The sequence below is a fragment of the Bradyrhizobium sp. USDA 4354 genome (assembly GCF_054060315.1).
The window spans coordinates 6185407-6297981 of sequence record NZ_JBSSDC010000001.1 but is presented as its reverse complement, the minus strand read 5'-3'; the positions used below and the strand labels follow the sequence as shown (position 1 = coordinate 6297981).

Genomic DNA, 112575 nt, shown 5'->3' with positions numbered 1-112575 from the left:
TCAGCTCCATCGTCGCATCCATCCGCCTGGGACGCCGGATCTACGACAATCTGCGCAAGGCGATGGCCTTCATTTTCGCCGTCCACGTTCCGATCGCAGGGCTTGCGCTGCTTCCCCTGGTCTTCGGACTGCCGCTGGTTCTCGGCCCGGTTCACATCGCATTTCTGGAGCTGATCATCGACCCCGTCTGCTCGCTGGTGTTCGAAGCCGAGCGGGAGGAGCGCGACGTCATGAAGCGTCCGCCGCGGCGTGCCGACGCGGAGCTGTTCTCGTGGGCCTTGATCGGGTGGAGCGTCCTGCAGGGCGTCATGGCCTTCGCTTTGATTGCTCTGATCTTCATCTTGGCGCTTCGTTCCGGCATTCCGCCCGATGAGGCGCGCACGCTCGCATTCATTGCGCTCGTCGTCTGCGTCGTCGCACTGGTGCTGGTCAATCGATCCTTCAGCGCATCCTTCCTGTCCGCCTTCTTTCGTCCGAACCCGGCGTTGCTCTGGATATTCCTCTCGATTGCGCTCGTTCTCGCCACGGCCCTGTTCTGGCCGCCGGCGTCCGGTCTCTTTCGTTTCGGTCCGCTGCACCTTGACGACTTGATGATAACCCTCGGCGCGGGATTGCTGGTGCTCACGGCGCTCGAACTGCTGAAGCCGCTTTGGGGCCGGCGGTTGCGATTCTAAATCGTGACGCGGCAGATCGGTCGTCGTGGTGAGCGCGGTGGTGGATCAGCAGCGTCGGGAATTCATGCAGCCAGCGGAAGGCGAGCGCGAGATGCTGACGCCATTTCATTAGAACGGATCCAGTCTATACAGATTCTACGACACCAACGTCCAAAAAACTTTGATTGTGCGTTCGGAGTCTCTGCATGCTCGTCCCGGTAATTCGGGGACTGGGAATGCTGGAATTTGTGTTTGACGCACGCACAACGAAGTGCGGGCGCGTGTCAATTTTGTGCGGTCTTGTCGCGCTTCCTTCTGCCATCGCCTTCGGCGGCAACGCGCAGGCCCAGGGCGCGAGCGGAACATCGGACCTTCCGCCCGTCGTGGTCGAGCAAAGCCGCCCGAACAAGCGCCAAGTCACGACGCCGCGCAACTCGCGATCCGCGAGCGCCCGACATACGCGATCGCGTGCGGCAGGACAGGCGGCCCAAGCGCCTTCTCAACCGGCCGCCGCTGCAACGGAACGCGGTACTGATCCGGTGAGGGGCTTCGTACCGGTCGTCAGCTCGGCTGCGATGAAGTCCGACGTGCCGATCCTCGAGACACCGCAATCCGTCTCCGTCGTCAGCCGCGACCAGCTCGATGCTCGCTCGGTCACGACGCTGGTCGAGGGATTGCAGTACGTCGCGGGTCTCGCCGTTCAGCCGGGCGGCAAGGACCCGCGCTTTGACAACGTCTTCATCCGCGGCTTCGACAACAACGGCTACGGCGCCTATCGCGATGGACTTCGCGAGGTCGGCGATCCCGCCTTCTTTTCACTGTTACGCAACGAGCCCTATGGTTTCGAGCGCATCGACGTCATCAAGGGACCGAGTTCGGTCATGTACGGGCAGGGTGCACCGGGCGGCCTCGTCGACGTCATCAGCAAGCGGCCAACCGAGCAGGCTTTTGGCGAGATCGTCGGCCAGTTCGGCAATTACGACCGGTTTCAGGGCGCGTTCGATTTCGGCGGGCCCGCGACCAAGGACGGGACCCTGCTCTACCGCCTGACCGGCGTGTTTCGCGATTCCGATGCGCAGATCGCCAACTTCTCGAATTTCGTGAAGGACAACCGGACCTATATCGCCCCCGCCGTAACCTGGAAGCCGACCAACGACACGACGTTGACTATTCTCGCCGACTATACCCACGACCTGACTGGCAACGCCTTTCCGCTGTCGATGTTTCATTTGACCGGTGCGAAGATCACCAACGTCACGGCGCTGCCGCTGTTTCTCGGCGATCCCAGCTACAACAAGTTCGATCAGGAGCAGGAGCGGGTCGGGTACCAGTTCGAGCATCGCTTCAGCAACAATCTGATCTTCGAATCAAAGGCCCGGTACGGCCACAGCGAACTCGACTATCGCTATCTGACGTTCTCCGGAAATCCGCTCGACACCCTCACCGTCTTCGGGCGGCGCGCGGTTCGCACGGTGGAGCAGTCGGATTCACTGTCGACCGATAACCATCTGATCAGCAAGTTCAGCATGGGGCCGCTTCAGCATACGGTGGTCTCCGGCATCGACTATCTGACGCTCGACATGACCAACCGGACCTATTCCGGTGTCGCGCCCTCGCTCAGCCGGATCAATCCGGTCTACGACCAGGCCGTCGTGGTTCCGACCACGCTCTTCAGTCCCTCGGCGAACCAGGCCATCGATCAGGTCGGCGTCTATGTGCAGGACCAGATGAAGATTCAGAACTGGATCTTCACGCTGGGCGGCCGGTACGATGCGTCGGAACAGAGCAGCTTCGCTTTGCTGACCAACAAGACAACCGACACCAAAGACACTGCCTTCACCAAGCGAGGTGCCGTCTCCTACGTGTTCGATTCCGGCGTGGCTCCCTATTACAGCTACTCGGAATCTTTCCTGCCTACGCCAGGTTTCGATTTCTTCGGAAACCCGTTCAAGCCGACCACGGCGCAGCAGCATGAGGTCGGCATCAAATATCAGCCGTCCCGGACCTTGCTGATGACCGTGGCGCTCTATGACCTGACACGACAGAATTCGCTTACGCCCGATCCGGCACATCTCAACTTCTCAACGCAACTCGGTGAGGTGAATTCGCGCGGTATCGAGTTCGAGACTCTGGCGCAGATCGTGCCTGGGCTGAACCTCGTGGCGACCTATACGAACCAGGACGTGAGAGTGACGCAGACCACCGGGACCGACCTTGGCAAGGTGCCGACGCTGGTCGCTCGCCAGCTTGCGTCGGCCTATGTCGACTATACGGTGCAGGGCGGCTCCTGGGACGGCTGGGGTCTTGGCGGCGGCGTCCGCTACAACGGGCCGACCTTCGCCGATCCCACCAACACCATCGTCAACGAAGGCTACGTCGTGTTCGATGCCGGCCTGCACCATCGCCAGCCCAAGGGTGTCAACCTCGCGCTGAACGTGAAGAACATCGCCGACCGCGTCACCCTCGCCTGCACGACGAATGGCGGCTGCCAATACACCAGCCCGCGCACCGTCACGGGCACGGTGAGCTATCGCTGGTAGAAGTCATGGTTCAGGCACGCACGATCCGCCTCTGGTCCCGCATTCACACCTGGACCTCGCTGGTGTGCATGCTGTTCCTGCTGATGCTGTGCGTGACGGGGCTCCCGCTGGTCTTTCACGACGAGATCGACGAGCTGCTCGAGGATGAGATCGCGGCGCCCGCCATGCCCGAAGGAACGCCGCGTCTCTCGCTCGACCGGATGATCGCGGCGGCTGAGGCGCGCTTTCCCGGTCAGTACGTCCTGCTTCTCAATCTGAAGCAGTCCGACCCCCTGGTCACGATCGCGGTATCTCCGACGGCGGTCCCGGCGCCGGGCAACTTCCATCGCCTGACTCTCGATGTGCGGACCGCCGAGGTGCTCGGGGAGGAGGCCCCCCATCAGGACGTCATGGACATTGTGCTCCGGATTCACAAGGACATGTTCGCGGGCCTGCCCGGCGAATTGTTTCTCGGGGCGATGGGTCTCGTGTTCGCCGCGTCGATCATATCCGGTGTCGTGGTCTATTGGCCGTTCATGCGCCGGCTGGATTTCGGCACGATCCGCCGGCGGTCGTCGCGCCGCCTCAAATGGCTCGACACCCATAATCTCCTCGGCATCGTCACCGTGACCTGGACGATGGCGGTGGGCCTCACCGGCATGATCAACACGCTGGCGACGCCGCTGTTCGACCTGTGGCGGGCGCAGCTCATTCCCGTATTGCTGGCGCCTCATCTGGGCAAGCCCGTGGCTCCGATACCTTCGGTTCAGGCGGCCGTCGAGCTCGTCCGCGCGAGATTTCCGGATCGCCTGGTCACCTCGGTGACGATGCCGACCTCGGCGCGCTTCGGCAGCCCGCAGCATCTCGTCGTCTGGACCAAGGGCGCCACGCCCTTCACGGCGCGCATGCTTCAGCCGATGCTGGTCGACGCCAGTGACGGCAAGACGATCGTTGCGCCCGAGGTGCCGTGGTATCTGAAGACGCTTCAGGTCTCGCGCCCGCTGCATTTCGGCGACTATGGCGGGCTTCCGCTGAAGATCGTCTGGGCGGTTCTTGACGTGATCACGATCATCGTCCTCGTCAGTGGAATCTATCTCTGGGCGGCAAGGAGAAGATCGTCGGTCGGCCGCAGGCCGCTCGGCGCAGGCCGGACCGCAGCAGTCGGCGTCTAATCCCATGCCCCCGTCCGTTTCCAGGGTAGACGTTCCGAACCGGGCCCGGCACCACAGAACTGCCTGGAATGTGTTCCGAACGCCGCTCCTCGTCGGCTTGATCTGCGCCGTGGGGCTCGGTCTGGCGCTCGTTGGAGATGGGATCTGGGATGGCCTGTCGTGGCTGGCACTTTCGTCGCCAATCGCGCTTGCCGCCTTCTTCTGGCGGCGCGCAGGTCGCGTGCGCTGACGGCGCGGTCGAACGGGCTACTAAAGGTGGTGCTCTTCCTGGCCGCTTTCGACATCGTGACGTTCGTCCTTGCCCCCCAGCATCCGGTGCAGCCAGCGCTCGATGCGGCGGCCGATTGTGAGCAGCACGAAAGCCAGCGCCAGAGCGACGGCGACGATCTTCCATTGCCCGGTGCCGCAGACGATGCCGAGGCAGGCGGCCAGGAAGGTGCAGGCGGCACTGGTCAGGCCACGCACCCGAAAACGCTCGCTCTCGTGGACGATGACGCCGGCACCGAGGAAGCCGATGCCGGTGAGGATGCCCTGGATGATGCGGCTCGCCGCGTCGGTGATCTTGCCGGGCTCGGCGAACTGGGCGCCGAGGAGCACGACGGTCGCTGTGGAGAGCCCGACGATGCCGAGCGTCTTCAGCCCGATCGGCTTGCCTTGCAGGTCGCGGTTGAGGCCGATCGCGCTGCCGGCGAGCGTAGCTGTGCCGAGGCGCAGCAGGATTTCGGGCCAATCGAGCTCGGTCATGTCTTGCCCGTCACGTCTTCGGCAGTCGTCCCAGCAGGTAGAATTCCTCGTTTGGGCGCATGCCGGTGAAATTCGCGAGCCGGTTCGACAGCGCAAAGAAGGCGGCGATCGCGGCGATGTCCCAGATGTCGTCGTCGCTGAAGCCGTGCGGCGCGAGCGCGGCGAAGTCGTCGTCGGAAATCCGCTGCGCGTCAGTCGAGACCTTCATGGCGAAGTCGAGCATTGCCTTCTGCCGCGGCGTGATATCGGCCTTGCGGTAGTTCACCGCGACCTGGTCGGCGATGTGTGGGTTCTTGGCGCGGATGCGCAGGATCGCGCCATGCGCGATCACGCAATACTGGCACTGGTTCGCCGCCGAGGTCGCCACCACGATCATCTCGCGCTCGGCCTTGGTGAGGCCGCCGTCCTTTTCCATCAGCGCGTCGTGATAGGCAAAGAAGGCGCGGAACTCGTCGGGTCGATAGGCCAGCGTCAAAAACACGTTCGGCACGAAGCCGCTCTTCTCCTGCACGGCGAGAAGCCGCGTGCGGATGTCGTCGGGCAGCGTGTCGAGGGCGGGGGCGGGGAAGCGTTGTGCGGCGGTTCTTGTCATGGGCGTGGGTTCCGGCTTGGGCCGGCAACCATAGTCGATGCGGATGAGGCGCTCCAGAGGCGTCGCAAGGTCTCGTGCCCCGGACGCGGCGCAGCGCCTCTTCGGCGGTGCGCTGCTGAGCCGGGGCCCAGGTTTGCTTGATGGCGGTGATCGCGGCGTGGGTCCCGGCTCTGCGCAGCAGCGTTTCACGCTGCGGCGCGTCCGGGACACGGGAGATGTGCTACCGCAGCGGCTTCTTCAAAAGCGAGAAACGGTCCGGATCGAGGCCCATCGACGGTTGCAGCATCGGGGCTTCGACGCTGGACATCATCTTCGCCGGCGGGGCCGAGAACACCGGATCGTTCGGCACGTCGCGCTGCGATGTGGCGCCGCGCCAGCGCTCCAGCACGGCGCCGACGAAGTGCATGTCGTGACCGGAGGTGACCGACGGTACGCTGGAGATGGTGGCTTCGCCACGCGGCAATTGGTGCGGCGGCACCTCCTTGAAACGCAGCCGCGTCGGCAGAGCGACGCCTTCGCCGAAGGCCAGCACCTCGCGGGTGCCCAGCGAGGGCACGAAGGAGAGCAGGTTCGCGGCGGCGTCCGACACTGCAGCGCGCAGCAGCGCCTGGTCGCGGTCGTTGGCAAGGCGCATCGTGAACAGCGTGTTGCACTGGGAGATGATGGTGGCGTCGAGCTCGGCGGGGCGCTGAGTGATGAGGCCGAGATAGACGCCGTATTTGCGACCCTCCTTGGCGATGCGCGACACCGCCTTGCGGGTCGGGCCGAAGCCGATGTTGCGGTCGGCGGAGGCATAGCGATGCGCTTCCTCGCAGACGAACAGCAGCGGCGAGACGCCGTCGCTCCACAGGCCGAAATCGAAGGCCATGCGGCACAGCACCGACACGACGGAATCGATGACTTCGGCCGGGAAGCCGGCGAGCTGCATCACTGTCATCGGCTTGCCGTTGGCGGGCAGGCGGAACAGATGGCTGATCACCTCGGCCATGGTGTCGCCGCCGACATTGGCGTTGTCGAACATGAAGGCGTAGCGCGGGTCGTTGCGCACGGCCTCGATGCGCGAGATCAGCTTGTGATAGATGATCCGCGAGGAACGGTTCTCGAGCTTGCCCATGCGCTCGTCGATCAGCGACAACAGGTCGACCAGGCGATAGGGCACCGGCGTGTCGACCGTGTAGCCGATCTGCTTGGGATCGATGCGCTTGAGGCCGATGCGGTCAGCGTTCTGGTACTGGGTGTAGACGCCCTTGGCGAGCGGAATCACCTCGGCGAGGATGTCGAGCTCCTCCGGCACGCCGGCGCGGCCGCCGAACAGCACGTCGACGATTTCCTCGAAGTTGAACAGCCAGAACGGCAGCTTCAGGTTCCGCGGATTGAGCACCAGCGCGCGGTCGCCGAAGCAGCGGCCATATTCGTTGTGCACGTCGAGCAGGAAGATGCGCAGGTTCGGACGCGCCTTCAGGATCTCGTTGAGCAGGAGCGAGACGCCGGTCGACTTACCGACGCCGGTCGACCCCAGCACCGCAAAGTGCTTGGACAGCATTTCCTCGACGTCGACATAGGCGACGACGGAGCGGTCCTGCTGAAGGAAGCCGACATTGATCTGGTCCGACCCGGTCGGCGCATAGATCGTGCGCAGCTCTTGGCTGGTGATCAGGTCGACGGCATCGCCGATGGTGGGATAGTTGGTGACGCCGCGCTGGAATTTGGCCTTGTCCGCGGCATTGAGGATCTCGCCAAGCAAGTCCACCGAGGCGATGGCGATGTAGTTGTCGGCGCTCGACAGATTCTCGCAGGAGACCTCGGTGATCATCGCAACGATGACCGAGCTGGCACAGCGAATGCTGACGAAACGGCCGACGGTCGCCCGAACCTCCGATATCGGCATTTGGCTCGCCGCCAAAAGCCCGACCCGGGCGAGCGACCCGCGAACCGAAATCACGCGTCCAAAGGATGTCACGATTGATGAACCTGGCAAGAGCAAGGGATTTGCCCTGACTATGCGCGGCCGTCGCTGCACAAACGGTTAAACGCTGGATGCGCCCGCTCCGTTAAATCCGCGACAATTCGGCCAATAGGTTTGTTCCTGATGCATACTTGCGGGGTGAAATCGACGGAAAAGGCTGCTTTTCCAGGCCAATGGATCGGGTGCGGCCTTAAAGGAAGATTTTACCATTCGGGCAGGCTCCCGTTCGTTCGGCGCACCCACCGGTCCGGCCGGGCCGCCATTTGCAGCGGGCGTTGACGGTTGATTTGTTGACTGGACCTAATCATTTGTACATTAGTACAAATTGAGTCATTTGCCACCGGCGTCGTGTCGGGTCGCCGCGTCGTCGCTCTGCGTCCAATCGCGCCGTCCGATACGGCGGAGCGCGCCACGTCCCTGGAGGAAATTCATGCAGCCCGAACCAATCCTCGATCTCGCCCATCTCGGCCACATGGAGCTCTTGACGCCCAGGCCGGACGAGAGCCTGAAGTTCTTCGTCGACGTGATGGGCATGACCGTCAGCGGACAGAAGGACGAGTCGGTCTACCTGCGCGGCTGGGACGACTATGAGCGCTATTCGCTCAAGCTCACGGCGTCGAAGACATCGGGCATGGGCCATATGGCGCTGCGCGCGCGCAGCCAGCAGGCGCTGGAACGTCGGGTCGCGGCGCTGAAGGGCTCCGGTTTCGACATCGGCTGGATCGACGGCGACATGGGGCAGGGGCCGACCTTCCGCTGCCGCGACCCTGACGGCCACATCGTAGAGCTCTATTACGAGACCGAATGGTATCAGGCGCCGCCGGAGCTGAGGCCAGCGCTGAAGAACCAGGCGCAGCGCTTTCCCGCGCGCGGCGTCAATGTCCGCCGGCTCGACCATCTCAACTGCCTTGCCGTCGACATCAAGGCCAACCGCGAGTTCTTCGAGACCTATCTCGGCTGCCGTCTCACCGAGCAGATCGTGCTCAATGATGGCCGTGAGGCTGCGATGTGGTTGACGATGTCGAACAAGAGCTACGACTTCGCCTATTCGCTCGATCATTCAGGCGTGCCGGGCCGCTTCCATCACGTCACCTACGCGCTCGACAGCCGCGAGGAGATTCTGCGCGCTGCCGACATCTTCCTGGAGAACGGTGTGCATATCGAGACCGGCCCGCACAAGCACGCGATCCAGCAGACCTTCTTCCTCTATGTCTACGAGCCCGGCGGCAACCGCGTCGAGGTCGCCAATGCCGGCGCGCGCCTCATCCTCGCGCCCGACTGGAAGCCGATCGTGTGGACCGAGGAGGAGCGCAAGAAAGGCCAGGCGTGGGGACTGAAGACGATCGAGTCCTTCCACACCCACGGCACGCCGCCGGTGGAGGTGAAGAAGCACGGCTAATTGGCGGATGCGCGCACCCTTGCGATGGTCTCGCGCACGCCGGTCCATGCCGGCTGGTCGGGTGCGAACTGCCGGCGCAGGAAGGTGACGAGCTCTTCGACCTGCGCGTCGCTCATGCTGTTCCTGAAGGCCGGCATGTAGCCGAGGTCGCTCGAGACGGGCTCGGCGATGCCGTGCAGGATGATTTGCACGAGATTGTCCGCCGTTCTGCTGTGGAGGTTAGTGTTGAGCGCGAGCGAGGGCCTGGTGCCGAACAGCGGCAGGCCACCGACCTCGTGGCAGACCGCGCAGGCGCCTTGATAGAGCCGCGCGCCGGTGGAGGAGGCGACGGTGACTTGCGTTGCGTTCTCTAGTTTTGTCGCGAGCGCATCTTGCGCCTGTCGGTCAGTCGCGGCGTCGTTGAACGAGTTGAGATAGACCGCCATCGCACGAATGTCCTCATCGGGCAGCGCTTTGATATCCCTGACGATCGGGGCCATCGGGCCGGCGGCGACGCCGTGATAGCGCGAATGACCGGTGCGCAAATAGGCGTAGAGCTCGTCCTCGCTCCACGGGATCGGCGCGTGCGAGAGCGAAGTCAGCGGCGGCGCTTCCCAGCCTTCGGCGAAGCCGCCGGCGAGATAGGCGTTGCGCTGCTCGGCGCCCAGCGCGTTGCGCGGCGAATGGCAGGCGCTGCAATGACCGAGGCTCTCGACTAGATAAGCGCCGCGATTCCAAAGCTCGGACTTGGCGGGATCTGGCTTGAACTCGCTCGCCCCGTGGAACAGGGCGTTCCAGCCCGCGAGCAGCGGGCGCAGATTGAACGGGAAGGCGAGCGTGTTGGCGGGCGCCGTCATGCGCACCGCGGGCTGGGCCATCAGATAAGCGTAGAGCGCCTGCATGTCGGCGTCGCTGGTCCGCGCAAAATGCGTGTAGGGGAAGGCGGGGTAGAGTTGCCGCCCATCGCGATGCAGCCCGTCGCGCATGGCGCGCTCGAAGGCGGGATAGGACCAGGCGCCGATGCCGGTGTCGACGTCGGGCGTGATGTTGGTCGCGTAGATCGTGCCGAATGGCGTCTGAAGCGCGCGGCCGCCGGCGTTGAGCGCGCCGCCGGCCGAGGTGTGGCATTCCGCGCAATTGCCGAGCGCGGCGAGCTGCTGGCCGCGGGCGATCGTCGCTGCGGAATAGACCGATGCATCGGGCCGCGCGATCGGGGCAATTGCACGGCCTGGAAGAAGCGCCGTCCCGATGCCGATCGCGGCTGTGCAGACGGCTGCGATTGCCGCGAAGATGCCGGTGCGTTTGGCGAACGGATTTTCCCAGATGCGAGACGGAGGCGGGGCTGCGGGTGCGGGCAGGGACTGCGGCACGGACGATGTTTCACCGTGTAGCCCCTTGAGGATTCGTTCGGGCGTGAACGGCGGCTCGCGAAAGCGCACGCCGGTGGCATCGAAGATGGCGTTCGCAATCGCCGCTGCGCTCGGGACCGAGGCGGACTCGCCGACGCCGAGCGGCGGCTGGTCCTGCCGCGGCAGCATCAGCACGTCGATCTTGGGCACGTCGGGAAAGGGGATGATCGGATAGGCGCCCCATTCGCGCGCTGCCACTGCGCCGCGCTCGAACGAGACCTCCTCCATCAGCGCGCGGCTGGTGGACTGGATGACGTTGCCGTGGATCTGGTGGCGCACGCCGTCAGGGTTGATCATCAACCCGGAATCCTGTCCCGCCACGACGCGCGTCACGCTGACGTCGCCGGTCGTCTTGTTCACCGCGACGTCGGCGACCCAGGCCGACCACGCCGCGCCATAGCCGGGAAACTTGCTGTGAACATAGAGCGCGTAGGCAAAGCCGCGCCCATGCACGATCTCGCCGTCCTTCTCCTCGCGTACCGGCCGCGGCGTCCAGCCTGCGCGCTCGGCGACCGCATTGACGAGATCGATTGCGCGCTGATCCTTGAGATAGCGAAGGCGATATTCGATGGGGTCAACGCCGGCTTCGGTTGCAGCCTCGTCGATATAGGATTCATGCGCAAAGGTGTTCGGTAGCGCCGAGACGCCGCGGAACCAGGAGGCGCGCACGATCGGCGCCATGTCGTGGGCGATGACGCGCATGTGGTCGTAATCATAGGGCGGGATCGCGGTGCGGTCGCCCATCTGGAGCACCGCGGGATCGGGCGCGATGCGACCGGTCAGCAGCAGCGCGAGCGTCGGAGCTGCGTTCGAGGGATAGCGCGTGGCGAGATCGTAACCTGCGATGCCGCCGTTGGCATCGAGCCCGCCATTGACGTCGATGAGCTGCGCGGTGCCTTTGGGCTCCCAGGCGTGCTCCTGCTCGCGCGTCAATTGCACGCGGACGGGCCGGCCGACGGCGCGCGACAGCAGCAGCGCGTCGGCGGTGACGTCGTCGGCGCAGTTGCGGCCGTAGCAGCCGGCAGCCTCCAGCCGGATCACCTCGATCTCGCTCTCGGGGCGCTCGATCAGCAGCGCCAGATCACTACGCAGCACATGCGGGTTCTGCGTGCCCGACCAGACGCGGATATTGTCGTCGCTATAATCGGCAACCGCGCAGGACGGTCCGATCGAGGCGTGCATCTGATACGGCCAGACGTAGGTGCGCTGCATCGGCTTGGCCGCGCCCGATATCGCCTTGTCGACCTCGCCCTTGTCGATCAGCGTGCGCGGGGTCGACGGATTGGCGCGCAGCGCGGTCTCGACATCGGCGAGGTCGGTCAGTGTGGGCGTCGGCTTCCAGCTCAGCTTGAGCTGTTCTGCGGCGCGGACCGCATTCTCCTCCCGCTCGGCAACGATTCCGACGAAATCGCCGATGCGCACCACGGCGATGATACCGGGGATGTCGCGCACCGAGGATTCATCGACAGCGATCAGGCTGGTACCGACGAACGGGCCGGCATCGACGCCGGCATAGGGCGGGCGCACCACGCGGCCGTGAAGCATGCCGGATACTCGGACGTCGTGCACGAAGGTCAGCTCGCCCGTGGCCTTGGCCGGCAGGTCGACACGCGGGACGGAGTGGCCGACGATGGCGTAATCGCCGACGGGCTTCACAGTGACCTCATCGGCAAGCTCGAGACGAATCGTCTCGCCGCCGATCAGCTCGCCATAGCTGACGCTGCGGTTGTCGTGCCCGCGGACAAGGCCATCTTCGATCCGCAACTCCGTGACCGGTAGCTCCAGCCGTTCGGCGGCGCGCGCGATCAAGAAGTGTCTCGCCTGTGCTGCGGCCTTGCGCAAGGGCACGGCGGTGATCTGGATGGTTTCGCTGGCGATGGTCGCGCCCTGGTTCGGCACCACAGCCGTGTCGCCGAGCACGACGACGACGCGCGCAAAGGAGACGTCGAGCTCTTCGGCGACGATCTGGCCGAGCGCAGTGCGGATGCCGGTGCCGAGATCGACATGGCCGTTATAGGCCGTGACCGAACCATCCGCGGTGATGCGGACGAAGGTCTCGGATGTAACCTCGTCCACGCTGCGGGCGACGACGAGCGCACCTGATGGCCGCTCAGCTCCGTTCGAAACAGGGGAGGCCATCAATCTGCGGCCTCGGTGATCTGTCCCGATGCGCGCATCACCGCGCGGAGGATCTCGACATGCGTACCGCAGCGGCAAAGATTGTAGCGCAGCGCCGCCAGCGCCTCCTGCTCGGTCGGCCGCGGATTGATCGCGAGCAACGCCTTGGCGGTCATGATCATGCCGTTGAGGCAGTAGCCGCATTGCGCGGCCTGCTCGTCGATGAAGGCCTGCTGCACGACGTCGGGCTTGTCGCGGGTGCCGAGGCCTTCGAGCGTCACGATGTCGCGGCCGGCGCAGCCGCTCACCGGAATCACACAGGAGCGCGCCGCCGCGCCATCGATCAGGACAGTACAGGTGCCGCATTCACCGAGGCCGCAACCATATTTCGGACCATTGAGCGCGAGGTCGTTGCGCAGCACGTAGAGCAGCGGCGTCTCGCGCTCTGCTGCGACCTCGTGGATCCTGCCGTTCACGGTGAGGCGGATCGGTGTCTGCGTCATCCTCGTTCCCAAGTCCGCGTAAAATTCGGTGCCGCGACGATACCGTTTGTACACAAACGTGCAAGCCGTGCATGCCGCACTGCAGCGCGATTGCCTTCTTTGTGGACAGAGCCGATAGGCAAATGAGGTTTTATGCGGCAGCGGCATCTTTTGCGCTGCACCGCCGCTTGACAGCCCCAGGGGACCGCGCGCAACATCGTTCGTATACGAATGATAACAATGTCCGCCGGCTCCGACATGGTGACTGAAACGACGAGCGCCGTCACTGACAAGATCCGCTGCGATGCTTGTCCGGTGATGTGCTACATCAAGCCGGGCGCGGCGGGCGCCTGTGACCGCTATGCCAACCATGACGGCAAGCTGGTCCGCGTCGATCCGCATGTGATCCTGGAGCGCACCGTCTCGCATGGCGGCAAGCTCGTTCCGTTCAGCCGCACGGAAGACTGGGACGGCAAGATCGTCCACGAACCTTCAACTTTTGTGACGGCGATCGGCGCGGGCACGACCTATCCCGACTATAAGCCGGCGCCGTTCATCGTTTCCGCAGAGGTCGACGGCGTCGACATGGTGACTGTGGTCACCGAGGGCATCTTCTCCTATTGCGGCATCAAGGTGAAGATCGACACCGACCGCTATCTCGGCCCGGAGACCGCGACCGTGCGCGCGCAAGGCGAGGCGGTCGGCCACGTGACCACCAGCGAATACGGCTCGCAGATGCTGTCGCTCGGCGGCGTGCATCATCTCACTGGCGGCTCCAAGAAGGAGGGCCGCGTCACTTGCGATACGCTGATGGACCTCGCCAATTGCAAGGCGGTCGAGTTCACCATCGACGGCGGAGCGACCGTGGTGGTGCAGGCCGGCCAGCCGCCGATCGTCAACGGCGTGAAAGAAGAGCGCATGCGCGTCGGCTGCGGCTCGGCAACGATCGGCATGTTCGCCAAGCAATGGCACGGCAAGGTCGACGAGGTCGTCGTCGTCGACGACCACATCACCGGCGTGCTCTCGGAGCACCAGGCCGGCAAGCTGCTCGACATCGCCGACACCGGTATCAAGATGAAGGGGCGGCGCTCGACGCCCGGCCGCTATTTCCAGGTGGCCGATCCCGGCACGGGCTGGGGCGGCACTGACATCTCCGATCCCTTGTCGATCCTCGGGCCGTTCGATGCCAAGGAAGCAAAGCCCGGTCTGACCATGCTGATGGTCTCCACCACCGGTGAGCATTCGTCGTATTATGTGCTCGACGAGGCCTTGAAGCCGATCGAAACCGAGATGCCGGTTGACTTGAAGTTCTCGGTCGAGCGGATCCAGGAAAACTGCGAGCCGGCGCTGTGCACCGTGCTGTTCATGGCCGGCGCCGGCGGCTCGCTGCGCGCCGGCGTCACCGACAACCCGGTGCGGCTGACGCGTTCGGTGAAGGACGCGCTGACCCGCGTCACCAGCGGCGGCGCGCCGGTTTACGTCTGGCCGGGCGGCGGTATCACCTACATGGTCGATGTGACGCAGATGCCTTCGGGCGCGTTCGGCTATGTGCCGACACCGGCCCTGGTCGCGCCGATCGAGTTCACGATGAAGCTGTCCGACTATGCCGCGCTCGGCGGACACATGGATTATGTGAAGCCGCTCGCGGAGGTCCAGAACGGGGACGATGTCCGCCAGCTGCCCTGGCACAACCCGATTCCGGGGCGCCGGACATGATGAGGCGCCCGCAAATCGCATTGCTGTCTGATGGCCGGCGGCTGCATTTGCAGGATGGACCGATTGATCTGATCGTGGAGGCGAGGGGGCGCGCGGACGCGGTTCGGGCGGCCTATGAGGCGGGGGCGCTGCGGTTCACCGGATTACTCGACGAGCTTTGCGCGGAGCTGCCGGAATTGCGCTCCGCCGCCGAGGGGCGGACGTCGCTGAAGGGCGTTGTGGCGCGGCGGATGCACGCCGCGGTGGCGCCCTATGCCGCCGACTGCTTCATCACGCCGATGGCGGCCGTTGCCGGCAGCGTGGCGGAGGAGATTCTGGGCGCAATGCTGGGCGCTGCGACGCTGGATCGGGCTTACGTCAACAACGGTGGCGACATCGCGCTTCATCTCGGCGCCGGTGAGCATTTTTCGGTCGGCTTGATGGATCGGCCCGACCGCGACGGCGTGATGCGGACGATGAGGATCGATGCGGATGACCCGGCGCGGGGCATCGCGACCAGCGGCCGGCACGGCCGCAGCTTCTCGCTCGGTATTGCCGACGCGGTGACGGTGCTCGCGGCGACCGCATCGCAGGCCGATGCGGCCGCGACGGTGATCGCCAATGCCGTCGATCTGCCCGGGCATCCCGCCGTCATCCGCAAACCTGCAAACGAGCTTCAGCCCGACAGCGATCTGGGTGCACGCCTCGTGACCTGCGATGTCGGCGAGCTGTCTCACGATGAGATCGCGGCAGCGCTGGAATCTGGCGCGGAATGTGCACGGCATTTATTCGATCGCGGATTGATCGAGGGTGCCGTGTTGCAGCTTTGTGGTGATATGCTTGTCATCGGACCGAAAGATATAGAAGAGCAACGAGCGCGCCCGTCTATGCTGGAGAACGCGGTAGGTGCCTGAACAGGGAAGCGAAACATGAGCGCGATCATCCGCAAGATCGTCACCGTCGTCGAAGAGACGCAGATGGAGATGGGCCGGCAGGTGTCGCCGCCGACGCGGCGTGCGGCTGCGATCGCCGTCATCGAGAATCCGTTTGCCGGAAAATATGTCGAGGATCTTTCGCCGCTGATCGCGATCGGCGAGGAGCTCGGCGAGCTGCTGTCAAAGCGCGCGGTGGCCGCGCTCGGCATCGATGGCGCCAAGGCGCAGAGCTACGGCAAGGCCGCGGCTGTCGGCGAGAACGGCGAGCTGGAGCATGCCGCCGCCATCCTCCACCCCAAGATGGGCGCGCCGGTGCGCAAAGTTCTGGGCAAGGGGGCTGCTCTGATCCCCTCGTCGAAGAAGCGCAGCGGTCCGGGCACGACGCTGGACATCCCGCTGGGGCACAAGGATGCAGCCTTCGTCCGCAGCCATTTCGACGGCATGGAGGTACAGATCAACGACGCGCCGCGCGCCAACGAGATCATGGTTGCGGTCGCCGTCACCGACAGCGGCCGTCCGCTGCCGCGCGTCGGGGGACTGACGGTTGCGGAGATCAAGGGCGAAGACGGTCTCCGATAGAAATACAAGCGAGTTCAAAACTGGAGGTTGGGATGCGAGCAAGAAATTACTTCGTCGGCGCGGCCTTCGCGCTTCTGGCGGGCGGCATGGCTCATTCGGCCCTGGCGCAGGACATCAAGATCGGCGAGATCAACAGCTATTCGCTGCTGCCGGCCTTCACCGAGCCCTATCGCAAGGGCTGGCAGCTCGCGGTCGAGGAAATCAACGCGGCCGGCGGCATCAACGGCAAGAAGCTGGTCGTCGTCTCCAAGGACGACGGCGGCAAGCCGGCCGATGCGCAGACCGCGGCCAACGAACTGGTGTCGAGCGAGGGCGTCGCGATGCTCGCGGGCACGTTCCTGTCGAACATTGGTCTTGCGGTCTCGGACTTCGCCAACCAGAAGAAGGTGTTCTTCCTCGCGGCCGAGCCGCTGACGGACGCCATCACCTGGTCGAAGGGCAACAGGTACACCTTCCGCCTGCGTCCTTCCAACTACATGCAGGCGGCGATGCTGGTGGAGGCGGCCAGCAAGCTGCCGGCGAAACGCTGGGCGACGATCGCGCCGAATTATGAATACGGCCAGTCGGCGGTCGCGGTGTTCAAGAAGCTGATGTCGGAGAAGCGCCCGGACATCCAGTGGGTGGACGAGCAATGGCCGCCGCAGGGCAAGATCGACGCCGGCCCGGTGGTGCAGGCGGTTGCCGCGGCCAACCCGGAAGCGATCCTCAACGTCACGTTCGGTGCCGACCTCGTCAAGCTCGTGCGTGAGGGCAACACCCGCGGCCTGTTCAAGGGGCGCGAAGTCGTTTCGTTCCTGACCGGCGAGCCGGAATATCTCGATCCGCTCAAGGACGAGACGCCTGAGGGTTGGATCGTCACCGGTTATCCCTGGTACTCGATCAAGACGCCCGAGCATGATGCGTTCCTGAAAGCCTACCAGGCCAAGTACAACGACTATCCGCGCCTCGGCTCGATCGTCGGCTATCAGACCATCAAGGCGGCAGCCGCCATTCTCGCGAAGGCCGGCTCGACCGATCCGGAGAAACTGATTGCCGCGGCGGAAGGCCTGTCGATGCCGTCGCCGTTCGGCGAGATCACCTTCCGCAAGATCGATCATCAGTCGACGCTCGGTGCTTTTGTCGGCAAGACCGCGCTGAAGGACGGCAAGGGCGTGATGGTGGATTCGTCCTACAAGAAGGGCGCGGATTATCTGCCCAGCGATGCCGAAGTCGCGAAGTTGCGTCCGAAGGATTGAGGGCTCGCTGCCGTAGGGTGGGTTAGCCCAGCGGACTGCGCGGAGCGCAGACCGCTCGGCGTAACCCACCACTTTCGGAGCCATACGAGAAGAGATGGTGGGTTACGCTGCGCTAACCCACCCTACGATTTCACCTAACCCGGACCGCCGATGGCCTTTTACGTCGTACAGTTTCTGACCGGTCTCGCCAGCGCAGCGTCGCTGTTCCTGGTGGCCTCGGGCCTGTCGATCATCTTCGGCGTGACGCGGATCGTGAATTTCGCGCATGGCGCCTTTTACATGATCGGCGCTTATATCGCCTTCACGCTCACCGAGCGCCTCGCCGGCGCCTTCGGCTTCTGGGGCGGCATCGTCCTGGCCGCGCTCGCGGTGGCGCTGATAGGCGTCATCGTCGAGATGGTGCTGCTGCGCCGCATCTATCATGCGCCGGAATTGTTTCAGCTGCTCGCAACCTTCGGCCTGACCTTGATGGTCGAGGATCTCGTGGTGCTGATCTGGGGGCCCGACGACCTCGTCGGCCGCCGCGCGCCGGGGTTCAAGGGCGCCATCGACTTCTTCGGCCAGAACATCCCGAGCTATGACCTGTTCCTGATCGTGCTCGGCCCGGTCGTGCTCGGCATTCTCTGGTTGCTGTTCCAGCGCACGCGCTGGGGCGTGCTGGTGCGCGCGGCGACGCAGGACCGCGACATGGTTGCCGCGCTCGGCGTCAATCAAAAGTGGCTGTTTACCTCCGTGTTTGCGGTCGGCGTCTTTCTCGCAGCCCTCGGCGGCGCCCTTCAGATCCCGCGTGACGCCGTGCACCACGCGATGGATCTGCGCATCATCGTCGAGGTCTTCGTCGTCGTCGTGATCGGCGGCCTCGGCAGCATCGTCGGCGCCTTCGTCGCGGCGGTGCTGGTTTCCGAACTCAATGCCTTCGGCATCCTGATCTTTCCGAAGATCTCCATCATCCTGGTCTTCCTGGTCATGGCCGCGGTGCTGATCGTCCGACCCTGGGGCCTGTTTGGTAAGCCGGAGGCGGCCGCGCGCAAGACGCCGGGTCTCACCGTCAATCCCTGGCGGCCGCTGACGTCGAATGAGCGGCTGGCCTCGCTCGCCGCGCTCGTCATCGCGGCGATGCTGCCGCTGTTCGCCGGCAACTACGCGCTGACCGTCGCCTCGGAGATCGCGATCTTCGTGATCTTCGCCGTCAGCCTGCACTTCCTGATGGCGGTCGGCGGACTCGCGTCGTTCGGTCACGCCGCCTACTTCGGGCTCGGCGCCTATGGCATCGCCTTCCTCGCCAAGATGGCGGGGCTGCCGATGATCGTTTGTCTGCTGCTCGGCCCGCTGCTCGGCTGCATGGGCGCCGCGGTGTTCGGCTTCTTCGCGGTGCAGCTCTCCGGTGTCTATTTCGCGATGCTGACGCTCGCTTTCGCTCAAATCGTCTGGTCGATCGCGTTCCAGTGGGTGAACGTGACAGGCGGCGACAACGGCATTCTGGGCCTCTGGCCGTCGAACTGGGCGGCGAGCCCGTCGCATTTCTACTGGCTCGCGCTCGGTGTCGCGGCGCTCGTCACGATCGCGCTGCGGGCCATGGTGTTCTCGCCGTTCGGCTACGCGCTGCGTGCCACGCGCGACTCGCTTCTGCGCAGCGAGGCGATCGGCATCGATGCCAAGCGCATCCAGTGGACCGCTTTCGTGATTGCAGGCACGACCGCCGGCATCGGCGGTGCGCTGTTCGCCTACCTCAAGGGCAGCGTGTTCCCCGACAATCTCGGTATCTCGCTGTCCGTCGACGCGCTGGTCATGGTGCTGCTCGGCGGCGTCGAGACGGTGTCGGGCGCGGTGATCGGTGCCATCGTCTACAAGGCTTTGAACATCTGGCTGGTCAGCCAGACCGATCTGTCGAAGCTGGTGCTCGGTGGCTTCATCATGCTGATCGTCGTTGTCTTCCCCAAGGGCATCGTCGGCATGCTGGAAATGCTGGCGCAGCGCCGCAGGAAGTCATCGCCGCCGGGATCCCCCTTGCTTGCCAAGCCGATCGAGTCCGCCGAATGAGCGTCGCACCCCCACTTCTCGCGGTCGAAGGCCTGACCAAATCCTATGGCGGCATCCATGCCGTGCGCGGTGTCTCGTTCGCGCTGCAGGCCGGCGAGATCCTGGCGCTGATCGGACCGAACGGCGCGGGAAAAAGCACCTGTTTCGACATGCTCAACGGCCAGAACAAGCCTGATACGGGGCACGTCCGCCTGCTCGGCGAAGAGATCACAGGCAGGAAGCCGCGTGAGGTCTGGCGGCTCGGTGTCGGGCGCACGTTTCAGATCACCGCGACCTTCGCCACGATGACCGTGCGCGAGAACGTGCAGGTCGCGTTGATCTCGCACCGGAAGCAGCTGTTCAACCTGTTCGGCTCGGCGCCCAAGTTCGACCGCGGCGAGGCTGGCCGACTGCTTGAGCTGGTCGGCATGAGCGGTTACGCGGACCGTCCCTGCGGCGAGCTTGCCTATGGCGACCTCAAGCGGCTCGAGCTTGCGGTCGCGCTCGCCAACGAGCCAAAACTGCTCCTGATGGACGAGCCGACGGCCGGCATGGCACCGCGCGAGCGCGTCGAATTGATGCGGCTGACCGCGAGCATTGCCCGGGAAAAATCCATCGGCGTGCTCTTCACCGAGCATGACATGGACGTCGTGTTCGAGCATGCCGACCGCATCATCGTGCTCAACCGTGGCACGCTGATCGCGGAGGGCTCGCCGGCCGAGGTGCGCGGCAATCCGCAGGTGCAGGCGGTCTATCTCGGCGAGGGCCTGGTCTACGATGCCCGCCATCGCGAGGGAGCATCGGCATGAAGCTCGCCGTGCAAGACCTCAACAGCCACTACGGTCCGGCCCATATCCTGTTCGACATCGGCTTCGAGGTCGGCGAGGGCGAGGTGGTGGCGCTGCTGGGGCGCAACGGCGCCGGCAAGTCGACGACGTTCCGCTCGATCGTCGGCCTCGTCGCGCAGCGCTCCGGCCGGATCATGTTCGAAGGCAAGGACGTCTCGGCGAAGCCGACCCACGAGATCGTGCGCGAGGGCCTCGGCTACGTGCCGGAGGAGCGGCGCATCTTCACTGACTTGACCGTCGAGGAAAACCTCGAAGTCGGCCGCCAGCCGAAGCGCCCGAACGCGCCGCACTGGACGCGCGAAAAACTGTTCGCGCTGTTTCCGAATCTAGGCGAGATGAAGAACCGCCCGGGCGGCCGCATGAGCGGCGGCGAGCAGCAGATGCTGACGATCGCGCGCACGTTGATGGGCAATCCGTCGTTGGTGCTGCTGGACGAGCCGTCGGAAGGCCTGTCGCCGAAGATCGTGGAGCAGATGGTCGACGCCATTCTGACCATGAAGAAGGAAGGCGTCAGCATCGTCGTCTCCGAGCAGAATTTGCATTTCGCGCGGCTGATTTCGGATCGCGCCTACATCATCGAGCGCGGCCGCATCTGTTTCGGCGGCACCATGGCCGAGCTCGACGCGCGTCCGGACATCCGCGACGCGCATCTGTCGTTGTGAGGCAAGGTGAAGGGCTGCGAACGGATGGCGAGAAGCGTTGCGGCAAAAAAGAGCGTCAAACCGGCAAAACCGCCTTACGTGCTCGACGAGCAGGTCGGCTTCATCCTGCGCCAGGTCTGGCAACGCCATAGCTCGATCTTCGCCCGCGATATCGGCACCAACCTCACGCCGACGCAATGGGCGGCACTGTCGAAGCTCGCGGAGACGGGTGCGTGCTCGCAAAATCAGCTCGGGCGCCTGACGGCGATGGACGTCGCGACCATCAAGGGCGTGATCGATCGTCTCACTGCGCGCGGCCTCACGGAGACGAGCCAGGATCCCGAGGACGGCCGGCGCTTGCTGGTCAGCCTGACGCGCGCCGGTCAGCAACTCGCCGAGAAGCTCGCACCCAATGCCCTGGCGATCACCCGCGAGACGCTGGCGCCGCTCGAGGCCAAGGAGCGCGAGACGCTGATGGCGCTGTTGAACAAGCTGCGGTGAATTTGATCTCTCACCGTCACCCTGAGGTGGCCGCTTCTTCAGCGGCCCTCGAAGGGCGACGGCCCGGCTGCATCTCGGCCGTTCATCCTTCGAGGCTCGCACACGGCGCATTTTGCGCCGTGCACTCGCGCCTCAGGATGTCGGATTTTCTGCTCGCGTGAACCTTATTTCCCCACCACCTCCGGCACTTTCCCAGCGGGCGGCGTATTGCGGCTGCGCTGGGTGCGCACGATGCCGTCGATGATGGTCATGCCGATGCCGGGGAGGTCGCCGAGCTGGACGCTCTCCAGGATGTTCTTGCCCGGCGAGTGCTGCGCCTTGTCCATGATGACGAAATCGGCCGAGCGACCGACCTCGATCAGGCCGCAGTCGAGCTGGCGCATGCGAGCGGTGTTGCCAGTGGCCAGACAAAAGGCGAGTTCGGCGGGCAGCTCGCCGAGCGAGGACAGCATCGAGACCATGCGCAGGATACCGAGCGGCTGCACGCCGGAGCCGGCGGGCGCGTCGGTGCCGAGGATGACACGGTGCAGGTCGCCCATCTCGCGCGCGGTGCGCAGGGTGAACAGGGCCGAGCGCTCATTGCCGTTGTGCACGAGCTCGAGGCCGCGCTTGCAGCCCTCGCAGATGCAGCGGATCTGGTCGTCGGGTAGGGCGGTGTGGCCGCCATTGATGTGACCGACCACGTCGGTGTCGGCCTCCAGCACCACGTCCTTGTCGATCAGGCCGGAGCCGGGGATTGAGGGGCCACCGGTGTGGATGGTGCTCTGGATACCGTATTTGCGGGCCCAGCCGACCATTTTGCGCGCGGTCGGGCCGTCCTTGACGCCGCCGAGGCCGACTTCGCCGAGCAGCTTGACGCCGTTGGCGGCCATCTCCTTGAAGTCTTCTTCCACCATCTCGCATTCAATCACCGGCGCGCCGGCGTGAACCTTCACGCCGCCGGGACGCAGGGTCCAGAACGCGCGCTGGGCGAACACGGCCATCGCCTTGAGGCCGACGACGTCGCGGGGCCGGCCGGGCATGTGCACTTCGCCGGCGGAGATCATGGTGGTGACGCCGCCATGGAGATAGCTGTCGATCCAGTTGGTCTGGTTCTGCCGCGGCGTCCAGTCGCCCGCGACAGGATGGACGTGGCTGTCGATCAGGCCCGGCGCCACCGTGGTGCCGCTAGCGTCGACGATGGTCGTCGCGCCTTCGGTGTTGCAGTCCTTGAAGCGGCCGATCGCGGTGATCTTGCCGTTCTCGGCGACGATGGTGTCGCCGTCCAGGATCGGCTTTTCCAGGGCGCCGGACAGGATCAGGCCGATATTTCGGATCACCAGCTTCGAGGGTCCGGTGGCCTGGGGTGCGTCATGCGCCATGGAGGGGCTCCTTATTCGTAACTGCAACGCTTCCGATTTTGGGCAGCCTTGACCGCGGGATCAAGTCGGATTATTCATTAGTATACGAATGATCGTGTACAAACGACGCATAGCTGCCCGCCTCGGAACCGCATTGGAAGCGACAGGGAAGGTGTGATGAGCAATTTCAATCAGGAAAGCGTTTTGAGCGTCCACCACTGGACCGACACGCTGTTCTCCTTCAAGACCACCCGCAGCCCGACCTTCCGCTTCCGCAACGGCGAATTCACCATGATCGGGCTGAAGGTCGGCGAGAAGCCGCTGCTGCGGGCCTACAGCGTCGCCAGCGCCAATTACGAGGACACGCTGGAGTTCTTCTCGATCAAGGTGCCTGACGGCCCGCTGACCTCGCGGCTTCAGCATTTGAAGGAAGGCGACGAGATCATCGTCAGCCGCAAGGCCACCGGCACGCTGGTGATCGACAATCTCGAGGAGGGGCGCAACCTCTATTTGATCGGCACCGGCACCGGCCTCGCACCATTCCTGAGCGTGATCAAGGACCCCGAGACCTACGAGCGGTTCGAGAAGGTGGTGCTGCTGCACGGCTGCCGGCATGTGAAGGAGCTTGCCTATGGCGAGATGATCACCGAGCATCTGCCGAAGGACGAGCTGCTCGGCGAGTATATCCGCAATCAGCTGATCTACTACCCGACCGTGACGCGTGATCCCTTCCGCAACCGCGGCCGCATCACCGACCTCATCACGTCAGGAAAGCTGTTCACCGATATCGGCCTGCCGGTGCTGGAAGTCGCCCACGACCGCGTCATGATCTGCGGCAGCCCGGCGCTGGTGGCGGATACCCGCGTGCTGCTTGGCGCGCGCGGATTCGTCGAAGGCAATCACGGCGAGCCAGCTCAGTTCGTGGTCGAAAAGGCCTTCGCTGAGCGCTGATTGCGGGATTTTCTCGCAATAAGACCGCATTTTCGCCGCGTGCGGCCCGTTGCGGCGCCGATTCGGCGCTTGATACTATGTGGGACCGAATCAGCGGAGTTCCCACATGGTTGCGGACAGCGACAGCAACATCGCCTGGCACCGGGTTCAGTTGAAGAAGAACCGCGCCGAGTTGAAGGCGCTGGAGACCGCGCGCTTCACGATGGGCGAGATCGCCTCATCGAAGCGGAACGGACAGACCCAGAAGTCGATCGCGGAACTCAAGCGCAAGATCGCACAGTCGGAGCGCGCGATCGCCGATCACGACAAGCGCACGCGTCGTCCGCTCGGCACGGACCTGCAAAGCCTCAGCAATGGCAGCTGGAGCCATTGGGACTCCTATACCAACCAGCAGCAGCGCAAGAGCGGGCAGCGTTCGCCCGGGCGTGGATAGGCGCATCTCTCTCCACGTCTGCGGCCGATGAGGAGGCGCCCCTTGCACTGGCCGCCCCGTGCACCATTTCGGTGATAGGCGACCAATCGCTGGGGTGACCCCATGACAGCACGCCTCGATTTCACCAGCGAGGCCTTCTTTCGCGATCCGCCCAAGGCGATTGCGATGTTGCGCATGTCCGGCCCCCTGGTGGCGACGCGATTTCCTATCGTCGGCGATGTCTGGATCACCACGACCCATGACGCCACCGCGCAGGTCTTGAAGGACGATGCGACCTTCACGTTGCGCAAGGAGGATGGCGACATCGCCGGTCTGCGCTGGTGGATGCCGAGACTCGTCATTGCCAACAACATGCTGACGATGGACGAGCCGGATCATACCAGACTGCGCAGCATCGTGGACGAAGCCTTCCGCCGCCGCGCGATCGTCGCAATGGAGCCACGCATCCGTGCCATCGCCGACGGTCTGGCCGACGAGCTATTTGCGAAGGAACGCCCGGCCGATCTCGTCCAGCGCTATGCGCGAATCCTGCCGCTCGCGGTGATCTCGGAGCTGCTCGGCCTGCCGCCGGCCGATCGTCCAAAGTTCATCGCCTGGGCCAACACGATGTCATCGCTGACGAATGTCGTCAGCTTCTTCCGCTTGCTGTTCGCGGTCCGCAAGATGCGCGCCTATCTCGAGCAGCAGTTGAAGATCGCGCGCGTGCAGGGTGGTGAGGGCCTGATAGCCGAGCTGATCCAGGTCGAGCGCGAAGGCGGCCAGATCACGCCAGATGAAATGGTCTCGATGGTGTTTCTGTTGCTCGGGGCGGGATCGGAAACCACCACGCATCTCATCAGCGGGTCCGTCTATGAGCTGCTCAGAAATTCCGGGCTGCGCGACTGGCTGGAACAGGACTGGAGTCGCGTCGGGCTTGCGGTCGAGGAGTTCCTGCGCTTCGTCTCGCCGGTGCAATTCTCCAAGCCGCGCTATGTGCGGCGCGATGTCGAGGTCGAAGGCGTGCGCCTGAAGAAGGGCGACCGCGTCATGGTGATGCTCGCCGCTGCGAACATGGATCCGGCGATGCATGATCGTCCCGAGAGCCTCGACCTCGAACGTAAGCCGAACCGCCATATCTCGTTCGGCACGGGAATCCACTTCTGCCTCGGCCATCAGCTCGCGCGCATCGAGGCGGCTTGCGCGCTGGAAGCGCTGTTCGTCCGTTGGCCGAGACTCCGGCTGGCTATCGAGCCTTCGCAAATTCGGTGGCGCCGCAGGCCGGGTCTTCGTGCGCTCGAGAAGCTTCCGGTTCTGGACGACGCTATATCAGCGGACGTCGACCCGGCGGGCCGCTTGATGAGTCGCAACTCCGACATCGCGCTCGATCCGAGTGCAAATTTCATCTGAAGTTTGCGCCTCGGCCAGGAACGGTGCGTGATCGCACCTGTTGTGATCCAAACCTCGAAATTCGGAGCGGAGGTTCACAATGAGTTCCAGTGCGATTCCTGTATTCGACAAGACGGCACAGACGACGCATCTCTGGCTCAACGAGATCAGCGAACAAATCGGTTTGGACGATCAGCAGTCGTGGCGCGTGACGGCCGCCGTACTGCACGCGATACGCGATCGCCTACCAGTGGAGCTTGCGGCGCATCTGGGATCACAGCTGCCGCTGCTGGTCCGCGGCGCGTACTATGATCAGTTCCGGCCATCGGCGATGCCGAGGCGGGTGCGATCGCTGGAAGAGTTTCTTCAGCTCATCGCGGAGGAACTGAAATTCGGGCGACCGGTCGATACGAAGGACGCGGCGCGTGCCGTGTTCAATGTTCTCTCCCGGCACTTGACCGCGGGCCAGATCAAAAAGATCCGGGAGGCCTTGCCGGAGGAGGTGCGGGCGATCTGGAGCATGGAACCCGGCACGACGGATGAAAGGGGTATGTCGCACTAGGGCGACAGAAACCTTCCCTGCGATGCCCGCGTTAACTGACTGGCATCCAGAAAGAACGTCGGAGATCCAGCATGCAAGTTCACGAGATCATGACGCCATCCGTCCAAATTGCCGATCCCAACATGACCATACGGGAAGTCTCTCGCTGGATGCGTGACGACGATGTGGGAGCCTTGCCGGTGGGCGAGAATGATCGCCTTGTCGGCATGATCACGGACAGGGACATCGTCACGCGCGCGGTCGCCGAGGAGCGCTCGCCGGGCAACACGTCGGTGCGCGAGGTCATGTCCGAGGGCATCTGTTATTGCTTTGAAGACGACGATGTGGAAGGCGCTTCGCAGGTGATGGCCACGCACCAGATCCGGCGTCTTCCGGTGATCAACCGGCAGAAGCGCCTGGTCGGTGTCGTTGCACTCGCAGACATCAGCAGGGCGGACGACGAGTGCGCGCAAGACGCGTTGAAGGACATCTCCGCACCCGCTGCGCGGGAGCGGCGCTGACCGCCTCACGACGTCACTTTCCACAAGGAGGTCTCATGGCCAGCAAGATGCCACCCGTCCCAGACGCCAACCAGAGCCCGAAGGGAACTGGCGACAGCAAGCAGGTCCGCGCAGACGAGACGCCGCGCGGTCAGAAGCGTGTGCAGAATCCGGACCAGCAGGGACAGCAGGGCAACATCAAGCAGAACACGACCAATCAGGGTTATCAGCAAGATCGTTGAGGAGGACGACATTCATGTCGACATCCACCAAGACACCAAACAGCATTCGTCAGGGCGGCCCCGGCGCCTCGCATGAGAACGCGAAGGCGCCGCTAGAGGTAAAGAAGCCGCCGGCGGACGATCCGCAGCGCAGCCACAGCCGGATTTCCGGCGGCGGTGGAGAGCGCGATTCCCATCATACGCACGACGAGGCCGGAAAGGGCGGAGGCAGGTAAGATGACCAACAAGCAACCCAAGCTGTACGCACCGACTGAAAAGGACATGCGCGACAATCCCCTGATCGGCGGATCGAAGGGGACGAAGATGGCGGGCATCTCGTCTGACGATCTCGAGGACGCCTTTGGCGAGAACACGATCGAAGGCGACGTCGAGAACGACGTGAACATCGGTGGTGGCATTGACAAGGATGTCGCGCGGAGTGGTTCGCCCCGGAGAGGCCGGTAAGATTGGAGGCCCAGAATGCAGGGCAAGAAGACCCACGAACAGCAAGTGCGTATCCTTGAGCGCAAGCCTGATGTTCCGGATGCGCGAGAACTTGAGCAGGCTGTCGGTCATAGCCGCCGGGATACGTCCGTTCATCGTGCCAACCCGGAGGCACGTCAAAGCGAGTTTGCGGTGAGCCGCGGCGGCCTCAACCAGGAAAGCGACCACAACAAGCACAACGATCCCGGTCAGAGCGGCCATAAGCCGCCTAAACCGACACCAGCGCAACAGAAGCACTGAGCCTTCTGAGGAAGACCACTGCAAGAGGAGAGACCAATGCCAGGTGGGCACGGCAGCAAGACGCATTTCAGATCCGGCATGCATGGCAAGGGCGACGGTACTGGTGCCATGGCCGAAATCCCCAAGGACAAGATCGGCGACAACATGGTGCTGTCCAACCGCGACAAGGCTCAGCATTCAGACATTCGTGGCATGGACAGCAAATTCATCCAGACCGAGCAGTATCAGGACCACGCGGCCAATCGGCTCAAGGAGGAGCCGGAGACCGACGAGACCTGAGAGGGGCGTTCATCCCGCCAATTTGCGGACCGGTGTTCAGCCGGTCCGCTTTTTTGTGGGCGCAAGATCGCGCTCCCAGCCGAACACCGAGCGGCCATCGAGATCCGGCGAGGCGGCACGCTCACCGGCGATGAAAGCTGCAACCGAGGGGCCGCGCGCGGTCCGCTCCAGCCGTCGCGCCTGGTCGTCCAGGCGCTTGATCGCCTGCATCTCTTCCTCGCGTCCGAGCTTCGCGTTCTGAATCGCGCCCTTCAGCACCCGGATGGTCTCGTCATAGACCTTGATCGGAACGGGGTAGGGATGGCGGTCCTTGCCGCCGTGGGCGAGCGAGAAACGCGCGGGGTCGGTGAAGCGATAGGGCGCGCCGTGCACGACCTCGGCGACCATCGCGAGCGAGCGCACGGTGCGCGCTCCGACGCCCGGCGTCAGCAGCAGTTCCGGAAAATCGACCGGGCCACGCTCGGCTGCTGCCGCGAGCGTGCCGTGCAGGCGGCGCGCGAACACGTCCTTGGGACGGACGTCGTGATGTGCGGGCATGATCAGATGCGGCAGCGTGCCTTGTGCCGGCGTGGACTCGGTCCCCATGAGCCGTTCGAATTCTGAGATGATGCGATCCGGGCCGAGATCGGAGAGCAGCTCGACCTGCGCGGTCCGAGACATATCGGCGCGATGATCGGTGAGGTTGACGATCTCGCCCTGCTGCGGCCCATCGATTGCGCTGTGCGGCGTATCGACAAAGCTCTTCAGCGCCTCGGAATGCCAATGGTAGCGTCGCGCCTGCCGCTTGTCGCCGTTCATGCCCTGCTGCACCACCGTCCATTTGCCGTCGGCGGTCACGAAGAAGCCGTGCAGGTAGAGGTCAAAGCCGTCCTGGACCGCGGCGCTATCGACCTTGGCCACCAGACGGCTGGCACGGGTCAGCTTGATGCCGTCGAATCCGACGCGGTCGCCGAGTTGCAACAACTCATCCGGCGTCTTGCGCGAATGCTGACCTCGGCCGCCACAGACATAAATCCCGAGCTCGTCCTGAAGCGGTCCGAGCCCGCGCTTCAGTGCGCCGATCACTGAGGTGGTGATGCCGGAAGAGTGCCAGTCCATCCCCATCACGGCGCCAAACGACTGGAACCAGAATGGATGCGACAGGCGCTGCAGAAACGCATCGCGGCCGTAATGATGCACGATCGCCTGGGTGACGATCGCTCCCAGCGAGGACATACGACTCGCCAGCCAGGGCGGAACGCGCCCAGTGTGAAGAGGAAGATCGGCGCTGCCGGTACGTCGAGTCATGGGTAACCCAACTTAGCGCATTCCGGCGACGGTTGCACCAGTGGGATGCTGCGTTGCACGAGACAGGGGAGCGAAGCCCGCCGCAACGCGTTGAGCGCTGACGGGAATGCAGCACCGGGGACAGTTATGGATTGGCAGGGTCTCATGGCCGACATCGACGGGATGTTTGGCTGGATTCCGTCGTGGTTCATCGGTCTCAGTCTGGTTGCCGGTGCGATCATGGTTGCCCTGTTCGCCCATCGGGTCGCGGCCTGGCTGCTCAACCGCGCCTTCGCAACCCGTCTTCCGCTCCTGGGCGTGTTCATCGAGCGTACGGCGGGCCCGGCGCAAATGGCGCTCTGCCTTGCCGCCGTCGCGCTGGTGCTGCCGCTTGCGCCGCTCGACGACATGATCCGCACCCCGCTGACGCGCCTCTTCGTCGTGGCCTTCATCGCCCTGACCGGCTGGATCTCGATGCGGATCGTCGACATGAGCGCGGCGCGCTATCTGCAGAGCTTTCGCGACGTCACCGAGAACTTCATCGCGCGCAAGCACGTCACGCAAGTGCGCGTATTCAAGCGCGTCACCGACACCATCATCGTCATCATCACGGTGTCGACCGCGCTGATGACGTTCGACTCGGTGAAACAATATGGCGTCAGCCTGTTCGCCTCCGCCGGCGCGGCTGGCATCATCGTCGGTCTTGCCGCGCGGCCGCTGCTGAGCAATCTGATCGCGGGCTTGCAGATCGCGATCACCCAGCCGATCCGCATCGAGGACGCCGTGATCATCGAGAACGAATGGGGCTGGGTCGAGGACATCGCCTCGACCTATGTCGTGATCCGGCTGTGGGACTGGCGCCGCATGGTGGTGCCGCTGTCCTATTTCATCGAAAAGCCGTTCCAGAACTGGACGCGCGACACCGCATCCCTCATCGGCGTGATCGCGCTCCACGTCGACTATCGTGCCGACGTCCCGCGCATCAGGAGCTGGCTGGAGCAGGCGGCGAAGCAGTCAAAGCTGTGGGACGGCGAGGTGGTCAATCTCCAGGTGATCGATGCCGATTCGCGCACCATCGAGCTTCGGGCGCTGGTCAGTGCCAGGAATGCACCGCAGTCCTGGGACCTGCGCTGCGAGATCAGAGAGAAACTCGTGGCTTTCATTCGCGACGAGATGCCGGACGCGCTGCCGCGCGAACGCGCGATCCTGATCCCGTCGGGCGACGATGATGCCGATTTCGTGCGACGACCCGCGCCGCCGGAGCAAATGCGGGCGAGCGCCACCAACTGAGCAGCGCGCCCCCCTTGCTGGGCCCGGGCCTCACTGCGCGCGGATGTTGGCAGCCTTCAGCACCGGCTCCCATTTGGCCGCCTCGGCGCGCATATATACGTCAAAATCCTTGGGCGATGAGCCGACCGGGGTGGCGCCGATCTTGCCGAGCGTCGTCAGCACGCCGGGGTCTTGCAGCGCGGCCTTCAAATCGGCCTCGAGCTTGGCCACGATCTCCGGCGGCATCTTAGCCGGACCAAGCACGCCCCACCAGACCGAGACGTCGTAGCCGGGCACGCCGGCCTCGGCGATGGTCGGAACATCCGGCAGCGCCTTGGAGCGCTCGGCGGAGGTCACTGCCAGCGCGCGCACCGGTCCGCCTTCGAGCTGGCCGATCGCTTCCGCGAGTGGGTTGATGCTGAGCGGGATCTCGCCGGCGATCACGGCCGTCAGCGCCGGTGCGCCGCCCTTGTAGGGGATCGCAACGATCTTGGTGCCGGACATGTACTTCAGCAGCTCGCCCGCGAGATGTGCCGAGGTGCCGTTGCCGGACATGCCGTAGGAGAGCTTGTCCGGCTCCTTCTTGGCGGCGGCGAGGAGATCGCCGAGTGTCTTGTACGGGCTGTCCTTCGCCACCACGATCGCGAGCGGCGAGGACGCGACTTCCGTGATCGCGGTGAAATCCTTGAACGTGTCATAGGGCACGCTCGGATAGATGAACTGGTTGAGGGGATGGCCGCTCGCGACCAGGATCAACGTATAGCCATCGGGTGCGGCCTGCGTCAGTGCCTGCGAGGCGACGATGCCGCCCGCGCCAGGACGGTTGTCGATCACAGGCTGCTGCCCCCAGGACTTGGCCAGCGCCTGGCCCAGCGTGCGCGCGAGCACGTCGACCGCGCCGCCGGCCGCATAGGGCACCAGGATATGGACCGGTTTGCTCGGATAATTTTCTGCCTGCGCGGCGCCCCCCGCCAGCAGCAAACCTGCTCCCAGCATCAAACCGCCGATCTTCTTGTTCAAACCCAACATATTTCCCAGCACTCCTTGAGGGCATTCGCGCGCCTGCCGGCGGTCTCCAGGCCGTTGCGGACGCCGCCCGTGGTTTTTGTTGACGAGACCTGATCTTTTGTACGATAGTACAAATCGTATGGTACGCAAGCCCACCAGCAAGGAAACGGCCCGCAAGCCGAACATGCGCGAGGCGATCCTCGCCGCGGCCGAGGAGCTGTTCGCCACCAACGGATTCAATGCCGTGTCGGTCCGCGACATCGCGCAGGCGGCCGGTGCCAATCCCGGCAGCGTCACCTATCATTTCCAGACCAAGGACGGCCTGCTGCTGGAGATCTACCGGCGCCATTGCGGGCCGATGAACCTGCGCCGTTCCGAGCTGCTCGCCGCCGCCAGGCGCGTGCGCGATCTCCAGGACCGGTTGGAGGCGATCGTGCGCGCCTATGTGGTGCCGGCCTTTACCTCGGGCAGCGATCTTGCCGGTGGTGGCGCGCGCTTCACCCGGCTGCGCGCGGTGATGTCGGCGGAAGGCAACGAGGTCGCGCGAAAGATCATCGCGCAGACCTTTGACGACACAAGCCATGCCTTCATCGATGCGATCCACGAGAGCCTGCCGCACATTCCGCGCACCGACATCGTCTGGCGCAGCCATTTTCTGCTCGGCGCACTCTATTATTCGCTGGTGACGCCGGAACGCGTCTCGCGCCTGTCGCGCGGCGAGGTTGACGGCAGTGATGCCGCGGGCGCCATCGAGCAATTGGTGCAGGCCACCGTCGCCGCATTCCAGGCGCCGGCGCTGGACCAGGCCGCGCCGGCGCGGCGGCGGCCGGCCGTCAGCAAAACTTGAAGCAAGCGGTCTCGCTTCGGCGGTTCACCTGATGACGATGATGTACACGCCGACCATTCCGCCGCCCGATCCACACACGCGCACGCCGAAATTCAAGCTGCCGAAGCTGTCGTGTGACGCGCACTGCCACATCTTCGGGCCGGGCGCGAAATATCCTTACGCGCCGGATCGCTCCTACACGCCGCCCGATGCGCCGCTAGAGGATTTCCGCGCGCTGCATGCCAAGCTCGGCGTCGCGCGCGCTGTCATCGTCAATGCCAGCGTCCACGGCACCGACAACACAGTGGCGCTCGATGCCATTGCGCGAAGTAACGGCGCCTACCGGGCGGTCGCCAATATCAACGACACAATCACCGAACGCGGGCTTCGCGTGCTGCACGAGGGCGGCTTCCGCGGCTGCCGCTTCAACTTCGTGCGCCATCTCGGAGGCGTTCCCGACAAGCGCGTGTTCGATCGCATCATCGCGATGGTCACGCCGCTGGGCTGGCACATCGATCTGCATTTCGATGCAATCGACCTGCCGGAATATGCCGGCATGCTGACAAGGCTGCCGCTGAGCTACACCATCGACCATATGGGCCGGGTGAAGGCGTCGGAAGGGCTCGATCAGCTGCCATTCAGGATCCTGATCGAGCTGATGCAGCGCGACGAGAAGTGCTGGGTCAAGATCTGCGGTTCGGAGCGGGTGTCCTCGGCCGGTCCGCCGTTCACCGATGCGGTGCCGTTCGCGCGAAAGATCGTCGAGACCGCGCCGGACCGCGTCATCTGGGGCACGGACTGGCCGCATCCCAACGTCAAGGTGATGCCGAACGACGGCGACCTCGTCGACCTGATTCCGTTGTTCGCGCCGGAGCCGGAGTTCCAGAAGAAGATTCTGATCGACAATCCCACGCGCCTGTTCGAGTTCGAGGCATGACCGTTGCCGCGATCGACAGGCTGCGCGGAAATGCATTGCCGGCGCCGCAGGGGGACGCCGACGAATGCGTACGAACGAAGGGAGTAACCCATGAAGACAGGTCTCGTGATCACCGCCCATCCCGGCGATTTCGTCTGGCGCGCCGGCGGCGCCATCGCGCAGCATGCGAAAAAGGGCTATCGCATGAAGATCGTGTGCCTGTCCTTCGGCGAACGCGGCGAGAGCCAGTTTGCCTGGAAGGAGAAGGGCGCGACGCTGGAATCGGTGAAGGCCGGCCGCAAGGACGAGGCGGAGCGGGCGGCAAAACTGCTCGGCGCCGAGATCGAATTCTTCGATTGCGGGGACTATCCGCTCAAGCTCACCGAGGCGCATTTCGACCGCATGGTCGACATCTACCGCGAGCTCAATCCGAGCTTCGTGCTGACGCATGCGCTGGAAGACCCCTATAATTTCGACCACCCGAACGCGGCGCATTTCGCGCAGGAGACGCGCGTGGTGGCGCAGGCGATGGGCCACAAGCCCGGCGCGCAGTACAAATACTCGGCGCCGCCGGTGTTCTTGTTCGAGCCGCACCAGCCCGAGCAGTGCAATTACAAGCCGGACACGATCCTTAGGATCGACGAGGTCTGGAACGAAAAGTACGAGGCGTTCCAGATCCTCGCCGCGCAAAAACATCTCTGGGGTTATTACGAGCGCGTCGCGCTCAACCGCGGCATCCAGGGTAGCCGCAACACCGGCGTGCCCATGACGTATGGCGAGGCCTATCAGCGCCTGTTTCCGACCGTCGCGGAGGAATTGGCATGAATCCGGTCGTCGTTCGCAACATCAGGCGTGCCGATCCCGCCGGGATGGCGGAGTACGGCGTCTCGACCGTGCACGAGGCCTATGGCCGCATCGGCCTGATGAAGCCATATTTGCGCCCGGTCTGGGCGGGCGCGTCGATCGCCGGTCCTGCGGTCACCGTGCTGGCGCAGCCCGGCGACAACTGGATGATCCATGTCGCCGTCGAGCAGTGCAGGAAGGGTGACATCCTCGTCGTCGGCTGCACCACTGACAATACCGACGGCATGTTCGGCGAGCTGCTCGCGACCTCGTTGCAGGCGCGCGGGGTGCAGGGGCTGATCATCGATGCCGGCTGCCGCGACGTCAAAGCGCTGCACGAGATGAAATTTCCGGTGTGGTCGCGCGCGGTCTCGGCCAAGGGCACGGTCAAGGCGACGCTCGGCTCGGTCAACCTCCCCGTCGTCTGCGCTGGCGTCAATGTCGATCCCGGCGACATCGTCGTGGCCGACGACGACGGCGTAGTGGTGGTGGCGAAACGCTATGCTACTGAAGTCGCCGAGAGGGCAAAGAAGCGCAACGCGGATGAAGGCGGCAAGCGCAAGCGGCTCGCCTCGGGCGAGCTCGGCCTCGACATGTACAGCATGCGCGAGGCGCTTGCGAAGGCTGGTCTCGTCTATGTCGACAATCCCGAGGACGTCTGAAGCGAACAGCGGAGCGGGCGGATGGATCGTCTCAAGCTGAAGGCCGTGCTCGGTGGTCACCCTCACGTCAAGGCGGTGAAGAGCGGCGAGCTCCGCTCCGACCTCTTCGATCTCGACTTTGTCGAGTACACGCCAACCAACACGGCGTTCAAGCCGATGGTGCGCGAGCAGGCCTTCGACGTCTGCGAGATGGCGATCGTCACTTATCTGATGGCGAAAGCGCATGGCAAGCCGCTGGTGTTGCTGCCGGCGACCATGCTCGGCCGCTTCCAGCACTCTTACGCTCTCTATAATCCGGCGCAGGGGACGCTCGGGCCTACCGATCTCGAAGGCAGGCGTGTCGGCATCCGCTCCTTCACGACCACGACGGGCGCCTGGATCAGGGGCATCCTCGCCAACGACTATGGCGTCAATCTCGACAAGATTCGCTGGGTCACGTTCGAGGATCCGCATGTCGCCGAATATGTCGACACCACCGAGCGCGCGCCGAAGGACAAGAAGATCCTGCAAATGCTGCTCGACGGCGAGCTCGATGCCGTGCTTGGCGAGACCTCTGATAATCCCAAGCTGAAGCCGCTATTTCCTGATCCCGCCGCGGAAGCCGCCAAATGGTACGTTCGTCGCGGCGTCGTGCCGGTCAACCATCTCGTGGTCGTGACCGAGCAGCTCGCGAAATCGCGCCCCGATGTCGTCGCGGGCGTCTATGATCTGCTCAAGCGGAACAAGGAACGGACGGGATCTGCGGCGACGCCCGACCTCATCCCGTTCGGAATTGAAGGCAACAGGAAACCGCTCGAGCTGATCATCGCCTATGCATTCCAGCAGGCGCTGATCCCACGCCGCTATGCGGTCGAGGAGCTCTTCGACGGGACGACACGAGGATTGAACTGATGGTGGATCCGAAGCGCTGGCAGATCGGGCTGGTCGGCTATGGCGAGGTCGGCAGGATTCTGGCCGAGGATTTGCGCCAGCAGGACATCAAGGTCTCAGCCCATGACATCAAGCTCGGTGGCGAGCAGGCCGCGCCGCTGCAGGAGCATGCGGCGAGATTCGGCGTGACGCTCGCAGTCTCTCACGCCGAGCTGACCGCGAAATCCGATTTCATCATCTCCGCGGTCACGGCGAGTCAGGCCGTTCCGGTCGCAAAGGCCTGTGCGGCGGCGATCAATCAGGGCACCTGGTTCCTCGATTTCAACTCGGCCTCTCCCGGTGCCAAGCAGCGTGCCGCGGCACTGATCGACGGCGCTGCCGGACGTTATGTCGAGGGCGCGGTGATGACCTCGGTGCCGCCGTATCGCATCAAGGTGCCGTTGCTGCTCGGCGGGCTCGGTGCGAGAGAGCTGGAGCCGCTGCTGAACGCGATCGGTTTCGCGGCCAAGGTTGCCAGCGACAAGCTCGGTGTGCCCTCGGCCGTAAAAATGTGCCGCAGCATCATGATCAAGGGCCTGGAGGCCATGGTCATCGAAAGCTTCACCACCGCGCGCGCCTATGGTGTCGAGGATGCTGTGCTGGCCTCGCTCGCCGAAACGTTTCCCGGCATCGACTGGGAGAAGCAGGGCGCCTATTTCTTCCAGCGCGTGATCGAGCACGGCCGTCGCCGGGCCGAGGAGGTGCGCGAAGTGGCCGAAACCGTGCGCGAGGCGGGCCTGACGCCCTGGTCGGCGCAAGGCACGGCCGAGCGGCAGGCTTGGGTCGCCGATCTTGCCGATGAGGGGCTGTTCGGCGCCAGGGGCACCAGGGAGTTCGCCCGCAGTGCCGATTGGCGGAGCGAGGCGGACCGGATCCTCGCGAAGATCAATTGCACAAAATAATCAACTCAGGACCGCATCGCGGGCCTGATAGCTCACGACCTGGTCGCGCGCGCGTTCGATCAGCTCGATCAGATTGCGGGATTTACGGACGAGCTGTTCCGTGGCCGGCTGCGTGCGGAATTCCGCCAGCACGGCGCGAACGCATTTGTTGGCGGCATCGAGCGTCCAGAGCGTACGGTTCACGTCGGCTTGCGTCTGGATCGCCGAGATATCGAGACCCGAGAGAACGTGGCCGATGCCGTCGAGCCGCTTCACCGCCGTATCGGTCGGCGTTCCGGCGCGGACGGAATGACAATCGATGCTGCTGAATGCGCTGAACAAACCCATACTTCCCCACTGCACGCATATGGTCAGTGCAAAGTCCTAGTTATGGTCGGCGTGGCCGGCCCCGCAATGCGTTAGGCTACGGTCCGGGATTCTACCGAACTCGGGTACGCTCGAACCGGCGGTAAAATCGAACTGTGGGGAACGCTCCTGCGGCGTCGCGATGACCGATTCGGAATGTTCCGCGTGCAGTGTCACGCGATGCCTGAGCGGAACCGCTCTCAGCTCTTCGGACTGAACAGGGTGGGCCGCTGCCGCGCAAATGTTTGCCGGCCGCCCTTGAAGCCCATCAGGACGTCGGGCAGCTCGCCGATAGCAAAGCGGCCATCCTTTGTATCGAGCACGATGAGATCGGCGGGATTGCCGACCTTGATGCCGTAATCGCCAAGGTTCATCAGCCGGGCCGGCAGTTCGGTCACGAGGTCGAGGCAGGTGTCGAAATCGCTCACCGAGGCATGTGCAACGTTGGCGTAGAAGTTCGCCATCCGCAGCAGCGAGGCATCGCCGAAAGGCGTGAAGGGATTGAGAACGTTGTTGGTCGCGATCGAGCACACGACGCCGTCGCCCGCGAGCTTGTGCGCAAGTGTCAGTCCGCGTGGCGCGTTGCAGGGAGCCTCGCGCCCCATCAGATAGAGGTCGGTCGCGGGCAGCACGGTGACGGCAACGCCGGCTTTTGCCAGCTGCGCGGTGGCAGCTTTCATACGCTCCGGCGGCAGTGCGGAGAGTTTTGTCGCATGGCCGATCGCGACGCGTCCGCCGTAGTTGCGCCGCTCGGTCTGGCGGCAGACCTCGTCGAGATGCCACCAGGAGGGGTCGAGATCGAAATCGAGATGGAGGTCGACATCGACGTCGAATTCCTGAGCGAGATCGAAGATGCGCGCGAGATGGGCGTTCGGGTCGGCGTCCATGTAGGGACAGCCGCCGATGGCTTGACCGCCGTCGCGGAGCGCCTGGATCAGCAGCTCCTCGGCTCCGGGATCGTTGGTCAGGCCTTCCTGCGGGAAGACACAAAGCTCCAGATCGATCGCCCAAGCGTAGTCGCGCTTTAGCGACTTGACCGCCTCGAAGCCGCGCAAGCCGATGCGCGGGTCGATCTCGACATGCGTGCGCATGCGTGTCGTGCCGTGTACGATGGCGCGTTCGAGCACTTTTGCGCCGCGCGCGTAGACGTCCTCGGACGTGAAATCCTTCTTCATCCCGGCAACGGCGCGGATCGCTTCCGAGAGGCTGCCGTGATCGTGCCCGCAGCGGCCGAGCAGGCAGGCCTTGTCGAGATGGATGTGTGTATCGACGAAGCCGGGCAGGGTGAGGTGCCCACCGAGGTCGACCTCGACCGCCTCGCAGACGAGCCTTGGCGCGATCGCGGCGATGCGGCCGCCCTTCACGCCGATATCGGCGGATGCGGCGGATGATCGCAACAGCGCGTTGCGGAAGACCAGGTCGAAGGCGGCTTGGGTGGTCATGGCGTCGGATTCAGGTGTGGTAGCCTAGCGGAAGTCGTGGGAGCGGGCAGCTCCAGATTGTGTGCAGTGTTGGGACCAAATTGTCCAAAAAATATGCATGCACTTTGAGGTCCGAATTGTAGAATAGCGGCATCTGGAGAATCTCGCGATGTCTGCTCCCGCAAAAGCCGAACGCCCGATGACCGACGCCGAGATTGTAGAGGCTTACCTGACGGCCTCGATGGTACCCGATCCCGACGCCGCCGCGGCCTTTATGAAGCCGGGCACGGTGATCACGTTCACCGGCGGCCGCGAGTTCGACCATCCGCGCGGGCCGACCGGCTTCAATGCGAAGCGCTATCGCTGGGTCAAGAAGAAGATGGACCGGTTCGACGTCTGCCCCGGCGCGGACGAGACTGTCGTCTACAGCATCGGCACGCTCTACGGCGAGTGGATGGACGGCACGCCGTTCGAGGGCAACCGCTATGTCGACCGCTTCGTCGTGAAGGGCGGGCAGATCGTGAAGATGGACGTCTGGAACGACAGCGCCGAGCGCATTCTCGTGCAGCGCGGGATCGAGGCTTAACCCCTCCGCGCGATTTTCGGCAGCTTCACGACGCGATCGCTCCTCACCTCGTCGGCATAGGGCGCGAGGATATCGAGCAGGTCACGGCCGCGCTGCGGAGTGGGAGCGACCAATGCACGATTGGCCACGGAATCCAGGTGATGATGCATCAAGTCCATCACCTTGGCCTCATCGCCCTTGGCGAGCGCCGAGATGATGGCGCGATGCTCGTTGATGGCGCATTCGGTTGAATGTGGCCGGCTGTACAGCGACAGCGTCAGGCAGCAGCGATAGGCGACCTCGCTGACATAGCGCACCAGGATCGGGCTGTTCGTCATGTGGGCGAGCAGGATGTGGAATTCGGTCGCGAGGCGGATCGACACCGCATCCGTGCCGCCGCGCGCGCGATCTTCGGCGTCGACATGGGCGTTCAGCTCGGCGATCTGCGCCTTGGTCAGCTTGCCCGCGAGCTGGCGCACGACGAGCCGTTCGAGCTGGATGCGAATGTCGAAGGCATCGCGCGCCTCCTGCCAGCTCGGCGTCGCCACCACCGCGATCCGGTTGCGGCGGAGCTCGACCAGGCCCTCGGCGGCGAGCTGCCCCAGCGCGTGGCGGGCAATGGTGCGGCTGACGCCGAAACGCTCGCCGAGCGCATCCTCGGGCAGCTTTGCGCCGGGCTCCAGCGCCTGCTCGATGATCGCGCGCCGCAGCGCGCGGCAGATCACGCTGACCTTGTCCGACGATTCAGAAGTCTTGCTGCTTGCGCGCGCCGGCATCGGCGAGTCCTATAGGAGATAACATCTCTCTTTAGCATAGGCTCGCGTCGATTCAGCGCTCGTATTGCATGCAGTTTGGGGTCCGGGCTGCCCAAATCGAATCCGGCAATTTGGCGCAGGTTTTGGCTAGGTCATTGATTTCGCGAGCGCCGATAGCTGGCATCCAGCTTGCATGCACTTTGGCTGTGATGCGCATGCAACCCAAAGCCCAGTTTGATGGCCAGCTCGTTCCCGAAGGCACGGCCGCGACCGCCATAGAGCTGTCCGAGGTCTCCGTGACCTTCGGGCGCGGCGACCGCGCCGTGCCGGCTCTATCGAAGACCAGCTTGAGGATCGTCGACGGCGAGTTTGTCGCACTGGTCGGCCCATCCGGATGCGGCAAATCGACCATTTTGCGTCTCGTCAGCGGCCTGGTGCAGCCGACCAGCGGCGTCGTCATCGTCGGCGGCCGCGAGGTTGCGGCCCGGGCGATGCGGGTCGGCATGGCCTTCCAGAACCCGACCATGCTGCCGTGGATGACGATCGAGCGGAACATCATGCTGCCGCTGAAGATCGTCGAGCCGTTCCGCTCGAACTTCCGCAGGTTGCGCAAGACCGGGTTTCGCGACAAGGCCAACGCGCTGCTGGAGCAGGTCGGCCTCAAGGGATTCGGCAACCGTTATCCCTGGCAGCTGTCCGGCGGCATGCTCCAGCGCGCCAATCTCTGCCGCGCGCTGATCCATGAACCGCGAATGCTGCTGCTGGATGAGCCCTTCGGCGCGCTGGACCAGTTCACCCGCGAGGAACTGTGGGCGATCCTCCAGAATCTCTGGATGACGCACAAGCCGACCGTGCTGCTGGTGACGCACGATCTGCGCGAGGCGGGCTTCCTTGCCAGCCGCATCTGCGTGATGAGCGCGCGTCCCGGCCGCATCCTTGACGACAGCCGCGTCGCATTCGCGCGCCCGCGCACCGTCGCGATGACCTTCGAGCCGGATTTCGTCGCGCTGAACCAGAAGCTGCGCGCCTTCATCGAGGATGCGCGCAGCGCGGCTGAGCGGGGGACAGGCTGATGATGTTCGGGATCGATGTCAGGCAGAAGGCGTGGTCGGCGGGGCTGATCGTGCTGTTCTTCGTCGCTTGGGAGCTGTTCTGCCTGATGACCGGCATGTCAGACCTGGTGCTGCCCCGGCCGTCACAGGTGTTCGCGACCCTGGTCCAGCGTTTCCCGGTGCTGTGGCCGCACATCGTGCAGACGCTGGCCACCACCATGTTCGGTTTCGTGCTCGGCGTTGCGCTCGGCGTCGCCCTTGGTGCGATCATTGGCGTCTCAAAGACGGCTTACGACACCTGCTATCCGCTGCTGATCGGCTTCTCCTCGATCCCCAAGGTCGCGGTAGTGCCGATCTTCGTGCTGTGGTTCGGCTCCGGCACGGTGCCGGCGGTTCTGACCGCGCTGTCGATCTGCTTCTTCCCGATCGTCGTCAACATCGCGACGGGTCTTGCCGCCACCGAGCCCGAGCTCGAGGACGTGCTGAAGGCGCTCGGTGCCAGCAAGCTCGACGTCCTCTGGAATGTCGGCTTGCCCCGGACCATGCCGTTCTTCTTTGCTTCGCTGAAGGTCGCGATCTCCTATGCCTTCGTCGGCGCGGTGCTGTCGGAGACGGTCGCCTCCAACCGCGGCATCGGCAACGTGATGATGACCGCATCCTCCAATTTCAACGTGCCGCTGGTGTTCGCCGGCCTGTTCGTGCTCGCCGGGCTCGGCGTTGCACTCTACGTCGTGTTCTCGCTGATCGAAGGCAAGGTCACCGGCTGGGCCACGCGCAAGAACGACGTGATCGCCACCTGAATTCTTGAACCGTCACGCAACGAAGCTGAGGAGATCTCGATGTTGAGAAAATTAAGTGTCGCGCTGGTGGGATTGGCGCTGTCGGCAGGAGCCGCCACGGCGGACGAAACCACCATCAAGTTCACGCTGGGCTGGAAGACCCAGGGCAGCGACGCCGCGTTCTTCTATGCCAAGGACAACGGTTTCTTCAAGGAAGAGGGCCTCAACGTCGTCATCGACCAGGGCGAGGGCTCCGGCGCCACCGTGACGCGTGTGATGTCCGGCGCTTATGACGCCGGCTTCGGCGACGTCAATGCCATTATCCAGAACGCCGCGACCAAGCCGCAGGAAGCACCCGTCATGGTCTACATGATCTGGAACCAGCCGCCGTTCGCGATCGTCGCGAAGAAGACCAGCGGCATCAACACCATCAAGGATTTCGAAGGCCACACGCTCGGCGGCGCGCAAGGCACGCCGACGACGCGCCTCCTGCCGGTGTTCACGCGCAAAAACGGTCTCGACGGCGAAAAGATCAAGATCTCCAACATGGCGCCAAATCTGCAGGAGCCGATGCTGATCAAGGGCGACATCGATGCGGCCCTGGTCTTCAACATCACCAGCTATTTCAACCTGGTGCTCAACCGCCAGGATCCCGACAAGGACTTCAAATGGTTCTCGTTCGGTGAGTACGGTCTCGATCTCTATTCGAACGGCGTGATGGTCTCCCGCAAGCTGATCGCCTCGAACCCGAAGGCCGTCGCGGGCCTGGTGCGTGCCATCAACAAGGGCGCGATCGCGGTTGCCAAGGACCAGAATGCCGGCATGAAGGCGGCGCTGAACTACGACAACCTCATCAATGCCGATGTCGAGAAGCGCCGGCTGCAATATTCCTTTGAGAAGCTGATCGTCTCGCCGGAGATGAAGGAGATCGGCATCGGCGACATCAAGGACGACCGCATGACACGCGCCATCGGCATCGTGGTCGAGGGCTATCAGCTCGCCCGCGCGCCGACGCCGGCAGAGGTGTTCTCGCGCGAGTTTCTGCCGCCGCGCGCGGAGCGGGAGCTGGTGTATACTGCCAACTGATTTTGGGAGACGTCATGGCCACGGAGATCTCGGCAAGCTGCCTGTTCCGTGGCCCTGACCTCGGTGTCAGCGACAACGTCGTGTTGCGGCACGATGGCGGCGTCATCACCGATATCTCGGAAGGGGCGGGGCAGGGGCCGCGCTCCTTCGTCATCCCGGCCTTCGTCAACGCCCATGATCATGCCCGCGCAACAGCGTCGTCCTTCGGCGCGGTCGGCATGCCCCTGGAAAGCTGGATCCTGCGCACGGCGCTGGGCACGCCGGTCGATCCCTACCTCGCGGCGGTCTCGGCCTTGGCTCGTTCGGCCAGGGCCGGTTGCGCGGCCATGATGGTCCACTACACGCGCCCGAGCGGGACGATGCCGTTGGTCGACGAAGCCAAGGCCGTCGCGAAAGCTGCGTCCGACGTCGGCATCCGCATCGCCTTTGCGATGGCCGTGCGTGACCAGAATCCGATCGTCTACGGTGATGCCGAGCCGGTGCTTTCGGGACTTCCCAAGGATGATCGCAAGACCATCGAGGATCTCTTCGTCCGCACACCGATGTCGCCCGATGCCTATATCGAGCTGACCGACGCGATTGCCGCCGCCATCGCCGGCCCGATGGTGGACGTGCAGCTCGGTCCTGCCGGCGTGCAATGGTGCTCGAAGCCGCTGCTGGAGGCGGTGGCGGAGAACTCCGCGCGGACCGGCCGCCGCATTCACATGCATCTGTTGGAAACCGTGTACCAGCGCGCCTGGGCCGACCGGCACTTTCCGGATATGGTGCGCTGGCTTCGCGACATCGGCTTCCTCTCGGAGCGGCTGACGCTGGCGCATTGCATCCACGCCCGCCCGGATGAGCTGGAGATGATCGCAGCCTCCGGGGCACGCATCGTCACCAATTTCAGCTCGAACATGCATCTACGCTCTGGCCTCGCCCCGATCGCCGCCGCGCACAAATGCGGCTGCGCCATCGCGGTCGGCGTCGACGGGCTGGCGCTGGACGAGGATGACGACATCCTGCGCGAGATGCGGCTGGTGCAGATGGTTCATGGCGGTCTCGGCTTCAAGGCGACATGGACGCCCGCCGAGATGTTTTCGCTCGCCGTCCGCAACGGACGCCGCGCGACCGCCGCGCCGGGGAGCGGGGAGCTCGTCGCCGGCAATCCAGCTGACTACGTCGTGATTGATCTCGACCGGCTCGACCGCGACCGGATCATGCCGGTCGATCCCATGGCGCTGCTGTTTGCGCGCGGCAATGCGTCCCTGGTGAAGGAGGTCGTCGTCGCCGGCAAGACCATCGTGCGGGACGGGGTCTGTGTGGGCGTCGACCTGCCGGCCATCGAGCAGGAGTTGCGAGACATGTACCGCGCCAATGTCGGCAAGCTCAAAGGCTTCCAGCTTATGTGGCCGTCCCTGTCGGATCGGCTGAGCGGCTGGTTCGAGCAGCAGCTGGCCTGCGAGTGACATTTCGATGGGCGCCGCGACGGAATGTATATCAAAGAGCGATAGCAGGTAGACGCAGCCTCGTCTGGCGCTTGGCTGACCTGTAGGCTATCAGCTCCTCGATAGCTCGACCCCAATCCCCTCCGAGGAGCCCCTGATGCGCCTACCAACCATTCTTCTGGCCGTGACATGTCTTGCGGGCGCAGCCTCAGCCGAAGATATCTCCGGCACGCTCCAGAAGGTGAAGGAGACCAGGAAGATCACGCTCGGCTATCAGGAAGCCTCGGTCCCGTTCAGCTATCTCGACGGCAACCAGAAGCCGGTCGGCTTTGCCATGGACATCTGCCTCAGGATCGTGGACGCCGTGAAGAAGCAGCTCAACATGCCCGACATCGCCGTCGAGACTCTCGCGGTGACGTCATCGAACCGGATTCCACTGATGGTCAACGGCACGCTCGACCTGCATTGCTCGGCGACCACCAACAACGCCGACCGCCAGAAGCAGGTCGCCTTCACCAACACGCACTTCCTCAGCGCGACGCGGTTTGCCGCCAGGAAGGCCGCCAAGATCAACACCATCGACGATCTCAAGGGCAAGGCGGTCACGGCGGTTGCGGGATCTGTGAATCTGACGCAGCTCGCCAAGGTCAATACCGACCGCAACCTCGGCATCAACATCATGCCGGCCAAGGACCAGGCCGAGGCCTTCCTGTTGCTGGAAACCGACCGGGCCCAGGCCTATGCGCTCGACGACGTCCAGCTCGCGGTCGCCATCGCGCGCTCGAAGGAGCCGCAAGCGTTCATGATCAGCGAGGAGGCGTTCTCGAAGCCGGAGCCGTACGGCATCATGCTGCGGCGAGAGGATGCGCCGTTCAAGGCGCTCGCCGATCGCGCAACGGCGGAGCTCTATGCAAGCCCGGAGATCGAGGTGCTCTACAAGAAGTGGCTGCAATCGCCGACGCCGCCGAACGGCCTCAACTACAACGTACCCCTGTCACCAGCCTTGCGCAACGCCTTCAAGAAGCCGAGCTCGAGCGCCGATCCTGATGTCTACGTGGTGAACTGAGGCGAGAGCGCGCCTACGTCACGGCCGGGAAGCGCGTGATGGCGCTGGTCGACACTGATGCGCTGCATGTCGAAGGCTATTTCGAGGAGACGAAGCTCGCGCGCATCCGCATCGGTGACAAGGTGCAGGTCCGCCTGATGGGCGAAAAGACCACGCTCAGGGTCACGTCGAAAGCATCGCCGCCGGCATCGAGGATCGCGACCGCGCGGAAGGCGCCAGCATGCTCGCCAACGTCAACCCGACCTTCTGCTGGGTGTGGCTCGCGCAACGCGTGCCGGTGCGCATCGCGCTGGGCAATGTTCCGGGCAACGTGTCGCTGGTCGCCGGCCGCTCCGCTAGGGTGGAGGTATTGGACTAACGCAGCGAGCAGATCATTTGCGCTTGGCCTGGGGAAAAACCGGCGACGAGCGTTTCAATGCCAAATCGTAAGGCTAATCCTGACTCGCGTGTGTTGAGTCGGGGGACTGTATGGGCGTTTGGTTTTTAGTCCTAGCAGCCTGTGTCGTCGGCGCGTTGCTCCTTTTGGCGTTCTGCCGATAGCGCCGATAGCAGATGCAATTGTTGCTGCGAAGCATCAGCGAGCCGCGGAATAGCGGTTCCAGACCGATGGTTTTTGACTGTGCATGGATGAACGCGTTCACTTCCGGATGGGAGGCGGACGTGAGCTGGTTGTTTGTGTTTCTCATCGCCGCAAGCGCAGTCGTTCTGATCGCCCATGCGATTGACGCGATGCGTTCTTGATACTGCCTGTGACTCGGTTTCGTCGGTAGCTAGGTAAGCGCCGAGATTGTTCCGAGGCGGGCGAGCGTCAATTTGAGGAACCTGGCCCTGCAGGCCAAGGTTGTCACAGCAGGAGGAATACGATCATGCTTGCGTTCTATCTGCCGTTCATCATTTTCGGAGCGATGCTCGAAGCGATTTCGAATCAGAATGTATCTGCGCCCATCCAGGAGCCGCCAAGCTTCGACTAGATGCCGATCCCCTTGCGCAGTCACTGGTAACTGACCTGGCAGCGTCGGCTTAGATATTCGAATACTTCTTCAGCTCGAGCCGCGCGATCTGGTTTCGGTGCACCTCATCCGGCCCGTCGGCAAGCCTCAGCAAACGCGCAGTGGCGTAGGCCTGGGTCAGTCCGAAATCGTTCGAGGTGCCGCCGCCGCCATGGGCCTGAATGGCCCAGTCGATGATCTGGCAGGCCATGTTGGGCACGGCGACCTTGATCATGGCGATCTCGGCCTTCGCCACCTTATTGCCGACCGTATCCATCGCATGGGCCGCATTCAGCGTCAGCAGCCGGGCCTGCTCGATCATGATGCGGGCTTCGGCAATGCGCTCCTGCGTCACTGTTTGCTCGGAGACCGGTTTGCCGAAGGCAACCCGGCTGCGCACGCGGCGGCACATCTTTTCCAGCGTGCGTTCGGCAAGGCCGATCAGGCGCATGCAGTGATGGATGCGGCCGGGCCCGAGGCGGCCCTGCGCGATCTCGAAGCCGCGGCCCTCGCCGAGCAGCATGTTCTCCTTGGGCACGCGCACGTTGGTGAACACGACTTCGGAGGCGCGGTCCGGCACGCCGTAGAAGCCGAACACGGGCAGGGGACGTTTCACCTCGATGCCTGATGTCTCCATCGGCACCAGGATCATGGATTGCTGCTTGTGGCGGTCGGGATTGTCAGGGTCGGTCTTGCCCATGAAGATGCAGATCTTGCAGCGCGGGTCGGTCGCGTTGGTCGTGTACCATTTGCGGCCGTTGATGACGTAATGATCGCCGTCGCGCACGATCGAGCTTTCGATGTTGGTCGCATCGGATGAGGCGACCGCCGGCTCGGTCATGGCGAAGCAGGAGCGGATCTCGCCCGCGAGCAGCGGCTTTAGCCAGCGTTCCTTGTCCTTCTCCGAGCCGTAGCGCTCCAGCACCTCCATGTTGCCGGTGTCGGGCGCCGAGCAGTTGAACACCTCCGGGGCGAGATGAGAGCGGCCCATCACCTCGCAGAGCGGGGCATAGTCGAGATTGGAAAGACCCGCGCCGTGATGGCTCTCGGGCAGGAACAGGTTCCAGAGCCCCTCGGCGCGCGCCAGCGGCTTCAGCTCCTCCACGATTGGATAGACCTTCCACGGCCCGAGCTCTTCGGCCTCGCGATAGAACCGCTCCTCGTTCGGATAGATGTGCCGGTCCATGAAGCTCTCTAGCCTGCGCTTGAGCTCGGCGACTTTGGGCGACATCGGATAGAGCATCTCTGGTCTCCTTGATCGGTGGACGGCAGCTAGCCAATTTCGAGATAGTCCGGATCAGGCAGCTTGGCGAACGGTGCGGTCGGTAGCGTCTGGTACCAGAACGCGACAGAGGCGATGTCGTCCTGCAACGGAAGATACTTCGCCTCCTTGACGCCCGGCAGCCAGCCGAGCGCCTGGATGGTCACGCGCAGATCGGAGCGGAAGCGTACGGGATCCGGGATGTGCCAGCGATACAGGCCGAAACGCTGCTGCGACCTGTAGACGCCATCGGGGCGGATTACCTGCGGCAGGCCGGCATAGGGCGTGGTGAATTCCTGGTAGCGCGACTGCTTCACCTCGCCCTGGCCGGAATGGGCGACATAGGGATCGAAATTATAGGCGCCACAGAAATAGTCCTCGGTGCCGGTGCCGCAGATCGTCGGAAATGCACCGTCGCCGTCGATGAAGAACTTGATCTCGCCTTCGCCCCACCAGCCATTGTTGTTGACGCCCCAGGCCATGTAGGTGCCGACATAGTGGCCCGCGCCCTTGATGCCATCGAGGATGGTGTAGACCTCCTTGTATGGCAGCGGATTTGTGCGACGGAATTGCGCATGGAAATAGGCGCAATCTTCCGGCACGTCGGTGAGGGTGTAGTTGATCTGGTAATAGACCGTGAGCTCTTCCTCGCTGCGGTTCTCCAGCGTGAAGCGCGCCCGCTTGCGGAACGGCATTTCCCAATAGCAGTTGAAGGCGCGGCCGGGATTGACGCAGACCGCGAGCGAGGACACTTGCGCATACTCTTCCCATCCGCAGGCGAAGAAATCGCCCGCCGGGCATTCGACACTCGGCTGGTCCTGGTCGTCCCAATAGACGCGAAGGATCGAGTGACGCAGGCGCCCGCGCGCCAGCGTCATCCAGATCTGCTGGATCGCGCCCTGGCCCTGGATGTCCGCGAGCGTGAAGATCGCGCCGGGCTCGATGACGACGTAAGGAGAGACCTTCCAGCCCTGGCCGAGATCGCGCGCCTGACGTGCGGCGGGGCCGTCGACGGACATGCCGCCTTTGCCCTTCTCTCCGGTGAAGTTCTCCGGGCTGATCGAGCGCGTCAGCGCATTCGACAGGCGCGACAGATTGCCGAGATGCATGCCCAATCCGGAAAACGTCATGAGGTCCTCGATCCAAGGTGAGCGAGGCCTCGATATATCGCTCCCAAATCTACCAAAAGATGAAAGCCGCGCACGGAATTGTCCGCACGCGATCGGGTGTCGTCATGCGACGCGATATTCCTTGAATCTCTCGCGCAGCGCGGATTTCAGCACCTTGCCGGTGCCGGTCATCGGGAATTCGTCCAGGAATTCCACGGCGTCCGGCATCCACCAGCTCGCGATCTTCGGCCGCATGTGGTCGAGCAGCGTCTTGCCGTCGACGGTCGCGCCCTTCTTGCGAACGACAAGAAGCAGGGGGCGCTCCTGCCATTTCTCATGCGCGATGGCGACAACGGCGGCTTGCAGCACGTCGGGATGCGACAAGGCGATATCCTCGAGGTGGATCGAGGAAATCCACTCGCCGCCGGACTTGATCACGTCCTTGGAGCGGTCGGTCAGCGTGACGTGGCCTTGGCTGTCGATCACCGCCATGTCGCCGGTGATCAGCCAGCCGTCGCGGTCGAGTCCTTCCTCCAACTTCATGTAGCCGGAGGCGACCCAGGGGCCGCGGGCGCGCAGATGACCGACGGTCTTGCCGTCGCGCGGCAGCTCAGCGCCGGCGTCGTCGACGATGCGCAAATGCGTGCCGAAACAGGCGCGGCCAGAGACTTGGCGCCGGTCGAATTTCTCCTTGTCGCTGAGATGCTCCGAGCCGGGCCGCAGGCCCGGCATCGAGCAGCCCAAGGCCTCGGTCATCCCCCAGGCCTGGATATAGTCGATGCCATACTCGCGCTTGAGCTTCTCGACCATCGCGCGCGGCGGGGCCGAGCCCGACGACAGCGTTGCGCGCAGCGTGGAGAATTTGTTGCCGGTGCGGCCGAGCCAGTCGAGCAGGATCAGCCAGAAGCTCGGCACGCCCGCCGAGAGCGTCACCTTCTCGCCCTCGAGCAATTCGTAGAGCTTGTCGGGCTCGTAGTTGCGGCCGGGCAGCACCAGCTTGGAGCCGGTATAGGGCGCCGTAAAAGGCATGTTCCAGCCATTGCCGTGGAACAGCGGTGCCATGGGCATCATCACCTCGCGCACGCCTTCGACATGGCCCGGCAGGAAGTCGAAACTGCAGCAGGTCATGGTCTGCAGGATCGCGGCGCGGTGCGAGTAGATCACGCCCTTGGGATTGCCCGTCGTGCCCGAGGTGTAGCAGATCGTGGAGGCGGACTTCTCGTCGAACTCGGGCCAGGCGAAGCCGGCATCGTTCTCGCGTCCCAGAAGCTCTTCGTAACAATGCACGTTCGCGAGCTTCGTCTCGGGCATCCGCTCGCGCGAGGACATTACGATATAGGCCTCGATTGTCCTGAGCTGCGGCGCGATAGCCTCGACGATCGGCAGCGTGGCGCGATCGACGAACAACAGGCGATCCTCGGCGTGGTTGATGATGTAGACCAGCTGCTCGGGAAACAGCCGCGGATTGACGGTGTGCAGGACGTAGCCCATTCCCGGCGCGGCGTAGAACATCTCGAAATGCCGGTGCGTATTCCAGGCCAGCGTGCCGACGCGGTCGCCGGGAGTCATGCCGAGCCGCTTCAACGCCAACGCCATGCGCTTGATGCGCGGATGCGCGTCCGCGTAGGTGTAGCGATGGATGTCACCCTCGATCTCGCGCGCGACGATTTCAGCTTCGCCGTGATAGTCTGCCGCATACTGGATCAGGCCGCTGATCAGAAGCGGCATGTCCATCATCAATCCCTGCATGGTCTCCTCCGGATTGCCGCGTCGTCGCGTGGCCTAGGCTTGTGATTTGCGCGAAAGGTTAGCGGAACGTCACGCGGCGTTCACGCAAAAAACAGCGGACGTGATTGCATGCGCCAGTTTTTCAGGGCTAACGTGAGATGAGCTGCCGGCGAAGCAGCGTTTCGCGGTGGAGGAGATGGATGTCAGCGGAAAGACACAAGACCGGTACAACCGGCGCATCTATGGTCGATGTTTCCGCTCTCCGTGCCCGCTATCGCGACGAGCGCGATCGTCGTCTGCGCGCCGAGGGCAAGGCGCAATATGTCGAGGTCACAGGCGAATTCAGCCGCTATCTCGACGACCCCTGGGCCGATCCTGGATTTGCGCGCGCAGCCGTCAGCGAAGCGACCGAAGTGCTCATCGTCGGTGGCGGCTTCGGCGGCTTGTTGTGTGGCGCGCGGTTGCGCGAGGCCGGCATCGAGGATTTTCGTATCGTGGAAAAGGCCGCCGACTTCGGCGGCACCTGGTACTGGAATCGTTATCCCGGTGCCGCCTGCGATACCGAGAGCTACATCTATCTGCCGCTCCTGGAAGAGACCGGCTACATGCCGGTGCGCAAATATGCCCGGGCGCCGGAGATCTACCAGCACTCGCGCCGCATCGGCCGTCATTTCGGGCTCTACGAGCGCGCGCTGTTTCAGACCGTCATTTCGCGGATGGCATGGCAGGAACAGGAAGCGCGTTGGCTGGTCGAGACCGATCGGGGCGACCGCATCCGCGCACGATTCGTCATTCTTGCCGGAGGTCCGCTGAGCCGTCCGAAGCTGCCGGGCATTCCCGGCATCGAGACGTTCAAAGGCCACAGCTTTCATACCAGTCGCTGGGACTACGGCTACACCGGCGGCAATGCGGACGGCGGTCTGACGGGCCTTGCCGACAAGCGCGTTGGCATCATCGGTACCGGCGCCACCGCCGTGCAATGCGTGCCACATCTCGGCCGATCGGCGAAGGAGCTCTATGTCTTCCAGCGCACGCCGTCCGCTATCGGCGTTCGCGACGACCGTCCAACGGATCACGCCTGGGTGCAGGGCCTCAAGCCGGGCTGGCAGCGCGAACGCATGGACAATTTCACGTCCGTGATTTCAGGCGAGCCGTTCGAGCAGGATCTGGTGCAGGACGGCTGGACTGGCCTGCTCGGCGAGATCCTGCTGGCGCCGCGACGCCAGAAGCAGCCGGTGACCTCGTTGGAGGAGGCGCTGAAGGTGATCGAGCAGGCCGACTACCGCAAGATGGAGGAGATCCGCGCCCGCGTCGACGCGGTGGTCAGGGACGAGGCGACTGCAGCTGCGCTCAAGCCCTGGTACAAGGCATTCTGCAAGCGGCCGTGCTTTCACGACGAATATCTCGATACGTTCAATCGTCCCAAAATGCATCTCGTGGATACCAGAGGGCAGGGCGTCGAACGCATCACCGAGAATGCCGTCGTCGTCGACGGCAAGGCTTACGAGCTCGACTGCCTGATCCATGCCAGCGGCTTTGAGGTCGGCACCGATTACGCGCGCCGCATGGGCTTCGAGGTCTACGGCCGCGACGGCATGAGCCTGTCCGAGCGCTGGCGCGACGGCGTCATGACGCTGCACGGCTTCTACAGCCGCGGCTTCCCGAATTGTTTCCTGATCGTCACGGTGCAAGCCGGCCAGAGCGCCAACTTCCCGCACATCATCGACGAGCAATCGCAGCACATCGCCTATGTCATCAAGGAGGCCCGTGAGCGCAAAGCGCGCACCCTGGAGCCGACGCTTGCCGCCGAGAGCGCCTGGGTCGACGAGGTCGTCAAGGCCGCGCTCGGCCGGCAGACCTATCTCGCCGAATGTACGCCGGGCTACTACAACAACGAAGGCGTATTCGATCCGATCGCGGCCAGAAACAGCCAATATTGGCGCGGGCCGGTGGCATTCCTGCGGCTGCTCGACAAATGGCGCAAGGAAGGCAATCTGGATGGCCTCGAATTGTCCTATGATCAGGTCATGGAGTCGGCGCGTTCCACCGGGTAAGATCGCGCTGCCGAACGGTACAGGACAGGAGAGCTTGGGCATGATCAGGGGCAGGGCTGTTGCGGGAGCGGTTTTTGGCGCAATGACGCTGCTCGGTTGCCTGGTACCCTCCGCCGAGGCGGCGCAATGCGGCAGCTCGCCGGCCGGCTTCGAGGCCTGGAAGCGCGAGTTCAGCGCGGAGGCGCAGGGCAAGGGCATCGGTCCCACCGCACTGTCGGCGCTGATGCAGACCAATTACGCCAGCGCCACCATCGCGGCCGACCGCGGCCAGCGCAGCTTTTCGCTGACCCTCGACCAGTTCCTGGCCAAGCGCGGCGCCACCACCATCGTCGCCAAGGGGCGGCAGCTCAAGCAGTCGCAGGCCGCCTTGTTCGCCTCGATCCAGCAGCGCTATGGCGTCCCGCCCGGACCCTTGATCGCGATCTGGGGCATGGAGACCGGCTTCGGCAGCCAGCGCGGCAACCAGAACATGCTGTCGTCGATCGCGACCCTCGCCTATGACTGCCGTCGTCCCGAATTCTTCACCGACCAGCTCTATGCCGCCTTGAAGCTGATCGATCGCGGCACACTGTCGGGATCGACCCGCGGCTCCATGCATGGCGAGGTCGGCCAGACCCAGTTCATGCCCAAGAGTATTTTGGCCTACGGCACCGGCAATCTCGAAGTTGCTGCCAATGCGCTAAACTCGACTGCGAATTTCCTCAAAGCCCATGGTTGGCGCGCAGGAGCGGGGTACCAGCCGGGCGAGCCGAATTTTGCTGCCATCGAGGCTTGGAATGCCGCTGGCGTCTATCAGAAGGCGATCGCGCTGATGGGCCGGCAGATCGACGAGGGCGGGGCCGCCGCGGCCTCGCGCTAGAGCATGATCCGGACCCGAAGGGTCGCGTTTGCGAAAGAAGGGCCGCGTTTGCGAAAATGTGCAGCGGTTTTCCGGAAAGATCATGCTTAACAACGGCCTAAAGCGCAATGACGATCTCATCGCGCTTGAGGCTGCTCAGCAAGGCGTGATGCGCCGGCGCGAGAAAGTTGTTGCCATTGGGAACCGACGGCACGAGGTTTGCTTTGATCAAGTTCAGGGCTGGGCATGAGGAGACTCAACATGGCTACCCAGATCGTGATGGACCAGACTGGCGACACACGCCACGAGTTTGATCCTGGCAACGCCGAAGCGCTGGCGCGAGCCGAACGGCGCTTTCGGGAGCTGACCGGAGCCGGCTTCACCGCCGCTCTTCGAACCGGGCCCGGCGAAGTCACCCGGATCCGATCGTTCGACCCGACCGCGCATGAAACGCTGTTCTTTCCCCGCCTGGTCGGCGGTTGATCTGAGCTGCTCATGATCGCGGCCGTTTGGCTCCGCGCGCCGGCGCGTGCGCGTTTGCATGCGCTGCGCGAACTCTATCGCCGCTTCTTCGGCGAGAACACGCCGGATGCCCGCGGCCGCCGGCTTCTGGCCGATTGGCTGTCGCCGGCGCAGCGCGCGCAGTTCGAGCAGCATCGGTATTTCGACGTGGTCGGCTGCGACACCGGCAGAACCTATCGCATCCACTACGGCACGGCCGCCAATGTCCACGAGATCGATGGCGAAGGGCACGCGACGATGGGTTGGTGCTTCGTCCCGTCAGGATTCCTAGTGCCGGGCGACGTGATGCTGGCGCAGAAGATCGCGCTCGAGACGGACGAGAAGGGGGCGCTTGCGCTCGCCAACCGGTTTCCGCCGGCCACGCATTCCGAGCATTTCTACCGGCGGCCTTTCTAGCGCCGGGAAAAGCGAGGCGGTCAGGAGTGCGTGGTGCGGTAGGCGTCCAGCGCATGCGCCGCGAAGACGCCGATGCTGCAAAGGGCGAGCAGGCCTGAGATCAGCTCGATCATAGCTCGTCCTCCCGTAGCGGCTGGGCAACGAGGTTTTGGCAGCAGGAATACTCGTAGATCAGGTCGAGGATGAACTGCATGGTGGCCGTCCCTGTATTTATTTTGACAACCACTTAACTGGCCATCTGTTTCAGGCGTGTTTCGTCGCACCGGGAAAGGGGTTTCGCGCGGAACCCTGCGCTGGTTTGTGCGCTGCCGGCCCGCTATATCCCGCTATCGCTCAGGGGCCATTTAAGCCGTGTCTTCTGGAACGGCGCATCTACTGCGAGGCAAAATCATGGCGCAGGTCGAGTGGTTCGACGATCTCACCATCGGAATGCGGTTCAAGTCCCCCGAAGTTCTGGTCACGGAGGCCGACATCAAGCGCTTCGCCGCCGAGTTCGATCCGCAGCCGATGCATCTCGACCACGAGGCCGCCAAGACGACCCTGTTCAAGGGGCTTGCCGCCTCGGGCTGGCACACCGCCGCGATCGCCATGAATCTCGCGATTCAGACCCGCCCGTTCGGCCCGCATCCGCTGATTGGCGCCGGTGTGGATGGCCTGCGCTGGACGGTTCCCGTGCGGCCCAATGACCGTCTTCATCTGGTCGGCGAGGTCATGAGCCTGACGCCGTCCAAGTCGAAGCCGCAGGGTATCGCGCTAGTGAAATGGACCATGTTGAACCAGAACGGCGAGGAAGTTTACACCTTTACTCCCATCGCCATCGTACCGCGGCGGGCCTCTCGTTGAATCATTCGGCGAGCCCCTGAACCGGCGCCGCGCTGGTGTCGCTGCCGTGATGCGTCAGCGGCTTCATGCCGGTGACGGTCCGCAGCAGTACATAGAACACCGGCGTCAGGAACAGGCCGAACACGGTGACGCCGATCATGCCGGAGAACACGGCGACGCCCATGGCGCGCCGCATCTCCGAGCCGGCGCCGGTCGAGAGCACCAGCGGTAGCACGCCCATGATGAACGCCATCGACGTCATCAGGATCGGACGCAGCCGCAAACGGCTCGCCTCGATCGCGGCCCGGATCGGCGTGCGGCCCGCGAATTCGAGCTCGCGCGCGAACTCGACGATCAGGATGGCGTTCTTGGCGGACAGGCCGACGAGCACGATGAGGCCGATCTGGGTGAAGACGTTGTTGTCGCCCTTGGAGATCCAGACGCCGAACATCGCTGCCAAGAGGCCCATGGGCACGATCATGATGATCGAGAGCGGCAGGGTCAGACTCTCATAGAGCGCGGCCAGCACCAGGAACACCAGCAGGATCGCCAGCGGGAACACCCAGATGCCGGAATTGCCGGCGATGAACTCCTGATAGGTCAGGTCGGTCCATTCGAAGGCGAAGCCCGGTGGCAGCACCTCCGCCGCGATCCGCGTTGCCGCCTCCTGCGCCTGGCCGGAGGAGAAGCCGGGAGCGGCCGCCGCGTTGATGTCGGACGACAGGAAGCCGTTGTAGCGGATCGCGCGCTCCGGCCCCGCGCTCTGGCGGACCTTGAGCAGCGCCGACAACGGCACCATGTCGCCCGAGGACGAGCGCACCTTCAATTGCCTGATGTCGTCGGCGCGCGCGCGGAACGGCGCGTCGGCCTGGACGCGGACGGAGTAGGTGCGGCCGAACTTGTTGAAGTCGTTGACGTAGTACGAGCCGAGGTAAATCTGCAGCGTGTTGAACACCTCCGTCACGGGCACGCCCAGCTGAAGCGCCTTGGTGCGGTCGATGTCGGCGAACAGCTGGGGCACGTTGACCTGGAAGCTCGAGAACACGCCGGCGATCTCCGGCGCCTTCTGCATCGCCGCCATGAACGCGTTGGTCGCCTCGTTCAGGGCGTCGTAGCCGAGACCGGCGCGGTCCTCGATCTGGAGCTTGAAGCCGCCGATGGTGCCGAGGCCGTTGACGGGCGGCGGCGGGAACATGGCGATGAAGGCCTCCTGGATCCCCGCATACTTCTTATTCAGCTCGGCCGCGATCGCGGGCCCGCTGAGTGACGAATCCTTGCGTTCGTCGAACGGCTTCAGCGTCGAGAACACGATGCCGGCGTTGGATGAGTTGGTGAAGCCGGAGATCGACAGGCCCGGGAAGGCCACCGAGCTCTCGACGCCGGGCTGGGTCAGCGCGATGTCGCTCATCTTGCGGATGACCTCCTCGGTGCGGTCGAGCGTTGCGCCATCGGGCAGGCGGGCGAAGCCGACGAGGTATTGCTTGTCCTGTCCCGGCACAAAGCCGCTCGGCACCTGCTGGAACAGAAGCGCCGTGAGGCCGACCAGCACAACATAGAGGCCCATCACCGCGGCCTTGCCGGAGATCACCTTGCTGACGGTGCCGCTGTAATTGTCCGAGGAGCGTGTGAAGGCCTTGTTGAAGCCGCGGAAGAACCAGCCAAGGCTCTTCTCCATGATCAGCGTCAGCCGGTCCTTCGGCTCGTTGTGCCCCTTGAGCAGCAGCGCCGACAGCGCTGGTGACAGCGTCAGCGAATTGATGGCCGAGATCACTGTGGAGATCGCGATCGTCAGCGCGAACTGCTTGTAGAATTGCCCGGTGAGGCCGGAGATGAAGGCGAGCGGCACGAACACCGCGATCAGCACCAGCGCGATCGCGATGATCGGGCCCGAGACCTCACGCATCGCCTGATAGGTGGCATCCCGCGGCGACAGCCCGGCCTCGATGTTGCGCTCTACGTTCTCGACCACGACGATGGCGTCGTCGACGACGATGCCGATCGCGAGCACGAGACCGAACAGGCTGAGCGCATTGATGGAGAAGCCGAACACGTGCATCACCGCAAACGTGCCGACGATCGACACCGGCACGGCCAGCAGCGGGATGATCGAGGCCCGCCAGGTCTGCAGGAACAGGATCACGACCAGCACGACCAGCGCGATCGCCTCCAGCAGCGTGTGGATGACGGCTTCGATCGAGGAGCGTACGAACTGAGTGGGGTCGTAGACGATCTGGTAGGACACGCCTTCCGGCATGTTCTTCTTGATCTCGGCCATGGTGGCGCGAACGTGGTCGGAAATCTGCAGCGCGTTGGAGCCGGGCGCCTGGAAGATCGGGATTGCCACCGCCTGTTTGTTGTCGAGCAGCGAGCGTAGGCCATATTCTGAGGCCCCTAACTCGATGCGCGCGAGGTCGCGCAAGCGGACGACCTCGCCGCGGGTGCCCGTCTTGACCACGATGTCGCCGAACTGCTCTTCGTTGGCGAGACGGCCCTCGGCATTGACCGAGAGCTGGAGATCGATGCCCTTGACGTTCGGAGAGGAGCCGACCACGCCGGCAGCGGCCTCCACGTTTTGCGCCTGGATCGCTTTCACGATGTCGCTTGCGGTCAGGCCGTGCTCGGCCGCCTTCTGCGGATCGACCCAGACCCGCATCGAATAGTCGCCGGCGCCATAGAGCTGGACGTCGCCGACGCCGTCGATCCGCGCCAGCCGGTCCTTGACGTTGAGCACGGCATAGTTGCGCAAATACGTCATGTCGTAGCGGCCGTTCGGCGACAGCAGATGCACGACCATGGTGAGGTCGGGCGATGACTTCTTGGTGATGATGCCGAGCTGGCGCACCACGGCCGGCAGGCGCGGCTCGGCCTGCTGCACGCGGTTCTGTACGAGCTGCGTCGCCTTGTCGGGATCGGTGCCGAGCCGGAACGTCACCGTCAGCGTCATCGCGCCGTCGGTGGTCGACTGGCTCGACATGTACAGCATGTTCTCGACGCCGTTGATCTGCTCCTCGATCGGGGTCGCCACCGTTTCCGCGATCACCTTGGGATTGGCACCGGGATAGGTCGCGCGCACCACGACGGAGGGCGGCACGACATCGGGGTATTCCGAGATCGGCATCGCGAACAGCGAGATCAATCCGGCGAGGAAAATCAGGACGGAGAGAACGCCGGCGAAAATCGGACGGTCGATGAAGAACTTTGAGAGATTCATGGCCTTGCCCCTGGGCAATATCCTGCGGTTCTCCGGCGACTCCTCGTCATTCCGGGGCGCGCGTAGCGCGAACCCGGAATCCAGAGATGATTGGTCGGAGGCTCGTAACTTCGAGATCCCGGGTTCGGGCTACGCCCGCCCCGGGACGACGGAAAGCACTAGCGCTGCACCACGTCCTGGTTGCTGTGGTTGGAAGCCTGCTGCCCTCGCGCGCCCATCGCCGCCACTTCCGTCTTGAGGAGGGCGCCGGGACGCACGCGCTGCAGACCGTTGACCACGATGCGGTCGCCGGACTTCAGGCCCGAGGTGACGATGCGAAGTCCATCGACGGCGCCGCCCAGCGTGACCGGCCGGTACACGGCGCGGCTGTCGTCGCCGACCGCCATCACGAACTTCTTGTCCTGGTCGGTGCCGATCGCGCGCTCGTCGATCATCACCAGCGCCTGTTGCTTCGGCTGGCCCATGCGCACGCGGGCGAACTGGCCGGGGATGAGGCGTCCGTCCTCGTTCTGGAATACGGCGCGGACGCGGATGGTGCCGCTCTGGCCGTTGACCTGGTTGTCGATCAGCTGGATGTGGCCCTTCGCAGACAGGCCGCCCGACGTCGTCATCTCGACCGGGATCTGGCCGAGCTTGCCGCGCCTGCCGGAGGCATCCGCGATCGAGTTCAGCGCGCGCAGCACGACCTCTTCGTCCGCATCGAACGAGGCGTAGATCGGATTGACCGAGACCAGCGAGGTCAAGACCGGGGACGCGGTGCCGGCGGCGACGAGATTGCCGACGGTGACCTCGATCTTGCCGACGCGGCCATCCACGGGGGCGCGCACTTCGGTGTAGTCGAGGTTGAGCTTTGCGGTCTGAAGCGTCGCCTCGGCTGCCTTGACGTTGGCGATCGCTTCGCGATTGGCGTTGTCGCGCTGGTCATAGTCGCGCCGGGTGACCACGGCGTTGCCGACGAGTTGGGCGCCGCGCTCGAGCTCGTTCTGGGTGAAGACGACGCGCGCTTTCGCTGCCTCGAGCTGGGCTGCAGCCTTGTCGACCTCGGCCGCATAAGGGGCGGGATCAATCTTGAACAGCACGTCGCCGGCCTTCACCAGCGCGCCTTCGGTAAAGTTCGCCGACAGGATCGCACCCGCGACGCGCGGGCGGAGCTCGACGCGGTTGATGGCCTCGAGCCGGCCGGAGAAATCGTCCCACAGCACGGTCTGCCGCGGCTCGATCATTGCGACGGTCACAGAAACAGCTTGTTCTGCCGCGGCGGCCGGTGCGGTCGCTTGCGCCGCATGAAAATAGCGGCCGGTGGCGATCGAGCCGGCCGCAGCGAGGGCGCCCACGATGGCGACGGCGCCCAGAAGGCGGCGGAAACGGCCGGTGCGGGAGGTATTTTGGGAGGGGTGCATTTGCGCGCTCCAGATATGTAGTGTTCACTACAGATGTGGAGCTGGATATCGCAGTGCAAGATACTTATGTACCATTCACTAAGAAAATTGTAGCGGCATACCGCAAGAATTGGAAGACGCTAGGAAAGTAGAATTAGAACAAATAGTTAGGATTGACGTTAAGCCTCAGGCAGAACGCGAATTCCGAGGAGACAGGCACATGGGCATGGGACGCCCGCGCGAATTCGATGCCGAAATGGCGTTGGACCAGGCGATGGAAGTGTTTTGGCGCCATGGCTATGAGGGTGCGACCATTGCCCAGCTCACCGAGGCAATGGGCATCAACCCGCCCAGCCTCTACGCCTGCTTCGGCAACAAGGAAGGCCTGCTGAAGGCCGCGCTCGACCGCTACACCAAGCTGCGCGGCGTCTGGATGGACGAGGTGGTGGCAGCGCCGACCGCCCGCGCCGTCGCCGAGCGGATGCTGATGGGCATCGCCGACAAGCAGACCGATCCCGCTAATCCGCCCGGCTGCCTGCTCGTGCAGGGCGGCATCGCCTGCGGCACCGGCTCCGAGAACGTCCCCTTCGAGCTCGCCGCCCGCCGCGCCCAGAACGAAGACCAGCTCCGTGAACGTTTCATCCGCGCCAAGGCGGAAGGCGATCTCAAGCCGACGTCAGATCCCGCCGCGCTCGCGCGCTACATCTCGGCGGTGTCGGTCGGCATGGGCGTGATGGCGTCCTCCGGCGCGGACCGCGAAGCGCTGCGGCAGGTCGCGAGCGTCGCGGTGCAGGCGATCGAAGCGCAGTCGGCTGACAAGACGTAGCTTTCACGCAGATCGCATTGCAGTCAGCGCAGGTCGTCGTGCCCGGGCTTGTCCCGGGCATCCACGTTCTCAGTGCTGCTTGGACAAGGCGTCGATGGCCGGGATAAGCCCGGCCATGCGTGGAGGGCGTCAGGACGCTTCCTTGAGCACCGGCGCGGCCGTTTCCTCCGCCTTGAGCTCCTCGAGGCTGCGATGCCGGGGCTCGATGCCGAGGGCCCAGACCGTGACGATCTGCACCATCAGCAGTCCGATCATCAGCGCCATCACGCCGGCCACGCCGCGCGACTCGAACAGCGAGACAACGAGGAACGGCGTGACGATCGTGGCGCCGCGCCCCAGCGTGTTGACGAGGCCGGAGGCGCGCAGGCGGACCTCGGTCGGAAACAGTTCCGGGATGTAGATGCCGAACAGGAGCGCAACCAGCACATAGATCGGCACGGTCAGCGCGAAGCCCACGGCCGGCAGCAGGATCGGATCGGAGATCATGGGATAGAGGATTCCGAGCGCCACCGAGATCAGCGATGCGCCGATGATGGTGGGCTTGCGGCCCCAGCGGTCGGCCGTCAATGCGCCGATGGCCGAGCCGATCGGCGCGCCGAGCGCCATCAGCAGCGAATAGCCGAACGAGGTCGCGATCGAAAGGCCCTGCTTGACGAAGAATACGGGCAGCCAGGTCACGAAGCCGTAAAGCAGGGTGTTGATCGTGATCAGGCAGACCGCGCCGACGATCATTCGCGACAGCAGGGGCGCGGTGAATAGTGTGCCGAGATCGGGAGCAACCGGGGCCGGTGTTGCGGGTGCGGGAGGAGGCAGGGGCTGCCCCTGCGCGGCTTCCTTCTCGATGGCTTGCATCAGCGCTTCGGCTTCGGCGGTGCGCCCCACCGCCTCCAGCCAGCGCGGGGATTCCGGCAGCGACTTGCGCATGTACCAGACGACGAGCGCGCCGACGCCGCCGAGCACGAACATCGAGCGCCAGCCGAATTGCGGCACCAGCACGGATGCGATCAGCAGGGCCGCGGGCAGGCCTGTCACCACGCACACGGCCGTGAAGCCGAGCCATTTGCCGCGGGTGCGCGCGGGCACGAACTCGGTCATCGTCGAATAGCCGACGACGTTCTCCGCCCCGAGCCCAACGCCCATCGCGAAGCGGCAGGCGATCAGGAAGGCCATGTTCGGCGAGAATGCCGCAGCAAGGGAAGCGATGCCGAAAAGAAGCAAATTGAACTGATACGTGAAGCGGCGTCCGTAGCGGTCGCCGAGGAAGCCAGTGCCGAAAGATCCCACCATCATGCCGACGAATGTCGCGGAGATGAAGGCCGCGTTTTGGGCGAGCGTCGAAAAGCCGCTCTTCAACGTGACGCTGAGCACGGTTCCGGCGATATAGATGTCGAAGCCGTCGAAGAACATGCCGATGCCGATCAGCAGCATGATGCGGCGATGGAATGGACCGATCGGAAGCCGATCGAGGCGGCCGCCTGCGTTCACCGATGTCGACATTGACGCTCTCCCTTGACTGTTGTCCCCGTTGATGCGGCCCGCCTTCTATGGGCGGTCGGCCGCGTGCAGCACTGCTAGTTCAGTCGCGTCTGACTGGCTGTGTCGCGATACCAGTCGAACGGCTGCTCGTGGGTCGCGACCATCACGCTCTTGGTGTTGAAATGGTCGTTGAAGCTTTCGGCGCCGCATTCGCGGCCGATGCCGGAATCGTCGACGCCGCCCCAGGGCGAGGCCGGGTCGAGGCGGTGATGATCGTTGATCCAGACGATGCCGGCCTTGACCGCGGCGGCGACACGGTGAGCGCGGGCGACGTCGCGGGTACGGATCGCTGCGGCGAGGCCAAACGGCGAGTCGTTGGCGAGCCGGAGCGCATCGGCCTCGTCCTTGAACGGTGTCACCGAGGTGAAGGGACCGAACACTTCCTCCTGGAAGATGCGCATGTCGGACTTGACGTCAGCGAAGACCGTTGGCTCCACGAAATAGCCGTTGTCATGGCCCGGCACCTTGGCGGCAACGCCGCCGGTGACGAGGCGCGCGCCGTCTTCGTGACCGTAACCCGCATAGGTGAGAACGCGGTCGCGTTGCCGGGCCGAGATCACGGGGCCCATCTGGGTGCTGGGATCGAAGGGATCGCCGACGCGGATCGTGCGGGTCTTGGCCTGCAGCTTCTCCACGAACTCGTCGTAGATCGAGGCCTGGACGATGTGGCGCGAGGCGCAAACGCAGGTCTGCCCGGCGCCGATGAAGGCGCCGAAGGCGGCATAGTTGACGGCGCGGTCGACGTCGTAATCGTCGAACACCATCACCGGCGTCTTGCCGCCAAGCTCCATGGTCTGATGCGCAAACACTTTTGCGGCTGCGCTGCCGGCGATGCGGCCTGCCTCGGTGCCGCCGGTCAGGACCAGCTTGTTGATGTCGCCATGCTCGGCCAGCATCTTGCCGGCGGTGGGGCCGAGGCCCAGCACGATATTGAAGACGCCGGGCGGCAGGCCCGCTTCGGTGAAGATCTGTGCGAGCTTCAGGGTCGTGAGCGGCGTGTATTCGGACGGCTTCACCACGGTGACGCATCCAGTCGCCAGCACCACGGCGAGCGACTTGCACAGGATCATCAGGGGGTGATTGAACGGGGTGCAATTGGCGACGATGCCGATCGGCGTGCGGAGCGTGTAGTTCAGATAGGCGCCTTCGACGGGGATCACGGAGTCACGGCGCGACAAAGCGAGGCCGCAGAAGTAGCGGAAGAAATCGGGCAGGCGGGAGAGCTGGGCGCGGGTCTCGTTGACCGGGCGGCCGTTGTTGAGAGTCTCGAGCCGATACAGGCTGTCGAGATTGGCCTCGAACGCATCGGCGAGCTTGTTGACCAGTCTGGCCCTGGCGCGCGTGTCCATGCCGCCCCAGGCCTTGCCTTCGAACGCGGCGCGCGCGCTTTTCATGGCGCGGTCGATATCCTCTGCGGTTGAATTGGGAATGCGGGCAATGACATCGCCGGTCGCGGGATTGCGAACGTCCAGCATCGCGCCGTCTCCGGCTTCGACTTCCCGTCCATCGATGAAATTGCCGTGGGTTTCGACGTCGATCGACGCGGGTTTCGAGGGAACGTTCATGATGACCTCTCTTCGACGATGACGGCGTTGCGCTTGAGCGCCGGCAGAACGCGTTTTTCGGTGTCCCCGATGTGGGCCTTGATGATGCGCGCCGCGGTGCGCGTTTCGCGCTGCTGCATGGCGTCGATCAGTGCGACGTGCTCTGCGACGAGCTTTGCGGGGTCGTGGCCCTTCAGGTTGGAAATACTGACGCGGACCAGCCGGTCGGCCTGGCCGATCAGGTCGCACAGCGCCGCCGCCATGCGGCGATTGCCGGAGGCATGAGCCAGCGCAGTGTGGAAGCCGCGATTGTAGGCGATGAAGTCCTCGTGATTGCCCGAGAAGCGGCGGAATTCGTCGAGCGATTTCAAGACGCTGTCGGGTGCGCTTTCGATCGCTTCAGCGACGCAGGCCGGCTCCAGCGCGAGTCGGAAGCGCAGAAGGTCGCGGGCATCGGAGAGCGAGATCGGCGTCACTCGGTAGCCCTGGCGCGGTTGCACCGTCACGAGGTGCTCGCGCTGGAGGCGCAGAAGCGCATCCCGAACCGGCTGCCGGCTCACCGAATAGCGCTCGGCCAGGTCTTGCTCGCGCATTTCATCACCCGGCGTAAGACGGCAAGCTAAAATATCAGCTCTGAGAAGATCGTAGACATTTTCGCGTAAAAGCATGATTGTTGGAACCTCGCTAGCCATAATCTGGCAATCCTGATATTTCACGTCAAGAGACGAATGCTTGAAATCCCGGGGATTTGATTTATCAATCGGCCCGATGAGGCACGCGATCACGCGTGGTCCGACCGTCGTGAGGAAAAACCGGACATGGACAGGCTTCTTGCCAACGGGACCGTCAACGCCGCGCAATCGGGCGAGGGACCTCCGCTGTTTCTCTTCCACTCGCTGCTGTCGGACCGTGCGAGCTTCGATGCCATCGTGCCGGCGCTTCGGGGATCGTTTCGGGCCATCGTACCGGAGTTGCCTGGGTTCGGCCGTTCACGCGCGGTGGAGGGCGGCTTTGCAGCGGTCGCCGACCGGATGGCCGAGGCCGTGCGGGATGCCGCTGGCGGCGCGCCGGCGATTGTGCTCGGCAACGGCTATGGCGGGTTTGTCGCCCTGCAGATGGCGATCCGGCATCCGAAGATCGCCAGCCGGCTCGTTCTCGCTGATTGCGGCGCGGCTTTTTCCGAGCCCGGGCGCGAGGCATTTCTCAACATGGCGAAGGTGTCCCGGGCAAGGGGGCTGGAGGCCATCACTGACGTCGCGATGCGGCGCCTGTTCGCGCCCGAGTTTCAGGAGCGGCACCCCGACCTGATGCAGGATCGTCGCGCCGCATTTCTGCGGACGGATCCCGACGTGTTTCGTGCCGCATGCGAGGCATTGGCAGGCCTCGACCTCCGCACCGAGCTTGCCGCAGTGAATGTGCCGGTGCTCGTCCTGGTCGGCGAGCACGATGAAGCGACGCCTCCGCCGATGTCGCACGAACTGGCTGCCGGGTTGCCGCACGCTGAACTCAAGATCATTCCAGGATGCGCGCACGTGCCGCAGCTTCAAGCGCCGCAGCAGTTCGTCGGGGCTCTCAGGGGATTCTTGCTCTGATCGGCGCTTCGCGTTCGAAGCAGCGATGCCTTCCGAACGGTTAATGGTGTCGGCGCGACGACGCGCTCGCAATTGGCGATGAGCTAACGATGGGCCTGTTTTGCCCGACGAGTCAAACGTCCCTCCGGACAGGGCGGGAGTCGCGGCGGACGAAATCCCTCAATGATTTGTACTTTGCATGGGGTTGTTTTCGCGTTTTTTGTCTTGAGCCTCTGGGGCACAGCATCAACCGTCGGAATCCGTATCGCGACGGGACCTCCTAAGAGTTTTTATACACAGTTCTGGCACGCTCCGCGCGTCAAGATCCGCAACCTGCATCGTCGCCTCTCATTGCGCGCACGAAAAGACGGGGCCTGCGGACATCGAGGGGGCGTGAGCCATGACTGCACTCGCTTCGGACGCCGGTCGCGCGAAGGGTGGGATCGTGCCGATCCTGTTGTGCGTCGTGCCGTTCAGCCAGATTCCGCTGGATGCCTATACGCCCGGCCTGCCGCAGATGGTGGTGGATCTCGCCGCCGACGCGCCATCGATGCAGAACACCGTCACCGCCTACATGCTCGGCATGAGTCTGGCGCTGGTGCCGGTCGGCATCGCCTCCGATACGCTCGGCCGCCGCAACGTCCTGCTCGCAGGACTGTCGGTGCTGATCGCGATGAGCATCGCCTGTGCGCTCGCTACCAGCGCCTCGCTGCTGCTTGCGCTGCGCTTCCTGCAAGGCATCGGCGGCTGCACCTGCCTTGTCGTCGCCTATGCGGTCGCAGCTGACTGCTTTCGTGGACGTGAGCTCACTGCGATTTCGGGGCTGCTTGGAGCCGCCTGGGGATTGGCGCCCGTGCTGGCGCCGGCGGCCGGTGGCTTCATCGTCGAGCTGACGTCGTGGCGCGGAGTCTTCATCGTTATTGCGCTCGCCGCGGCAATCGTCGCCACGATCGTCGTATTTCTTCTGCCTGAAACGTTGCCAGCGGAACGGCGTGCGCCGTTCGATCCGCGCCGCACTGCCGGTATCTTGCGCGAGGCGCTCGTTCGTCGGGGCTTCCTGGCTTTCGTGCTGGTCTTTGCCGCTGCCGCAAGTGCACAGCTGGCGTTCGGCGTGGTCGCGCCGTTCTTCTACCAGACCGGCCTCGGCTATTCGGCCGCCATCTACGGCCTCGTTGCGCTCGGCCTTGGCGGCGTCAATCTCGCCGGCGAGCTCGGCTGCGCGCATTTCGCGCGCTTCATGCCGGCGCGCATGCTGGGCTTCGGCGCCTTCGCGCTGTTCCTCGCCGGCGCTGCGGTCCTGACCGTAACGGGCATGACCGTCGGACTCGATTTCATGTCGATCACGATCGGCGGTGCGCTGGTGCTCGGCGGCTGCGGCGTGCTGTGCCCGATGATGTACGGCATGGCGCTCGGTCTGTTCGAGCGTGACCACGGCTTGATCGGCGGCCTCATCAGCGCGCTCTGCTATCTCGCCGTGAGCGGTGCCATGGCGATCGCGGCGGTGCTGCCTGAAGCAACGCAGGCGCCGATCGGATGGCTCTATCTCGGTCTCTGCGCCGTCGCGGGCACGCTGCTCGCGATCTCGCTCCCAGCGGCGCGTCACTCGACACAGACTTAAGGAAGGAACCAATCATGACCACCGTCGGTATTCGCGGCACGTTCTTCGACTTCGTCGACGATCCCTGGAAGCACATCGGCAACGAGCAGGCTGCCGCGCGCTTTCACCAGGATGGCCTCATGGTCGTCACTGACGGCGTGATCAAGGCGTTCGGCCCTTATGACAAGATCGCCGCCGCGCATCCGGGCGTCGAGATCACCCGTATCAAAGACCGCATCATCGTCCCAGGCTTCATCGACGGTCACATCCATCTGCCGCAGACCCGCGTGCTCGGCGCCTATGGCGAGCAGCTCCTGCCGTGGCTCCAGAAGTGGGTCTATCCGGAAGAGCTCAAATACCGCGATCGCGACTACGCGCGCGAAGGCGTGAAGCGCTTCCTCGACGCGCTGCTGGCGTCCGGCACCACCACCTGCCAAGCCTTCACGAGCTCCTCGCCTGTTTCAACCGAGGAATTGTTCGAGGAAGCGGCCCGCCGCAATATGCGCGTGATCGCGGGCCTCACCGGCATCGATCGCAACGCGCCGGCCGATTTCATCGATACTCCGGAGAATTTCTATCGCGACAGCAAGCGGCTGATCGCGCAATATCACAACAAGGGCCGCAACCTCTACGCCATCACGCCGCGCTTCGCCTTCGGCGCTTCGCCGGAGCTACTGAAGGCGTGTCAGCGCCTCAAGCACGAGCATCCGGACTGCTGGGTCAACACCCACATCTCCGAGAACCCGGCCGAATGCAGCGGCGTGCTGGTCGAGCACCCGGACTGCCAGGACTATCTCGGCGTCTACGAGAAGTTCGACCTGGTCGGCCCGAAATTCTCCGGCGGTCACGGCGTCTATCTCTCGAACAACGAATTCCGCCGTATGTCGAAGAAGGGCGCGGCGGTGGTGTTCTGCCCGTGCTCGAACCTGTTCCTCGGCAGCGGACTGTTCCGGCTCGGCCGCGCCACCGATCCCGAGCATCGCGTGAAGATGTCGTTCGGCACCGACGTCGGCGGCGGCAACCGCTTCTCGATGATCTCCGTGCTCGACGACGCCTACAAGGTCGGCATGTGCAACAACACGCTGCTCGACGGCAGCATCGATCCCACGCGCAAGGACCTCGCCGAGGCCGAGCGCAACAAGCTCTCGCCCTATCGCGGCTTCTGGTCGATCACGCTCGGCGGTGCCGAGGGCCTCTATATCGATGACAAGCTCGGCAATTTCGAGCCTGGCAAGGAGGCTGATTTCGTCGCGCTCGATCCGAACGGCGGGCAGGTCGCGCAAGCGTGGCACCAATCGCTGATCGCCGACGGCGCCGGCCCGCGCACGATGGACGAGGCCGCGAGCATGCTGTTTGCCGTCATGATGGTCGGCGACGACCGCTGCGTCGACGAGACCTGGGTGATGGGCAAGCGTCTCTACAAGAAGAGCTGAGACGGCAGGAAGCTCATGAGCGCATCTTCTGACACAGCCGGCCAGCCCGTTGCCCTCGTCATCCAGCGCCGCATCGCCGACGACGGCTTTGCCGCGTTCGCACGGTGGAACGGCGAGGTCGGCGAAGTGCTCAAGGCGTGGCCCGGCTTCCTCGGCCAGGAGGTGGTGCCGCCGCAGCCGCCGGCGAATGTCGACTGGGTGACCATCCTGCGTTTTGCGAGCCCGGCCGCAGCACGCGCCTGGCTCCAGAGCGAGGCGCGGGCGCGGCTGATCGGAGAAGTGCAACGCTTCTTCGTCGGCTCGGAGGACGTCCACATCCTGCCCGACACCGGCGTCCAGCGCGACAGCGCGGTCTCGGCCATCATCTCTTTCAAGGTCCCTGATGGGCTCGAGGATGCGTTCCTGAAATGGCAGCAGCGCATCCAGGCGGCGGAGGCCGAGTTCAAGGGGTTTTTGCGTCACAAGATCGAGCGGCCGATTCCGGGCCTGCACGACGAATGGATCATCATCCTGTCGTTCGACACTGATGCCAATCTCAATGCGTGGCTCGACTCGCCGTTGCGGCAGACCCTTCTCAGGGAGGGCGAGCGCTTCAATGCCGGCATGCACGTGAAGCGGGCGAGCTACGGCTTCAATTTCTGGTTCCCGGCCGGTAAAACGGCGGCTCCGGAACAAGGGCCGGGCTTCATCTGGAAGAGCAACCTGATCGTCCTTCTGGTGCTCTATCCCGTGGTCTACCTCTGGGGCTATTTCATCAGCGCGCCCCTGATCGACAGAAACGGCGTGCCGGTCTGGCTGTCGCTGTTCCTCGGCAATTTCGTCAGCACCCAGCTCCTCGGCTGGTGGCTGGTGCCTGCCGCCTTCAGGTCGCTCGACTGGTGGATGGCGCCGAAGGCGACGGTCGGCCGCCAGATCGCGGGCTACGCGCTGCTTGCCGCGCTCTACGCCGCGTCGATGGCCCTGTACGCGCTGCTGCTCGCGTGGCATTGGGGGCGGTGAGGCCGGCCGGAAGGGAGGTCTCGGCCACCTTCTGGACTCGTGACGACCATGTTCGCCCTGACATTTCTCGGGACATCGGCCAGCGTTCCCTCAGCGCAGCGCAACCATCCGGCGCTCCTCGTGGAAGCCGCAGGCAAGCGTGTCCTGATTGATTGCGGCGAGGGCACGCAGCGCCAGCTGCTGCGCAGCGGCGCCGGCTTTCGGCGGCTCGACCGCATCCTGCTGACGCACGCGCATCTCGATCACGTGCTCGGCATCCCCGGCCTCTTCTCGACGCTCGGCTTGCGGCAGACCTCCGACGTGATGACAATTCACGGCGGTGAAGGGACGCTCGACATCGTGATCCGAATGCTCGCAGGCCTGTGGGGCGCGGGCAGGGCACCGATCGCGGTCAAGTTCGCATCGTTGACTGAAGGACAGGTCATCGATGCCGGTGAATTCACCATCGACTGTTTTCCGGTCCGCCACCGCGACACCGACAGTTTCGGGTTCGTCTTCCAAAGCCCCGCGCGCCGACATCTCCGGCCTGATCGCCTGGTAGCGCTTGGTGTCCCCGACGGTCCCCTGCGCGGCGAGTTGGCCGCGGGCCGACCGATCGTGCTTGCCGACCGAACCATCGAACCGGAAGAGGTCCTGGGTCCGCCGCGCGGCGGCAGGAAGCTCGTCGTGATCGGCGACACCGAGACCACCGACGGGCTGTCGCAATACGTAGCCGACGCCGACATGATGGTGATCGAGGCGACGTTCCTCGATCGCGACGCGCCGACGGCGCGGAGTTACGGCCATCTCACCGCGGCCGAAGCGGCTTGCTTTGCGGCCGCGAACAACGTCGGGCAGCTCGTGCTGACGCATATGTCGGGACGCTACGCGGACGAAGAGATTCTTGCCGAGGCGACAAAGATCTTCCCGAACACCCGGATCGCCGCAGACTTCGACCACATCGACGTCTAATCAACCCAACGCGAGCGACGCCGATGCGGCCGTCTGTTGTCACGAAACGCGCAATTCGCGCTTACGCCATCGGATCCTGGAAAGTGCATGTGACGCCGATCGGGGCGCTCGCGTTCTCCTGCCGTAGTGCCGCGCGTGACACAATGACGGTACGCTCGGGATTGGCGAAAGTCTCGCGCATCTCGATCATGAGTGCGTTGTCGGCGAGCGTCATCATGCGCCCTGACCCCACCGCTCCATCCGCAGCCCGCGCCACGCAGTAGCTGAAATCCACGGAGCCATAATCCGGAAGCGGAAACAGGTCGCCGCTTCCCGGGTCTGTCGGCCGCTCCATCACCCATTCCACCGACGATCCGAGCGGTTCGATCTCTCCGGGGGGCTGTCGGGCGAGAAACGAGCGGAATTCGCCGGTGCTCTGGTTCTTGATGAAGTACAGAACGTCTCCGCTGACCTGGACCGCAAGACCGGCGAGGATCTCGTGGCCGGTCTCGATCGGAAGGTTGTCGATCACCGTGATCGCTTGTGGCGTCGTGTCCCTCTCGTCCGAGTTGTGCCACCAGTCCCACCAGGCAAAGTGATTTGGCTTGCGGTTGGGCCAGTGGCCGGTGCCGATTTGAGGAAGGGACGTATTGGGTAACTTGCCGTTGCGGCCGTCGAGGCCCACCCATAACAACGATTTTGGATCGTCAGAATGCGTGTTCAGCGCCGGCGCGGATGGCAGACGTACGGCCGGCACCTTCCATTTGCCTGCGGCGAAAACAATCCGCTGCGGCCAGGGCGTGGAGATCAGCGCCCCCGACCAATTCAGCATCGACTCGAGCGCCCCTCCGAGCGAGGGGGGATCGATGGTGCTGAACGTCGGTTGTTTCGCGAAAAAGCGTCGCGGCGAAACCAGAGTTGTCCAGAATTCGAACAGCTCCGGCTCGGTGAGAGCATCCGGCTTTTGCGGAATGCCGTAGAGATCGAGCTTGTCCGGGCTTGCCTCCAGGAGGTTGAAGCCCTCCGGCACGACCTCGTACAAGGCATAGCCATCAGACTTGGGCATCTTTCCCTCCCGCGAAGACACCGGTGTCCGCCCACTCGCGCCTGGCATTGTCGACGAGCTCCGTGAACCTCGGCAGGTATGTCCGATCGAGGAGAATTTTGTCGGTGATCGCGCCTGCGAGTGTCACGCCCGCCACGGTGTCCGAGCGATAGTGGAGGCCGGCGATTTCGCGATTGCGCGCCACTCTGGCGGCGAGCACGCCGAGCGACGTGTCAATCGTGGTTGTCTCTGCGGCCGCCGGCGGGGGCACCGGAAATCCGAGCGATGGCGGAATGACCTTCGTGAGCAGCCTTGCGAAGACGTAAGCCTGGGTTGCGTGACCGCTTGGGAAGGACGCATGCCCGCCGTGCTGGATCGGCGACATGAGGCCCGGGACGACCTGAGTTGGACGCGGACGATTGAAATGAGCCTTGTAGTGCATCGTGATCAATGCCGTGAGAGCGTCGGCGACGATCAGCATGCGCGATGTCGCCGGATGCGTCGTCGCCGTCGCGGACACCAGATGCAGGAACTTGCTGATGAATTCGTCGGCCTCGGAGACGACGTCGCCGAGGGCCGCGGCGCGCTCATGAACTGCCATGTTTCTCAACGCGTTGATATCGTCGTCAAGACCACCGGCCCAAGGGGTTGGCCCGGCGCCGAGCAGGGCAAAGCCGCCGAGCCTGTCGAGCCAATCTGCACGACTGGCGAGATCGGACATCACGACCCAGGCGTACCAACGGGTCGACCACAGCCTCATGCCAAAGCCGCCGGGATCAAATCTGGCGCCGGCGATATCGCGCTCGCTTATGAACGGGCGATCGACGCGGTCGCTGAACATGGCGCCGCCTGATCCGCCTGCGTTGCCGCCGTAGCCTCCATACCCACCATAGCCTCCGTAGCCGCCATATCCGCCATATCCGCCATAGCCGCCGTAACCGCCATATCCGCCGTATCCGCCTGCCATGTGTGCCTCCTCTGTTTAGAATTTGTTGGTGCCGCGCTTGCTGTCTCCGTGCTGAAGTGATGCCAGCCGTGAGAGCGCTGCTTCGACGCGCGCCAGGGTCGGCTTCGGCCATGGCGACGTCGCGATCCACTTCAGGTCGATCTCGCCTGCCGACATCAGTGGCTGGGCAAAAGTCTGCGCCTCGTCGAGACGTCCGCTTTCCACGAGTGCGGCAACGAGGACGCGCAGGTTCACCTGATTGCCGGGCAATTGCGTCGCAACCCGCGTTGCGTGTTCGATGGCAGACGTGAGGTCGTGCATGGCAAAGTAGGCCTGGGCCGAGATCATCTCGGCGAACCATGCGTGCCGATCTCTCGGGGACAGGCGCAGATTGACTGCGGCATCGCGGAGCGCGTCTTCGTAGTCTTCGCAGCGGACATGCACGGCGGCCCGGTACGCGAATGCGAGCGCCAGGTTCGGCGTAAGCTCGATCGCGCGGTCGAGCTGCTCGAGGGCCCCGACATGGTCGTGCTTGCACTGCGACAGCGTGTAACCGCCGACGGCGTTGGCGAGCGGATCTGCCGAGTTGCGCTCCAGCGCTCTTTCGGCGAGTGCACGCGCGGTATCGCGCTCGTTCAACGCATTCGCAGACCACCCGCGCGCCACGCGCTGCATGTGCCAGATGGCGCTGTAGGACAGGGGAGGTGCCCAGCTCGGGCTGAGGACATGCGCCCGCTCGAAATTGGTTCGAGCCGTCACGAACGTCGTGTAATCCGGACTGAACATTTGATCGTAACCGACCAACGCCAGTTGATAGGCGTCGAGATCGTCTGGTCTCTTCTGCATAGCGCGATGGAGCTCCCGGTCGCGGACTTGGGGCGCCAGCGAGCGTATGACCTCGACGGCGATGCGATCCTGCAAGTCGAAGACGTCGGCTGCAGTCCCGCTGAGACGATCGACGCGGACGACTTCGACCGTTTCGGCGGCAACGAGCTCGGCCGAGATCCGGATCTGATCGCCGGCGCGCTGGATGCTTCCATGAAGCAGATATTGCGCATTGAGATCGCGGCCGATTGCGCGCAGATCCGGCGTCTGCGATGCCGGGATCATCGTAGAGCCGCGGGAAATGACGAACAGCTCTTTCAAACCCGACAAAGCCTGGACCACGCTGTCGACGACGCCGATCGTGAATTGAGGCTCCAGAGCGGGCGAGAGCGCGCGAAAGGGAAGGACGGCGACCGATGGTCGGCTGACGACGGATCCGGTCAGGGCGACGGCGGGTGCTGCTACGGAGGACGGAGCCGGCCGTACGACGGTCTCGGGCTGCTGCTGCCGCAGGCCGGCAATCAAGTCCTGCGTCAGTTTGTGCGGCTCGATATCGTAGGCATCTTCGAGTTGGCGCCAGAGGCGCGCATAGATCGCGAGTGCCGCACCAATGCTTCCAGCCGCGAGATGGCTCTTGATGAGAACACGAATGGCCCGCTCGTTCTCGGAATCCAGCCGGTGGATCGCCTTTGCTGCAGCTTCCGCGGTTGCGGTCACGACTGGGTCAGTCTCACCGGGCAGCAGCCTCGTCAGCGCGTCGATCAGCCGTTCGTGGATCAGAGGTCGCGTCTCTGCGAGCCATTCCGAGAATGCCGGATCGACGCCTTCCAGGTCGTCGAGGATATCGTCGGTCAGGCGTTCGCGCGTGAGCAGGAGTGGATGGACGATACCGCGCTCGGCATCCGCGATGATCTCGACCAGATCGCAGGTCACCCGTTCGATCTCGAGTGCCACGTGGATCTGGTCTGCATGGAAGTGCGGGCAGCCGAGCGCTTTTAGCTCGCGCTGAATCTGGCTTAACGATTGGCGTAGCGAACCCTTTGCGAGCGGGTCTTCCTTCTCGCTCCAGAGCAGCCCGACCAACTTGCTCCTGGGCAACTGGCGTGCGGAGGAGAGCATCATATAGCCGAGAAGGGCTTGCGCCTTTCGGCCGAGCCCGACCTCCCGCCCGCCCACGGACGCCGAAAATGCTCCGACGATTTTAAGTGTCAGGTGGCGGGGCTCGTCTGCGCCAACCGCCTTGTTGCTGTTGACTCCCGACATCTCGTCCCATCCCCCGTCGATGGTGTCGACGACAGTGTAGGAGGGCAGGTTCCGGGTGGCCAGACTTGGCAGAATGCAAACGATCGGTTCGCGCGGTCTGCGAAGCCAATGACAGGTGAGCTCAGGAATGCAGCCCGCCGGATCTGAAGCAATTCGGGAATGGTACATCTCGGCTCGTCAGATGGTCAAGGGTTGCGGAATGATCGAAATGCGACCTGCGTGCGGAATGAGAAATGGCTCATCACTTCGAGCCGACGGGCGTGAAATCGGCGTGAATCGGCGGATCTTCGGCGGCATGCGGGGCAGCCGCCGCGTCGTCAACAACTCACGCGCGAGCTCGATCTGACTTGTTCGCCTTGTCCGACGTATCGTGCGCGGCGACGCAGAGGCGGGCAGGACCCGACGCGCCTCCGGCCAGGATCGTGTGGCGGCAAGTCCCGTGTGATCGCGGCAGCGTGTTGGCGCGCACCGGATTCACGGGCCATTCACGATCTGCTTCGCATCGTCGGCCTATGTTTTGTTCACGACCGAAGTGTCGCGCAACTTGGCAAGGGAGAGGCGTATCATGACTGTCCTGCTGAGAAACACCTTCAAAGCCTGGATCGATCGCGCGCCCGGCGCGCCGCCCAAGCTGATCATGACGGGAGACGTGCGGGTGCCGACCAACGGCTGGCAAGCCCGCCTGACAAAGCGCACGCCGCAGGGGATCAATCCGAAGATCCTGATCCTCGACGTGAATGCAGAGGAGCCGAGCGGCGCGGCCCCGCGGGAGATCACGACGATCCCGCTTCGCTACGAGGAAAGTCCGCCCCAGGACGAATACGGCCAGGTGATGATTGCGAACGGCAGGGGCGAGATCGTCGTCCATATCGGCCGCACGCATTGATGGCGTGCTCTGGCCGGAATGGCCGAATCCGATCCCGTGCACCGCTGAGATCACCGAGGTGAGCTTCCAAGCGCGGTGCCGCCAACAGGCGCTCCGCGCTTATTCCGGAAATGAACGGCAAGACGTTTTGCTCGGGCGTGAACGCAGCAAGAACAGGCGGCGATGTTCACAGAAGGGCTGGACCGCGAAGATCAGCGCGGCTATATGAGCGGCCTGCGAGCCGCTGATTTGCAAAATTTTCAGCCAGCCTTGCAAAAACTCCGAAGAAAGCCTAGCGATTTCAAGCGCTTCGGTGGGGAATGGTGTAACGGTAGCACAACAGACTCTGACTCTGTTTGTCTTGGTTCGAATCCAGGTTCCCCAGCCAGCTCCGGACGCTTTTCCAAGCTATGGTTCTAAGTCGCTTAGCAGGATGGCAGGTTCAACGGGCGCCTCGCTGCTCGCGACGGTTTGCCTCACCTGACGTTCGCATTTCCAAGTCGGATCGCAGCGCGCTGTATCGTCCTTGGGCCGTACAAGCCAAGGAGATCCCTATAATGCCCTATGTCGATGGTTTCGTTCTCGCCGTGCCGAAGGACAATCTCGAGGCCTACAAGGCGATGGCGACGACCGCCTGCGCGATCTGGATGGAGCACGGCGCGCTCGATTATGTCGAATGCATCGGTGACGACGTTCCCTATGGGGAGCTCACCTCGTTTCCGCGCGCGGTAATGGCGAAGGAGGACGAGATCGTGGTGTTCGCCTGGATCGTCTATCGGGACCGGGAGAGCCGCGATGCCATCAACAAGAAGGTGATGGCGGATCCGCGGCTGAAAATGGAAGGCATGCCGTTCGACGGCAAGCGCATGATCTATGGCGGCTTCACGACGCTGCTCCGGGCGAACGATATCGTGACGTGAGGGGAGCCCGCTACTTGATCTTGTCGTAGGCCGCCGCGAAATCGCCCAGCGGCATCGGGATCGCGATGGTCTCCTTGGCCATGTTCTGGAAGGAGACCTTCAGCTGCTTGCCCGACCGCAACGCGGCGAGCAGGTCCGTTGCGATCGGTGTCGAGGCGTAGCAGCCGCGGTTCTCGCAGGTCTGGATCTGGAGGTCGACGGTCTTGCCTTCGTCTACTTGGAGCTTGGCGCCGACAGGAAGGTTGAGGCCGAGCGGCAATTGCAGCAGCGCGATCGGCGTGCGGGTGTCGGGCGCGATGCGGATGTTGATCAAGACGACGGTCTGGCCGGTCTTGGTCAGCACCGCGTTCTGCTCCATCGCGCATTCGAGCGGCGCGTCGCGGCTTGCGCTGGTGCAGCGAACGATCCAGCCGGGCTGTCCGGAAGCGCCGTCGGCCTGCGCTTGCGTCGGGGCAGGCGCGGGCTGCGCGGCCGGGGCAGGAGAAGCGGCGTTCTTCTTGGCGCCCTGCTGGGCAAACGCAGCACCGGTCGACAACAGGAGAGCGGCGGCGAGGGCGACAAGTCTGGATTGCATGGGCATGGCGAAATCGCGTTGGCGTGAACCGGGGGCCTCGCTGTAGCGTCGCGGATGCCTCGACGCAAGCTTACTCGGCGGCTTCCTTGACGCTGCGGTGCTCCGGCGCCTCATCGCCTTCGTCGCCCGAACGGCCCCGGGTGGAGAACCAGTTGTTGAGCTTGTCGAGATAGAGATAGACGACGGGCGTGGTGAACAGCGTCAGCGCCTGGCTGACGATCAGGCCGCCGACCATGGCGTAGCCGAGCGGCTGGCGGATTTCGGCGCCGGTGCCGTGGCCGAGCATCAGCGGCACGCCGCCGAGCAGGGCCGCCATCGTCGTCATCATGATCGGGCGGAAGCGCAGCAGCGCGGCCTGGCGGATCGATTGCTCCGGCGTCTTGTGCTCGTCGCGCTCGGCGGCGATCGCGAAGTCGACCATCATGATGCCGTTCTTCTTCACGATGCCGATCAGCAGGATGATGCCGATCAGTGCGATCAGGCTGAAGTCGAAGCCGGCCGCCATCAGGATCGCGAGCGCGCCGACGCCGGCCGAGGGCAGGGTCGAGAGAATCGTGATCGGGTGGATGTAGCTCTCGTAGAGAATGCCGAGGATCAGATAGACCACGACGAGCGCAGCCAGGATCAACAGCGGCACGGTGCCGAGCGACTGCTGGAACGCCTGCGCGGTGCCCTGGAAGCTCGAATTCAGCGTCGGTGGCGCGCCGAGCTCGGCCATTGCCCGCTGCACGGCCTCGGTCGCCTCGCCGAGCGCCACGCCTTGCGCGAGGTTGAAGCTGATCGTGATCGCCGGGAACTGGCCCTGATGGCTGATCGAGAGCGGGCGGACCGGATCGGTGGTCCAGGTCGCGAAGGTCGACAATGGCACCTGGTCGCCGGTCAACGGCGACTTCAGATAGAGCTTGTTCAAGCTGTCGAGATTGCCCTGCATCTCCGGCAGGATCTCGAGAATCACCTTGTAGGTATTGAGCTGGGTGAAATATTGGGTGACCTGCCGCTGTCCGAAGGCATCATAGAGCGTGTCGTCGATCAGCTGCGGCTGGATGCCGTAGCGGGCGGCGGTGTCGCGGTTGATCTTGAGCTGCACCGTCGTGCCCTGCGTCTGCTGGTCGGTCGCGACGTCGCGCAGCTCCGGCAGCGTCTGCATCTTGGCGAGGATTTTCGGCGCCCACTCGTTGAGCTCGGCGAGATCGGCATCCTGCAAGGTGAACTCGAACTGCGTGCGTGTCGGCCGGCCGCCGAGCCGGACGTCCTGGGCTGCCTGCATGTAGAGGCGGGCGCCCTCGACCTTGTCGAACTGCGGACGCAGGCGCGCGATGATCTGCTGTGCCGACGCCTCGCGCTGGTCGCGCGGCTTCAGCGTGATGTACAAGGCGCCGTTGTTGCCCGCGCGTCCGCTGCCGCCGATCGCCATGGCAACGCTGGCAACGTCGGGATCGGCCAGGATGATCTTGCCGAGCTGCTCCTGGCGTCGCATCATCTCCTTGAACGAAATGTCCTGCGAGGCTTCGGAGGTCGCCGTGATCAGGCCGACGTCCTGCTGGGGGAAGAAGCCCTTCGGAATCAGCACGAACAGGTAGATCGACAGTCCGAGCGTGGCGAAAAAGATAGCGAGCGTGGTGCGCCGCCAGGCCAGGGCGTGGTCGAGCACATATTCGTAGCCGCGCAGCATCGCGTCAAAGGCGCGCTCGCTCCATTGGTAGAAGCGGCCGTGGTGCACTTCGCCATGAGCGCGCAGGAAGCGCGAGGCCATCATCGGCGTCAGCGTCAGCGACACGAACATCGAGACGAAGATCGTCATCGCCAGCACGACGGCGAATTCGCGGAACAGGCGCCCGATGATGCCGCCCATCAGCAGCAGGGGGATCAGCACCGCGACCAGCGAGATGCTGATCGAGACGATGGTGAAGCCGATCTCCTTGGAACCCTTGAAGGCGGCCGCGAGCGGGGTTTCGCCTTCCTCGATGTAGCGAGTGATGTTCTCGAGCATCACGATGGCGTCGTCGACGACGAAACCGACCGCGATGGTGAGCGCCATCAGTGACAGATTGTCGAGCGAATAGCCGGCCACCCACATCAAGGCGCACGCGCCCAGAAGCGCCAATGGCACCGTGACCGTGGGAATGACCGTCGCCCAGAAGCTGCGCAGGAAAATGAAGATGACCATGACCACGAGGGCGATGGTCAGCAGCAGCGTGAACTGGACGTCCTCGACCGCGGCGCGGATGGTCGTGGTTCGGTCGCTGATGAGCTCGATCTTGATCGCGGGCGGGATCGCTGCAACGAGGCGGGGCAGGGTCGCCTTGATCCGGTCCACGGTCTCGATGACGTTGGCGCCCGGCTGCTTGAAGATCACCAGGAACACGCCGCGCTTGCCATTGGCCCAGGCCGCCTGCTTGGCGTCTTCAGCGGCGCTGACCGCTTGGCCGATGTCGCGAATCCGCAACGGACCGCCGTTGCGATAGGCGATGATGACGTCGTTCCAGTCCTTTGACTGGGTGAGCTGGTCGTTGGCGTAGATCGTGTAGGCGCGTTTTTCGCCGTCGATATTGCCCTTGGGGCTGTCGACCGTGGTGATCGCGATCTGGCTGCGCACGTCTTCCAGCGACAGGCCCTTGGCGACGAGCTTCGCCGGGTCGACCTGGATACGGATGGCGGGTTTCTGCTGGCCGCCGATGAAGACCTGGGCGACGCCCGAGAGCTGACTGATTTGCTGGGCAAGCTGGGCGTCGACCGCGTCGCTGACGCTGGTCAGCGGCAGCGTCTCGGATGTCGCCGACAGCAGCAGGATCGGCGCGTCGGCCGGGTTGACCTTGCGGTAGGTCGGGGGCGAAGGCAGGTTTTTCGGCAACTGGCCGCTGGCCGCGTTGATGGCGCCCTGCACGTCGTTGGCGGCGCCGTCGATGCTGCGATTGAGGTCGAACTGGATGGTGATCGACGCCGTGCCCAGATAACTCGTCGAGGTCATCTGCGCGATGCCAGGAATCTGGGCGAATTGCCGCTCGAGTGGCTGCGCCACGGACGAGGCCATCGTTTCGGGGCTGCCGCCGGGCAGGTTGGCGGTGATCTGGATGGTCGGAAAGTCCACCTGCGGCAGGGGCGCAACCGGAAGCAGGGGATAGGCGACGAGACCGACAAAGAGAATGCCAGCCATCAGCAGCGAGGTGCCGATGGGATATCGGATGAAAGGTGCCGAAATCCCGCCCCCAATCATTCCTGTCGTACCTTGTACTGGGCTGGATCCGAGCTCGCCACCGCCGTCGACACAAGGCTGCCGGGCTGGACCTTGAACTGACCGCCGACGATCACCTGCTGACCTGGGCTCAAGCCTTCCTCGATGACCGATCGCCCGTCGATGGCATAGCGGACCTTGACCTTGTGCACCTCGGCCTTGTTGTCCTGATTGACGGTATAGGCGTAGAGTCCGTTGGTGGAATGCTGGACCGCGTCATCCGGAACCACGGTCGCATCCTTCAGCGTTCGCACCAGGAGCCGCGTCGAGACCGATTGGCCCGGCCACAGCGTGTGGTCCTTGTTGTCGAACACCGCCTTGAGCCGGATCGTCCCGCTGGTCGTGTCGACTTGGTTGTTGATGACCGCGAGCTTGCCCTCGGCCAGCGTCTTCTTGCCGTCGGTCGTGAAGGCGATCACCTTGAGCGCGCCGGCTTTCTGGCCTTCGCTGATATAGGGGAGCTGGTCTTCCGGCGCCGTGAAGATCACCGAGATCGGCTCGACCTGCGAGATCGTGACGATGCCCGTTTGCGTCGAGGCGTTCACGATATTGCCGATGTCGACCTGGCGCAGGCCGGCGACACCGGTGATCGGCGCCTTGACCTGGGTGTAATCGAGCTGGGTCTGGGCGTTGGCGATCGCGGCCTCGTCGGCGGCGATCTGTGCGGTGAGCTGGGCGACGGTCGAGCGCTGGGTATCCACCCGCTGAGCGGTCGCGAATTCGCCGAGCCTCATGGCGCGCTGAAGCTCGAGATTGGCGTTGGCCAGACTAGCCTCGTCCTGCGCCTTCTTGGCCTTCGCCTGGTCAAGCGCGGCTTGATAGGGACGGGGATCGATCGAGACCAGGAGATCGCCCTGCTTGACGATCTGGCCCTCTCTGAATTCGAGCCTGTCGATCTGGCCATCCACACGGGTTCGGACCTGGACCGTATTGAACCCCTGAACCGTGCCGAGACCGGTGAGGTAGACTGGAAAGTCTGTTTTCTGGACCGGCGCAACGCTGACAGGGACGGCGGAGGGACGAGGCGGGCCTTTTTGTGCGGTCTGGGTTTTTCCAGCCTGGGACGAGCCGAATTTCTGCCAACTATAATAACCCGCGGAGGCCACGGCCGCGATGATCAGAAGCCAGAGGATCGGCCGGGACTTTTTCATGTCGTCTCGTGTCGGCTCGTATGCCCTCAGCTACGAATAATAGGGCAATCGTAGAGTTCCATCGCGATGTATAATACACGCCAAGTTCCAGTGTAAACAGCACTATCCGTTGAGAATCCTAAACAATTGGAAAGCTTTGCACCCCTTTTGGCCGTGGTCTGGCGCGGCGGTGCGCAGTGCTGCTTTTCCGCGGCATGACCGATCGGCGTGCCAGTGTTGCGCAGCACTCAGGACGGTGTGCTCATGCCGAATGACGTCGCGCTGGCCGTGGTTCGGATCAATCACAAGAACGGTTCTAAGTCGCGTGGAGACCGTTTCCGTTGTCAGGCATTTCTGCATCGTCCATATCGGCGCCGCCATAAATGGAGCGCAGGATGGACGAGCTGAACGGCAAGCTGATCGCATGCCAGATTCTGATCACGGGATTGATCGCGCGTGTCGCCAACGAGCAGCGCGATCCCTTGCGCTTCCTCACTGACTTTCGCGACGAGATCAAAGCTGTCGTGAACGGCGTCAACATCGCCGGCATGGACAGCACCGATCGCGTGCGCGCCGTCGCGCAGAAGACCGTCGACGAATTGTTCTCGCTGATGAAGCCGCCGAGCAGCGACTGAGAGCGAAGCGCGATAGCTGTGTTGTCTTTAGAGCGAGTCCAATCTCGTCTTAGAACGATTTCAAACTACAGTTTAGAATCGTTTTGATCTGGACTTATTCAAGGGTTCTCGCGAACGGCTCGCATTGACCCGCTATTTTGCGGCCGATACCAACGGCCCATCGTTCGTTCGAAGTAAATGAGCGAACAAGAAGATGGGGCGTTTGGTAATGGGGCAGGTGGTCGCACCGAAGTCGTTGCGTTCGGGCGCAGCATTCGATCCGATGGACGAGAGGTCCGCGGGCGTTTCCGGCAAGAAAGTTTCAGCGGTTGCGAGCTTGATCGCGGTGGCGTCGGTGTCGAGCGGCGCGCAGGCGCAGCAGTCGAACCTGCCGGCAGTGACGGTCGATGCTCCGGTCGAGCGTCCGCGTCCGGTTGCCTCCAAGCCTTCCCCTGAGCAGGTCCGCGCGCGCAACGCGCTTCGCCGCGCAGCGCAGCGCCAGCAGGCGCAGCAGACGGCTCCCACCACGCCGACCGGAGCGCCCGACGGCAATCCCTATGCCGATCCTGCCGCGCCCTACAAGGTCGATCACGTCCAGGCCTCGGGCAAGTTTCCCGAGAAGATGCTGAACACGCCCAAGACCATCACGGTGCTCAGCAAGGAAGTGCTCGAGGACAAGAACGCCACGACGCTGAAGGAGATCGGGCGCTCCACCGCGGGCGTGACGCTCGGCTCGGGCGAGGGCGGCAACGCGTTCGGCGACCGCTTCTTCATCCGCGGCTTCGATGCACGCAACGACGTCTTCATCGACGGCATCCGCGATCCCGCCGTTTCCATCCGCGAGAACTTCTTCACCGAGCAGATCGAGATTCTGCGCGGACCGGCATCCTCCTATGCCGGCCGCGGCACCGCCGGCGGCGCCATCAACATCGTCACCAAGCAGGCCGGCGACGTCAACTTCAGGCGGATCGATAGCGAGTTTGGTACCGACATGACCAAACGCGTCACGCTCGACGTCAACCAGGTCATCGATCCGACCTTCTCGGTGCGCACGGGCGGTCTGTTCCAGGACGCCAACGTCGCCGGACGCAACTACGTCACCGACAATCGCTGGGGCAGCTTCATCTCGACCAAGTACACCCCGACTAACGACATCAAGATCACGACGAACTACGTCCATACCGATCTCAGCGGCTATCCCGATTTCGGCGTGCCCTATTACAAGCAGGGCAACGTGCCGGTGACCTCGGCGGGGATTCCGCGTGGAAACTGGTACGGCTTCCTCAACCGCGACTTCCAGACCGCGCGGCAGGATTTCGGCACCGGCACGATCGAGTACAAGGTCAACGAGGCCATTACTCTGACCAGCAAGGTGCGCGGCGAGCACTCGCTGCTCAACTACATCGGCACGCTGCCGCAGAACCCGAACACGACCAGCCCCAACCCACTGCTCTGGACCACGACGGCGAGCGCGCAGAGCCGCTACCAGAACGTCGACGTGTGGGCCAACCAGAACGAGGCCACGTTCAAGCTCGACACCGGCGGGGTCAAGCACACGGCGGTGTTCGGCGTCGAATATTCGAACGAGAACATCTCGATCGACCGTTATGCCGGCCTCGCATCGGAACTGTCCGGCTCCGCCTTCACCAGCACTGGCGCCGTGACGGGGGTCAATCTCTACTCGCCTCAGTACACCAACATTCCCTTCGGCATACCGTCGCTGCTTGGAAATCCGACGCGCTACGGCGTCAACACCAGCAGCGTGTACGTCATGGACACCGCGAACTGGCAGGACACGATCATCGTCAACGGCGGCATCCGCTATGACGGCTATAGCCAGAGCGCGTCCAACAATGCGAACTATCTGAAGCAGAACTCCGATCTGGTGAACTACAACGTCGGTGTGGTCTACAAGCCGATGTCGATCGGCAGCATCTATGCAGCCTACGCGACCTCGGCCAATCCGTTCGGGTCGGAGCTGGACGCGACCGGCACCGAATACGGCGGTGTTCCGCCCAACTCGACCATCTTGCTCGGGCCCGAGCGCAACAAGGCGATCGAGCTCGGCACCAAATGGGAGCTTGCGGATCGCCACCTGCTGGTGACCGGTGCGCTGTTCCAGACCACCAAGGACAACGCGCGCGAGACCGTCGCCGGCCTGCTTACATCGGGTGCAGCTTACAGGATCCAAGGCATCGACATCGAAGCGGAAGGCAAGATCACCGACCGCTGGAGCATCTTCGGCGGACTGGTGCTGATGCAGTCGAAGGTCACGCAGAGCGGCGTTGCTTCGAACCTCGGGCTGCAACTGGCCAATATTGCCCACCAGTCGTTCAGCATGCTCACCAAGTACAGGTTTGACGGCGGCTGGGAGCTCGGCGGCCAGGCGGTGTACCGCTCCAAGGTCTATGGCGGCACGTTCGCGGCCAACACCAACGAGCTGCCGAGCTATTGGCGTTTCGATGCGTTCGTCGAGAAGAAGATCGACCAGAACTGGACCATGAAGTTCTACGCGCAGAACCTGACCAACAAGCTCTATTACGACTCGTTCTATCGCAGCAACGTGCCGTTCGTGGCGGTCGCGCCGGGACGGGCGTTCTACATCGTGACGACAGCGAAGTTCTGATCATGTTGACGTGTCTGCCTGGCGTTCTCAGCAAGGATGATGTGGCGGATTTCCGCCGCATCATGGATGCCAGCGAATGGGAGGACGGCCGCTCCACCGCCGGCGCGCAGTCGGCGATGGTCAAGCGCAACGAGCAATTGCCTGCGGACGGCGAGGTCGCGCGCAAGCTCGGCAACCGCATCATCTCGGCGCTGACGTCGAATCCGCGCTTCATCGCGGCGGCGATCCCGCTCCAGATCTTCCCGCCGCTGTTCAACCGCTATGCGGCGAGCAGCGGCCACCATTTCGGCCTGCACGTCGACAATGCGATCCGCGGCGACCGCCTGACCGGCCTTCGCATCCGCACAGACCTGTCGGTCACGCTTTTCCTCGCCGAGCCGGAGGAGTACGACGGTGGCGAACTTGTGATCGAGGACACCTACGGCTCGCACGAAGTCAAGTTGCCAGCCGGCGACTGCGTGCTCTATCCCTCGACCAGCCTCCATCTGGTCACTCCCGTGACCAGGGGGACGCGGGTTGCGTCTTTCTTCTGGCTTCAGAGCATGATACGGGACGATCAAGCCCGGAGCATGATCTTTGACCTCGACACCGCGATACAGGCGCTGGTGGAACGGCTCGGGCGTGACGATCCCGAAACGGTCAAATTGACGGGTATCTATCACAATCTCATTCGCTACTGGGCCGAAGTATGAAGACCATGTCCTTCCAAGCAAGCCTTGCCGCAGCCTTGATGCTGGCGGCCGCCTGGCTCGCATCCCCCGTTTCTGCCCAGACACAAGGCCCGCCGGCGGCACTGGCCCAATCGACGGCTCAGCCGTCAGCGGCCGGAACGGTTCCGCCGGCAGCCGCGCCGGCGGTCCCTGCGCCTGCGGTCTCGACGGCTCCAGCCGTTGCGGGCACCGCCCCCGTGGCAGCCAATCCCGCGAGTGCCAAGCCCGATGCAACGGGAGCCGTGGTGCCGGCCATGAAGGAATTGTCGCCCTGGGTGATGTTCATGTCGGCCGACGTCATCGTGAAGGCGGTGATGATCGGGCTCGCCTTCGCATCGCTGATGACCTGGACCGTCTTCATTGCCAAGTCGATCGAACTGTCGGTCGCCTCAACCAAGCTTCGTTCGGCACTGAAGAAGATTGCGGAGGCGCGCTCCCTCGCCGAAGCGCAGATGGCACTCGGAACCAAGGAGGGCATCCTGCCGTCGTTCCTGGCGGCTGCGCTGCGGGAGGCGCGGATGTCGGCCGGCTTGTCCAGCGATGCCGGCATCAAGGAGCGCGCGGCCTCGAGCTTTTCCGAAATCGTGCGCGCGGAACAGCGGCGCATCCGGATCGGCATGGGCGTGCTTGCGACGATCGGCTCCACGTCGCCCTTCGTCGGCCTGTTCGGCACGGTCTGGGGCATCATGAACAGCTTCATCGGCATATCGAAGTCGCAGACCACGAACCTCGCCGTGGTCGCGCCCGGCATCGCCGAGGCGCTGCTCGCCACCGCGATCGGCCTCGTCGCCGCCATTCCCGCCGTCATCATCTACAACCACTTCTCGCGCGTGACGAAGGGCTATCTCGAGCTCGTCAGCCGCGCCTCGGGCGCAGCAGGGCGGCTGCTCTCGCGCGATCTCGACCGCAGCCACGGCAGCGTGCATTCACGCGCGGCGGAGTAGACCATGGGCGTTTCGCTCGCAGACAACGACGGCGAAGACGACGATTTCTCGGAAACGCATGACATCAACGTCACGCCGTTCATCGACGTCATCCTGGTGCTGCTGATCATCTTCATGGTCGCAGCGCCGCTCTCGACGGTCGATCTGCCGATCGATCTGCCGACGTCGAGCGCGACGCCGCAGAAGAAGCCGGACAAGCCGACTTATCTCAGCATCAAGCCCGATCTGACGCTCGCGATCGGAGAGAACCCGGTTCACCGGGCCGAGTTGATCGGGACCCTCGACGGCCTTTCCGACATGAGCAAGGACAAGTATGTTTTCCTGCGCGCCGATCGTTCGGTGCCGTACGGCGAGTTAATGGGTGTCATGGAGCTCTTGCGCTCGGGCGGCTATACGCGGGTGAAACTGGTCGCGCTGGAAGGCGCGCCCGGAGCGCCTGCGGCAGGCGCCTCTCAGCCTTAAAGGCCCGCCATGTCGGATGAACTCAGACCATCCCGGAAACTCTGGATCGTGGCGGCGGTGGCCGCGCTCGCGCTTCATCTCGGTGGTGCAGCGCTTGCGCTGGCTCATTTGCGTGCCGACGACGACGGCGACGGACTTGGTGCCAACGGTGCGGAGTTCGCCGTGGAGATGGCATCGCCCAAGGCGCCCGAAACCGATCTGCCGCCGGGGCCTGACAGCGAAGCGATGCAGGAACAGCAGGCGCTTCCCGAGCAGAAGGCCGAGACCAAAGAGACCGAGCTTCCAAAGGATCAGTCGCAGGAGGTCGAGGATCCCGATCGCGTCGTGACCGAGAACCACGCGAAGAAGCCGACGGAAGACGATCCGAAGATTCAGGCGGTCGAGACTCCGGCGGCCGAAGCGTCGCCGAAATCGGTTGCGACCGCACGGCAGACGCTCGAAGAGGATGCGCGCGAGGCCGAGAAGGCGCTGGCGCCTGTCATCGGCATCGGCAAGGACATCCTGAAGCTGACGGCCGATTGGAACCGCAAGATCAGCGCGCATCTGACGCTGCACAAGGTCAATCCGGAAGGCAAGGTGCCCAATAACCAGAAGGTCAAGGTGAGCTTCGCGATCAACCGGAAGGGCAACGTGCTGTCGGTGGACGTCGTGGAGTCGTCGGGGGATGCGGCCTACGATGCGGCGGCGGTGTCGATCGTCCGCAAGTCCGATCCGATTCCGCAGCCGCCTGCCGGACTGACCGAGGACCGGTTCGAACGGACCGTCGATATCATCTTCACCCCGCCGGACTCGAAGAAGAAAAAGACGGCTCAGCGCCAGTAGAGGCGGATCCCGACATAGACCACGACCAGGCAGGCGAAGATCAGCGCCACGGGGAGGGGGCGTTTCTGGGCTCCGCTGGCCGCGCCTGTCCCGAAGAAGCCAGCGCTTTTCGGCTTCGGCGTCGGGCGGCGGAAGGCGGTAACATTGTCCGCTTTCGGCTCGGCCTGGCGGGTGCGGACGTCGGGCGGCGTTCCAGCGCCGCCCATCTCGGCATAGTAGGCCTTGTAGATCGCGCCGATGGTGGCCTCGGTGGCCTCGCCCTCGCTCATCTGCCCCAGCAGGTTCTGGTAACTCGCAAGGAATTCCTGGGCTTCCGAAGGCAACGCGGACGCCCCGTTGAGCTTGGCCATCATCTTCCAGGTGGCGAAATCGGCGCGGGCACGGGTGTCGGCGCGTCGCGCGATCAGCATATCGGCAGCTTTGACCAAGTCGGCCTCTGGCCCTTCGGCATGGGTTCGGATGTCAGGTTCAACTACGCGTTGCCGGTCAGGAAGAGAACAGCCTGAATCACATAACCGGTCAACGTTCGCAGTATTGCTGAAATAACATCAAGATTTAGACCGAACTGCGAGCCCGCGAGCGGTAGCAGGATCAGAAGGCCGATCAGGATCAGCATACCGAACGGCTCGAGCCGGGCCAGCGGCGCAGCGAGGGGACGGGGCAACAGCCCGACCGCAACGCGCCCGCCATCGAGCGGCGGGATCGGCATCATGTTGAAGACGGCCAGGATCGCGTTGATGATGAGCGCATTCTTGAGGTTGTCCGCGACCCATTTCGCCGAGCTCGCGGGCACCAGGGGCAGGGCATGGAAGGCGAAGGCCGCGGCCAGCGCCAGCAGGATGTTGGTTGCGGGCCCGGCCAGCGCCACCCAGACCATGTCGAGCCTGGGGTTGTTCAGCTTGCGGAAGTTCACCGGCACCGGCTTGGCATAGCCGAACAGGAACGGCGAATGCGCGAATAGCAGCATCGCGGGCAGGATCAGGGTGCCGAACGGGTCGATATGCCTGAGCGGGTTGAAGCTGACGCGGCCGAGCTGCGAGGCTGTGTTGTCCCCGAGCCGGTCCGCGACGAAGGCGTGCGCAGCCTCGTGAAAGGTAATGGCGAGCACCAGGGGGAGGACCCAGACGGAGAGATCATAAATGGAAATGTTCACCAGCTCATCCGTTCCGGTTCGGCCCGCGCGCTATGCAACGCAGGGCGTATAAGGCCACACCCCTCTACGATCTACCCTTATATGGCGCTCAATTCCGAAATTGCCCGCTGCAAATGATCCGCCAGCAGTGCCGCCGGACGCGACAGATTGCGCGCGCGGTGGAGGCGGATGTCCGCGGCCGGCAGCGGCGGCAGGCCGTCCCGCTCCGACAGGACGCGCAGGCGAGGGGGCAGGATGCCGGCCTTCACGACCGTGATCGCCAGGCCCTGTGCCGCGATCGCCTCCACCGCCGCGAGGCTCTGGCTGACGAAGGCGAGCCGCCACGGGCGCCTAGCGGCATCGAGGGCGTCGGCCGCCCATTGTCGGAACAGGCAGCCCGGCGGATAGAGCGCGACGGGGAGCATGTCGTGAGGCGCCCCGGCTGAGTATGACGCGGCTGCGGCCCAGACCGCCTGCTCGCGCCGCAGCAGCTCGCCATCGCCGTGTCCTTCCGGATGCATGGCAATGACGAGATCATAGGCCTCGCCGAGCCGGGCCGGCATCGCGGCGGTCAGCCCGGTCTCGATCTCGACCCGGATCTCCGGATGGCTCTTGGCGAATTGCGTCAGCAATGGCGGAACGACGATGGTGCCGTAATCGTCCATCACCCCGAGGCGGACCATGGCCGCGCCCTTGCGCGCGCGGAGCGCATCAACCGCTTCTGCATTGAGGTCGAGAAGCCGCTTCGCATAGACAAGCAGCTCCTGACCCGCCGCGCTCAGTGCCACGCCCGACCTCGTGCGGTGAAACAGCCTGACGTCCAGCCGTTCTTCGAGACGCTTGATCTGGACGCTCACCGCCGATTGGGTCCGGTTGAGTATCGCCGCCGCGCGCGTGAATGACCGATGCTTGGCAACAGCGAGGAAGGCCTTCAGAAGGTCGGGGTCGAGATCGGGCGAGGTCATGACGAAAACTTATCCTGGCATGACGGAAATTCCATTCCCCGTTTCGGCGCGCCTCCTATGCTGCCCGCAAAGTCGTTGGGAGGATTCGTGGGCGAGATCCTTGGCGTTTTTGCCGCCGTGTTGTCGAGCGCGCTGGGCGGGACCTCCATCGGTGCCACGCGCTATCTCGTGGGGAGCATCGATCCGCTCGCGATCGGCTCATTCCGGTTCGGCATCGGCTTTGTCCTGCTGCTGCCTCTGACCCTGCTGCGCGGCGATCGCTGGCCGGAGCGGGGGGACTGGGCCGCCGCCGTCGGACTAGGCATTCTTTTCTTCGCGCTGTTCCCGATCCTGTTCAACGCGTCGCTGATCTTCACGACCGCCGCGCGCGGCGCGCTTGCGTTGTCGACGCTTCCGCTGTTGTCGCTCGTGATCGGGGCCGCTCTCGGCGCCGAAGCCCTGACCTGGCGCAAGTCCATCGGCGTCGTGACTGCGACGTTTGGCGTTGCGGTCGCGCTGCTCTCCGATCTCGCCTCGGCGCCGTCGGGCGCCTGGCGCGGCGATCTCCTGATGATGGCGGCGGCGCTGTGCATGGCGCTCTACGGCATCTGGTCGAAGCCGCTAATCCGGCGCTCCAGCCCGATCGCCTTTACGACCATGAGCATGGCGGCGGGTGTGGCCTGCCTCATCCTGCTCTCGTATGTCCGCGGCAGCTTTGCACCCGTCGCCGGCTTCGGCATGCCGCAGTGGCTGGGAGCCCTCTATCTGGGTGCCTTCGGCGCGGCGCTGACCTTCTATCTCTGGGCCCTCGCGCTGGAGCGGACGACGCCGACGCGCGTCGCGATCTCCGTGACGGTCAACCCGATCACGGCATCGCTGGTTGGCGGCTGGCTGCTGAACGAATCGCTGCGCTGGAATCTGGCGGCCGGCATCATTGCGGTGTTTGCCGGGATCTGGATCGCGACGACGACGGGACGCCGCATCGAAGCGGCTGGCGTCTCAGGTTAATCGCGACCTCACGTCGGGATGGTCGTCTGATATTGCGTCAGGCCGTCGTCGAGCCTCACCCACGCCAGTTTTTCCGAGACCCAGATGTGCTCGGTCGGCGCGAAGGCGTGACGATCGTCGAAAGTGGCCAGCGCGACGCCCGCCAGCGTGCCGTTGCGACGCCAGGCGAACAGACGCGTGCCGCACTGCTTGCAGAACACACGGTCGATGTTTGCGGACGAGGCGTAGCGGGCGGTCTCGCCCTCGACGCTGAGCGCGCGCTGGTCGAACTGCGCGCGGGCGAAGTAGGGCGATCCCATCGCCTTCTGGCAGATGCGGCAATGGCAGATGCGGACGTTGAGCGGCTCGCCCTCCGCCTTGAACCGCACCGCGCCGCACAGGCATCCGCCTTCCCGGATCATGATGTCCTCAATAGGTCGCGCGGCCGCCGGAAATGTCGAACACCGCGCCGGTCGAGAACGCACAATCCTCGGACGCGAGCCAGGCCACCATCGCGGCGAGCTCTTCCACCAGCACGAAGCGGCTCTTCGGGATCTTCGACAGCATGAAGTCGATGTGCTGCTGCGTCATCTGGTCGAAGATCGCGGTCTTCGCGGCGGCCGGTGTCACCGCGTTGACGAGGATGTCATGTGCGGCGAGCTCCTTTCCGAGCGACTTCGTCAGCGCGATCAGGCCGGCCTTCGAGGCCGAGTAGTGCGCCGCGTTCGGATTGCCTTCCTTGCCGGCGATCGAGGCGATGTTCACGATGCGCCCGTATTTCTGCTTGAGCATCGCGGGCACGATCGCCTTGCTCACGATGAAGGGGCCGTCGAGGTTGATACGCAGCACCTTGCGCCATTCCTCGAGGTCGGCCTCCCAGACCGGCTTGTTGACGCCGGCAATGCCGGCATTGTTGACCAGGATGTCGATCTTGCCGAAGGCTTTGAGCGTCGCATCGCGGGCCTCTTCGACGGCGGCGGTGTCGGTGACGTCGACCTTGAAGACCTTGGTCTCGCCGCCGATCTCCTTTGCCGTCTTCTCGGCGAGCGCGGCATCGAAATCCCAGATCGCGACCTTCGCGCCAGAGGCGACAAAGCGCTCGGTGATGGCACGGCCAAAGCCTTGCGCGCCGCCGGTGACCACAGTGACGCGGCCGTTGAGATCGATCTTGTTCACCAATTTGTTCCTTTCTCCCAAATTCGGCGGCAGCGGCGGTTTGCTCCCTCGCCCCGCTCTTCGCGGGGAGAGGGTGGGGTGAGGGGTGTCTCCACATGCGCGTGAGGAGATGTTGTGCCTCGCCCCTCACCCGGATTGCTCAGGCGCGCAATTGCGCGCCACAGCAATCCGACCTCTCCCCGCAGAAGGGCGGGGAGAGGTTAAGAGATCAGAGCATGTAGCCGCCGTCGACGACGAGGTCGACGCCGGTGGTGAAGGCGCTCTCGTTGCTGCCGAGATAGACCGCCATCGCCGCGATCTCCTCGGCGGTGCCGAGCCGGCCCATCTTCTGGCGGGAGATGAACATCTCCTTGCCTTGCGGTCCCTGCGCGGCGGCGCGGTCGAGCATCGAGGGCGTCTCGACTGTGCCGGGACAGATCGAGTTGCAGCGGATGCCCTTGGTGATGAAGTCGAGTGCGACCGCGCGGGACAGCAGTGACACTGCCGCCTTCGACGAGCTGTAGACGTAGCGGTTCGCCGGCGGCCTCAAGGCCGCGCAGGACGAGATGTTGACGATGCTGCCGCCGCCGCCCGCGATCATGTCGGGCAGGAAGGCCTTGATGGTCCGGTGCATCGATTTGACGTTGAGGTCGAACGAGAAATCGAAATCCTCCTCCGAGCATTCCAGGATGGTGCCATGGTGCACGAAGCCGGCCGCGTTGAGCAGGATGTCGATCTTGCCGACGCGCTTGGCAAAGGCGTTGACGTCGGCGGTGTTGCGGACGTCGAGCTTGGCGACCTCGGCGATGCCTTCCTTGGTCAGGCCCGCGATGCCGGCCTCGTTGATGTCGGTGGCGATGACGGTTGCGCCTTCACGCGCGAATGCGGTGGCGCAAGCGCGCCCGATGCCTGCTGCTGCAGCCGTGACGACGGCGCGTTTGCCCTTGAGGCGGTCTGCCATGTTCTTCTCCCTTGTATTCATTCGAATGCCAACCCCACGTCATTGCGAGGAGCTCTTGCGACGAAGCAATCCAGGGTCTCTCCGCGGAGGCAGACTGGATTGCTTCGCTTCGCTCGCAATGACGGTGTGGCTGCTAGTGATTATCCCGCGCCACACCGAAGGTGCCGGCGACGTTCTGATACCTTGTGGCGAGCTCCATGCAGGCGCCGGTCGACTGCTGGCCGACGGTGTTGCGGTAGATCTCCTGCCACGGCGTCTGGTTCGGCGGATGCTTGAAGCCGCCATTCGCCTTGAGCTCGGCGTGGCGCTTCTTCAGCTCCTCGTCCGAGATCAGGATGTTGGCGCTGCCCTTGTTGAGGTCGATGCGCACCTTGTCGCCGGTCCTCAGGATCGCGAGGCCCCCGTTGGCGGCGGCTTCCGGCGAGGCGTTCAGGATCGAGGGCGATCCCGAGGTCCCGGACTGGCGGCCGTCGCCGATGCAGGGCAGGGAGAGGATGCCGCGTTTGATCAAGGCGGCCGGCGGCTGCATGTTCACGACCTCGGCGCCGCCGGGATAGCCGATCGGGCCGGTGCCGCGGATGAACAGCACGCAGCGCTCGTCGATGTCGAGCGAGGCATCGTCGATCCGCTCGTGATAATCCTCCGGTCCCTCGAACACGATGGCGCGGCCTTCGAACGCGTTCGGATCCTTCGGGTTGCTGAGATAGCGATCGCGAAACTCCTTGGAGATCACTGAGGTCTTCATGATCGCGGAATCGAACAGATTGCCCTTCAGCACCAGGAAGCCGGCATCCTTCACCAGCGGCTTGTCGTAGGCCCAGATCACGTCGTTGTCGGGCTCCGGTGCGTTCTTGCAGTTCTCGCCGATGCCGCGGCCGTTGACCGTGATCGCATCCTCATGGATGCGCTTGTGCTTCGTCAGCTCGCGCACCACCGCCGGCACGCCGCCGGCGCGGTGGAATTCCTCGCCGAGATAGAAGCCGGCCGGCTGCATGTTGACCAAGAGCGGCACGTCGTGGCCGACCTTCTGCCAGTCCTCGATCGACAGCTCGACGCCGATGTGGCGGGCCAGCGCGTTGATGTGGATCGGTGCGTTGGTCGAACCGCCGATCGCCGAATTGATGACGATGCAGTTCTCGAACGCCTTGCGGGTCAGGATGTCCGAGGGCTTGAGATCTTCCCAGACCATCTCGACGATGCGTTTTCCGGTCTCATAGGCGATCTGGCCGCGCTCGCGATAGGGGGCCGGGATCGCCGCGCAGCCCGGCAGCGAGAAGCCGAGCGCTTCGGCCAGCCCGTTCATGGTCGAGGCTGTGCCCATGGTGTTGCAATGACCGACCGAGGGCGCCGAGGAGGCCACGATCTCCATGAACTCCTCATAATTGATCTCGCCGGCCGCGAGTCGCTCCCGCGACTTCCAGACGATGGTACCGGAGCCGGTGCGCTCGCCGGCGTGCCAGCCGTTGAGCATCGGGCCGCCCGACAGCACGATTGCGGGCAGGTTCACCGTGGCCGCCGCCATCATGCAGGCCGGCGTGGTCTTGTCGCAACCGGTGGTGAGCACCACGCCGTCGAGCGGATAGCCGTAGAGGATCTCGACCAGGCCGAGATAAGCGAGGTTGCGGTCGAGCGCAGCGGTCGGCCGCTTGCCGGTCTCCTGGATCGGATGGGTCGGGAATTCCATCGCGATGCCGCCGGCCTCGCGGATGCCTTCGCGGACGCGGTGCGCGAGCTCGATATGATGGCGGTTGCAGGGGGAGAGGTCGTTGCCGGTCTGGGCGATGCCGATGATCGGCTTGCCGGATTGCAGCTCGGCGCGGGTGAGGCCGTAGTTGAGGTAGCGCTCCATATAGAGCGCGGTCATGCCCGGATTGTGCGGGTTGTTGAACCATTCCTGCGAGCGAAGATGGCGGCGGGTACCGTTGCTGCCGGCGGCATGCCCATTGGTTGGTTTCTTTGTCATTGGTTTCTCCTGCAATGCAAACGCACTGGCGTCCGTCTCATGGTGTCGGCATGTGCGATGCCCAACGGCGCGAGCGATCTGCCTTCCCGCTGGCGGGTCGTTTCCTCACGAGTCCGATACTAGTCGTGGCTACTTGGTAACGCTATCATTTTGTTCGCCGCCGCCGCGCCGGAAACGGGCGGCCTGCTGTCCGAACGTCGTGCCGACGAGCTTTGCCGCTCGATCACCTTGAAACCGAGATCGAGCACCGGCTGCTCCGGGCGCCGCCCTTCAATGGCGTTGATCAGCATGGTGGCGGCCGTCTTCCCCATCTCGTAGCGGTTGGTGCGGACGCTGGTGAGGGTGGGGACGGCGGAGGCCATGAATTCGAGATCGTTGAAGCCGACGATCGCGATCTGCCCGGGGACTGCGATCTCCCGGCGCCGGCATTCGAACAGCACGCCGAGCGCGAGGTCGTCATTGGCGCAGAACACCGCGTCGATGTCGGGCTCCCGCGCCAGGAGATCGGTGAACAGCGCGCCGCCAAGCGTCACCGAAGTCGGGGTGGCCGTCGTGACGACGAGGCGCTGATCGAACAATGCGGCGTCCTTCATCGCCGAGACATATCCGTCCAGCCGCCGCTGCACCCTGGGATCCATGCGTGCGCCGACGAAGCCGATCTTGCGGTGGCCTTGTTCGAACAGGTGCGAGATCGCGGCGCGGGCTGCATCATAGTGCGAAAAGCCGATCATCATGTCGACCGGATCGGGGCCGATCTCCATGATCTGCACAATCGGGCAGTCCGCGGCTTCGAGCATCGCGCGGGACTCCGCGGTCTGGTCGATGCCGGTGACGATCAGCCCGGTCGGTCTCTGTGCCAGGAACAGGCGCAGCAACTTCTCTTCCTGGAGAATGCTGTAGCGCGTGTTGGACAACTGGATCGAGTAACGGCTGCCTTCGGACGCGTCATAGATGCCGCGCAGCACGTCCGAGAACACGTTATTGGTGAGAGAGGGGATCAATACACCGATGACTTCGGTGCGTTGCGAGGCCAATGCGCGTGCGGCAAGGTTGGGCACATAGCCGAGCTCCTTGGCGGCGCTCTCGACCCGCGTCCGCTTGGCGACCGACAGGGCCTCCGGATTGCGGAAGAAGCGGGACGCGGTAATCGGGCTGACGCCGGCGAGCTCGGCCACTTCGGCCAGCCGGATTTTGCCTGACTTGGTGCGTTTTCGACCCATTTGCTGCTCTTAACACAGTCAGCCCCGCAAACAAAGGAACGTTGACAGCGCTACCAGCAGCGACTAACCAAAGACAAATTGCCAAAACCGCACAAACTGCCGACAATGTCGCCCGCTAAGATCGGGCTTCGTTCGGTGAAGTCTGAAGAACAAGACGGTCGCGGCGCTTAAGAGGCGTCGTGGACTTTCGAGGAGGGAGCTAGATGTCGTCTGTGCAAATCCGCGACGTGCGGAAATCGTTCGGCAATTTTGAAGTCCTGCACGGCGTGACGATTCCGATCGAGGACGGCCAGTTCGTCGTCCTGGTTGGCCCCTCCGGCTGCGGCAAGTCGACGCTTCTGCGCATGCTCGCAGGCCTCGAGAACATCACCTCCGGCACGATCTCGATCGGCGACCGCGTCGTCAACAATGTCCAGCCCAAGGAGCGGGACATTGCAATGGTGTTCCAGAACTACGCGCTCTATCCGCACATGACGGTGGCCGACAACATGGGCTTCTCGCTGAAGCTGCGGAATGCCGGCTCCGACGAGATCAACAAGCGCGTCAAGCGCGCCGCCGAGATCCTCGCGCTGTCGCCGCTGCTCGACCGCTATCCGCGCCAGCTGTCCGGCGGCCAGCGCCAGCGCGTCGCCATGGGCCGCGCCATCGTGCGCGATCCGCAGGTCTTCCTGTTCGACGAGCCCTTGTCGAACCTGGATGCCAAATTGCGCGTCGCCATGCGCACCGAGATCAAGGAGCTGCACCAGCGGCTGAAGACGACGACCGTCTACGTCACCCACGACCAGATCGAGGCCATGACCATGGCCGACAAGATCGTCGTCATGCATGACGGCATCGTCGAGCAGATGGGTACGCCGCTCGAGCTCTACGACAAGCCCGACAACCAGTTCGTCGCCGGCTTCATCGGCTCGCCCGCGATGAACTTCCTCAAGGGCCATGTTCGGGTCAACGGCGTTGCCACCTTCGAGGGGCCGAACGGTGTCAAGCTGCCGCTCAAGACCGCTCCGGCGGCGTCCGACGGCCGTCCGGCCGTCTATGGCGTCCGGCCCGAACATTTCACCATTGCCGACGACGGTGCCGAGGCCGAGATCATCGTGGTCGAGCCGACCGGCTCGGAGACGCAGGTGTTCGCAAAGCTTGGCGGCGAGCAGGTCGTCGCCGTCTTCCGCGAGCGTCACCAGTTCAATCCGGGCGACAAGGTGCGGCTGAAGCCCGAACCGTCGCTGGTACATCTGTTCGACGATGCGACGGGCAAGCGAATGAACGCATAAGCCAAAATTTAACAAACCAAAAATCATCAGAGGGAGGACGATATGCAAGACTTTACCCGCCGGGCATTGCTACAGGGCGGAACGGCGTTGGCTGCGACCGGCGCGCTGACTGGGCCCGCGCTGTTCGAGTTTGCGAAAGCCTGGGCGGCGGACGCGCCGTGGAAAGCCGAGCCCGGCGCGAAGCTGACCGTCATGCGCTGGAAGCGCTTCGTTCCGGCGGAGGACGATGCGTTCAACGCGACCGTAGCGGCGTTCAAGGCCGCGACAGGCACGGAAATGAATGTGTTCAGCGAGTCCTTCGAGGATGTGCAGCCGAAGGCATCCGTGGCCGCCAATACCGGCTCCGGGCTCGACATGGCGTGGGGGCTCCACACGCTGCCGCAGCTGTTCCCGACCAAGGTCCTGAAAATGAACGACGTCGCGGACTATCTCGGCAACAAATATGGTGGATGGACCGACGCGGCAGCCAAGACTTGCAAGCAGGGCAACGACTGGCTCGGTATCCCCGTTGCCACGATCGGCGGTTACATGACCTACCGGAAATCAGCGACGGACAAGGCAGGTTTCAAGGAGTTCCCGAAGGACTTTCCGGGCTTCCTCGAAATGTGCAAGGCGCTGAAGGCGAACAACACGCCGGCAGGCTTCGCGCTGGGACATGCCAGCGGCGATGCCAATGCCTGGCTGCACTGGATTCTCTGGGGCCACAATGCTTGGACCGTCAATGAGAAGGATCAGGTCAGCATCAACTCGCCGGAGACGGTGAAGGCGCTGGAATACTGCAAGGCCCTATCGGATGCCTTCATCCCCGGTGTTGCATCCTGGAACGATTCCTCCAACAACAAGGCGTTCCTGGCGGGCGAGCTTTACTGCACCTCCAACGGCATCTCGATCTACGTCGCGGCGAAGGACGACGCGTCCAAAAAGGATCTGGCTGAGGATACCTATCACGCCTTGTGGCCTGTCGGTCCGATCGGCAAGCCGACCGAGCTGCAGCTCACGGTTCCGATCCTGGCGTTCAACTTCACGAAATATCCGAACGCGGCGAAGGCCTTCACCGCCTTCATGCTGGAGAAGGAGAATTTCGAGAAGTGGCTGTCCGGCGCGCGGGGCTATCTCACCCACACACTGAACGCCTACGACAGTGCTCCGGTGTGGACTGCGGACCCCAAGAATGCGGTGTTTGCCCAAGCCTCCAAGCGCGCTCTGCCTGCATCCGGCATCGGCACGCCCGGCGAGAAAGCTGCGACCGCGATCGCCGACTTCATCGTGGTCGACATGTTCGCCAATTACTGCACCGGTGCGAAGGACGCCAAGGGCGCCGTCGCGGAAGCCGAGCGGCAATTAAAGCGCATTTATCGCTAAGGTCACGAAGCGGGCGGTTTCGGCCGCCCGCTCATCTACACTCCGATCAGGGACATCGGGTATGGCTGATATCGCAATTGCCCCCCGAACCAAACCTCAATTCCGCGAGGCGACCGCCTGGGAACAACTCAGGCACAATCGCAACTGGCTCGGCTTCTGGTTCATGCTTCCGGCCATGGCGTTCCTGATCTTCTTCCTGGCCTATCCGCTGGGCCTCGGGATCTGGTTGTCGTTCACAGACACGCGTATCGGGCGCGTCGGTCATTATGTCGCAACCGAGAACTACGAGTGGCTCTGGGACGATGCGATCTTCTGGCTCTCGGTGTTCAACACGTTGCTTTACACGTTGCTCGCCAGCGCCTTCAAATTCGGCATCGGCCTCTATCTCGCGCTGCTCCTGAACGAGAACATGCCGTTCAAAGCGATGCTGCGTGCGATGGTCCTGATCCCATTCATCGTACCGACAGTGCTGTCGGCGCTGGCCTTCTGGTGGATCTTCGATTCCCAGTTCTCGATCATCTCCTGGTCGCTGAAGCATCTCGGCCTGATCAGCCAGAACATCAACTTCCTCGGCGACACGACCTGGGCCAGGATCTGCGTGATCTTCGCCAATATCTGGCGCGGCGTGCCTTTCGTCGCGATCACACTGCTCGCGGGGCTACAGACCGTGTCCCCGTCGCTCTATGAAGCCGCGACCCTCGACGGCGCCTCCAGCTGGCAGCGATTTCGCTACATCACCTATCCGCTTCTCACCCCGATTATCGCGGTCGTCATGACCTTCTCGGTGCTGTTCACCTTCACCGACTTCCAGTTGATCTGGGCGATGACCCGCGGCGGTCCGGTCAACGCCACTCATCTGATGGCGACCCTGTCGTATCAGCGCGCGATCATCGCGGGGCAGCTGGGCGAAGGCGCCGCAATCTCCAGCGCGATGATTCCCTTCTTGCTCGCGGCCATCATGATCTCCTGGTTCGGCCTGCAGCGCCGCAAGTGGCAGCAGGGAGAGAGCAATGACTGACCTGCCCACCAGATCCATCGATCTCAAGAATGTGCTGTCGGGCTCGGCGCCGACGGCCGATCACAGCGAGGGCATGAGCTATCTGCAGTCGGTGCCGCGGCGGATCGTGACGCTGTATCTGCCGCTCACGATCATCGTCGTGATCCTGCTGTTTCCGTTCTATTGGATGGCGCTGACCTCGGTGAAGCCGGACGAGCAGTTGCTCGACATGGAGACCTACAGTCCGTTCTGGACCTGGAGTCCGACGTTCAAGCACTTCCACAAGCTGCTATTCGAGAGCTACTACCCGCACTGGCTCTGGAACACGATGTATGTGGCGATCTGCGCCACCGTGCTCTCGATCATCGCATCGGTGCTCGCGGCCTACGCCATTGTGCGCTTGCGTTACAAGGGGGCCAATCTCGTCGGCGGGCTGATCTTCCTCGCCTATCTCGTGCCGCCGTCGATCCTGTTCATTCCGCTCGCCACGGTCGTTTTCCAGTACGGTCTGTTCGACTCGCCGCTGGCGCTGATCCTGACCTATCCGACCATCCTGATCCCGTTCTCGACCTGGCTGCTGATGGGCTATTTCAAGACCATCCCGTTCGAGCTCGAGGAATGCGCGCTGATCGACGGGGCGAGCCGCTGGCAGATCCTGATCAAGATCGTGCTGCCGCTCGCAATCCCCGGCCTGATCTCGGCCTTCATCTTCTGCTTCACCCTGTGCTGGAACGAGTTCATCTACGCGCTGACGTTCCTGCAGTCGACCAGCAACAAGACGGTGCCGGTCGCGATCGTCAACGAGTTCGTGGACGGCGACATCTACCGCTGGGGTTCGCTGATGGCGGGCGCTCTGGCCGGCTCACTGCCGCTCGTGATCCTTTACGCCTTCTTCGTGGAGCATTATGTGTCGGCGATGACCGGCGCCGTGAAGGAATGATCGCGGGGCTTGCCGAGAGCGCGTCAGGAGCGGCGCGCTCCGGCCAATAAGCCAATAAGGAGTTAAGCTCTTGCACATTCTGGTTCTCGGCGCCGCCGGCATGGTCGGCCGCAAACTCTGTGAACGGCTGCTGCGCGACGGCCGGCTCGGCAAGAGCGACATCACCAAGCTCACGATGCACGACGTGGTCGAGCCGAAGAAGCCGGCGAAGGCCGGTTTTCCCGTCGAGACCGTGTCGGGCGATTTCGCCGTGCCGGGCGCGGCCGAGAAGCTGATCGCCGGCCGTCCCGACGTGATCTTCCATCTCGCCGCCATCGTCTCGGGCGAGGCCGAGCTCGATTTCGACAAGGGCTACCGCATCAATCTCGACGGCACGCGGATGCTGCTCGATGCGATCAGGCTTGTTGGCGGCGGCTACAAGCCGCGCGTCGTCTTCACGTCCTCGATCGCGGTGTTCGGCGCGCCGTTTCCCGATGCGATCGGCGACGAGTTCTTCCATACGCCGCTGCTCAGCTACGGCGCCCAGAAGGCGATCGGCGAACTGCTGCTCGCCGACTATTCGCGCCGCGGCTTCCTCGACGGCATCGGCATCCGCCTGCCGACCATCTGCATCCGGCCGGGCCTGCCCAACAAGGCGGCATCGGGCTTCTTCTCCAACATCCTGCGTGAGCCGCTCGCCGGCAAGGAAGCGATCCTGCCCGTGTCCGAGGACGTCCGCCACTGGCACGCCACGCCGCGCTCTGCCGTTGGCTTCCTGCTCCACGCCGGCACCATGGATCTCGCCACCGTCGGCCCGCGCCGCAACCTGACCATGCCCGGCCTGTCCGCCACCGTCGGCGAGCAGATCGCCGCGTTGAAGCGCGTTGCCGGTGAAAAGGTCGCCGCCCGCATCAAGCGGGAGCCGGATCCCTTCATCGTCGGCATTGTCGGCGGCTGGCCGCGCAATTTCGATGCGAAGCGCTCGCGCGAGCTCGGCTTCACCACCGCCGAGAAGACTTTCGACGATATCATCCGCATTCACATCGAGGACGAGCTCGGCGGCAATTTCGTCGCCTGACCTCTGACTGAGCGGGCCAAGTGATGGCGAGCGTTGCTTGCATTGGCGAATGCATGGTCGAGCTCCGGCAGGCGCAAGGAGGCGCGTCTGCCGGGCAGGGGGGCGGCCTGTACTCGCGCGGTTTCGGCGGCGATACCCTCAACACCGCCGTCTACCTGGCGCGGCTCGAGGTCAAGGTCGACTATCTCACCGCACTCGGCGATGACGCCCTGAGCGATGAGATGATCGCGGCCTGGAATGGGGAGGGTGTCGGTACGCGGCGCGTCGTGCGGCTGGCCGGCAAGCTGCCCGGCCTCTACATGATCCAGCTGGACGCCAAGGGCGAGCGCCAGTTCTTCCATTGGCGCGACAGCGCGGCGGCGCGCCAACTGATGAGCCTACCGGAGACGGATGAACTGCTCAACTCGCTGATGAGCTACGACATCGTCTATCTCTCCGCCATCACGCTGTCGATCTACGACGCACCCGGACGCGAGCGCCTGTTCGCGGCGATCAAGCGCGCGCGCCTGCTCGGCACCCGCTTCGTGTTCGACACCAATTTTCGCGCGCGCGGCTGGCCGGATCGCGACGTCGCCCGTGAGGTGTTTGCCGCGGCCTTCGCGGCCGCCGACATCGTGCTGACCTCGACCGAGGACCTGCTCGCGCTCTATCCCGGCGAGAGCCAGGAGCAACTGATGGCGCGCATCCCGAGCCCCGAGCTGGTGTTCCGGCTGTCGGAGCCGGTGAGCCTCTTGCGCTTTCCCGGCGGGACCAGCGAGGTCCGCGCCGAGCCCATGACCAAGCCGGTAGTCGACACCACCGCCGCCGGCGACAGCTTCGCGGCGGCCTATATCGCCGCCCGTCTCGCCGGCGCCGAGCCGGTCGAGGCCGCCCAGGCCGGGCACCGCCTCGCCAGCATCGTGATCTGCTATCCCGGCGCCATCATTCCGGGCTATGCCATGCCGCCGAAGAAGCGGCACCGGCCGGCGGCCTCTCGCCAGGCGACCAAGTAGAGAAGCGACTGCAACGATGACCACGACCGCCCAACAGAATCACCTCGCCGCGCTGTTAAAGGCAGCGACCGTCATTCCCGTCCTCTCCATCGAGCGCATCCAGGATGCCGTGCCGCTGGCGCGTGCGCTGGTCGCCGGCGGCGTCCGCACGCTGGAGGTGACCCTGCGCACCCCCGTTGCAATCGAGGCCGCGAGGGCGGTGATGGCCGAGGTCCCCGAGGCGGTCGTCGGCATCGGCACGATTCTCAATCCGGCCGACTTCACCCGTGTCGAGAAGCTCGGCGTTGCGTTCGGCATCAGCCCGGGCCTGACCCTCGATCTCCTCAAGGCCGCAACCGACAGCTCCTTGCCGTTCGCGCCGGGCATTGCCACGGCCTCCGAGCTGATGATGGCGCTGTCCTACGGCTTCGACGTTGCAAAGTTCTTCCCGGCCGAGCAGGCCGGCGGCATCAAGGGACTGCGGGCGCTCGGCGGCCCGTTCCCGAACGTGCGGTTCTGTCCGACCGGCGGGGTCGGTGAAGCCAACGCGGCGACCTGGCTGGCCGAGCCCAACGTGGTCGCGGTCGGCGGGTCCTGGCTGTGCCCGACGGCGGAGATCCGGGCCGGGAACTGGGCCGGCATAACTGCCATCTGCCAGCGCACCCTCAAGGCCCTGAAAGCCGCGTGAAGTCTTGCCGTCCCTGGGCTAAGACTTAGCTCAGGAAGAGACCTTCAGGGAGAAAAGACCATGACCGCCAGCATCGTCGGATGGGCGCATACGCCGTTCGGCAAGTTCGACACCGAAACCGTCGAAAGCCTCGTCACCCGCGTCGCCAATGAGGCGCTGGCGGATGCCGGCATCTCAGCTAGCGACGTCGACGAGATCGTGCTCGGCCATTTCAACGCCGGCTTCTCGCCGCAGGATTTTACCGCCTCGCTGGTGCTCCAGGCCGACCCCAAGCTGCGCTTCAAGCCGGCGACCCGCGTCGAGAACGCCTGCGCCACCGGCTCGGCCGCGGTGCACCAGGGCCTGCGCGCGATTGCCGCAGGGGCCGCCAAGATCGTCCTGGTCGTCGGCGTCGAGCAGATGACGCGCACCCCGAGCGCCGAGATCGGCAAGAACCTGCTCAAGGCGTCCTACCTGCCCGAAGACGGCGACACGGTCGGCGGCTTTGCCGGCGTGTTCGGCAAGATCGCCAGCTCCTACTTCCAGAAATACGGTGACCAGTCCGATGCGCTGGCTCTGATCGCGGCCAAGAACCACAAGAATGGCGTCGCCAATCCCTTCGCCCAGATGCGCAAGGATTTTGGCTTCGACTTCTGCCGCGCCGAGAGCGAGAAGAATCCTTACGTCGCCGGACCGCTGAAGCGCACCGATTGCTCGCTGGTCTCCGATGGTGCCGCGGCGCTGGTGCTGGCCGATGCCGAGACCGCCAAGGGCATGACCAAGTCGATCGGCTTCCGCGCCACCGCGCATGCCCAGGACTTCCTGCCGATGAGCAAGCGCGACATCCTCCAGTTCGAGGGCTGCACGGTCGCCTGGCAGCGCGCGCTGGAAAAGGCGGGTGTCACGCTGTCCGATCTCTCCTTCGTCGAGACCCATGACTGCTTCACCGTCGCCGAGCTGATCGAGTACGAAGCGATGGGCCTGACGCCGAAGGGGCAGGGTGCCCGCGCCATCAAGGAAGGCTGGACCCTCAAGGACGGCAAGCTGCCCGTCAATCCGTCCGGCGGTCTGAAGGCGAAGGGCCATCCGATCGGCGCCACCGGCGTGTCCATGCATGTGATGACCGCGATGCAGCTCGCAGGGCAGGCGCCCGAGGGCATGCAGCTCAAGAACGCAAAACTCGGCGGCATCTTCAACATGGGCGGCGCGGCGGTCGCCAATTACGTTTCCGTGCTGGAGCCGTTGAAGTAAGCTCTCGTAGGGTGAGCAAAGGCGCGAAAGCGCCGTGCCCACCACCTTCCTTGCGCTAGATCATGGTGGGCACGCTTTGCTTTGCCCACCCTACCGGCTCCTGATTGATTGGCGGAAAAGCATCATGAGCACTAATTACGAAAACTCTCTCTCAATGGACGCACTCAACGATCGCATCGCGATCCTCGAGGACAATATCCGCCAGCTCATCGAGCAGGCTGCTGCCGCCTCGGGCGAGCAGAACGAGTCGCGCATCGCCGACCGCATCAACCAGCAGAACGACGAGCTCGACCGTCTCATCAAGATCCGCGAATCCCGCCAGAAGAAATAGCGGCCGATATCGCCGCGCGGCGCATGCCGCCATACGCCGCCCGCCCTTGCGCGAGCGGCGGCACTGCCGTTAGCTGGATCGAAATCGCGAGGGCATTTGAGCCCCGCGCAATCGGGAGCGAACGATGGGGCCGCTAGAGGGCATCAAGGTCATCGACATGACCACCGTGCTGATGGGGCCTTATGCGACCCAGATGCTCGGCGATTACGGTGCCGACGTCATCAAGGTGGAGTCGCTGGACGGCGACGTCACCCGCTTGATTGGCCCGATGCGTCATGCCGGCATGGGCCCGGTGTTCCTCAACACCAACCGCAGCAAGCGCTCGATCTGCCTCGATCTGAAGAAGCCCTTAGGGCGCGAAGCCGTGCTGCGGCTGCTGAAGGACGCCGACGTTCTGGTCTACAACGTCCGTCCGCAGGCGATGGCGCGGCTTCAGCTCGGCTACGATGTCGTCTCCGCCATCAACCCGCGCCTCGTCTATGCCGGCGTGTTCGGCTTCGGCCAGGACGGGCCCTATGCTGCAAAACCCGCCTATGACGATCTGATCCAGGGCGCGACCGCGCTGCCCGCGCTGATGGCGCAGACCGGCGACGGCGTGCCGCGCTATGTGCCGAACGCGCTGGTCGACCGCATCGTCGGTCTCACCGCAGTCGGCGCGATCTGCGCCAGCCTCGTGCACCGCGACCGCACCGGCCGCGGCCAGCGTCTGGACATCCCGATGTTCGAGACCATGGCCGGCTTCGTCATGGGCGACCACATGGGCGGGCTCACCTATGAGCCGCCGCTCGACAAGGGCGGCTATGCCCGCCACCTCTCGCGCGACCGCAGGCCGTACAAGACCTCGGACGGCTATCTCAGCGTCATCGTCTATAACGACAAGCAATGGCAGAACTTCTTCAAGGCGACGGGGCGCGACGATCTGCGCGCAGATCCCAAATTCTCGACCTTCGCCGGCCGCGCCGCCAATATCGACCTGGTCTACGCCGAGCTCGCGCGCATCTTCGAGACGCGCACGACAGCGGAATGGATCGAGCTGCTCACCAAGGCCGACGTGCCGGTGATGCCGATGCACGATCTCGCGTCGATCCTGCACGATGAGCATCTGGAAGCGACCGGATTTTTTCCGGTGGTGACTCATCCGACCGAAGGTCCAATCCGAAGCATGAAGGTGACCGCGGCTTGGTCCGAGACCGAGGCCGAGCCGGTGCGCCTGGCGCCGCGGCTCAACGAGCACGGCGCGGAGATTTTGCGCGAGATCGGATATTCCGCCGACGAGATCGCCGCCATGATCCGCGACGGCGTCACGCGTGAGGCGCTGGAGTAGGGACGAAGGTATGGCGCAAACTCTCTCATCCGTCATTCCGGGGCGCGACGAAGTCGCGAGCCCGGAATCCATAACCACCATCGGGAGTATGGATTCCGGGCTCGCCCCCGGAATGACGGCCAGTAAGGCAACACCATGAGCTTCATCACCGGCGTCGGCCTTACGCCTTTCGGCAAGCACGAGGGTTCGTCCTCGCTCGACCTGATGAGCGAGGCCGCGCAAGCCGCGCTCGACGACGCCGGAATCAAGCGGAGCGAGATCGACGGCGTTCTCTGCGGATACTCCACCGTATCCCCGCACATCATGCTCGCCACCGTCTTCGCCGAGCATTTTGGCATTCGCCCGTCTTACGCCCATGCTGTGCAGGTCGGCGGCGCCACGGGGCTGGCGATGACGATGCTCGCGCATCATCTCGTCGAAGCCGGTGTCGCGCGCAACGTCCTAGTCGTTGCCGGCGAGAACCGCCTCACCGGGCAGAGCCGCGATGCCTCGATCCAAGCCTTGGCGCAGGTCGGCCATCCCGACTACGAGGTGCCGCTGGGCCCGACCATCCCGGCCTACTACGGCCTCGTCGCGAACAGATACATGCACGAATACGGCGTGAGCGAAGAAGACCTCGCCGAATTCGCCGTGCTGATGCGCGCCCACGCCTGCACCCATCCCGGCGCGCAATTCCACGATCCCATCACGGTCGCCGACGTCATGGCCTCGAAGCCGGTGGCGATGCCCTTGAAACTGCTCGACTGCTGCCCGGTGTCCGACGGCGGCGCGGCTTTCGTCATCAGCCGCGAGCGAACCGGCGAGGCCGGCGTCCGCATCCGCGGCTGCGCCCAGGCACACACCCACCAGCATGTCACCGCTGCGCCCGCCCTCAGCGAGCTCGGCGCCGAGATATCCATCGCCCGTGCAAAGGAAGCCACAGGCCTTGCGATCTCCGACGTGCGCTACGCCGCGATATACGACAGTTTCACCATCACGCTGGCCATGCTGCTGGAAGATCTCGGCCTTGCCGGCCGCGGCGAGGCGGCCGCCCGCGTCCGCGCCGGTCATTTTGGCCGAGACGGCGCAATGCCGCTGAACACCCATGGTGGCCTGCTCAGCTATGGCCATTGCGGTGTTGGCGGCGCCATGGCGCATCTGGTCGAGGCGCATCTGCAGATGACGGGACGGGCGGCTAGCCGACAGGTGCGGGATGCGTCCATTGCGCTGTTACACGGCGACGGCGGCGTGCTGTCGTCCCATGTCAGCATGTTCCTGGAGCGGGTCCGATGAGTGAACGAATCGCAGACTGGACCAAGGGCGAAGAGGCCATCACCTACCAGACCTGCATCTCATGCGGGCATGTGCAGTATTTCCATCGCGCCTTCTGCGCGGCTTGTGGCGAAGCGGATCCGCGCGAGCAGCGCGCCAGCGGCAAGGGGACGGTGTACGCGACCTCGCTGGTCTGCCGCGCCGCCACGTCAGAGACGCGGGCACACGTGCCCTACAACATCCTGCTGGTCGATTGCGCCGAGGGATTTCGCATGATGGCGCATGGTGACAACGGACTCGCCATCGGCGATTCGGTTGTCGGGAGCTTCAGGCCGTTCGCCGGAAAGTTGGTGCCGTTCTTCGCCAAATCCAAATAGCGAAATTCGAATGTAGCCCGGATGGAGCGCAAGCGTAATCCGGGGTCCTTCGCCGCAGAGGCAGTCGTCCCGGATTGCGCTTCGCTCCATCCGGGCTACCGGGAAAGACGAATAGAGGGATCCGTCATTCGGGGGCGGTCCTCGGGACCGAGCCTGGAACGGGTATTCTGGGCCTGGCTTGTGCGAGGGCCACCCCGGAATGACGAAAACTCTTAAAACGCTTAACTCAACGCCCGTAGAACAAGATGCTGGCGATGACGAGCATCGCCGTCACCGCCAGCATATGCGCGAGCGCTCCCGAGGCCGCCCCCTTGGTGGCTTCCTTCATGCCGTTTTCTCCCTAGACTTGGGCGTGACTCATCGTTGCGCGGCAAGCGCACACGACGGCCAATTGTTTTACTCGGAACACCCCTTGCGAGTATCCGCCGCGATTTGTCCCCACGCAGCGAATATCGACTGTGTCAGGGTCGATCAGCAATGCGGCGGCAATTTGACTCGATGATGTTGCTCCTGCGTCTACGCGCGAATAGAGTCTTTGGGAACTTTCGCCGATGGCGACAAGAAGCATCAAAAGCTCAGGGAAAACTTCAGGAAAATCATGGCCCGCATTCAGTATAGCGACCCGTCCAAGGCATCTGACCGCACCCGCGAAATCCTCGAAAAGAACCGTCATGCCAACATCTTCCGGATGATGGCGCATTCGCCGAGCTACTTTGAACAATACTGCCGTCTCGGCGGCGCGATCAGGCACAAGGGCGAGCTCGATCCGATCCTGCGGGAGCTTGCGATCACCCGCACCGGCATCTTGTGCGAGGCGCCGTACGAGATCGTCGCGCACAAGCGCATCGGCAAGAATGTCGGCGTCACCGACGCGCAGAACGAGGCCCTCGAGAATTGGCAGACCGCGACCTGTTTTAGCGAGGTGCAGCGTGCTGCGCTCGCCTTCACCGACGAGATCGTGAAATTGAACAAGCCGACGGATGCGACCTTCAAGGCGATCGCATCGAAGCTGACGCCGGCCGCATTGGTGGAATTGCAGCTCTCGGTCGGCTTCTACATCATGACCTCGAAATTCCTGGAGACCTTCGAGATCGATCTTCAGCCGGTCACCGAAGTGGTGGGCTGAATCGACGCAAGCGGCGGGGAATGCCGATGACGATTGATGAATATGCGGCCTGGGCCGCAACCATTGCGAAAGTCGAAGAGCATCCGTCCAACGAGCGGCTGTCCTACCTCGGCCTCGGCCTTGCCGGCGAAGCCGGCGAGGTCGCCGATCACATCAAGAAACTGCTGCGCGATGACTGGCTCGACAAGGCTGGCCTGGTCGATGAGCTCGGCGATGTCATCTACTACTGGGCTTGCCTGTGCGCCGCGACCGGCCAGCAGCCATCCGAAGTGCTCAAGGCCAGCGCCGCCAAGATCAGGCGGCGGCTGAGCGAAGCCGCGAGCCGGTAGAGCAAGATGCGCATGTTCGGCACTGATAGTCCCCGCAGCGTCATGGCCGGGCTTGTCCCGGCCATCCACGCTTTGCCACGCAGCACGGAGAACGTGGATGCCCGGAACAAGCCCGGGCATGACGACCTCATTTGAATGAATGTCAAACGCTCACGTCGACGTCAGAATATCCACCTTGGCGTTGGCGACGATCAGGCGGTCGGCCAGCAGCCGGGCCAAATTGCGCATGATGCATTCGCTGGCGCGCGGGTGCTGCTTGCGGAAGCGCTCGAAATCCTTCAGCGGCACCTCGCATGCCGTCGCTGCCATGTCGGCGAAGACGTCGGCGGAGCGGGTCTGCTCCAGCAGCGCCATCTCGCCGAACGCCATGCCGGCGGTGAGCGTCGCCAGCCTGACGCCGTCGGGCAGCGTGACATGCACGGCGCCGCTGCGCAGGAAATACAGGGCATCGGCCGGATCGCCCGTTGCGAGGATCTTCACGCCCGACTGATAGGTCCTGATCGTGCAAAGCGAGGCGAGGTCGGTCAGCTCCTCCTCGCTCAGCCCCGCAAGCAGCGGCTGCTCGGCAAGCTCGGTGGTCTCGTGAAAATCGATCGAGCCGCCGTAGCGATACACGATCTGGTCTTCGGCCCATTCGATCGCGGTGTCGAGCAAATAGAAGTCGCGGACGTTCTTCAGCTCTGCGGTCCATTCGCGCAACGTGTTCCACTCCTTGGAAGCACGCCGGACGCCCGACAGCACGACGGTCACGTTCAGCGCGGCAAGCTCCTCGAACGCTTCGGCGACGAGCCGCGCGCCGGCGCGCGTGGTCGAGGTCACGCGGTGGAGATCGAAGATCACGAATTGCGGACGCGGTCGTCCGGCAAGCCGGCGCGAGACGTAATCGACCGCCGACAGCGACAGCGTGCCGACCAGCTCGATGATCCGGACCTCCTGCTCGTGCGCGGCGAGGATCTCGCGCTCCTGCGGGCGGCGCACGCGCCGCGACGGGCTCCTGCCGATGTCGTAATCGGCGATGACGGCGTTGCGTGCATCGTCGCTGCGGTTGAGCATGTGCAGGTCGTAATGCGAGGACAGCGCCTCGCACACCTTGATGCCGCGCACGCTGTTGCCGTGCTTGTCGAGGCGCGGCGAATAGCTGCCGAGGCCAAGGCGGGCGGGGAGCGCCGCCAGAATGCCGCCGCCGACGCCGCTCTTGGCGGGAATGCCGATCCGGTAGATCCATTCGCCGGCATAGTCGTACATGCCCGAGGATGTCATCACCGACAGCGTGCGCGAGATCGCGTAGGCGCTCAGCACCTGCTCGCCCGTCACGGGATTAACGCCGCGATTGGCGAGCGTTGCCGCCATCACCGCGATGTCGCGCGCGGTGACCAGCACGGCGCATTGGCGGAAATAGACGTCGAGCACGGCGGCGACATTGTCCGAGATCACCGCGTTGGTCTTCAGGAGATACGCGATCGCCCGGTTGCGGTCGCCAGTTTGGCTTTCGGAAGCATAAACGGCCTCATCCACGGCAAGGTCGCGGCCGGCGAAGCGGCTGAGCGCGAGGCGGATCTGCTCGAAGGCTTCCGGGCCCTTGCTGTCGTAGATCAGCCCGGTGCAGGCGATGGCGCCGGCATTGACCATCGGGTTGAACGGATGGTTCTCGGAATTGAGCCGGATCGAGTTGAAGGGATCGCCCGAGGGCTCGACGCCGATCGCGCTCTCGACCTTGCTCGCGCCGAGCAGGTCCAGCGCCAGCGCGAACACGAAGGGTTTTGACATCGACTGGATGGTGAAGGGCACACGGCTGTCGCCGACCTCATAGACATGGCCATCGAGGGTTGCGAGGCTGATGCCGAAATAGGCAGGGTCGGCCTTGCCGAGTTCGGGAATGTAGTCGGCGACGTGGCCCAAGGTCTCGGCGGAGAATTCGCTGAGGCAATTGTCCAGAAACCGCAGCAAGGGCGGTTTCGAGCGGGTCCAGGCGGAGGCGGCGGGCAGGTGCGGCTTCATCGCCGCACTTGTGCAACGCAATTAAGGCACGCGCAACCCGTCCGGCATCACAGGCTGGCGCCGGACCAGGAGAAGCGCGATCAAGATCGTCGGTAGCAGGATGGCAAGGCCCAGCAACGTCACCTGCATCTGCGACAGCGGCATGATGCCCCCGCCTGGGGTCGCCACCACGAAGCCGCCGATCACGAGCAGCACGCGAATGGGCCATTCCAGGCTGCCTGTGCCGCGCAGATCGCCGACGAAGGGCTGGTAACCCTGGATGCCGCCGCAGATGAACAGCGTGCCGAAGGCGGCGAGGCCCATCAGGCCGAGGCCGGCGAGATAGGGGCTCGGCCCCTGCAGCACCAGCGCCGGATTGAGCACGAAGAAGAACGGCAGGAAATAGATGATGCTGCCGACCCACATCGATTCCCAGCCCGTCTTCATTGCCGGCGAGCCGGCGATGCCGGCGGCCGCGAAGGAGGCGATCGCGACCGGCGGCGTGATCGACGACAGCATGCCCCAGTAGAAGATGAACATGTGCACCGCCATGCGGTTGAGCCCGAGCTTCTCCAGCGCGGGCGCGACCAGGATGGCGAGGAAGATGTAGCAGGCCGTCGTCGTCAGCCCGAGGCCGAGAATGAGGCTGGTGAGGGCGCACATGCCGAGCAGCAGGAAGGCATTGTCGCCGGCAATGTGCAGGAGGTCGTTGGCAAGGCTCGAGACCACGCCGGTCATCGAGAATGCGCCGATGAGGAGGCCGCAGCCGGCGAGGATGCCGACCAGCTCCACGAAGGTCCGTCCGTTCACCTCCAGGAACTTGCCGATGGTGGCAAACGTCCAGCGCGTGTCCTTCGAGAAGAGCTGGTTGAGCACCAGGAGCAGCGCGGTGGCGTAGAACGGCGCGTGGCTCTCGCGCTTGAAGTAGAGCAGCATCACGATCAGGAGCGCGATGACGAAGACGTAGTACCAGCCGTCCTTGATCGTATCCATGATCCGCGGCAGCTCGGCGCGTGGAATCCCCTTCAGCCCGTGGCGCGCGGCATAAGCGTCGACCTGCATGAACAGGCCGACATAGTAGAGCACCGCCGGAATGATCGCGGCGAGCGCGACGTCGGCGTAGCTGACGTTAAGGAATTGCGCGATCACGAAGGCGGTCGCGCCCATCACCGGCGGCGCCAGCACCGCGCCGGTCGAGGCGCAGGCCTCGATCGCAGCGGCATAGGAGGCGCGAAAACCGCTCTTCTTCATGACGGGGATGGTCATGGTGCCGGCGGTGAGCACGTTGGAGATGATCGAGCCGGACATCATGCCGAGCAGTCCGCTGGCAAAGATGCAGACCTTGGCCGCGCCGCCGCGGAAGGTGCCGCACAGCGCGAACGAGAGGTTGATGAAGAATTTTCCCGCGCCCGTCATCATCAGCGCGGTGCCGAACACCAGGAACCCGATCACGGTATCGGCGAAGGCCTGGATGGGAATGCCGAGCAGGCTTTCGCCCGACAGCACGTGATAGGCTGTCGCCTGCTCCAGCGTCGACTGCGTGCCGCGGAACGGCCCGAGCCAGCCGGCCTCGGCGAACAGCGGATAGACGGTGAAAGGGAGCACGCTCAGCAGCAGGCTCCAGCCGCCGGTGCGGCGCAGCGCCTCCATCAGCATCACCCACATCACGAGACCTGCGGCGATCACGCCGTTCGGGGCGCCGCCGAACTCCCAGCCGGCCTCCGCCGCCTTGCGCACATTCGACATCAGCATGAGGGATGCCGCGAAAGTCGCGATGGAGAGGACGAGGTCGTACCAGGGAATCCGGTCGAGCGGCGCACGTCCAGTCCCCGGGAAGATCAGGAAGGTGAACGGCAGCATCAACGCGATCAGGAGATAGAAATACTCGGTGTTGAGCTGGGTGTAGCCGATGAAGAAGCGCAGCGAGAATTGCTGATTGATGCAGAGCAGGATCGTCGCCGCGGTTGCGGCGACCAGCGCCCAGCGCCAGGCGCCGCGCAACGTGCGCACGCGCGTCACCTCCGCCTCCTGCATGTTGCCGGCGGCGCCATGCGGATCGTCGAACACGATCCGCTTGGCCTCGTCCTTGGGGCCGGTAGAGGTAGCAGTAGAAGACATCATCGACCCCGCGAGCGTGGACTATTCCTCGAACCCATTCGGCATGCCGGCCTTCGCAAGCGCCGCGGCGCGGGCCTTCATCCAGCCGTCGAGGAAGGCCTTATCATCCGACGGCGGATTGGACTTGCCGTAATCTGCCCACGCGGCCGCCAGCACCTCCTGGCGCTTGATCAGCTTGTTGTTG

The 112575-nt window shown here is 64.1% G+C and carries 107 protein-coding genes, 1 tRNA gene and 1 pseudogene (2 of these 109 cut by a window edge); 73 read left to right on the top strand and 36 right to left on the bottom strand.

Annotated elements, in window-relative coordinates:
- The 3 genes from ACVIIV_RS29395 to ACVIIV_RS29385 form a co-directional block, all read left to right on the top strand.
- Positions 1–674: the end of a cation-translocating P-type ATPase gene (locus ACVIIV_RS29395; RefSeq protein ID WP_456747275.1), read on the top strand. It extends 1891 nt beyond the left edge of the window; only the last 674 of its 2565 coding nucleotides appear in the window; its start codon lies beyond the left edge, outside the window; the stop codon is at positions 672–674.
- A gap of 518 nt (positions 675–1192) precedes the next feature.
- The gene (locus ACVIIV_RS29390) at positions 1193–3193 is read left to right on the top strand and encodes a TonB-dependent siderophore receptor (RefSeq protein WP_456747274.1); all 2001 of its coding nucleotides are present in this window, start codon (positions 1193–1195) and stop codon (positions 3191–3193) included.
- 5 nt (positions 3194–3198) lie between these two features.
- Positions 3199–4344 carry a PepSY-associated TM helix domain-containing protein gene (locus tag ACVIIV_RS29385; protein ID WP_456747273.1) on the top strand — a complete coding sequence of 382 codons (1146 nt, stop codon included), beginning with the start codon at positions 3199–3201 and terminating at the stop codon, positions 4342–4344.
- A gap of 249 nt (positions 4345–4593) precedes the next feature.
- Here ACVIIV_RS29385 and ACVIIV_RS29380 read toward each other — a convergent pair whose 3' ends face one another.
- The 3 genes from ACVIIV_RS29380 to ACVIIV_RS29370 all read right to left on the bottom strand — a co-directional run bounded on the left by ACVIIV_RS29380 (position 4594) and on the right by ACVIIV_RS29370 (position 7493).
- Positions 4594–5088, bottom strand: coding sequence for an MgtC/SapB family protein (locus ACVIIV_RS29380; protein ID WP_456747272.1), 495 nt, complete (start codon positions 5086–5088; stop codon positions 4594–4596).
- A 10-nt stretch (positions 5089–5098) separates the two neighbouring features.
- The gene (locus ACVIIV_RS29375) at positions 5099–5680 is read right to left on the bottom strand and encodes a peroxidase-related enzyme (protein WP_456747271.1); all 582 of its coding nucleotides are present in this window, start codon (positions 5678–5680) and stop codon (positions 5099–5101) included.
- Between the two features lie 220 nt (positions 5681–5900).
- Positions 5901–7493 (bottom strand): ATP-binding protein, encoded by a 1593-nt coding sequence (locus ACVIIV_RS29370; RefSeq protein ID WP_456747270.1) that lies wholly within the window; start codon positions 7491–7493, stop codon positions 5901–5903.
- Here ACVIIV_RS29370 and ACVIIV_RS29365 point away from each other — a divergent pair.
- Both ACVIIV_RS29365 and ACVIIV_RS29360 read left to right on the top strand, forming a co-directional pair.
- Entirely contained in the window at positions 7486–7710 is a 225-nt protein-coding gene (locus ACVIIV_RS29365; RefSeq protein ID WP_456747269.1) for a hypothetical protein, read from the top strand. The genes ACVIIV_RS29370 and ACVIIV_RS29365 overlap by 8 nt on opposite strands.
- Before the next feature lie 366 nt (positions 7711–8076).
- Positions 8077–9045, top strand: a complete 969-nt coding sequence (locus ACVIIV_RS29360; RefSeq protein ID WP_456747268.1) for a catechol 2,3-dioxygenase — start codon at positions 8077–8079, stop codon at positions 9043–9045.
- On the opposite strand, the gene ACVIIV_RS29355 is transcribed toward ACVIIV_RS29360, so the two are convergent.
- Both ACVIIV_RS29355 and ACVIIV_RS29350 read right to left on the bottom strand, forming a co-directional pair.
- Positions 9042–12572, bottom strand: a complete 3531-nt coding sequence (locus ACVIIV_RS29355) for a molybdopterin cofactor-binding domain-containing protein (RefSeq protein WP_456747267.1) — start codon at positions 12570–12572, stop codon at positions 9042–9044. The genes ACVIIV_RS29360 and ACVIIV_RS29355 overlap by 4 nt on opposite strands.
- Positions 12572–13054: a (2Fe-2S)-binding protein gene (locus ACVIIV_RS29350; protein ID WP_456747266.1), complete on the bottom strand. Its 483-nt coding sequence runs from the start codon at positions 13052–13054 to the stop codon at positions 12572–12574. The genes ACVIIV_RS29355 and ACVIIV_RS29350 overlap by 1 nt, the downstream gene beginning before the upstream one ends.
- A gap of 237 nt (positions 13055–13291) precedes the next feature.
- On the opposite strand from ACVIIV_RS29350, the gene ACVIIV_RS29345 reads away from it, so the two are divergent.
- The 8 genes from ACVIIV_RS29345 to ACVIIV_RS29310 all read left to right on the top strand — a co-directional run bounded on the left by ACVIIV_RS29345 (position 13292) and on the right by ACVIIV_RS29310 (position 21486).
- Complete coding sequence (locus ACVIIV_RS29345; RefSeq protein ID WP_456748859.1) at positions 13292–14749, top strand: 6-hydroxynicotinate reductase; 1458 nt, start codon at positions 13292–13294, stop codon at positions 14747–14749.
- A complete protein-coding gene (locus ACVIIV_RS29340) occupies positions 14746–15642 on the top strand; it encodes a UPF0280 family protein (RefSeq protein ID WP_456747265.1) in 897 nt (298 codons plus the stop codon). The genes ACVIIV_RS29345 and ACVIIV_RS29340 overlap by 4 nt, the downstream gene beginning before the upstream one ends.
- A gap of 15 nt (positions 15643–15657) precedes the next feature.
- Positions 15658–16242, top strand: coding sequence for an amino acid synthesis family protein (locus ACVIIV_RS29335; RefSeq protein ID WP_024338309.1), 585 nt, complete (start codon positions 15658–15660; stop codon positions 16240–16242).
- A gap of 32 nt (positions 16243–16274) precedes the next feature.
- Positions 16275–17477 carry an ABC transporter substrate-binding protein gene (locus ACVIIV_RS29330; protein ID WP_456747264.1) on the top strand — a complete coding sequence of 401 codons (1203 nt, stop codon included), beginning with the start codon at positions 16275–16277 and terminating at the stop codon, positions 17475–17477.
- Positions 17478–17627: 150 nt separating this feature from the next.
- Positions 17628–19517 carry an ABC transporter permease gene (locus ACVIIV_RS29325; protein WP_456747263.1) on the top strand — a complete coding sequence of 630 codons (1890 nt, stop codon included), beginning with the start codon at positions 17628–17630 and terminating at the stop codon, positions 19515–19517.
- Positions 19514–20305 (top strand): ABC transporter ATP-binding protein, encoded by a 792-nt coding sequence (locus tag ACVIIV_RS29320; RefSeq protein WP_456747262.1) that lies wholly within the window; start codon positions 19514–19516, stop codon positions 20303–20305. Before ACVIIV_RS29325 ends, ACVIIV_RS29320 begins: the two co-directional genes overlap by 4 nt.
- Positions 20302–21006 (top strand): ABC transporter ATP-binding protein, encoded by a 705-nt coding sequence (locus ACVIIV_RS29315; RefSeq protein ID WP_456747261.1) that lies wholly within the window; start codon positions 20302–20304, stop codon positions 21004–21006. Before ACVIIV_RS29320 ends, ACVIIV_RS29315 begins: the two co-directional genes overlap by 4 nt.
- A gap of 24 nt (positions 21007–21030) precedes the next feature.
- Positions 21031–21486 (top strand): MarR family winged helix-turn-helix transcriptional regulator, encoded by a 456-nt coding sequence (locus ACVIIV_RS29310; protein WP_456747260.1) that lies wholly within the window; start codon positions 21031–21033, stop codon positions 21484–21486.
- A 164-nt stretch (positions 21487–21650) separates the two neighbouring features.
- On the opposite strand, the gene ACVIIV_RS29305 is transcribed toward ACVIIV_RS29310, so the two are convergent.
- The gene (locus tag ACVIIV_RS29305; RefSeq protein WP_456747259.1) at positions 21651–22847 is read right to left on the bottom strand and encodes an amidohydrolase family protein; all 1197 of its coding nucleotides are present in this window, start codon (positions 22845–22847) and stop codon (positions 21651–21653) included.
- Between the two features lie 156 nt (positions 22848–23003).
- On the opposite strand from ACVIIV_RS29305, the gene ACVIIV_RS29300 reads away from it, so the two are divergent.
- The 10 genes from ACVIIV_RS29300 to ACVIIV_RS29255 all read left to right on the top strand — a co-directional run bounded on the left by ACVIIV_RS29300 (position 23004) and on the right by ACVIIV_RS29255 (position 27860).
- Complete coding sequence (locus ACVIIV_RS29300; RefSeq protein WP_456747258.1) at positions 23004–23777, top strand: ferredoxin--NADP reductase; 774 nt, start codon at positions 23004–23006, stop codon at positions 23775–23777.
- Positions 23778–23883: 106 nt separating this feature from the next.
- The gene (locus ACVIIV_RS29295) at positions 23884–24210 is read left to right on the top strand and encodes a hypothetical protein (RefSeq protein WP_456747257.1); all 327 of its coding nucleotides are present in this window, start codon (positions 23884–23886) and stop codon (positions 24208–24210) included.
- Between the two features lie 102 nt (positions 24211–24312).
- Entirely contained in the window at positions 24313–25596 is a 1284-nt protein-coding gene (locus ACVIIV_RS29290; RefSeq protein ID WP_456747256.1) for a cytochrome P450, read from the top strand.
- A 79-nt stretch (positions 25597–25675) separates the two neighbouring features.
- Positions 25676–26137: a DUF2267 domain-containing protein gene (locus ACVIIV_RS29285; RefSeq protein WP_456747255.1), complete on the top strand. Its 462-nt coding sequence runs from the start codon at positions 25676–25678 to the stop codon at positions 26135–26137.
- 89 nt (positions 26138–26226) lie between these two features.
- Positions 26227–26637 (top strand): CBS domain-containing protein, encoded by a 411-nt coding sequence (locus ACVIIV_RS29280; protein ID WP_456747254.1) that lies wholly within the window; start codon positions 26227–26229, stop codon positions 26635–26637.
- Positions 26638–26672: 35 nt separating this feature from the next.
- Positions 26673–26858, top strand: coding sequence for a hypothetical protein (locus ACVIIV_RS29275; protein WP_456747253.1), 186 nt, complete (start codon positions 26673–26675; stop codon positions 26856–26858).
- A gap of 14 nt (positions 26859–26872) precedes the next feature.
- Positions 26873–27073 (top strand): hypothetical protein, encoded by a 201-nt coding sequence (locus ACVIIV_RS29270; RefSeq protein ID WP_197946977.1) that lies wholly within the window; start codon positions 26873–26875, stop codon positions 27071–27073.
- Position 27074: 1 nt separating this feature from the next.
- Positions 27075–27302 carry a hypothetical protein gene (locus tag ACVIIV_RS29265; protein ID WP_407112800.1) on the top strand — a complete coding sequence of 76 codons (228 nt, stop codon included), beginning with the start codon at positions 27075–27077 and terminating at the stop codon, positions 27300–27302.
- A gap of 15 nt (positions 27303–27317) precedes the next feature.
- Positions 27318–27581, top strand: a complete 264-nt coding sequence (locus ACVIIV_RS29260; RefSeq protein WP_456747252.1) for a hypothetical protein — start codon at positions 27318–27320, stop codon at positions 27579–27581.
- A 36-nt stretch (positions 27582–27617) separates the two neighbouring features.
- Positions 27618–27860, top strand: a complete 243-nt coding sequence (locus tag ACVIIV_RS29255; protein ID WP_456747251.1) for a hypothetical protein — start codon at positions 27618–27620, stop codon at positions 27858–27860.
- A gap of 36 nt (positions 27861–27896) precedes the next feature.
- On the opposite strand, the gene ACVIIV_RS29250 is transcribed toward ACVIIV_RS29255, so the two are convergent.
- Complete coding sequence (locus ACVIIV_RS29250) at positions 27897–29147, bottom strand: DUF763 domain-containing protein (RefSeq protein ID WP_456747250.1); 1251 nt, start codon at positions 29145–29147, stop codon at positions 27897–27899.
- 126 nt (positions 29148–29273) lie between these two features.
- Between ACVIIV_RS29250 and ACVIIV_RS29245 the strand changes: the two genes are divergently transcribed.
- Positions 29274–30416, top strand: a complete 1143-nt coding sequence (locus ACVIIV_RS29245; protein WP_456747249.1) for a mechanosensitive ion channel family protein — start codon at positions 29274–29276, stop codon at positions 30414–30416.
- A 30-nt stretch (positions 30417–30446) separates the two neighbouring features.
- Here ACVIIV_RS29245 and ACVIIV_RS29240 read toward each other — a convergent pair whose 3' ends face one another.
- Positions 30447–31424 carry a tripartite tricarboxylate transporter substrate binding protein gene (locus ACVIIV_RS29240; RefSeq protein WP_456747248.1) on the bottom strand — a complete coding sequence of 326 codons (978 nt, stop codon included), beginning with the start codon at positions 31422–31424 and terminating at the stop codon, positions 30447–30449.
- A gap of 118 nt (positions 31425–31542) precedes the next feature.
- On the opposite strand from ACVIIV_RS29240, the gene ACVIIV_RS29235 reads away from it, so the two are divergent.
- From ACVIIV_RS29235 to ACVIIV_RS29210, 6 genes are all read left to right on the top strand, one after another.
- Positions 31543–32250 carry a TetR/AcrR family transcriptional regulator gene (locus tag ACVIIV_RS29235; RefSeq protein WP_456747247.1) on the top strand — a complete coding sequence of 236 codons (708 nt, stop codon included), beginning with the start codon at positions 31543–31545 and terminating at the stop codon, positions 32248–32250.
- Between the two features lie 31 nt (positions 32251–32281).
- A complete protein-coding gene (locus ACVIIV_RS29230; RefSeq protein WP_456747246.1) occupies positions 32282–33166 on the top strand; it encodes an amidohydrolase family protein in 885 nt (294 codons plus the stop codon).
- A 90-nt stretch (positions 33167–33256) separates the two neighbouring features.
- Positions 33257–33970, top strand: coding sequence for a PIG-L deacetylase family protein (locus ACVIIV_RS29225; protein ID WP_456747245.1), 714 nt, complete (start codon positions 33257–33259; stop codon positions 33968–33970).
- Complete coding sequence (locus ACVIIV_RS29220) at positions 33967–34650, top strand: 4-carboxy-4-hydroxy-2-oxoadipate aldolase/oxaloacetate decarboxylase (protein WP_456747244.1); 684 nt, start codon at positions 33967–33969, stop codon at positions 34648–34650. The genes ACVIIV_RS29225 and ACVIIV_RS29220 overlap by 4 nt, the downstream gene beginning before the upstream one ends.
- 21 nt (positions 34651–34671) lie before the next feature.
- On the top strand, positions 34672–35541 hold the full coding sequence (locus ACVIIV_RS29215) for a hypothetical protein (RefSeq protein WP_456747243.1): 870 nt from the start codon (positions 34672–34674) through the stop codon (positions 35539–35541).
- Entirely contained in the window at positions 35541–36461 is a 921-nt protein-coding gene (locus ACVIIV_RS29210; RefSeq protein ID WP_456747242.1) for a DUF1932 domain-containing protein, read from the top strand. The genes ACVIIV_RS29215 and ACVIIV_RS29210 overlap by 1 nt, the downstream gene beginning before the upstream one ends.
- Here ACVIIV_RS29210 and ACVIIV_RS29205 read toward each other — a convergent pair whose 3' ends face one another.
- Positions 36462–36788: a hypothetical protein gene (locus ACVIIV_RS29205; RefSeq protein WP_456747241.1), complete on the bottom strand. Its 327-nt coding sequence runs from the start codon at positions 36786–36788 to the stop codon at positions 36462–36464. It abuts the gene before it with no gap.
- A 218-nt stretch (positions 36789–37006) separates the two neighbouring features.
- A complete protein-coding gene (locus ACVIIV_RS29200) occupies positions 37007–38248 on the bottom strand; it encodes an amidohydrolase family protein (RefSeq protein WP_456747240.1) in 1242 nt (413 codons plus the stop codon).
- Positions 38249–38396: 148 nt separating this feature from the next.
- Between ACVIIV_RS29200 and ACVIIV_RS29195 the strand changes: the two genes are divergently transcribed.
- Positions 38397–38813, top strand: a complete 417-nt coding sequence (locus ACVIIV_RS29195; RefSeq protein ID WP_456747239.1) for a nuclear transport factor 2 family protein — start codon at positions 38397–38399, stop codon at positions 38811–38813.
- On the opposite strand, the gene ACVIIV_RS29190 is transcribed toward ACVIIV_RS29195, so the two are convergent.
- A complete protein-coding gene (locus ACVIIV_RS29190) occupies positions 38810–39568 on the bottom strand; it encodes a GntR family transcriptional regulator (protein ID WP_456747238.1) in 759 nt (252 codons plus the stop codon). The genes ACVIIV_RS29195 and ACVIIV_RS29190 overlap by 4 nt on opposite strands.
- A gap of 194 nt (positions 39569–39762) precedes the next feature.
- On the opposite strand from ACVIIV_RS29190, the gene ACVIIV_RS29185 reads away from it, so the two are divergent.
- From ACVIIV_RS29185 to ACVIIV_RS29160, 6 genes and pseudogenes are all read left to right on the top strand, one after another.
- Positions 39763–40620 (top strand): ABC transporter ATP-binding protein, encoded by an 858-nt coding sequence (locus ACVIIV_RS29185; protein WP_456747237.1) that lies wholly within the window; start codon positions 39763–39765, stop codon positions 40618–40620.
- 2 nt (positions 40621–40622) lie between these two features.
- Complete coding sequence (locus ACVIIV_RS29180; RefSeq protein ID WP_456748858.1) at positions 40623–41399, top strand: ABC transporter permease; 777 nt, start codon at positions 40623–40625, stop codon at positions 41397–41399.
- 39 nt (positions 41400–41438) lie between these two features.
- Complete coding sequence (locus ACVIIV_RS29175; RefSeq protein ID WP_456747236.1) at positions 41439–42464, top strand: ABC transporter substrate-binding protein; 1026 nt, start codon at positions 41439–41441, stop codon at positions 42462–42464.
- A 14-nt stretch (positions 42465–42478) separates the two neighbouring features.
- Positions 42479–43912, top strand: coding sequence for an amidohydrolase family protein (locus tag ACVIIV_RS29170; RefSeq protein WP_456747235.1), 1434 nt, complete (start codon positions 42479–42481; stop codon positions 43910–43912).
- 136 nt (positions 43913–44048) lie between these two features.
- Positions 44049–44957, top strand: coding sequence for an amino acid ABC transporter substrate-binding protein (locus ACVIIV_RS29165; RefSeq protein WP_456747234.1), 909 nt, complete (start codon positions 44049–44051; stop codon positions 44955–44957).
- A gap of 2 nt (positions 44958–44959) precedes the next feature.
- Positions 44960–45315: pseudogene (locus ACVIIV_RS29160) on the top strand (HlyD family efflux transporter periplasmic adaptor subunit); the annotation flags it as partial.
- 662 nt (positions 45316–45977) lie between these two features.
- Here the strand turns inward: ACVIIV_RS29160 and ACVIIV_RS29155 are convergent.
- The 3 genes from ACVIIV_RS29155 to ACVIIV_RS29145 all read right to left on the bottom strand — a co-directional run bounded on the left by ACVIIV_RS29155 (position 45978) and on the right by ACVIIV_RS29145 (position 50065).
- Positions 45978–47189 (bottom strand): acyl-CoA dehydrogenase family protein, encoded by a 1212-nt coding sequence (locus tag ACVIIV_RS29155; protein WP_456747233.1) that lies wholly within the window; start codon positions 47187–47189, stop codon positions 45978–45980.
- A 29-nt stretch (positions 47190–47218) separates the two neighbouring features.
- Complete coding sequence (locus ACVIIV_RS29150) at positions 47219–48337, bottom strand: glycoside hydrolase family 172 protein (RefSeq protein ID WP_456747232.1); 1119 nt, start codon at positions 48335–48337, stop codon at positions 47219–47221.
- Positions 48338–48439: 102 nt separating this feature from the next.
- Entirely contained in the window at positions 48440–50065 is a 1626-nt protein-coding gene (locus tag ACVIIV_RS29145; protein ID WP_456747231.1) for a long-chain fatty acid--CoA ligase, read from the bottom strand.
- A 179-nt stretch (positions 50066–50244) separates the two neighbouring features.
- On the opposite strand from ACVIIV_RS29145, the gene ACVIIV_RS29140 reads away from it, so the two are divergent.
- The 6 genes from ACVIIV_RS29140 (at position 50245) to ACVIIV_RS29115 (ending at position 54697) form a co-directional block, all read left to right on the top strand.
- Entirely contained in the window at positions 50245–52098 is a 1854-nt protein-coding gene (locus ACVIIV_RS29140) for a flavin-containing monooxygenase (RefSeq protein WP_456747230.1), read from the top strand.
- Between the two features lie 40 nt (positions 52099–52138).
- Positions 52139–52957 (top strand): lytic murein transglycosylase, encoded by an 819-nt coding sequence (locus tag ACVIIV_RS29135; RefSeq protein WP_456747229.1) that lies wholly within the window; start codon positions 52139–52141, stop codon positions 52955–52957.
- Between the two features lie 82 nt (positions 52958–53039).
- Positions 53040–53186 carry a hypothetical protein gene (locus ACVIIV_RS29130; RefSeq protein WP_456747228.1) on the top strand — a complete coding sequence of 49 codons (147 nt, stop codon included), beginning with the start codon at positions 53040–53042 and terminating at the stop codon, positions 53184–53186.
- Positions 53187–53197: 11 nt separating this feature from the next.
- Complete coding sequence (locus ACVIIV_RS29125) at positions 53198–53419, top strand: hypothetical protein (RefSeq protein ID WP_456747227.1); 222 nt, start codon at positions 53198–53200, stop codon at positions 53417–53419.
- 12 nt (positions 53420–53431) lie between these two features.
- Entirely contained in the window at positions 53432–53854 is a 423-nt protein-coding gene (locus ACVIIV_RS29120; protein WP_456747226.1) for a hypothetical protein, read from the top strand.
- A 390-nt stretch (positions 53855–54244) separates the two neighbouring features.
- Positions 54245–54697, top strand: coding sequence for a MaoC family dehydratase (locus ACVIIV_RS29115; RefSeq protein WP_456747225.1), 453 nt, complete (start codon positions 54245–54247; stop codon positions 54695–54697).
- Position 54698: 1 nt separating this feature from the next.
- Here ACVIIV_RS29115 and ACVIIV_RS29110 read toward each other — a convergent pair whose 3' ends face one another.
- Together ACVIIV_RS29110 and ACVIIV_RS29105 are read right to left on the bottom strand one after the other, a co-directional pair.
- Entirely contained in the window at positions 54699–57887 is a 3189-nt protein-coding gene (locus ACVIIV_RS29110; protein WP_456747224.1) for an efflux RND transporter permease subunit, read from the bottom strand.
- 158 nt (positions 57888–58045) lie between these two features.
- A complete protein-coding gene (locus ACVIIV_RS29105; RefSeq protein WP_456747223.1) occupies positions 58046–59287 on the bottom strand; it encodes an efflux RND transporter periplasmic adaptor subunit in 1242 nt (413 codons plus the stop codon).
- A gap of 199 nt (positions 59288–59486) precedes the next feature.
- Between ACVIIV_RS29105 and ACVIIV_RS29100 the strand changes: the two genes are divergently transcribed.
- On the top strand, positions 59487–60092 hold the full coding sequence (locus ACVIIV_RS29100) for a TetR/AcrR family transcriptional regulator (RefSeq protein WP_456747222.1): 606 nt from the start codon (positions 59487–59489) through the stop codon (positions 60090–60092).
- A 129-nt stretch (positions 60093–60221) separates the two neighbouring features.
- On the opposite strand, the gene ACVIIV_RS29095 is transcribed toward ACVIIV_RS29100, so the two are convergent.
- The 3 genes from ACVIIV_RS29095 to ACVIIV_RS29085 form a co-directional block, all read right to left on the bottom strand.
- Complete coding sequence (locus ACVIIV_RS29095) at positions 60222–61589, bottom strand: MFS transporter (protein ID WP_456747221.1); 1368 nt, start codon at positions 61587–61589, stop codon at positions 60222–60224.
- A gap of 74 nt (positions 61590–61663) precedes the next feature.
- Positions 61664–63193: an aldehyde dehydrogenase gene (locus tag ACVIIV_RS29090; protein WP_456747220.1), complete on the bottom strand. Its 1530-nt coding sequence runs from the start codon at positions 63191–63193 to the stop codon at positions 61664–61666.
- Positions 63190–63840: a GntR family transcriptional regulator gene (locus tag ACVIIV_RS29085; RefSeq protein ID WP_456748857.1), complete on the bottom strand. Its 651-nt coding sequence runs from the start codon at positions 63838–63840 to the stop codon at positions 63190–63192. The genes ACVIIV_RS29090 and ACVIIV_RS29085 overlap by 4 nt, the downstream gene beginning before the upstream one ends.
- 150 nt (positions 63841–63990) lie before the next feature.
- Here ACVIIV_RS29085 and ACVIIV_RS29080 point away from each other — a divergent pair, with 150 nt between their 5' ends.
- From ACVIIV_RS29080 to rnz, 5 genes are all read left to right on the top strand, one after another.
- Positions 63991–64764 carry an alpha/beta fold hydrolase gene (locus tag ACVIIV_RS29080; protein ID WP_456747219.1) on the top strand — a complete coding sequence of 258 codons (774 nt, stop codon included), beginning with the start codon at positions 63991–63993 and terminating at the stop codon, positions 64762–64764.
- Between the two features lie 379 nt (positions 64765–65143).
- On the top strand, positions 65144–66361 hold the full coding sequence (locus ACVIIV_RS29075) for a multidrug effflux MFS transporter (protein ID WP_456747218.1): 1218 nt from the start codon (positions 65144–65146) through the stop codon (positions 66359–66361).
- A 14-nt stretch (positions 66362–66375) separates the two neighbouring features.
- Complete coding sequence (guaD, locus tag ACVIIV_RS29070; protein ID WP_456747217.1) at positions 66376–67773, top strand: guanine deaminase; 1398 nt, start codon at positions 66376–66378, stop codon at positions 67771–67773.
- 15 nt (positions 67774–67788) lie between these two features.
- The gene (locus tag ACVIIV_RS29065; RefSeq protein ID WP_456747216.1) at positions 67789–68772 is read left to right on the top strand and encodes an antibiotic biosynthesis monooxygenase; all 984 of its coding nucleotides are present in this window, start codon (positions 67789–67791) and stop codon (positions 68770–68772) included.
- Between the two features lie 48 nt (positions 68773–68820).
- Positions 68821–69723 (top strand): ribonuclease Z, encoded by a 903-nt coding sequence (gene rnz, locus ACVIIV_RS29060; RefSeq protein WP_456747215.1) that lies wholly within the window; start codon positions 68821–68823, stop codon positions 69721–69723.
- A gap of 61 nt (positions 69724–69784) precedes the next feature.
- Here the strand turns inward: rnz and ACVIIV_RS29055 are convergent, their stop codons facing one another.
- From ACVIIV_RS29055 to ACVIIV_RS29045, 3 genes are read right to left on the bottom strand one after another with little or no spacing between them, the layout of a single operon-like run.
- Positions 69785–70744, bottom strand: coding sequence for a G1 family glutamic endopeptidase (locus ACVIIV_RS29055; protein ID WP_456747214.1), 960 nt, complete (start codon positions 70742–70744; stop codon positions 69785–69787).
- A gap of 10 nt (positions 70745–70754) precedes the next feature.
- Positions 70755–71714 carry a phosphatase PAP2 family protein gene (locus ACVIIV_RS29050; protein ID WP_456747213.1) on the bottom strand — a complete coding sequence of 320 codons (960 nt, stop codon included), beginning with the start codon at positions 71712–71714 and terminating at the stop codon, positions 70755–70757.
- A gap of 15 nt (positions 71715–71729) precedes the next feature.
- A complete protein-coding gene (locus ACVIIV_RS29045) occupies positions 71730–73781 on the bottom strand; it encodes a BTAD domain-containing putative transcriptional regulator (protein ID WP_456747212.1) in 2052 nt (683 codons plus the stop codon).
- Positions 73782–74346: 565 nt separating this feature from the next.
- On the opposite strand from ACVIIV_RS29045, the gene ACVIIV_RS29040 reads away from it, so the two are divergent.
- The 3 genes from ACVIIV_RS29040 to ACVIIV_RS29030 all read left to right on the top strand — a co-directional run bounded on the left by ACVIIV_RS29040 (position 74347) and on the right by ACVIIV_RS29030 (position 75566).
- Positions 74347–74667: a hypothetical protein gene (locus ACVIIV_RS29040; protein ID WP_456747211.1), complete on the top strand. Its 321-nt coding sequence runs from the start codon at positions 74347–74349 to the stop codon at positions 74665–74667.
- A gap of 293 nt (positions 74668–74960) precedes the next feature.
- Positions 74961–75034: transfer RNA gene (locus ACVIIV_RS29035), tRNA-Gln, on the top strand.
- Between the two features lie 169 nt (positions 75035–75203).
- A complete protein-coding gene (locus ACVIIV_RS29030; protein ID WP_456747210.1) occupies positions 75204–75566 on the top strand; it encodes a DUF1428 domain-containing protein in 363 nt (120 codons plus the stop codon).
- Between the two features lie 10 nt (positions 75567–75576).
- On the opposite strand, the gene ACVIIV_RS29025 is transcribed toward ACVIIV_RS29030, so the two are convergent.
- From ACVIIV_RS29025 to ACVIIV_RS29015, 3 genes are all read right to left on the bottom strand, one after another.
- Positions 75577–76146 (bottom strand): invasion associated locus B family protein, encoded by a 570-nt coding sequence (locus ACVIIV_RS29025; RefSeq protein WP_456747209.1) that lies wholly within the window; start codon positions 76144–76146, stop codon positions 75577–75579.
- 64 nt (positions 76147–76210) lie between these two features.
- Positions 76211–79354 carry a multidrug efflux RND transporter permease subunit gene (locus tag ACVIIV_RS29020; protein WP_456747208.1) on the bottom strand — a complete coding sequence of 1048 codons (3144 nt, stop codon included), beginning with the start codon at positions 79352–79354 and terminating at the stop codon, positions 76211–76213.
- Positions 79351–80523 carry an efflux RND transporter periplasmic adaptor subunit gene (locus ACVIIV_RS29015; protein WP_456747207.1) on the bottom strand — a complete coding sequence of 391 codons (1173 nt, stop codon included), beginning with the start codon at positions 80521–80523 and terminating at the stop codon, positions 79351–79353. Before ACVIIV_RS29015 ends, ACVIIV_RS29020 begins: the two co-directional genes overlap by 4 nt.
- Before the next feature lie 374 nt (positions 80524–80897).
- Between ACVIIV_RS29015 and ACVIIV_RS29010 the strand changes: the two genes are divergently transcribed.
- The 6 genes from ACVIIV_RS29010 (at position 80898) to ACVIIV_RS28985 (ending at position 86680) form a co-directional block, all read left to right on the top strand.
- Positions 80898–81137, top strand: coding sequence for a hypothetical protein (locus tag ACVIIV_RS29010; protein WP_027571757.1), 240 nt, complete (start codon positions 80898–80900; stop codon positions 81135–81137).
- A 208-nt stretch (positions 81138–81345) separates the two neighbouring features.
- Positions 81346–83742: a TonB-dependent receptor gene (locus tag ACVIIV_RS29005; RefSeq protein WP_456748856.1), complete on the top strand. Its 2397-nt coding sequence runs from the start codon at positions 81346–81348 to the stop codon at positions 83740–83742.
- Between the two features lie 2 nt (positions 83743–83744).
- On the top strand, positions 83745–84434 hold the full coding sequence (locus tag ACVIIV_RS29000; protein WP_024338258.1) for a Fe2+-dependent dioxygenase: 690 nt from the start codon (positions 83745–83747) through the stop codon (positions 84432–84434).
- A complete protein-coding gene (exbB, locus tag ACVIIV_RS28995) occupies positions 84431–85396 on the top strand; it encodes a tonB-system energizer ExbB (RefSeq protein ID WP_456747206.1) in 966 nt (321 codons plus the stop codon). The genes ACVIIV_RS29000 and exbB overlap by 4 nt, the downstream gene beginning before the upstream one ends.
- Before the next feature lie 3 nt (positions 85397–85399).
- Positions 85400–85858, top strand: coding sequence for a TonB system transport protein ExbD (gene exbD, locus ACVIIV_RS28990; RefSeq protein ID WP_456747205.1), 459 nt, complete (start codon positions 85400–85402; stop codon positions 85856–85858).
- Between the two features lie 9 nt (positions 85859–85867).
- A complete protein-coding gene (locus ACVIIV_RS28985) occupies positions 85868–86680 on the top strand; it encodes an energy transducer TonB family protein (protein WP_456747204.1) in 813 nt (270 codons plus the stop codon).
- Here the strand turns inward: ACVIIV_RS28985 and ACVIIV_RS28980 are convergent.
- From ACVIIV_RS28980 to ACVIIV_RS28970, 3 genes are all read right to left on the bottom strand, one after another.
- Entirely contained in the window at positions 86668–87090 is a 423-nt protein-coding gene (locus tag ACVIIV_RS28980) for a hypothetical protein (protein WP_456748855.1), read from the bottom strand. The genes ACVIIV_RS28985 and ACVIIV_RS28980 overlap by 13 nt on opposite strands.
- 62 nt (positions 87091–87152) lie before the next feature.
- Positions 87153–87833, bottom strand: coding sequence for a site-2 protease family protein (locus ACVIIV_RS28975; RefSeq protein ID WP_456747203.1), 681 nt, complete (start codon positions 87831–87833; stop codon positions 87153–87155).
- A 77-nt stretch (positions 87834–87910) separates the two neighbouring features.
- The gene (locus ACVIIV_RS28970; RefSeq protein ID WP_456747202.1) at positions 87911–88777 is read right to left on the bottom strand and encodes a LysR family transcriptional regulator; all 867 of its coding nucleotides are present in this window, start codon (positions 88775–88777) and stop codon (positions 87911–87913) included.
- Positions 88778–88864: 87 nt separating this feature from the next.
- Between ACVIIV_RS28970 and ACVIIV_RS28965 the strand changes: the two genes are divergently transcribed.
- Positions 88865–89764, top strand: a complete 900-nt coding sequence (locus tag ACVIIV_RS28965; RefSeq protein WP_456747201.1) for a DMT family transporter — start codon at positions 88865–88867, stop codon at positions 89762–89764.
- Between the two features lie 8 nt (positions 89765–89772).
- Here the strand turns inward: ACVIIV_RS28965 and ACVIIV_RS28960 are convergent, their stop codons facing one another.
- The 5 genes from ACVIIV_RS28960 to gntR form a co-directional block, all read right to left on the bottom strand.
- The gene (locus ACVIIV_RS28960) at positions 89773–90165 is read right to left on the bottom strand and encodes a GFA family protein (protein WP_456747200.1); all 393 of its coding nucleotides are present in this window, start codon (positions 90163–90165) and stop codon (positions 89773–89775) included.
- 7 nt (positions 90166–90172) lie between these two features.
- Positions 90173–90919 carry an SDR family NAD(P)-dependent oxidoreductase gene (locus ACVIIV_RS28955; protein WP_456747199.1) on the bottom strand — a complete coding sequence of 249 codons (747 nt, stop codon included), beginning with the start codon at positions 90917–90919 and terminating at the stop codon, positions 90173–90175.
- A gap of 208 nt (positions 90920–91127) precedes the next feature.
- Positions 91128–91859, bottom strand: a complete 732-nt coding sequence (locus ACVIIV_RS28950; protein WP_456747198.1) for an SDR family oxidoreductase — start codon at positions 91857–91859, stop codon at positions 91128–91130.
- Between the two features lie 133 nt (positions 91860–91992).
- The gene (locus tag ACVIIV_RS28945) at positions 91993–93822 is read right to left on the bottom strand and encodes an IlvD/Edd family dehydratase (RefSeq protein WP_456747197.1); all 1830 of its coding nucleotides are present in this window, start codon (positions 93820–93822) and stop codon (positions 91993–91995) included.
- 119 nt (positions 93823–93941) lie between these two features.
- A complete protein-coding gene (gene gntR / locus ACVIIV_RS28940) occupies positions 93942–95042 on the bottom strand; it encodes an HTH-type transcriptional regulator GntR (protein ID WP_456747196.1) in 1101 nt (366 codons plus the stop codon).
- 203 nt (positions 95043–95245) lie between these two features.
- Between gntR and ACVIIV_RS28935 the strand changes: the two genes are divergently transcribed.
- The 14 genes from ACVIIV_RS28935 to ACVIIV_RS28870 all read left to right on the top strand — a co-directional run bounded on the left by ACVIIV_RS28935 (position 95246) and on the right by ACVIIV_RS28870 (position 108296).
- A complete protein-coding gene (locus tag ACVIIV_RS28935; RefSeq protein ID WP_456747195.1) occupies positions 95246–96313 on the top strand; it encodes an ABC transporter ATP-binding protein in 1068 nt (355 codons plus the stop codon).
- A gap of 42 nt (positions 96314–96355) precedes the next feature.
- Positions 96356–97675 (top strand): ABC transporter substrate-binding protein, encoded by a 1320-nt coding sequence (locus ACVIIV_RS28930; protein ID WP_456747194.1) that lies wholly within the window; start codon positions 96356–96358, stop codon positions 97673–97675.
- Between the two features lie 61 nt (positions 97676–97736).
- The gene (locus ACVIIV_RS28925; RefSeq protein WP_456747193.1) at positions 97737–98693 is read left to right on the top strand and encodes a carbohydrate ABC transporter permease; all 957 of its coding nucleotides are present in this window, start codon (positions 97737–97739) and stop codon (positions 98691–98693) included.
- Entirely contained in the window at positions 98686–99612 is a 927-nt protein-coding gene (locus ACVIIV_RS28920) for a carbohydrate ABC transporter permease (protein WP_456747192.1), read from the top strand. Before ACVIIV_RS28925 ends, ACVIIV_RS28920 begins: the two co-directional genes overlap by 8 nt.
- A 70-nt stretch (positions 99613–99682) precedes the next feature.
- Positions 99683–100669: a D-erythronate dehydrogenase gene (gene denD / locus ACVIIV_RS28915; protein WP_456747191.1), complete on the top strand. Its 987-nt coding sequence runs from the start codon at positions 99683–99685 to the stop codon at positions 100667–100669.
- Between the two features lie 23 nt (positions 100670–100692).
- Complete coding sequence (locus ACVIIV_RS28910) at positions 100693–101661, top strand: sugar kinase (protein WP_456747190.1); 969 nt, start codon at positions 100693–100695, stop codon at positions 101659–101661.
- 16 nt (positions 101662–101677) lie between these two features.
- Positions 101678–102328: a bifunctional 4-hydroxy-2-oxoglutarate aldolase/2-dehydro-3-deoxy-phosphogluconate aldolase gene (gene eda / locus ACVIIV_RS28905; protein WP_456747189.1), complete on the top strand. Its 651-nt coding sequence runs from the start codon at positions 101678–101680 to the stop codon at positions 102326–102328.
- Between the two features lie 60 nt (positions 102329–102388).
- Positions 102389–103558, top strand: a complete 1170-nt coding sequence (locus tag ACVIIV_RS28900; protein ID WP_275516053.1) for an acetyl-CoA acetyltransferase — start codon at positions 102389–102391, stop codon at positions 103556–103558.
- A gap of 124 nt (positions 103559–103682) precedes the next feature.
- Positions 103683–103889 (top strand): hypothetical protein, encoded by a 207-nt coding sequence (locus ACVIIV_RS28895; RefSeq protein WP_456747188.1) that lies wholly within the window; start codon positions 103683–103685, stop codon positions 103887–103889.
- A 124-nt stretch (positions 103890–104013) separates the two neighbouring features.
- Entirely contained in the window at positions 104014–105213 is a 1200-nt protein-coding gene (locus ACVIIV_RS28890) for a CaiB/BaiF CoA transferase family protein (protein ID WP_456747187.1), read from the top strand.
- A 135-nt stretch (positions 105214–105348) separates the two neighbouring features.
- Positions 105349–106485 carry a thiolase family protein gene (locus ACVIIV_RS28885; RefSeq protein ID WP_456747186.1) on the top strand — a complete coding sequence of 379 codons (1137 nt, stop codon included), beginning with the start codon at positions 105349–105351 and terminating at the stop codon, positions 106483–106485.
- Entirely contained in the window at positions 106482–106841 is a 360-nt protein-coding gene (locus tag ACVIIV_RS28880) for a Zn-ribbon domain-containing OB-fold protein (protein WP_456747185.1), read from the top strand. The genes ACVIIV_RS28885 and ACVIIV_RS28880 overlap by 4 nt, the downstream gene beginning before the upstream one ends.
- A gap of 598 nt (positions 106842–107439) precedes the next feature.
- Positions 107440–107967, top strand: coding sequence for a carboxymuconolactone decarboxylase family protein (locus ACVIIV_RS28875; protein ID WP_456747184.1), 528 nt, complete (start codon positions 107440–107442; stop codon positions 107965–107967).
- Between the two features lie 26 nt (positions 107968–107993).
- The gene (locus ACVIIV_RS28870) at positions 107994–108296 is read left to right on the top strand and encodes a nucleoside triphosphate pyrophosphohydrolase family protein (protein WP_456747183.1); all 303 of its coding nucleotides are present in this window, start codon (positions 107994–107996) and stop codon (positions 108294–108296) included.
- A 150-nt stretch (positions 108297–108446) separates the two neighbouring features.
- Here the strand turns inward: ACVIIV_RS28870 and glsA are convergent, their stop codons facing one another.
- The 3 genes in view from glsA to ACVIIV_RS28855 are tightly spaced (at most 21 nt apart) and all read right to left on the bottom strand, a layout consistent with a single transcriptional unit that may run on beyond the window.
- Positions 108447–110294 (bottom strand): glutaminase A, encoded by a 1848-nt coding sequence (glsA, locus tag ACVIIV_RS28865; protein ID WP_456747182.1) that lies wholly within the window; start codon positions 110292–110294, stop codon positions 108447–108449.
- A 21-nt stretch (positions 110295–110315) separates the two neighbouring features.
- Complete coding sequence (locus ACVIIV_RS28860; RefSeq protein WP_456747181.1) at positions 110316–112391, bottom strand: TRAP transporter permease; 2076 nt, start codon at positions 112389–112391, stop codon at positions 110316–110318.
- Positions 112392–112412: 21 nt separating this feature from the next.
- On the bottom strand, positions 112413–112575 hold the 3' portion of the coding sequence (locus tag ACVIIV_RS28855) for a TAXI family TRAP transporter solute-binding subunit (RefSeq protein WP_456747180.1). It continues 1004 nt past the right edge of the window; the window shows 163 of its 1167 coding nt (coding positions 1005–1167); the start codon falls outside the window, past its right edge; the stop codon is at positions 112413–112415.

Bases quoted from the DNA above. Each gene is read 5' to 3' on its own strand.
- ACVIIV_RS29385 (WP_456747273.1), top strand. From the start codon at position 3,199: ATGGTTCAGGCACGCACGATCCGCCTCTGGTCCCGCATTCACACCTGG.
- ACVIIV_RS29380 (WP_456747272.1), bottom strand. From the start codon at position 5,088: ATGACCGAGCTCGATTGGCCCGAAATCCTGCTGCGCCTCGGCACAGCT.
- ACVIIV_RS29375 (WP_456747271.1), bottom strand. From the start codon at position 5,680: ATGACAAGAACCGCCGCACAACGCTTCCCCGCCCCCGCCCTCGACACG.
- ACVIIV_RS29370 (WP_456747270.1), bottom strand. From the start codon at position 7,493: ATGATCACCGAGGTCTCCTGCGAGAATCTGTCGAGCGCCGACAACTAC.
- ACVIIV_RS29360 (WP_456747268.1), top strand. From the start codon at position 8,077: ATGCAGCCCGAACCAATCCTCGATCTCGCCCATCTCGGCCACATGGAG.
- ACVIIV_RS29355 (WP_456747267.1), bottom strand. From the start codon at position 12,572: ATGGCCTCCCCTGTTTCGAACGGAGCTGAGCGGCCATCAGGTGCGCTC.
- ACVIIV_RS29350 (WP_456747266.1), bottom strand. From the start codon at position 13,054: ATGACGCAGACACCGATCCGCCTCACCGTGAACGGCAGGATCCACGAG.
- ACVIIV_RS29345 (WP_456748859.1), top strand. From the start codon at position 13,292: ATGGTGACTGAAACGACGAGCGCCGTCACTGACAAGATCCGCTGCGAT.
- ACVIIV_RS29340 (WP_456747265.1), top strand. From the start codon at position 14,746: ATGATGAGGCGCCCGCAAATCGCATTGCTGTCTGATGGCCGGCGGCTG.
- ACVIIV_RS29335 (WP_024338309.1), top strand. From the start codon at position 15,658: ATGAGCGCGATCATCCGCAAGATCGTCACCGTCGTCGAAGAGACGCAG.
- ACVIIV_RS29330 (WP_456747264.1), top strand. From the start codon at position 16,275: ATGCGAGCAAGAAATTACTTCGTCGGCGCGGCCTTCGCGCTTCTGGCG.
- ACVIIV_RS29325 (WP_456747263.1), top strand. From the start codon at position 17,628: ATGGCCTTTTACGTCGTACAGTTTCTGACCGGTCTCGCCAGCGCAGCG.
- ACVIIV_RS29320 (WP_456747262.1), top strand. From the start codon at position 19,514: ATGAGCGTCGCACCCCCACTTCTCGCGGTCGAAGGCCTGACCAAATCC.
- ACVIIV_RS29315 (WP_456747261.1), top strand. From the start codon at position 20,302: ATGAAGCTCGCCGTGCAAGACCTCAACAGCCACTACGGTCCGGCCCAT.
- ACVIIV_RS29310 (WP_456747260.1), top strand. From the start codon at position 21,031: ATGGCGAGAAGCGTTGCGGCAAAAAAGAGCGTCAAACCGGCAAAACCG.
- ACVIIV_RS29305 (WP_456747259.1), bottom strand. From the start codon at position 22,847: ATGGCGCATGACGCACCCCAGGCCACCGGACCCTCGAAGCTGGTGATC.
- ACVIIV_RS29300 (WP_456747258.1), top strand. From the start codon at position 23,004: ATGAGCAATTTCAATCAGGAAAGCGTTTTGAGCGTCCACCACTGGACC.
- ACVIIV_RS29295 (WP_456747257.1), top strand. From the start codon at position 23,884: ATGGTTGCGGACAGCGACAGCAACATCGCCTGGCACCGGGTTCAGTTG.
- ACVIIV_RS29290 (WP_456747256.1), top strand. From the start codon at position 24,313: ATGACAGCACGCCTCGATTTCACCAGCGAGGCCTTCTTTCGCGATCCG.
- ACVIIV_RS29285 (WP_456747255.1), top strand. From the start codon at position 25,676: ATGAGTTCCAGTGCGATTCCTGTATTCGACAAGACGGCACAGACGACG.
- ACVIIV_RS29280 (WP_456747254.1), top strand. From the start codon at position 26,227: ATGACGCCATCCGTCCAAATTGCCGATCCCAACATGACCATACGGGAA.
- ACVIIV_RS29275 (WP_456747253.1), top strand. From the start codon at position 26,673: ATGGCCAGCAAGATGCCACCCGTCCCAGACGCCAACCAGAGCCCGAAG.
- ACVIIV_RS29270 (WP_197946977.1), top strand. From the start codon at position 26,873: ATGTCGACATCCACCAAGACACCAAACAGCATTCGTCAGGGCGGCCCC.
- ACVIIV_RS29265 (WP_407112800.1), top strand. From the start codon at position 27,075: ATGACCAACAAGCAACCCAAGCTGTACGCACCGACTGAAAAGGACATG.
- ACVIIV_RS29260 (WP_456747252.1), top strand. From the start codon at position 27,318: ATGCAGGGCAAGAAGACCCACGAACAGCAAGTGCGTATCCTTGAGCGC.
- ACVIIV_RS29255 (WP_456747251.1), top strand. From the start codon at position 27,618: ATGCCAGGTGGGCACGGCAGCAAGACGCATTTCAGATCCGGCATGCAT.
- ACVIIV_RS29250 (WP_456747250.1), bottom strand. From the start codon at position 29,147: ATGACTCGACGTACCGGCAGCGCCGATCTTCCTCTTCACACTGGGCGC.
- ACVIIV_RS29245 (WP_456747249.1), top strand. From the start codon at position 29,274: ATGGATTGGCAGGGTCTCATGGCCGACATCGACGGGATGTTTGGCTGG.
- ACVIIV_RS29240 (WP_456747248.1), bottom strand. From the start codon at position 31,424: ATGTTGGGTTTGAACAAGAAGATCGGCGGTTTGATGCTGGGAGCAGGT.
- ACVIIV_RS29235 (WP_456747247.1), top strand. From the start codon at position 31,543: ATGGTACGCAAGCCCACCAGCAAGGAAACGGCCCGCAAGCCGAACATG.
- ACVIIV_RS29230 (WP_456747246.1), top strand. From the start codon at position 32,282: ATGACGATGATGTACACGCCGACCATTCCGCCGCCCGATCCACACACG.
- ACVIIV_RS29225 (WP_456747245.1), top strand. From the start codon at position 33,257: ATGAAGACAGGTCTCGTGATCACCGCCCATCCCGGCGATTTCGTCTGG.
- ACVIIV_RS29220 (WP_456747244.1), top strand. From the start codon at position 33,967: ATGAATCCGGTCGTCGTTCGCAACATCAGGCGTGCCGATCCCGCCGGG.
- ACVIIV_RS29215 (WP_456747243.1), top strand. From the start codon at position 34,672: ATGGATCGTCTCAAGCTGAAGGCCGTGCTCGGTGGTCACCCTCACGTC.
- ACVIIV_RS29210 (WP_456747242.1), top strand. From the start codon at position 35,541: ATGGTGGATCCGAAGCGCTGGCAGATCGGGCTGGTCGGCTATGGCGAG.
- ACVIIV_RS29205 (WP_456747241.1), bottom strand. From the start codon at position 36,788: ATGGGTTTGTTCAGCGCATTCAGCAGCATCGATTGTCATTCCGTCCGC.
- ACVIIV_RS29200 (WP_456747240.1), bottom strand. From the start codon at position 38,248: ATGACCACCCAAGCCGCCTTCGACCTGGTCTTCCGCAACGCGCTGTTG.
- ACVIIV_RS29195 (WP_456747239.1), top strand. From the start codon at position 38,397: ATGTCTGCTCCCGCAAAAGCCGAACGCCCGATGACCGACGCCGAGATT.
- ACVIIV_RS29190 (WP_456747238.1), bottom strand. From the start codon at position 39,568: ATGCCGGCGCGCGCAAGCAGCAAGACTTCTGAATCGTCGGACAAGGTC.
- ACVIIV_RS29185 (WP_456747237.1), top strand. From the start codon at position 39,763: ATGCAACCCAAAGCCCAGTTTGATGGCCAGCTCGTTCCCGAAGGCACG.
- ACVIIV_RS29180 (WP_456748858.1), top strand. From the start codon at position 40,623: ATGTTCGGGATCGATGTCAGGCAGAAGGCGTGGTCGGCGGGGCTGATC.
- ACVIIV_RS29175 (WP_456747236.1), top strand. From the start codon at position 41,439: ATGTTGAGAAAATTAAGTGTCGCGCTGGTGGGATTGGCGCTGTCGGCA.
- ACVIIV_RS29170 (WP_456747235.1), top strand. From the start codon at position 42,479: ATGGCCACGGAGATCTCGGCAAGCTGCCTGTTCCGTGGCCCTGACCTC.
- ACVIIV_RS29165 (WP_456747234.1), top strand. From the start codon at position 44,049: ATGCGCCTACCAACCATTCTTCTGGCCGTGACATGTCTTGCGGGCGCA.
- ACVIIV_RS29155 (WP_456747233.1), bottom strand. From the start codon at position 47,189: ATGCTCTATCCGATGTCGCCCAAAGTCGCCGAGCTCAAGCGCAGGCTA.
- ACVIIV_RS29150 (WP_456747232.1), bottom strand. From the start codon at position 48,337: ATGACGTTTTCCGGATTGGGCATGCATCTCGGCAATCTGTCGCGCCTG.
- ACVIIV_RS29145 (WP_456747231.1), bottom strand. From the start codon at position 50,065: ATGCAGGGATTGATGATGGACATGCCGCTTCTGATCAGCGGCCTGATC.
- ACVIIV_RS29140 (WP_456747230.1), top strand. From the start codon at position 50,245: ATGTCAGCGGAAAGACACAAGACCGGTACAACCGGCGCATCTATGGTC.
- ACVIIV_RS29135 (WP_456747229.1), top strand. From the start codon at position 52,139: ATGATCAGGGGCAGGGCTGTTGCGGGAGCGGTTTTTGGCGCAATGACG.
- ACVIIV_RS29130 (WP_456747228.1), top strand. From the start codon at position 53,040: ATGCTTAACAACGGCCTAAAGCGCAATGACGATCTCATCGCGCTTGAG.
- ACVIIV_RS29125 (WP_456747227.1), top strand. From the start codon at position 53,198: ATGGCTACCCAGATCGTGATGGACCAGACTGGCGACACACGCCACGAG.
- ACVIIV_RS29120 (WP_456747226.1), top strand. From the start codon at position 53,432: ATGATCGCGGCCGTTTGGCTCCGCGCGCCGGCGCGTGCGCGTTTGCAT.
- ACVIIV_RS29115 (WP_456747225.1), top strand. From the start codon at position 54,245: ATGGCGCAGGTCGAGTGGTTCGACGATCTCACCATCGGAATGCGGTTC.
- ACVIIV_RS29110 (WP_456747224.1), bottom strand. From the start codon at position 57,887: ATGAATCTCTCAAAGTTCTTCATCGACCGTCCGATTTTCGCCGGCGTT.
- ACVIIV_RS29105 (WP_456747223.1), bottom strand. From the start codon at position 59,287: ATGCACCCCTCCCAAAATACCTCCCGCACCGGCCGTTTCCGCCGCCTT.
- ACVIIV_RS29100 (WP_456747222.1), top strand. From the start codon at position 59,487: ATGGGCATGGGACGCCCGCGCGAATTCGATGCCGAAATGGCGTTGGAC.
- ACVIIV_RS29095 (WP_456747221.1), bottom strand. From the start codon at position 61,589: ATGTCGACATCGGTGAACGCAGGCGGCCGCCTCGATCGGCTTCCGATC.
- ACVIIV_RS29090 (WP_456747220.1), bottom strand. From the start codon at position 63,193: ATGAACGTTCCCTCGAAACCCGCGTCGATCGACGTCGAAACCCACGGC.
- ACVIIV_RS29085 (WP_456748857.1), bottom strand. From the start codon at position 63,840: ATGCTTTTACGCGAAAATGTCTACGATCTTCTCAGAGCTGATATTTTA.
- ACVIIV_RS29080 (WP_456747219.1), top strand. From the start codon at position 63,991: ATGGACAGGCTTCTTGCCAACGGGACCGTCAACGCCGCGCAATCGGGC.
- ACVIIV_RS29075 (WP_456747218.1), top strand. From the start codon at position 65,144: ATGACTGCACTCGCTTCGGACGCCGGTCGCGCGAAGGGTGGGATCGTG.
- guaD (WP_456747217.1), top strand. From the start codon at position 66,376: ATGACCACCGTCGGTATTCGCGGCACGTTCTTCGACTTCGTCGACGAT.
- ACVIIV_RS29065 (WP_456747216.1), top strand. From the start codon at position 67,789: ATGAGCGCATCTTCTGACACAGCCGGCCAGCCCGTTGCCCTCGTCATC.
- rnz (WP_456747215.1), top strand. From the start codon at position 68,821: ATGTTCGCCCTGACATTTCTCGGGACATCGGCCAGCGTTCCCTCAGCG.
- ACVIIV_RS29050 (WP_456747213.1), bottom strand. From the start codon at position 71,714: ATGGCAGGCGGATACGGCGGATATGGCGGTTACGGCGGCTATGGCGGA.
- ACVIIV_RS29045 (WP_456747212.1), bottom strand. From the start codon at position 73,781: ATGTCGGGAGTCAACAGCAACAAGGCGGTTGGCGCAGACGAGCCCCGC.
- ACVIIV_RS29040 (WP_456747211.1), top strand. From the start codon at position 74,347: ATGACTGTCCTGCTGAGAAACACCTTCAAAGCCTGGATCGATCGCGCG.
- ACVIIV_RS29030 (WP_456747210.1), top strand. From the start codon at position 75,204: ATGCCCTATGTCGATGGTTTCGTTCTCGCCGTGCCGAAGGACAATCTC.
- ACVIIV_RS29025 (WP_456747209.1), bottom strand. From the start codon at position 76,146: ATGCCCATGCAATCCAGACTTGTCGCCCTCGCCGCCGCTCTCCTGTTG.
- ACVIIV_RS29020 (WP_456747208.1), bottom strand. From the start codon at position 79,354: ATGATTGGGGGCGGGATTTCGGCACCTTTCATCCGATATCCCATCGGC.
- ACVIIV_RS29015 (WP_456747207.1), bottom strand. From the start codon at position 80,523: ATGAAAAAGTCCCGGCCGATCCTCTGGCTTCTGATCATCGCGGCCGTG.
- ACVIIV_RS29010 (WP_027571757.1), top strand. From the start codon at position 80,898: ATGGACGAGCTGAACGGCAAGCTGATCGCATGCCAGATTCTGATCACG.
- ACVIIV_RS29005 (WP_456748856.1), top strand. From the start codon at position 81,346: ATGGGGCAGGTGGTCGCACCGAAGTCGTTGCGTTCGGGCGCAGCATTC.
- ACVIIV_RS29000 (WP_024338258.1), top strand. From the start codon at position 83,745: ATGTTGACGTGTCTGCCTGGCGTTCTCAGCAAGGATGATGTGGCGGAT.
- exbB (WP_456747206.1), top strand. From the start codon at position 84,431: ATGAAGACCATGTCCTTCCAAGCAAGCCTTGCCGCAGCCTTGATGCTG.
- exbD (WP_456747205.1), top strand. From the start codon at position 85,400: ATGGGCGTTTCGCTCGCAGACAACGACGGCGAAGACGACGATTTCTCG.
- ACVIIV_RS28985 (WP_456747204.1), top strand. From the start codon at position 85,868: ATGTCGGATGAACTCAGACCATCCCGGAAACTCTGGATCGTGGCGGCG.
- ACVIIV_RS28980 (WP_456748855.1), bottom strand. From the start codon at position 87,090: ATGCTGATCGCGCGACGCGCCGACACCCGTGCCCGCGCCGATTTCGCC.
- ACVIIV_RS28970 (WP_456747202.1), bottom strand. From the start codon at position 88,777: ATGACCTCGCCCGATCTCGACCCCGACCTTCTGAAGGCCTTCCTCGCT.
- ACVIIV_RS28960 (WP_456747200.1), bottom strand. From the start codon at position 90,165: ATGATCCGGGAAGGCGGATGCCTGTGCGGCGCGGTGCGGTTCAAGGCG.
- ACVIIV_RS28950 (WP_456747198.1), bottom strand. From the start codon at position 91,859: ATGGCAGACCGCCTCAAGGGCAAACGCGCCGTCGTCACGGCTGCAGCA.
- ACVIIV_RS28945 (WP_456747197.1), bottom strand. From the start codon at position 93,822: ATGACAAAGAAACCAACCAATGGGCATGCCGCCGGCAGCAACGGTACC.
- gntR (WP_456747196.1), bottom strand. From the start codon at position 95,042: ATGGGTCGAAAACGCACCAAGTCAGGCAAAATCCGGCTGGCCGAAGTG.
- ACVIIV_RS28935 (WP_456747195.1), top strand. From the start codon at position 95,246: ATGTCGTCTGTGCAAATCCGCGACGTGCGGAAATCGTTCGGCAATTTT.
- ACVIIV_RS28930 (WP_456747194.1), top strand. From the start codon at position 96,356: ATGCAAGACTTTACCCGCCGGGCATTGCTACAGGGCGGAACGGCGTTG.
- ACVIIV_RS28925 (WP_456747193.1), top strand. From the start codon at position 97,737: ATGGCTGATATCGCAATTGCCCCCCGAACCAAACCTCAATTCCGCGAG.
- ACVIIV_RS28920 (WP_456747192.1), top strand. From the start codon at position 98,686: ATGACTGACCTGCCCACCAGATCCATCGATCTCAAGAATGTGCTGTCG.
- ACVIIV_RS28910 (WP_456747190.1), top strand. From the start codon at position 100,693: ATGGCGAGCGTTGCTTGCATTGGCGAATGCATGGTCGAGCTCCGGCAG.
- eda (WP_456747189.1), top strand. From the start codon at position 101,678: ATGACCACGACCGCCCAACAGAATCACCTCGCCGCGCTGTTAAAGGCA.
- ACVIIV_RS28900 (WP_275516053.1), top strand. From the start codon at position 102,389: ATGACCGCCAGCATCGTCGGATGGGCGCATACGCCGTTCGGCAAGTTC.
- ACVIIV_RS28895 (WP_456747188.1), top strand. From the start codon at position 103,683: ATGAGCACTAATTACGAAAACTCTCTCTCAATGGACGCACTCAACGAT.
- ACVIIV_RS28890 (WP_456747187.1), top strand. From the start codon at position 104,014: ATGGGGCCGCTAGAGGGCATCAAGGTCATCGACATGACCACCGTGCTG.
- ACVIIV_RS28885 (WP_456747186.1), top strand. From the start codon at position 105,349: ATGAGCTTCATCACCGGCGTCGGCCTTACGCCTTTCGGCAAGCACGAG.
- ACVIIV_RS28880 (WP_456747185.1), top strand. From the start codon at position 106,482: ATGAGTGAACGAATCGCAGACTGGACCAAGGGCGAAGAGGCCATCACC.
- ACVIIV_RS28875 (WP_456747184.1), top strand. From the start codon at position 107,440: ATGGCCCGCATTCAGTATAGCGACCCGTCCAAGGCATCTGACCGCACC.
- ACVIIV_RS28870 (WP_456747183.1), top strand. From the start codon at position 107,994: ATGACGATTGATGAATATGCGGCCTGGGCCGCAACCATTGCGAAAGTC.
- glsA (WP_456747182.1), bottom strand. From the start codon at position 110,294: ATGAAGCCGCACCTGCCCGCCGCCTCCGCCTGGACCCGCTCGAAACCG.
- ACVIIV_RS28860 (WP_456747181.1), bottom strand. From the start codon at position 112,391: ATGTCTTCTACTGCTACCTCTACCGGCCCCAAGGACGAGGCCAAGCGG.